Below are 115,343 nucleotides of genomic sequence, written 5' to 3'. Positions count from 1 at the left end.
TTACTATAATATTGAATAACAATATTATTAATAACTATGGAATAATAGTTTGTGAATCAAATCAAATGTTGTCATTTGATCAATTTAATTTAGTTATGTTACGTTGTAAAACATATAAAAAAAAGTATTTATATATATTAAGATTAGAAAAAGGAGAACGTTAGTGTGCAGAAAGAGGGCTTTTTAATTATTTTTTCTGGCCCATCAGGAGTCGGGAAAGGGACAATATGCCAAGAACTTTTTAAATATGAGGAGTTGAATTTGGCTTATTCAATTTCAATGACAACAAGAACAAAAAGGCAGGATGAAGTTGAAGGGGTAAATTATTTTTTTGTTGACCGACTAACATTTGAAGCTGCAATTAAAAATAATGAATTATTAGAATATGCTGAATTTGTCGATAATTATTATGGTACGCCAAAATCATATTGTATTGAACAAATTAATAATGGAAAAAATGTTTTATTAGAAATTGAAGTACAAGGTGCAACACAAGTGTTACAGAAAGTAAGTGATGCAGTTTCAATTTTTTTAATTCCACCAAGTTTAGAGGAATTAGAAAAACGAATTCGAGGCCGAAAAAGTGAACCCGAAGAAGTATTACAAGCACGATTAGCAAAAGCGGCTGATGAACTTCCATTGCAAAGTAATTATAATTATGTTGTGGTAAATAACACTGTAGAACAAGCAGTTGCAGAAATTAAAACAATTTTAGAACAAGAAATTGTTAATCGTTCGTAAGTTTAAAGGATTAAAAAATGCAAGCAAGAGAAATAGCATGAAATATCTTATGAAAAATTTTTGCAAAAAACAAGTTTAGTAATCATTTATTATCAAATATTGTAGAACAAAATGATGATTTTACTGACCAAGATAAAACTTTAATTTATCGAATTGTTTATGGTACTTTAAAAAATAAATTGTATTTAGAATATATTGCTAATCAATTTATTGAATCCAAAAAAACTAATCAAAAATTACAAGTTTTATTATGAATGAGTATTTATCAATTTCGTTTTTTAGATCGTATCCCTAATTATGCAATTGTTAATGAAGCTGTTAATATTAGTAAAAATCTAAATCCAAAGTATGCTGGTTTTATTAATGCTACGTTAAAAAAGATTTTTGTTAGTAAAGATGATATTTTTGAAATTAATATTGCTGATGAAACAAAAAAATTAAGTATTAAATATAGCTTTCCATCATCATTATATTTAATTCTTCGTAATGAATATAGTGAAGATATTGCTCAGCAAGTAATGGTTGATAGTTTAACAATTCCAAAACTTTCATTTCGCATTAATACCCTAAAAATTAGTCGAGATGAATTATTAGCTCAATATTCAAATTATAATTTAACAAAAAGTTTAGTATCTTCTGTAGGTGTCATTGCCGATAAACCAGTTGTTAATTCAGAAATGTTTAAAAAAGGTTTAATTTTTATTCAAGATGAAATGAGTATGCGCATTGCAGAAGTATTAAATCCGCAAGAAACTGATCGCGTGTTAGATATGTGCAGTGCACCGGGTGGTAAAACAACACATTTAAGTCAAATCATGAACAACAAAGGGATTATTGATGCATATGATATTAGTGAAAAGAAGATTAACTTAATTAAAATGAATGCTAGTTGATTAGGAATTACGAATATTTATCCACATTTATTAGATGCTAGAAAAATTAATCCTGAAATTCAATATGATAAAATTCTTTGTGATGCCCCCTGCAGTGGTTTAGGGGTAATTAAACGAAAACCAGAAATTAAATATCATACTTTTACTAATCAAGAATTAGCAAATTTAGTTGAGATTCAAGAACAATTATTAGATAAAGCTTATCAATTGTTAAAACCAGGTGGAATTTTGGTTTATTCTACTTGTACTTTTTGTGGATATGAAAATACTGTTCAAATCCGCAATTTTTTAGTAAAACATCCGGATTTAAAAATTATTGCAACAGAACAAATTTTTGGTTATGAAAATAATACTGATGGATTTTATTATTGTAAAATTAGAAAAAAAGATAAGTAATTATAAAAACTATGTAAAATATATATAAATAAAAGAAGAAAGGAACTACAATTATGAATACGAATGTTAAATTAATTGAAAATCTGTTAGAAGAGTACTTAAAGGCAAATAATTTAACAACACCAGTGATGGTTGAAAAACCACGTCAAGAAGGATTTGGTCATTTATCAACCAATTTGGCTTTGTTACTAGCAAAAAAATTAAAAAAGGCACCAAATAAAATTGCTGAAGAAGTTATTGCTTTTATTGAAAAAAATAATAAATCATATTTTAAAAAAATTGAAATTGCTGGTGTGGGATTTATTAATTTTACCTTAGCTGATGATCAGTTATATCAAGTTATTAATGAGGTTTTAAAACGAGAAGAAAAATATGGATATTCAGCTCCAAAGAATTTTACTTATAATTTAGAAATTGTTTCAGCTAATCCAACGGGATTTTTACATATTGGTCATGCTCGGAATGGTGCCATTGCTGATAGTGTTGCTCGCATTTTGCGAGCAGCTGGTTATCATGTTCAAACTGAATATTATGTTAATGATGCTGGTAATCAAATAAATATTTTAGCAGTGACCGTTTTTGTTAGTTATTTAAATTTATTGGGTAAAAAAACCGAATTACCTTCTGATGCATATCGTGGTGATATGTATGTTGATGTTGCACAATATTTTGTTGACAATTATCAAGATAAATTTATTAATTTAACTTTTGATAAGGATTATAAAATTATTGATCCAAAGGTACATGAAATTTTTCGTAAAAAATCAGTTGATTTATTTTTAGATATTATTAAAAAGCAATTAAAATTATTTCGAGTTGATATTAAATATTATTCTTCTGAAGCTGCAATGTACGAGGGAGGAAAAATTGATGCAACATTAGCCAAATATGCCAAATTGGGAAAAACTTATGAACAAGATGGTGCACTATGATTAAAAACAACCGACTTTGGTGATGATAAAGATCGTGTTCTAGTTAAATCAAATGGTCATTTAACTTATATTACTCCTGATTTAGCATCACATAATGAACGTTTAATGCGAAGCAAAGCAGATAAATTGGTTAATTTTTGAGGTGGTGATCATCACGGTTATATTGTAAGAATGTTAGCGGGGTTACAGTTATTAGGGTATAAAAAAGACATTTTAGATATTGATATGATTCAAATGGTACGTTTAATTAAAGACGGTGATGAATATAAAATGAGTAAACGAAAAGGGACAGCAGTTTGATTAATTGACTTAATTGAAGAAATTGGAGTTGACCCGATTCGTTATATGTTAGCTTCAAAAAGTGCTCAAAGTCATATGGACTTAGATATTGGTATTTTAAAAGAGCATTCTTCAAAAAACCCTGTTTATTATGCACAATATGCAACAGCGCGTTGTAATAGCGTGCTAAAACAAGCCAAAATAAGCAAAATTAATATTACGGATGTTAAAACCTTTGAATTATTAACGTCACAAAAAGAATTAGACCTTTTAAATGAAATTGATTTATTTAATCGTTGCATTGAAGGAGCAGCAAAATTACGTCAACCACATCTTGTCTGTGATTATGTGCAAAATATTGCGTGGCAATTCCATTCATATTATAATGAATCAAAAGTTATTAATTTAGATAACTTAGAATTAACAAAACAGCGTTTAGTATTTATTAAAGTAATTTATCAAGTTTTATCAAATGCCTTTAATTTATTAGGGGTTAATGTTATTGAACAAATGTAATTATTTAGGTTATGTTATAATTTATAAAACAGAAAGAGGGTGCAGGTGTGTTACAAAATAATTGAGATGTTTTTTTATTTAATCCATTAATGTTATTATTGTTATTTGTTCTTTACATATTAATTTTAATAAAAAACATTAAAATTAAACATACTAGTCAGAAGGCATTCTTTATTCAAACGTTTTTATATTGATTTGCATTATCATCAATTATTGGTGATAATTTTGATTTCCGCGATTTATTCTTTGCCGCATCAATTAATAATATGGAGGGAATTGCCATTATTGTAGCAATTTCCCTTTCTCTTTATGCTTTTTTAGCGATGATTCCTTATATATTTTTACATAAGGTTTTTTTTCGTATTGGTTGACATTTTTTTCAATATACAATGTTTGGAATATCAATGCTTGGAATTTTTATTTTAATTATTTATCCTTCTGCACCAACATTAATTATCGCGGCATTTTTTCTTGGTTTTGGAATTATTACAAAAGCTAGTTATTTTTTATCATATAATAATGAAGAATATGGTTGTAAGTTTTTTCCATTTAAAACAATTAGTTTAGTAGCACCATTAATGACATTTGCGCTTATTTTTGGTAGTGAGTTTAATAATATTGTTATTACAGTAGGAAGTAATTTAACTAATCAGTTGCAAATAGGAATTATTGGAATTGGTGCAATAATTGCTATTGCGGGTGCAACAATTTTATATGCTTTATTTTCACATAAAGAATTTACATCAACATCATTTACGATTGAACAGCAAAAAATGTTTGAACCATTTAAATGGGGAAAAGTATTAATTATCTTTTTTATGGTAATTTTAATTATTATTTTAAAAGAAGTGTCTCAATCAAATATTTATCTTTGATTGTTAGGCCAACGCACATGAGAAAAATACCATGATGTTTGAAAAGTCAACCAATTTGTGCGTTTAAATGAGCAATTATTCCTAATTCCACAATTTTTTGGTGCTTATTTAGCTTGTCATTTACTGTATAATAAAATTGGTGTTAAATATTGCTTTGGGTTAGGGTTATTACTATGATTTATTTTCTTTAGTATTACTGCATTTAATCATTCGTCAGAAGCTTACTTAGCATTGCAAGTTATTAATGGATTAGCTTTTGCTATGTGTTTTAATATTTTGTTTGCAATGACGTGTGAATGAAAATATCGTTCACCAACAAATAAACCGATTGTAGCACAATTTCAATTATTATGATTTGGATTAGAATTAATTATTAAATTTGTTGATGATGTGATGCGTGATAAAAAGGTTGGTATATTTAAAGAATATGTTTATGGTCAACAATATATTCCCCGTGATAATTTTGCGATTCAAATTGATAATATTACAACAATTATTTCAACAATTTGTGCCATAATTGTTTTACTTTTATTGTTAATATTTTATTATACTTCAGACCTAATTTTAGCTGAATATCGTAATCATTTACGTTTATTAGTTCCGAAAGTTAATCTATTATTACGCGAAAATTTTATTAGTAGTGTTAAATCAAATATTAATTCTGAAACAAATAACAAGAAAAAAACTTAAATAAAATAATTGTTGTTTTTAATAAAAGAATATTTTTAGTATTTTTTAAATTATGGTTAAAGGAGATTATAATGAAAAAAAATAATTAAGATTTTAATGGCACTACAAATTAGCACTACTTCTGTTATTTTTTTAACATTTTGTGTTAAAAAATACCAATATATGTATGATATTTGGGTAATTACTATTGGTGGGTCAATTAATGATAAATCTTATATTCAATCAGCGTGATAAGGAACAATCAAATATATCGTGTCACAATTTACCCAAGTTTCATCAATGATACAATGACAAGAAAGTCCATTGCGAGATAACTATTTTGAACCAAATGGTATTACACCGGGTGAATTTAAAGCAGCTTATATTACAGCTAGTATTGCTGGGGCAAAGACACTAATTTTACTTATGCCAATACCATTGGTTGAGCAGAAAACTTAGTGGATAATGTTATTTTTATTGATAGTAGTGGTCAGAATGTTCATAAAAATATGGACCGATATGGTCTGTTAGCTGATAATATTGTCGTAATTTTATTTAAAAAAGAAATTACTGGTTTTTTAGCGGGTTTTGTTACAGCAATATGACTTAATTTGCATCAAACAGAATTTCAACAACAGTTAAATATTGTAACTTATGGAGGAATGGATAATCCAGTTGGTGTTTCAAATTATTTATGAGGATTTTTATTATCAGCGGATGTGTTTAATGAAATTATTAAGAACGATGTTAGATATCCTAATTTACATAAATTAATGACAGATATTTTAGCAATAATTAAAAACATAAACCCCAAAATTAATAATTTATTACCAATAAGAAAAGTTCAAGAAGTATTAAATGACAATGAGTCATGGTTTTCACAATCATTTAATCAAGGAGAAGGAAAAGTGATTTCTGATTATTTAATTACTAAAAAAGCAAATATTATTTTTCCTGTTGTAGGACCACAAACCCAAGATACAATTGACCGAATTAAATATAATAAAACGAAAATAAAAGTTGTTGGAATTTATACAGCACAATCTCAAATATATGGTGATGAATATATAGAAGCTTTATCTAAATATCTATTCAACAACTTGTATTTATAATAATGTAACTAAACAATGAGATAATAAGCAACTTGATTCTTGTTGAATTAATAATGACCAATCTTCAAAAACAAATTTAAATTGATTAGAAATTGAAAAAACAAAATGGATTGATGATAGTATTATTAATTATATTAATAACGATGCAAAGATTACTAAATTAACAACAACAATTGGAATGATTTATGATCAAATTAAACAAGAGCACTTTACTTATCATTAAAATTAACTTATCAAACACAAAATGAAGTAAAAACTAAATTATTAGAGACATTAGAAAAGGGTTTAGGATAAAAATAATATATTTTTTGCATAAATTTTAAAAAGTATAGTATAATACTTATAGATAGTGTGGTGTTTATATGGAGGGCTTCTTGACAACAAGCATAACAATCTTAGATTTAGATATTCCAGTAATCGGGTTAATTGGTTTTCTACTAGGATTTGCAGCGCTATTATTATTTGTTTATTTTATTATTACTTTTTCTTTATTTCGAAGTAAAAAAAGCAGTAGTAATTGAACAAATATTGTAAAATTAAAACAAGAAACTAGTTTTAAGGAAAACATTGAGTATTTTGAACAAGAAATTATGCTAGCTAAAAAAATGGGTGATAAAAACTAGCAGTTTCTTTTTTAATACAATGTTAATACAATGTTATTCACATTTAGGGCAGGTGAAACAAAGCATGGGTTTTTTTAATAAGGTTAAATCGTTTATGGTGAAAGATAAACAACACGAGCAACCACCAATGCAATCAGCAAATCGTTTTGGTGATAATTTTAATCCTGAATTAAGAAACCAAAATAATGTTGATTTTAATAAAAATCAACTCTATCCAACAAATGGAATGCCTAAAAATCATCTTTCGTCAAATCAATACTTTCGTCCAAATGAAGTATATAAAAAAAACCAATTAAATAATATGGAAATGTTATATCAAAATAATAATACAATTCGTCCAGCACGAATGAACTTAAGTAACCAATATAATTATTATGCTAATAATAATGACCGCCAGTATCCTGAAGAAGACCGTGAGGTAATGAATGTAAATGCCTCACAAATGTCACCTGGTTATGTTGAACCATATTATAATCATGATGCGGCGCAAAATTATTCGCGTCTAGTTCATCAACAAATTTTGCCACGCAGAATTCAGCAGCATGTAACAAGTTCTAATTATGATCAATATTGGTCAGGACAACAAAATCAAGGGCGATATTACAATGCTGAATTTATGGGATATCAGAACTACCGTGATGGTTATGTTAACGATGATAATATGCATGCAAATCAATATAGTCCTCCTTATCAATCACGTGTTGCATCACCGTATCATCAATCACAAGTTAATGAACAATTTAATCTTTCAGAATTAGCTTATGATAGCAAAGGTGCCTATCGTGGTGCAAATTCAGCACAATATTTTGATAATAATCAAATGATGACAAATTCAATGCCAGCGCCACCATCGTATTATCAAAAAGGTCATTTTACTCCATCAGCGCAATTTGACCCACCAGCTTTAACAAACAGTAGGGAAAATAATCGTTATGCTTATCAACCACAGTTATCAGAAAAACAACGTTGTCGTCGTTTTAATAAGGAATATGCTAACCGTTTAATTCCTTTAGAAATTGCTCGTGAGATTCGTTCGGAAAAAGTTCGTACCTTAATTATGATTATTATTGGTTTTCTTGGCACAATGCTGACAAGTTTATTTATTGCATTATATTTTATTTCTCATCAACAAGAATTAGAAACAATTATGGGAATTAAAGCGAAATATATTCCTCATCCATTTTTGACAATTACTTTTTTGTTAATTTCTCTAGGATTATTGTTTGCTGGTATTTTTGATTTATCACGAGTTCGAATTGAAACAAATAGTTATCTTTTTAATTTAATACGGGGTAATCATACTATTCCGCATTTCTTAATTGATAATTATAAAAAAATGATTATTCGTAGTATTGTTTTAAATTGATTAGCATTTCCGACTTATTTCTTTGGTGGAATTATTTTAGGAATTTTATATGGTTTTCAACAACATTCAGGTGAAGAGTTTCGGTTTGGTTTTTGAAGTTGAGGCATTGTTGATGATTTAACAGCAGCCATTACAATTACAATTATTATTTTAATTGTAACATTAGGTGTTCATATTGCTAATATTGTTTTAACAAAAAAAAGAAAAGCAAATATTATTGGTTATTATGGATATGAAATTGTTCATCCAGAAGAATTAGCAGCTTTAAAGAAAAAAACAAATCGTATTTGTTTAGTAATTTTTATTATTTTCTTAATTATTTTAACACTAGTAATTTCAATTCCATGATTAATTGCTCGTCGTCGTAAACGAAACTGTGATGCATTACTTGGTCGTTGGTTTAACCGAAATTAAATATTGTTTTAAAAATAATTGATAATGTTTTTCTTAACCAAAAGATAAATAATAATTGTTATTGTTTATTATTAAATTATAATGTTAGGATAAACATTTTTTATATGAAAATAGCATTACATTTTAATAATATGATTTCTTAATCTCTTTTATTTGCAAGATAGAATTTATCTTGCAAATAATTTGTTAAGGGTATAAATGTGCTTTTTTATTCAATATTATAATAAATAATAAGTAGTTATCAAAATTAATATTATACAAAGTAAATAAAATATTATGCTCATATAAAAAAACGGCATTGTATCAACATAATAATTTGAATAGCGATCTCGTAAACTTTGATTCAAATTAGCAAACTCTACTTTAAAACCAGTAAGCAACTATGTTAAAAAACAATATTTACTAATTCTTTCATCCGTCAATGTCAAACCATCATTCTCTTTTTTTAACTCATCAACTAACTCTGCAACAAATGGTATTTCATCAGTATAATCATTAATATCAATTGTTGCCTTTGTATCTCAGCACGCTGCAAAAGTTTGATTTACTTCCTCTTTTATATCATTTAAAATACCAAGATCTTGATTATGATCTAATTCATCTTTATCATCACGTTCATGCTTTCCTCGCGCGGTACAACTAGTCACCCCAAACACATTACCACTGCCTAATACAAAAGCAATAAAAATGGTTAATAACCGTTTCATCAATATGCCACCTTCTTCCAATTAACATCGGGAGGTTATTAAAAGATACTTCACAAGAGGTATTTGGAATTACAGTGCAAGTTAATATTGATTATGAAGTGATATTTAAAGGATTGTGTGTTATACCACAGACATTTTAAAGATTACAAGAAAATAACAAAATAATAAAAATATTTATTTATAATTATAAAAATATCATAAAATAAATAAATAAAAAATATAAAATTAAACAAACTAAAAATTAGTTTAAATACAAAAACTTAATAATTTAAAATTATTTAATTAAACTATTCAAAAAGTTAAATGGTGTATGAAAATTTAAAGACTTATGCACTCTTTCAAAATTATAAAAATAATAATAATCATTTAATTTATTCTGTAAACTAACTGCATTTAACTTATTGTTTTACTGCGGAGAACGAACCGGTGTTGTTTGATGGAAAACATTTTTATCTGCTAAAAATTAAGTAAAATTAGTTTTTTTAACACTAATTTTTTAATTATTCCGATAATTATTAATAAATTCAGAACTGTTATCAGTTCTAATTCGTGTTATTTAAACACCAAATATATTTTTAAAATCACTAATTGATTTTTTAACAGCGGCAATAGCATTATCAATACTTAATTTATTATAAACATATCCTAATGCTAATCTTGTTTTTTCATCAATAAAATCATAAACATAATACTTTTTATTAACTGAAAATTTACTTGGTACAAAATATTTAGCGTCCATCTGTATAATAAACCTATTTCTTTAACTTTGTATCTTGTGCTGTTCGTTCTACTGATTTTGTTTTTCAAATTTCATAATCGGTAATATCTTGGAAAATACCAATTCGCATAATAAAGAAACGGTTAAAAAAATTAAAACCTTTCTTAATAACTGGTTTTTTCAATGAAATTGGAATAATAATGCCACTTGCTAACTGGCGAATATTATTTTAAATCATACCCTCACGCTGAGCAGTAAACAACGCAGGATTACCGAAATGTCTTGCTAAAACAATTCACGGTATTTTACCACTATGAACTTTTTTCTCATCATGAGGACTAGTTCCATCAATATACAAATAACTTTCACCAAATAAAATAACACTATCATCGGGTGGGACTGGTTTTGTTCGATCGGTAAAATCTAAATTTTTAAATGTTAAAACTTTAACTTTATCATCTTCTAACGGATAATTACTATAAATTTCATATGTGAATAATTTCATAACTTGCGATAAATAAGTTAAAAGTAATGTTTTACCGGTCCCTAACTTTCCAATAATAACTGATAACGGATTATGTCAAATAAACTGAACTAAACGAAAAGGATTTAACTGATAAAAAATATTTTTTCACAATTATCACACAAAATAAACACATTATAAAGCAAATAATATTCAAAATACTAAACCAACACAATACCAAGAAATTATCCAAAATAATAAATTAACCAAACTAAACAAAAGCATTGAACCACTAATATAACAATAGTTTTTAAAGAAAAATATAAACTTTTTCATTATTTAAAATACCCAACTATCTTAAAAACCATTCACATTAAAAACCAAGTAAAAAACCAAATCACAATTAAAATACCAACCATTAAAGTTAAATATTCATTTTGTGTTAAATTCCACATTGTAATACTTTCAACATTTGTTTTATCTATAAACAAAAATATATGAATAAAAAACTCTTTTAATTTAATTCATTCATTTTACATTTTTAAAAACTCCACATTTTTTGAATAAGTTTAAAAAACATTCCAAAAAACAAAACAATAAATAACACAAACGATATAACATATAAAAACTCAGGGGCATTTGCACCAATAATATAACTAACAAATTGAAATAAATAATCATATAAACTTATTTAATTTAAACTTTCTAAATCATTAATTAATTCTTGCACTTTTTAAATACTTAAATTTGTAAAATTATTATTGTTATTATTTGCTTTTACTTTTTTAGGTTCACTTGAAAATAACGCTTATTTCATTTTAGTAAAATAATATTGTTTATATTGATTATATAAATTGATTAAGGCTGTTCCAATTAAATATTTTCAAATATTTCTCTTTAAATTTTCATCATACTTTATAATAGGGGATAAGAATTATCATAAATCAAACCGATTGCTACTTGCTCTGAATGTTTTTCACTCGGATAAATAAACTTATTACTCAACCAAAAACCAATATGGCGATTATGATTGGGTAAATTAATAAAACTTGCTTTATCTGTTGTAAAAGGGATAAATTCCTTACTAATAAAATAATTTTCTATATTCTGATTTTTCTTAACAAAATTACTCAATTTTATCAACTCCTTCAATTTGTCAATATTGATTTAATTTTCCTTTTTCAACATAAAATTCTACCTTAATTTCAAAAATATATTTTATATACATAATAATTGCAAAAATAATACCCATAAAAACAATTACAGACACATAAATATATAATAATTGCAAGTACAAATAGTGTGAAAAATCTTTATCATTTCAACTCAATATTAACAAATAAATAAAAAAACTTAAAAAAGCAGAGCCAACTAAAACAACTAAAAAAGTAACTGAACTTAATAAAAAAATATCTTTAATAAAATCTCTCTTTAATTTTTTATATTCCTTAGTTGTTTTAAATTTAATATCCATAATATAATCTCCTAACTAAATATTTGTTTAATAAACATTGTTAAATAAATAAAATAATAAAAATTGGCACACTGAAAATAACTATTAAGAACTTTAATATTAAATATAATAAGTTTATTTTTCTATTTAATAAATTCATTTTTTACATCAAATCACATATAAAAACTAGTGTGCCACAGTTAAAATATATGATAAATAATAAATACTAAAATCCTTTAACCATAACACAAAAAAGTTTAATACTTTAATAATCAAAAAAAATTGCAAACAAAATTAAAATAATTCACGCATTGCCTAAAAAAACCATTATCTCAGGTAAAATATTTGTTATACCTTCTTTAACTTTTCATAATGCACTAGTTAATCCAGTTCAAATACCATTCATACCCTCAGACATAGTTTTAGGTGTATTTGCTAAAAAATTAACTGCTGTTGTTAAATACATACCTAATATTATTTTTTATCCTCACTTCTTTCAATTTATTTTTTTTCTTTTTTCTTTCGTTCAATTTGACGAATTTTTTGATAAATTAATAAACCAATTCAATAAAAAATCCCTAATATAATAACAACACTAAATATTGTCGTTAATCAAGTTGGCATAATATATCTTCTCTATAAAAATATCGTGTTACGCTCTGCGTGTTCGCTACGCTCAAAATAAACAATATTAAATAAATTACCGCTAATAAATTACGCGGATAATTTATTCATTTTCTTTTACATTATTAATTACTATTTTATTTACAGTATTATTAATAATAATAATAATATCTTTTGCATATTTAATTACTAATGACCGCAAAATAAAATATTGCTTTGTTTGCATAATTTCAAATTCTTAATTAAAAATATTAAAAAAAATTTACTTTCCAAAACTGTAAAAACCAAAAATACAAAATGTGTGTGGTTTCTATACTAGTAGTTATAACTAATGATTTAGATGTTTTAAGTAAGCTTCAGGATAATATTGAGGAGTATTTTACTATGTTTGTTAATAAAGTTTTAAAAGATTAAAAATTTCAAATTAGAGTGAGAAAATATAGTTATGAATGACATCCCAGCAGGATAATTTGTTCCATTGTTATGGAGACTTTAAAGAATAAAAAATATTTTATTTTTTGATAGTAATTTATCCGATTATAGAAATACTTTTTTATGAATTTAAATTCTATCTCCTTTAAAAAGGATTCTGTTTTAGCATGAGCCGGCAAGGGATATGACTCAATGAAATTAACACAAGAAAATTTGTTAAATTTTTATAAAGAAACATATATTCTAAAAAAAGTAACTGAGTACGAAGATTCTTATGTTGAAATTAAAATTAGAAGTATGATAGTAGAAAAATTTATACTTGAAGGTTCACCATTTAAACATTTGCGGACTTCCATAAATCTAGAACAAGAAGTTAAAGTTTTATTAGAAAAAATGTCTTTGATTTTCAGCTTAAGCAATTTGCAAATATTGTAATGAATTTTTGACATTATTTTAAATTAGAAGCATATTATGAGAATCATCGTTTGGTTTTTAAGGTGAACCAAGCGACTTTTGATAAGGTACTTGAAGTTGCTAGTGTTTTAGAACAAAAGTCAGAAGGAACTTATATTACTTCAATTTTTATACCTATTATTAATTTTTTTAACAGTAAAACAAATTCAAATCTAAAAGTATTATCGATTAATAATCCTAGTGATTCTGAAAATACAATTAATCTAATTAATAAAACTGAAAAATCTTTTACTGTAAAATTATTAACAAAAATTGCAAATATAAATATGCTAAAAATAGCATATTATTAATGAATGACTTTGACTATTGTTTTTTTTATTTTTCCAAGCAAGGAAGAAATGATTATTAATAATGGTGGCAAATAATTGAATTTGAGGTTGATTAATTTTAAATGAAATCTTTTAATTTAAAAATTAAAAAGCATATAATTGTTGCACTTTAAATTATAAATCTATATTATTAAAATATAAAAGAAGTGAGGATTAACAATGATTGAACATTTATATGTGCATATTCCTTTTTGTGACCATATTTGTTTTTATTGTGATTTTTTTAAAATTAAAAAATCACGCCCAATAATGATTGAAGAATATTTAACTTCATTAGCACATGAGATTGCTCAACCCCACCCTGATTTTGCTTTAAAAACAATTTATTTGGGAGGAGGAACACCAAATAGTTTAGATAATAATCAATTAGAACAACTATTACAACTATTACAAAAAGTTGTGCAAAACCCAATAATTGAATATACAATTGAGTTAAATCCAGAAAAAATTACAAAAAGTCAATTACAACTTTTAAAGAAATATCAGATTAACCGTCTTTCAATTGGTGTTGAAACTTTTAACGATCAGTTATTAAAAAAAGTTAATCGTTATCATAATAGTGCTGCTGTTGTTAATAGTTATTACTTAGCTCGTCAAGAAGGTTTTGATAATATTTCGTTTGACTTAATTTATAATTTATTTGATCAAACACAAGATGATATTGAGGGAGATTTGTTAATGATTCAAAAATTACAACCTGATCATATTAGTTGATATTCATTAATTTTAAAAGAAAATTCATATTGGGGTAAAACAAAAATTAAATTACCAGAGTATGATATTGCATTTGATGAAATTATTAATACTGCATTAACTAAAATAGGTTATGAAAGATACGAAATTTCAAATTATACTAATAATAACAAAAAATCACAACATAATTTAGCGTATTGAACTAATAAGTCTTTTTGACTGCTTGGTCCTAGTGCAGCTGGTTTTATTAATAATGATGGTTACTATTTATTAGAGAATTCGCGAAAATATGCTAACTGAACACAAACTAAAACAGAATTGTCGGTAAAGGATTATTATTTTCAAATTTTAATGATGGGATTACGTGTTTTAAATGGCATTGATTTAACAAAGGTTAGAGATGCAAAAGCAGCAGTAGATTACTATCAAAATAAAATTGATGTAGAAATACAAAAAAATAATTTAGTTTTTGATAATAATCATTTACGTTGTACAAGCCAAGGTTTAAATATTTTAAATGATATTTTAGTTAATATTATGGATTAAGACTTATGATATAATGTAACTAAATAAGAATTGTGAATAATTATAATTGATAATTAAGAAAATATAAGATATTAAAACTATAAGAAAGGAAGAAAATTATGGAAATTAATGTTGATAAATTACTAACAGAATACTTTGATGAAGATTTTCAAAAAAATTCAGGATATTATTCGAATTCCTTCAGTTTGTAGTGAAGCAAAACCAGTAGAACCATTTGGTGAAGAAACAAAAAAGTTTTAAAATATGTCATTAAGTTAGGAACAGAATTGGGTTTCAAAACATATCAAGATTCAGAAAATCGTTATGTTTATGTTGAATATGGTTCTGGTTCATAAATTTTTGCGATTTTAGGATATTTAGATGTTGTTTCTCCAGGTGATGGTTGTTGATTATTTAAGTTTAATTCTTGTTCCAATTGTTTTTCTTGTAGTGAATATTTATAATTAAATGCTCGTTGTCAATATAATTTAGCACCATCAGGTGATTTCATCATAAAATTAATTATTTCACTTTCAATTCTATTAACTTGTTTTTTCAAGCAAAGGAACTATCTTTTTGCTCGCATAAGTATCATATCTTCACTTGCGAGAAAGATTGAATTCATTGGTTAAATCATTAAAAGTATATGGTTTATTAGGTGATTTATTTTGCCAAAATTCATCTATTTTACGATAAAATGTTCGTAAACTTGCTGTTTTTGGATTAAATTGTAGAATAAAGGATGAAGTATGACAAAAAACCGACCATTATTGGGTTGGTTTTTTTATTTGAAAATTAACTCTAAAAATTAAATAATTGGCTCTTTTAGGGAAGGTTCCCCAACAAGGCATTTCCGCCGGCATGAAACCATTAGAGCTGTTAACTTGTTTTTTTGCGATTTTGTAAATTAATGACTTTGATTAAGATAGACGCGTAGTGGTTCTTTCATAACTATTAATTGCAAGGATAAAAATAAAATCGTGTGAGTAGAGGTTAAATAACTTTTAAGAACTGGGCAAGGATTTCTTAATTAATCTACTAGTGGGGACTTGATGAGGAGGTACTTAATACTACAAGTAACTACAAAATGTAGAACATTGTAGTACTTTGTAGTTAATTGTAAAAAGGAGAATTTAAAAATAATTATGAAAAAGAAAATATGTTTTAAAAAAAGATATTGGGGTTATTGCTTTACATGTAATAAAGAAAATAAATATATTCTTACACACGATGAAATTACTGACGAACATTGAGTATTAAATACTAGAAAAAATTAGGGGGAATTAAATTATGGAAAAAAGATACTTATTAATATCAAAAAGTTTATATACTGGAATAGATACTGAATTATTTTATACCTTTGAAGAAGCAAAGGTTACTGCTAAAAATAAATGTTTTAGAGAAAAAACTATTATTGATTTATAAGATGAAACTATTGAATGGCAAGGAGAATAAATAATATGAAAGAAATTAGAAATTTACAATTATCAGAATTTCAAAAAGAAATTATTAATAAATTAGATGATGAATACTGTTATGAAACTAGTGTCGGTTATGAAGATAGTATTACAATTTTTAATAAAGAACAGGAATTCTTAATAAGAATAAATAAAACAGATGACATAATGTAGAAATTGGCTTTAACGGTAAAATATCAAAAATATTGCCTTATGAAACCGAACAATTTTTATTAATAAATATTCCAGTAGTTCATTAAGTAACACAACATTCCCAAAGATTTTTTAAAGAAATTTGACAAAAGAAAAATAATCAAATATAGTTAAATTATGTATATTAAATACATATAAATAAAAAAAGAAAGAAATAATATATTTATGAATATAAAAAAATTATTAAGTTTAATCGGAACAACAGCTATAACAACAAGTGGGGTATTACCTTTAATGGCAATGAATTCAAATAATTCTTCTAATAGAAGTTCTGAAAGTGTAAGTACAAGAGGAGTAAATAAAATTTTAAAAGATACATTGATGACTACTATTATTACTGGAAATTGTAAACCTAAAACTACTTATAATATTGAACCGTGAGTTCTTTATTTATCAGATAATTCTATGCAACAAATAAATAATATTTATTTACAAGAAGAAAATTTAAATGTTAATATTAGAAATATAATTAATTTTATAATTTCTAAATTAGTAGAAAATAATGAAGAAACTAATGAGTTTATTTCTTTATTAAGAAAAAATAACGAACAATTTTATAATTTATTTTTTGAAGGACTTAATATTTTACTTTTAAATGAATATGAATCTTTATTTATAAATAATAATAGAAACGGTTTATTTTTTTTAATAGAAAATAATGGTAATATAAAGAGTTTTCATTCTCAAACAGAATAAAATTTTTTAGTTAAAACAATAAAATTATTTGTTGTTTTTTATTTGATAAATATTTTTAATCTTCATTTTTAAAATAATAATTATATTCTTTTTCATTTTTTTTGTTTAATTTATTAATATAAAACTCAATTAAATTAACACCTTTTTCTTTCGCCATTTTTATTGCAATCATATTTTTAAAAACTTTTTCACTATATGATTTAGCACCATATCCTTTTAATCATTTTACATTATGCGAAATTTGTGGTTCAGTACAAGACCCCATATATCAATCCTCTTTATAAACTTTAATACACTCAGAATTATTTTTTATATATTTAATGAAATCTTTGATTTTATCTTTTTTATCTTTTAAGAATGGATATTCTTTAATATTTTTTCTTGTAATTAATTTTTTTAAATATTTTATTGATTCATCAGGATTGCCATTTTTAAATAATTTATTTATATCTCAATAAAATTGTTTTCTTATTTTTTCATTATCGGTTAAATTTTTAGTAAGTTTTCTTCTTCGATAAGGAAATATTGTTTTTAATTCTTTCATTAAATGAAATTGATCTAAAATAAAAATTGCACCAATTTCATTAGCAAATTTTTGGCTTCATTTTGCTCCATCACCTGCTAGCGTTAACTTACAATTTTCAATATTAAAATTTTGATTTAAAAAATGTAAAAATTCTTTTTTATATTTTTTAATAAGATAGTATTTATTTTTTACTGATTTTATAACAATAAAAATTTTTTTATCTTTTAGAACATTTTTACTTTTAGTGCTTTTTATTTCATAATATCCAGTATGAAAATATGCTGTTCTAAACATATTTTTTTCTATTTTTTTATATTTTGTTAAATTATTAAAAGAATCGTCAACTCCAGCATACAAATATGGTGTTTGGACAATTATTTTTTCAGTCTTTTTTTAATTGTTCTTTAAATAATTTAGCAAAATCAATTTCCTTATTAATATTTGTGATTGTCATCTTAGATATATTTAATTTTGGGTACATATCCATAATATCTCTTTGTCTTTTAGCACTATCCATTAATTTTCAAAATTCTATTTTAACACTTAAAATAATTGTTTGATTATTTTTTAAACCATTTTTTTTATTTAATAAAGTTGTTGTTTTAAATTTTTTTTCTTTTTTATCATAATAATGAAATCTGGATGATTTAATTATAATATTGCCAAAGGGAGTTTTTATCATTTTATTCTTTTTCCCTCACAAAATATAACCATTTTTGCCATTACGGTTTTGCTCTCTTAATTTTTGATCAAGGTTTTCATATTTTTATTTCATTTTTTGTTTTTCTATTAAATTAACATCGATATTTACTTATTCAACAAAGTTTATATCTTTTATAAAACTATTTAAAAACATATAAATTTACTCCTTTTAAGTGTTAATAACTTAATTAATGAAATTATATAATAATTTTAAATATATGTCATCAATGGTTTCTTTTAATTTTATAGAAAATAATTGATAATTAATGGCATTAAATACTTTTATCATTATCAAAATATAAACACTTACAAAAACCACAAAATTATGTAAAAGTTTTATTTTTATATAAAAATCAGATAAAAACCATAAATTAAATAAACATATTATTTAAGTAATATTGTTTTTGTTTTTCTAATAAACTTAATTGTTCTTTAACTAACTCAATTTTTTTATCAATAATAGTAAAAAATTGTCCAATTAAATTTTGTTCATTTTTTAATTTTGAATTATAAAAATTAATATTCCCCATAATATTATTCATTAACTTTGGATTACCATTTTTATTTATATGTTTTTTTGCTTCTAAACTAATTGAAATAGCAAATGAATAATTATTATAATGATCTTTTTTACCAATTAAAACTCCACAAACATTAGATGCATAAAAGTTTTCATTCACAAATCTAATAGTACCAGCATTAGCACCATCGGTTGTTCAAATAATTTTATTTTTTTCAAAAAGATAACTATTAGTTCAACCCATTATTCCATTATTTGATGTTTGAGATGAATATACAGGAAAAAAATTAGCTTCTTTATTTTTTAAAAGTATTTCTTTGCTTATAACACATCCTCTTTTTAATTTATAAATTTCATTAATTTTATATTTTTTTCATTCATCATTAAACCCTTTAAATCTAATTTTGGGATAACTTTTTTCATTTGCAAATATATTATTTAAGTAATATTGTTTTTGTTTTTCTAATAAACTTAATTTTTCTTTGATTAATTCAATTTTTCTATCAATAATAGTAAAAAAATCAGCAATTTTATTTTGTTGGATAATATTAGGAATTTTAACTTGTAAATTTAATAATAATTTTTTTGATAAATTATATCTAGTAAAACCATTAGCCATTTTAATAATTTTTTCCCTATATTGAATTGATAAAAGTAAAAAAAGTAAAAAAATAGAATTTATGGCTCTTATATTAATTATTCTAAAACCAGAACAAAAACTATTTAAGTAAACATTGTCAGTATCTGAATCAAAAATAGAACAAAGTCCTACTTCATTATAAGTTTCTGAAGTCATTGTAAATAAAATATCATCTTTAATTAAACGATTTTGTTTTTCATTGTTATTAATATTTACATATTTTAAAGAATCAATTTTTATAAATCTATTATTATAAATATTTGTATATGTAACATAGTAAAAATTAGAATTATTTATTTCAAAATCTGCTTTTGTTTTCTTATAAAGCCCACGAAAAAAAAATCCAATATCATTAAGCTTATATTTTTTTCATTCATCATTAAATCTTTTAAATCTAATTTTTGGTACCAGAGATTTATTCATTATTAATCACCAAATCTTTTAACATTAAATTAAATTCTTCATCTAATTTTTGAATTTCTTTTTTATTATTAATTAATTTATTTTGTAATTCTTTAATATTAATAATTTCTTTTTCTTTTGTATTATCAATATAACGATCAATATTTAAGTTATAATCATTTTCTTTAATTATTTCTATATCAATTAAATTAGAAAATTTATCAATAGTTTTTCTTTTATTAAAAATATTAATAATTTTAATAATATTTTCATCGGTTAAAGCATTTTTATTTCCTTGCTTTTTAAATTCTTTCGAAGCATCAATAAAAAAAATTGAATTATCAATTTTACATTTTTTAATCACAATAATACAAGTTGGAATTGATGTACCATAAAACATATTAGCTGGTAAACTAATAATAGTATCAATTCAATTTTTTTTAACCATATATTTTCTAATAATTAATTCAGCATTGCCCCTAAACAAAATGCCATGAGGAATAACAACTGCCATTACGCCATTATCAGATAATTTATAAATCATATTTTGAATAAAAGCAAAATCAGCTTTTGTTTTTGGTGCTAATTTTCCATATGCACTAAATCTTTCATCACTTAAAAATTTTTGATTTGCCGATCAATGAGTACTATATGACGGATTTGCAACAATTATTTCAAATTGTTGTCTTTTAAATCCATCATCTTCTAATGTGTCACCATTATAAATATCAAATTTATTATACTTTAAACCATGCAACATCATATTCATTCTTGCTATATTATATGAATTTTTTTTTAATTCTTGACCATATAAATAACCAATTTTTAATTCTTTATATACTCTTAATAATAATGAACCTGAACCACATGTTGGATCATAAACAGTTTTAATTTCTGCTTTTTTTTGACTAACTAATTTAGCTAATAATTTAGAAACAGGTTGTGGTGTATAAAATTCACCTGCTTCTTTTACTGATTCAGAAGCAAACTTACTAATTAAATATTCATAGGCATCACCTAAAATATCAATTTCCGACTCATTAATTTCAAAATTAATTTCATTAATTTTTAACATTACTTTAGCAATTATTTTACTTTTTTCTGTTTCTGTTTTTCCCAATTTACTATAATCTAAATCAACAGAATCAAATAAATTTTCGAATTCTTTTTCTGACAAATGACCAGTTTTTGGTAAATTTTTAAATGCTTTTCTTAATAAGAAGATATCAAATTTTCCAATATTAATTTTATTAATTATTTCTTGTCATAAATATTCTGGTTCAATATAATATACAGCACTATCATTATCATATAAAACTTCTAAAAAATAATTGCGATATTTTTCATTAGTTAAAGCGGTTTGATAATCAATTCCTTCTATTTTTAAATCTTTTTCTATTATATATTGTACATTATATTCGGATGGTTCCATTGTCCCTAGTAGAGTATTAGAAATATCTCATAATTTAGAAAATAATTGTTGTTGTTGTAAATTTTGTTTTTCATGTGTTGTCATAATATTTTTTTCCTAACTTTCAAACTCATTAATTAAATTAATTATATTTAATTCTAATTCTTTTTTTACTTCATTTTTTGCTTTTATTTTAGAGATATTTTTATTAATAGCTATTTTTTCAGTATATTGTTGATTAATTTTTTCTCTAATTAAGTTAGAAGGCAATTGATTAGTAAAACGATATTCACTAATAATTTCATTAATATCTAATTTATCTATATTATATTTTTTACTAATTTTAATTATTTGTTGTTCATATTTTTTATCACAAAATTGTTCATATAATACTTCTAAATCTGCAGTATTTTTAAGAGTAGGAATAACTCTTTCAATAAATGAATTTATTAATTCTGATTTATATTTTAATACTGGATCAGTTGATTCTAATAATCCTTTTTTTATTTCTTTAATTTGTTTTTCTTTTCTTTTAATATTGTTTAAATCTATTTTTTTTAATAATTCTAAAATATAATGAACATTAATTTTATTACTATAAATTAATTCTAGTTCAAAATCAACATCTGCTAATACAGATAATTTTTCTTTTTTAATTTTTTCATCATTAAATGATAAAAAACGAGATTTAAATTCATTATATTCATTTTCACTAAAATTATATTTACTTTGATTAATATCAAATTCAATAAATGTTTCTAATTTTAATAATATTTTTACTATTTCTTTAAATAAAAAAATAAATTCTTTAATTTTAACTTCGTCACCATCATTTCCTACATCATAAGCACAACTATAATCTTTTTTTAATTTATTCACTAAATTAATAAATTCTAGTTCATAATAATCAAATGGTTTCATTAATATTTGATCAGTAGTTATACTATTAGAAAACAATAAAATTGCTTCATCAACAGTTTTTTTAGTAGTTTGATAACAAACAATATTACCAAATGGTTTAGTAATATTTATAATTCTGTTTGTTCGTGAAAATGCTTGGATTAATTTATGATATTTTAATAATTTATCTAAATATAATGCACTAGTTATGGGTGAATCAAAACCTGTTAAAAACATATCAACAACAATTAATAAATCAATTTCTTTGTTTTTAACTTTCTTTTGTAAATCAATAAAATAATCATTAAATCTGCTGATATTAAAATTAGTATCAAAGTTTATATTATAATCTTTAATTATTTTTTCTAATTCTATTTTAAAAGAAAAATCTTTATTATTTAAATCTTCATTTGCTTCAAATGTAAAAATTGAAGCAATTTTTAAATTATGTTTTAATTTTTTAAGTGTTTTATAATATTTAATTGCCATATTAATATTTTTAACAGCAAATATAGCATTATATTTCTTTCCGTATGTTTTTTTTGAAAATGTTTCAATTATATTTTTTGAAATAGAGTTAATTCTGGAATCAATTATTAATAATTCATCATTATTAATATCTTCAATCAATTCATCATTAGTGTCTTTTTTATTTTTAATTGATTCCATATAGTCAACATTAAAACCTAAAACATTACCATCTGCTATTGCATTATTAAGTAAATATTTATGGATACATTTATGAAATATATCAGCTGTTGTTCTTCCATCTTCTGATTTATTTTGTTCAAATCGTGGTGTGCCAGTAAATCCAAAATATTGTGCATGTTCGAAAATTTTTTTAATACTAACATACATTTTTCCAAATTGACTTCTATGACATTCATCAATAATAAAAATCACTTTCTTATTCTTAAATTTAGCCATTATTGATTTATATTTTTCATTTTTACAAGCATTAGCCATTTTTTGAATTGTAGTTAATATTATTTTTTTAGTGGAATCTTGAATATTTTTAATTAAATTATAAGTACTTCTAGTATAATCAACACTATCTTTTTCAAATTTATTGAACTCTTCAATGGTTTGAAAATCCAAATCTTTTCTATCAACTAAAAAAAATATTTTTTCTTTTTCTGGCATATATTTTAAAATTTGACTTAATTTAAAAGAAGTTAAAGTTTTTCCAGATCCAGCTGTATGTCAAATATAAGCATTATTATTAGTTTCACTTGCTATTTTAATAAGTTTTTCAACTGCATAAATTTGATAAGGTCTCATTATCATTAATATTTTTTTACTTTCATTAATAATCATATATCTTGCAATCATTTTGCTAACATGACATTTATTTAAAAAATTTTTGGTAAAATCAAATAAATTAGTTATTCTATTATTTAATTCATCAGTTCAATAAAAAGAATTTTCAAATAAAATATTACCATCATTATTTGAAAAATATTTAGTATCTATAAGATTAGAAATTATAAAAAACTGAATAAATTTTAATAATCCTTTATGAGATTCTTTTTTATATCTATTAATTTGATTAAAAGCTTCTTTAAAATTTATTCTTGGTTTTTTTAACTCAATTTGTATTAAAGGTAAACCATTAATTAAAATTATTATATCATATCTATTTTGAAAAATACTTTTTATTTTTAATTGATTAGTAAATTGAAAAATATTATCACATCATTTATCTTTATTAAATAATTCTAAATCCACTTTTTCAAAATCATCACGCTCAATTGTAATTTTCTGTCTTAATATTTTTGCAGAATTGAAAATACTTTTACCAGTAATTTTAAATAATAATTTTTCAAATTCTTTATAAGTTAATGGTTTATTATTTAATTCATTTTTATTATGATTAAAAATTTGATTTCTAAAATTAGTTTTAATATCTTCTTCATTATTTAATTTTATATATTCATAACCTTCAATTTTTAATTTACTAATAAGCTTTTTTTCTAATTCTGATTCACTAATATATTTATTTTCCATCTTTAACTCTTTCTAGTAATTTTGATTATAAATACTTAATTATTTTCATTATATAATAAAAAACCAAATTTTTATTAAAGTAATAATATTTTAATTTTATTATATTAAAATTGTTGGAAAAAGATAGATTTACTAGTTATTTGTTAAATAATTTTATTGCTTTTTCTCATTTAAGTATATTTTCCCCTAGGTATGGTTTAGTTAATCACTTGCGACTACTCTTCTGCCTCATGTAGTACTAATTTAATTAGTTGATTAACCTTACAGATATCCTCCCACTTCGTTTATTTTTTAGTGTTTCAGCTTGACCACTTTGTGAAATCTTACTATTTATAAAAAATAATTATTTCTTTTAAGAATAATTATTGGTTTTCTTGTTTTTTTGTTTAATTCTATTTAAAGGTTTTTGATTTTTTGTAAAAGTAATTTTATCATTGTTTTATTTTGAATAGATTTATAATTTGTATTTTCATACTCTCTTAATTGCATTTTTAAATTATTAATATTTGTCTTAATTTCTGTTGTTGTTAAATTGACAAATTCATTAATTTCATTTTTTTTATTTCTTTTTTGTTATTTTTAATATCATAAAAATATTTTTTATTAAAATTTATATAATTAATTTCTTTTAATTGAAATATGTTTGTTTTTTATACTAACTTTAAATATTTTCATAGTTTTAAAGTTATTTTCATTGGGTTATAGCGTGCTATTTTAACAATTCCTTACCCTTGTTTTAAATTTTATAACTCACTAGTTAACATTAAGGGATGACTTTTTAAATTTTTTGAAATACTAATATTGCTTTTATTTTCATTAATACTAATTTGTTCAATTGTTTTTTTTCCAAATAATTCACTATAATATTTTATTGTTTCTAAATCGTTGGTATGTAAAAAAATATGCATACCACAGTTATTTAAAATAATTTTTGCTATTTTATCACCATAATTTAATTTTAATTGGTTAATATCTTGTAAAATAAATTGAAAAAATATGTTTCTGCTGCGAGAAATACTAACTCATTTGATTTAAATATTTATGATCTTTTTTTTGGATTTAGTTTTGATAAGATTAATGTTAAAACAGAAACAATTGGTCATTTTATTGTTGAGTTATGTAACGAATGTAATCAAATGAATGATGTTACTAATTCATATATTAAAGTATTACAAAATAATGTTGCATGTATTTATTGCAAGAAATTACTTTGCCAACATAACTAATACTTATTACTTGATAATAATAATTTTTGCTCACGAGAATGTTTACGCAAATATCTGAATAAAACAATTAAAGAAGGAGAGTAAGTTATGAAAACTAAAGTTTTGAATAACAATAAGTTTTGAATAACAATAAATGATTAGCTAAAATAGCTGAATCAGTAGTAAAAATTCAAACACTAACAAATATCCCATATGTTGATTGTCATACATGTAATTATGAAAATCAATAGTCAAATTTACTTTTTGCTAATTCATCATATGAAATATTATCATTTTTAATTAAAACAACTTGTGGTCATGATATTACCAAAGGACTTAATTTTTTACGCATTGTGAATGACCATGGTGATAATTTTGAATTATTAGTAGAAGCAATTACTGAATGTTGAGTTCATAAAGAAAAAACTTGTAGTCATCACTTAAATGAATCAAAAGCATTTGTTTGCTATCAATGTGATAAACTTAAACCCAAAATAATGCGCATTGATAATGTTAATGTTTGTTCATTAAAATTTTTAAAAGATTATTTAAATGCTCAAGTAAAATAAATTTTATAATTAAAAAAGGAAATTAATTTCCTTTTTTAATTATTATGAAATTATGATTATAATGGATTATTTGTTAATTTCAAATTATTACTTTACTTAACAAAATATCCAAGATAAAATTATAATTAGTAGTTAATTTTAACTAAAAATGAGGTTGAGGAAATGCCATCGTATTATACAGAACATATTTTAAAATTAAAACAGCCAAAATTAAAGGCACCATTAACTGATGTGGAAATTAATGCTATTGTAACAGCTTTTAAGCATTTAGTTTGTAAAATTAAAAAAGATGCTGTTGTTATTAAGCATCAAAAATTTGGATATGAACTTTTTCGTAGTAAAGCAGACGACAAATATTGAGCATATGCTGTTACATTTACTGAACCTCTTAATTTATTAAAACCAATTTATAAACATCATTGAATTGGTAATGCTTTTATTGGTTATGGGTATGATACATTAGAAGAAACAATTAATCAAACTTTTAAAATGATGGAACAAGGACCAACTGCACAAACAAATTTTCGTGATTATTTAACTAGTTGAGATGAAGAAAAAGACCGCATTTTCTTAGGTTGAGAAGAAAAAGAATGGTCTTTTGAAAAATATCAAAAATTTCAGCGTTGATATGAAAAAAACAAGGTTAAAATTATGGCAAAACAAATTGGAGTTAAGGATGCCGAAGATTATAATAAAGAAATTAATGATAAAAATAATAGGTCTGGATTAGCGGTTTTATTAGGGAAAATGCAAGATACACCAAAACGTCCCAGAGCAATGGCTGTTGTAATGCGCGAAACAGCAAAGACAAAAGAAAAATGAGATGACCCAAAAACCAAAAAATACCTTGTTGGTTTTATGTATGTCAATTAAGAAAGCATTCCATCTTATGAATTATCGAGAAATTAATTCAACGCAAAATGAACATATTAAATTATTGGCAAAATTAAAAGAAAAAAAATACCGAAAAGAATTTAATTTAGCCTTAATTGAAGGATGAAACATTATTGATGAAGCATTACAACAAAATATTGTTGTTGAAATTTTAACAACAAAAGTAAATCAACCAAAATTAAAGAATTTTAATAATATTTTATTAACAATAGTTCCGGAATTAATTTTAACTAAGTTGAGTCAAAGCAAAAATAGTCAAAATATTATCGGTGTTATTTATTTAACGAAGGTTAAGGAACAAAATAATTTTCAATTTAATCAAAATATTCTTTTATTAGAAAACATTCAAGATCCAGGTAATGTCGGAACATTAATCAGAACTGGCCTTGGTTTTGGTTTTACAAATATTATTTTGTATAATCAAACTGTTGATCTTTTTAATGATAAAGTCTTACGTGCTAGTCAAGGTGCGATTTTTAAAGTTGCAATTAAAGAGATTGGTTTAAATGAAATTAAAAACTTCCAATTAAACCAATATAAAATTATTACGACAGGTTTAAATCAAAAAAGTGTTTATTTACAAGATTGTCAGTTTAAGCAAAATGATCGGTATATTTTAGCACTGGGTAATGAGGGGCATGGCCTTTCCACCACATTGCAAGAAATTAGTGATTATAATGTCCAAATTAAAATTAATTCACAACTTGAGTCATTAAATGTTGCTCAGGCAGGAACAATTTTAATGTATGAAATTAATCGTCAGATGGAGGAAAAATAATGTTTAAGTTTAAAAATGCAAGTTATGTTACATCAGCGGTTAATAAAGCATGTTGAATTAATGATGATTTATTAGAAATTGCTTTTTTAGGGAAAAGTAATGTTGGTAAATCAAGTTTTTTAAATATGTTGACAAATCAGCGTCAATTAGCAAAAGTTTCTCAAATTCCTGGGAAAACCCGTATGTTAAATTTTTTTATAATTAATAATAATCAATTTCGAATTGTTGATGCACCCGGATATGGATTTGCAAAAGTTGGTAACCAATATAAGATGGATTTTGCAAAAATGATGGAAGAATATTTAACTCAACGCCAAAATTTAAAATTTGTCTGTTTGTTAGTAGATTTACGTCATCCACCAACTCAAGATGATTATGAAATGTATCAATATTTAAAACATTTTAACATTTTGACCGTTTTAATTGGAACAAAACTTGATAAGGTCAAAAAAAATGATATTCAAAAGCATGAAAATATTATTAAAGCTAAATTAAATTTTGCTGATAGTGATTATTTTATTAAAACATCAAGTCGAAATAAAATTGCCCGTGATGAATGTTGAGCATTATTTGCAAAATTATTAAATTTTAATGAATAGTTAAAATATTTTAAATTAATTAAAACTATTTTTATTAAATTAGCATATAATTATGACAAATAAGGAGTGGTTAACATGAATAGTTTTTCATTGACAAAAGAAAAAGGTCTTTGACAAAAAATTTTTAAGAAAATCCCATGGTTTTATCATTTAATTTTTCTTATGACTGGAATTATAGTTGGACTGTTATTTCAATTTTTATATATTAAACGATGAGATTTTCCTTATTTTTTTATTTTTATTATTGCAATAATAATGTTTTATTGTGTACTATTTTTATTATTTAGTCCCATTATTAAGCAAAATTGGTTTTTTAAAAAAGGTTTTAATGAAAACTAAAAAAATTTCAATTAAAACAATTGCTGCTGAATGTGGCGTTGGTGTTGGGACAGTATCACGTTATTTTAATGGCGGTTATGTTAGTAAAGAAAAGCGTCTTTTAATTCAAAAAGTTGTGGAAAAATATAATTTTCAACCTGATTTTGCTGCGCATTCAATTAAAAAGAAAATGTTAGAAGTATATATTTTAATTCCTGATTTAACAAGTAGTAATACATTTATTGTTAAATCAATTTTAAAACAAATTAATGATGATTTTGCTAAAGTAGTTTCTTTTGTTGTTGAAACAACTTATGATGAAGATCGTTATTTATTAAATTTACAAAAAATTGTTCGCCGTAAACCAGCTGCTTTAATTTTATTTACGATTAGTAATGACCAAAATATCCGCCTCTTTTTACAGAGAATTAATGTTCCAATTATTGTATATGGTCGTCAATGAGGGGATACTGTTTTTATTAATAATGATAATGAAATGATGTATGCTTTGCTCCAAGAAATGGCACTGAATCATGAATTTGACAAGCAAAAAGAAATTCTTTATATTGGTGAGAATCCGGTAACAAATTTACCAACTGGATTTGCACGATATGATACTGTTGTTGATTGATTTAAACGTCGTAATTATCAATTTCAATCGTACTTTTTTTTTGAGAATCAAGAACGAATAATTTGAGAATTAGTTAAAACAATTGATTTAAATAATAAAATTATTATTGTAGGGACACATACCTGCTATAAAGTTGTTATTTCCTTTTTAATGAAAAATAATATTACTAATAGTTTACTAACAGATATTTGTAATAGTAATGACTTTTTTCTGCCAATTTTGCCAAAACATTATTATATTGCCATTAACTATGGTGAATTAGCAACAAAAATAATTCTCAAGTTAAAGCAAATTTTAGATGAAAATAATATGACAAAAAATAAAACAATTGAATGTTTAAGTTATGAGATTAAAAATTTTTTAAAATAATTTTATATTTTAAAAAATGTGTATTATAATCATGATATGGAAATGATTCCATACAGGAGATAAAAATTATGACAAAAAAAACATATAGTACTGAAATAGCAGTGTTAATTCCATTATTGGGAGGAATTGACAATATTATTTCATATACTCATTGTGTTTCCCGGATTAGATTAGTTTTAAAAGACAATACAAAAGCGAATTCAAAGGAAATAGAAGGATTATATAATGTTAAAGGAACGGTTCAACCAATTGGGCAATATCATATTGTAATTGGACCTGATGTCAATAATTATTTTGCTGAATTTAAAAAATACTTAACTTCTAAAACAGAAAAATTAGGAGAAAATATAACAAATGAATCAACAGTAAAAAAAGGAAAATGATATCAACGATTATTACAACATTTTTCAGAAATCTTTATTCCCATAGTCCCAGCCTTAATAGCAGGGGGATTAATTTTGGGATTTCGTAACATTTTAGAAGCAAATTGAAATGGGGAAGGAACTTCATTGGTAAGTATTTCAGGATTTGCTAAAGGGTTAGATGATTTTTTGTGAATTCCAGCCCAAGCTGTCTTTTGATATATTCCAGTTACAATTTGTTGATCAATATTTGCCAAAATAGAAGGCTCGCCAGTTCTTGGGATTATTATTGGTTTAACATTGTTATTACCACCGTTAGTTGATATTTTTGAAATTGCTAAAGGTGCTAATAATTCATTATGAATTTTTGATGTGGCACCAACATTTGACTTTGGAGCATGAAGTTTTCCTTGAAAAATTCAATATACAGGGCAAGTAATTCCAACAATTGGAGTAGCATTTTTTGGGGTTTATTTAGAAAAAGGATTAAATCGAATTGTTCCCGCTGTTCTAAAACAAATTTTTGTGCCATTATTAACAATTTTATTATCTTTTACAGTTGGATTATGTTTAATTGGTCCAATTGGCTATATCATTGGAAGTGCAATTTCAGTTGGATTAAGTTGAGTGTTAGTTAATCCGATTGCAAAATATTTCTTTGGACCAATTTTAGGATTATTATATGCGCCAATCGTAATTACTGGTGTTCATACGATGCTTAATGCAGTAATGATTCAAGATACAGTTCAAATTGGGGGAACATTTATTTTTCCAATTTTATGTATGTCAAATATTGCCCAAGGAAGTGCCACTTTAATGTTTACTATTAATAACCGAAAGGACCCAAAAATGAAAGAAATTGGAATTTCTGCCATAACGTCGGCTTGATTGGGAATAACTGAGCCAGCGTTATATGGAATTAATTTACGCTTTCTGTATCCATTATTAGCAGCAATTGTTGGTTCAGCAAGTGGTGCAATGTTATTAACCGTTGCAGGCGTAACTTCAAATGGAATTGGAAATGGGGCATGATTAGGAATTTTATCAATTCAATCATTTAGTCAAATCCAAGGTGTTGAAACATTTAATGGTACGGGGTATATGTGATTTATTCTTAGTGCATTACTAACAATGAGCGTAACAATGGCCTTAACATGATTTTTAGAAAAACTTCCACGTTTTACAAAAATACGAGATGAAATATTACAAGTTAAGGGGACAAATTTAATTAGTTTTAAAAAACAACCAAAAGTTGTTGAAAATATTAATAAATAAATCTTTGAAACTATAAAGGAAGATTATCAATGAATAAAATAAATTTTCAAGAAGCGATTGTGTATGAAATTCACCCACAATCGTTTTATGACAGCAATCATGATGGTGTTGGTGATTTGCAAGGAATTATTCAAAAATTAGATTATTTAGCAATGCTAGGAGTTAATTATTTATGATTAAATCCAATTTATGTGTCACCACAAAAAGATAATGGTTATGATGTTTCAGATTACAAAAATATTAATCCGCTTTTTGGAACAATGGATGATTTTGAAATGTTAGTTACAGAAGCAAAAAAACGGAACATTTTTATTATGATGGATATGATTTTTAATCATTGTTCAACAGAACATGAATGATTTCAAAAAGCACAGACAGGAAATCCAGATTATTTGCAACGATTCTTCTTTCTTCCTGGTGACAAATCAAATTTTCCAAATAATTGGCAAAGTAAGTTTGGTGGTTCAGTATGAGAATATCATGATAAATTAAAAATGTTTTATTTACATTTATTTGATAAAACACAAGCTGATTTAAATTGAACGAATGAAAGTCTACGCCAAGATATTTATCAAATTGTTAACTATTGATTACAAAAAGGAGTTCGAGGTTTACGATTTGATGTTATTAATTTAATTGGCAAACCAAATACTTTTGAAAATGATTTAACTGGTGATGGTCGGAAATATTATACTGACACACCACAAGTTCATACATATTTACAAGAAATGACTCAAAATACTTATTTGAAAACAAATGATATTATTACTGTTGGTGAGTTATCATCAACATCAATAAAACAAGCAATTTTATATACAAAGCCAGTGGTCCAAGAATTAAATATGGCTTTTACTTTCCATCATTTAAAAATTGATTATTTAAATAATGAAAAATGAAAATTAGCTCCCTATGAGCCTGCTAAACTAGTAGCAAAAATTAAGGAATGACAGAGCTCGGTGCAAGCAGAAGGTGGTTGGTTAGCTAATTTTTTAAATAATCATGATCAACCACGCGCATTATCACGTTTTGGTGATCCGGAAAATTATTGTTTTGAATCAGCTACAGCTTTAGCGGCTGTTGTCTTGTTACTACGAGGAACACCATATCTTTATCAAGGAGAAGAATTTGGCATGGGAAATAATAATTATACCAAGATTGAACAGTTAAAAGATGTTGAATCAATTAATTATTATCACATTCTTCAAAATGAAGGAGAACAACCAGATGCTATTTTAAAAGTATTAAGTGCACGTTCACGCGATAATGCTCGTACTCCAATGCAATGAAATAATCAGCAATTTGCTGGGTTTAGTACACATAAACCATGAATTGATGTTAATATGAATTATTTAAAAATTAATTGAGAAAAAGATTATTATAGTCCACAATCAATTTTTAAAGCTTATCAAATGTTAATTCAACTTCGCAAAAATAATCTTGCCTTTAGTTATGGCGAGATTGAATTTGTTGAAATTAATCCAGTAATATTAAGCTTTTATCGTTATTATAAAAAAAACAAATTTTTAGTATTAATTAATTTATCTGCGCAAACAATTCCAATGCCAGATAATTTATTGCCTAAAAAAACGATGTATAACAATTACTCAATTTTTGATAAAAAAATTAATCCTTATCAAGTTCTTGTGTTTGATTATTTAATGTTAAAACCATTTAAATAATCAAAACCTTTTTAAATAAAATAAATCTAGTTTAATTTTAGCAATTAAATCATCAATAAAATTTTGGATATTTCTATTTCTTGCAATTATTGGTTTTAAAATTTTGTTTTGAAAAGTATTTATCTAATAAAAGAGTAAATTTATCGTTAACAAATGACATTGATAAAACTTCTTAATATTTGTTACTATTATCGATTAAATTAGCCATTGCTTTTGGGGTTAAAATTTTACATAATTTTATAAAGTATGTTGTATTAGTATCAAAAAGATTAGGAAATTCTGTTCCTTCTAATTCAATTTCTTTATTATTTAAAATAAATTTTTTAAATTTACTTTGGTGTGGCACAATATTGGTTTCAATTTCAAGGTTTTTTGGTAAAGTATCTGCAAAGAAAAAGTAATTTTCAGAATGCTTCATTTCAATTCATAATAATAAATAAAAAAGAGATAATTAAATCTCTTTTTTTATCCTTCGTTAACTTTTATACTACCATAATTATCAATAACTAAATTAGGTTCTTTTGTTTTTAAATTTCAACGATAAACTGCTTTAAAATATTTTTTATAATTATAATAATTCTGACGTGTTCATATTCAATTAGTAAAAGAAAAATCATGAGCATTATCTTTAATACTTAAATATGTTTTTTTCATTTGATTTTAAAAAAATTGAATTACCAAAAATGTCGGTATCCAAAATTAAAGGAATAGAATAATTATATTTAAACTTAATAATTCTTCATGTTATATTTTCATCGCCACGCCATACTACATAAAAATAATGATTATGATTATCAATAATATTAAATGATTCTTCTTGTGGTGCTATTAATTCTAAATTATCTTTAATTTCTTGGTTATAAGTATCTATTTTATTTATTTTTTTAAGTTTTAATAATTTTTCGTAAGTATATTCAACATCTTTACTTTAACAACCAACTAAACTAGATGTACTTGTATCTATTAATATAATTGCACCAAATAAATTTAATCATTTTTCCATCTTTTTATTTCTACACTAATTATATAATAAAAAAGTGCTTACTGATAGAAAGTAGTAGTGATGGTATTACCAGTTATACATATCCTACTAATATGAGAATAGAATTTTCACCTGATATTATTAGTTTATTAGAAAAAGCAAATTTTTATAAGTCTCAAACATTAACTAAAATAAATCCAGATAATTATGGTTTTACAAATCAATATAATAATTGATTTGGGAAATCTGATACTAATCATAAAAATAGACCAATTATGTTAAGTGAAGCAGATGCTAAATATGTATGAAAAAAAAGTATGCTTACATCTAATAATTTATCAATTATTCCATGATCTAGTACTGAAAAAAGTGGAATATGACAAATTGAAATATCACAACAATTATTAGAGAATTTTATTAATAATTATATAAAAAATATTTCCATTAAACTTGATAATAAAAGTATTGTATATAATTCTAATAATGAATTATCTGTTCCATTTGATAATGACACAATTTTGAGTAAAGATTGGGAATTAAAAATTACAATCGAGATTGCTCAAAAAATAATTGAGAGAATAGGTAATAAAATTAGATGAGAACCAGTTCCAATACCATCATTTACAACTGATAGTGCTAAGTATATTGATATTCCTGAATTTTCAGAAAAATACCGTTATCAAGTATGATTATAACCAACTAATCGTAAAGGTGCTGAATGTATGTTATGACTTGCTTGAACCCCCTTATTTTATAGGAACAAAAGAAAATAAAATTGCATCAAAACATCAAGCAACTTGTTTTATTGATGATATGGATAAAACCCCTTATAGTATTGCTTTATATAATTCATTATATCGCATAATATATGCTTTTTTAATATGAAATGGATATTTATCATATTTTAAAAACTTGCGATTTTTTCAAGATTTAAAACTTTGACTTGGGTTTCTTTGTTCAAAACCTAATCTTTGTCAATAAGTACCATTTTCATTTTTAATAATAATGTTTTCTTTATCTATCATATTTACACCTCTTGTCGTAAAATACGAACACTATTAATGAGTATATTAGAACCATCTGAACCATTAGTTAAATAAACCCCGACCTAATGTTTTATCAATTTTATATCATACTCCATTTTTAAGTTTATATGGATTATTTTTTACTAGCTTACATTTTAATTGAATTCAAAGTTTAGAACCAGTTAAAGAATTTATGTTTGGTCAACATGAAATAACTGATGGTGGATTTTTTGGATATGCTGGGATTGTTATATCTTATCCAATATTACATGGTACTGCTTGATTAACAACTAAAATACCTAAAATACCAGCAATTAAATTACCTATTGGTAAATGTTTAGAAAAAGTTTATAAAATTCCAAGTTATATCTTATATTTAATATTATTTGGTTGATTAATATTTCGTAAGTATTTAAAAAAAACATAATGTTAATATTTGTCATAATTGTAAACAAACAATAGAACAAGTAGCAAGTTGAAATCAATATTGTCTTAAAAAAAGATGAAATAAATAACATTTAAAAAAATAACCCTAGTTGGTTATTTTTTATTTTTTAACATTAATTCTAAATTATCATCTTTACAAATAACTAAATTCTTTTCACCATATGTTTTAATAAAATATTCTCAATCTCAAGTTGAATTAATATCTACATCTTTAACATCAATACCAGTTATATATTCACCAAATAAGTTTTTACATGGACTATTACCTTTTTTGTACGATAACATAAAATAAATTTATTCATTTTTATTATTTCCTTTATTGTGTTTTATATAAAAATTAATAAGATGTTCTATTCGTTGTGAGCTGGTATATAATTCAGGTAATTCATTTCAAACTTTTTCTTGTTTTTCATTTAAGTAAACATTAATATTACGAATTAATTTTCTTTTCATAAATAATCTCCTTTAAAAAAATAATGTAGTTTGAATGCTATTTAATCTTTGTTTTGCTAATTTATAATATTTTTTATTAATTTCTATACCAATTCAATGCCGACTTAATTGTTCACAAGCAATAGCAGTTGTTCCACTTCCTAAAAAACAATCTAATATAGTATCGCCAACTTTACTATGTTTATTAATTTGTAATTTAATTAAATTAATATCTTTAACAGTAGGATGTTTAATTGTTCATAAAAATTGATTATTACTATTTGTTATTTGATAAACAGTCTGCATATCTTGATTTCAAACATTACTATAAGAAATCGGTTTATTATAAATATATAAACATAATTCTTTATCTTTACGATATGTATTATTACTAGGTGCATCATTTGTTTTTTGATAAATTATTAATTCAAATTTTAAATTATAATTTTCAATTTCAATTAAATATTCTTTTAATTGTTGTTTTGATAAATAAATTATAAAATTTGGTTTTTTAATAATTCGCATTCATTCTTTAAAATATGATGGTATATCAAAACTATCAATAAATTCACCTTGTAAAAATTCAAGTTCTCTTTTCCGAATTTGATATTGAATATTAGAACAATTAGGATCTTGCATTTTTTTTAAAATTATATTCAATATGCTTTTTTTATTTTCTAATTTTTTAGCAATATCGGGGTAAAGGTATGGTGGATCAGTTAATATTAAATCAATACTTTTATCAGGTATTATTTTTAATATTTTTAAACTATCACCTAAATATAATTTACCTAAATTAGTTTTCATAATTAGCAATAATAATAGCATCACGAAGATGATTACTTATTTTTTCATTATTATAAAATCAACCTTTACGATATTCATAAGTTAATAAATTATCTTTTTCATAAACTGCTGTTATTTGTTGATACTTACTTAAATTTTCCATATTTTTAACAACTGACTTAGTATGTTTTGGTGATACTCAATTAAAATCATTATTTACCTTATAGACTCCAAGCAATCGTAATAAATCATCTCATCTGATGGACAAAATGGAGAAAAATCATCTTTATTTGGTTGATAATAATACTTATCAAAATACTTATAAACATAATCATCAATATATTCGTAATGCTACCTTCATTTTTTATTAAAAAATTCTTGTTTTTCAATTATTTTATTTTCTTCATATACAACAATAGCAGTAGTACCAGTTCCTGATGGGTCAATACCTACTTTTATCAAGTTGCTCAATCCTCATCATTATTATTAATTACTGGTGTTACATTTGAGATATCATCTTCTTTAACTACATTATCTGCTATTTCTGGATAAGATGGGGTAAAATTTATATTATTTGATAATGGCTCATCGCTAATTTGCCTCTTATTTTTGGCGACATTAATATCTTTAAATGAAATATATTCAAAATTACGATCTTCTTTAATTTCTTTTTCATCTAAATCAATATCAGAAATATCAATTCCCATTTCCAATGCTAATTTACGATATAATTTTGCTTCAACCATTTCTTTTGGTCATTTATTTCAAGGTGAATATTCACTATTACCACTTGGACTACTATTTTTTAATCGTTCAATATCTGCTTTTCTTAATAAAATACCTTGATAATTACCATTTTTATCTTTTGCAAAAGCATAAGCACCAATTATTTCATTAAAATCACTAGTATTTGCATTAAAATTAATTTCATGTATTTTAGGACATGAATTTAAACTATCTCATTCAAATTTCTCACCTTTAAAATAATTGCTTTTCGTGGACTATATCCTGCTTCTTCAATTATTCTACAATAAACTTTACTATCAATAAAAATAGTTAATTTATTTTTAAACGAAATAATATTAAAATCTTTACCAAAAATTAATCCTTTATTACTTAATTTAATAATACCTAATGCTGTTATTTTGCATTATAAGAATTATTAACTAATTGCATATAATTTTGTCCATTTTTCATTTTTAATTCTTCAAGTGCTAAAATATTTTCTTTTACATATTTATCATTAACTTTTAATTCATATTTAATAATTGCACTTTTAATATATTATTATAATTCATTTGCCATTTTATTTAACTCCTTTAATTTTTATATTTATTCCTTTAATACCAACTATTTTATTATCTGTATTTGTATCTCATTGTGCTTTAATTTCATTTTTAACACTTTTTTCATTAACAATTAAATAATTTTTAATTAAATTAATAAGGTCTAACTTATCTGCTTTTTCTAAAAAATCATAATAAATCCCTAATACTTCAATATCTTTTATTAATAATTTTTCTTTAATTAAATTAATACTAAATTTTTTTAATTGTATTGGTTCTAATAATTTATCAATTTGTTTAATTTGTTCCATTACACGAACTTGTTCATCTTGAATTTGCTCTATATCAAGACCCATATCTGGTGTTAAACTATTTGCTTTTTCAAGTAATTCTTGTTTTTTTAATTCTTGTTCTTTAAATAATTAATTTTGTTTTTTTAATGCATACTTGATTAATATTATTTTTAATTTCAATTTTATGATTTTCAATATATTTTTCAAAATTAATAATATTAGTATGAATCCGATTTAAATCATCTTTAAATACTTTAATTAATTCTAATGGTTCACGAAAAAAAATATATATTTTACTTACAAGATTAGTAATATCTTTTAAATACACATCTTTATAACCATTAGTATTATAATAATTACGATGACGATAAATAAATTCTGCTAATTATTACCCATTTTCATCCATTCATTTTTTAATATTTAATGCTTTTAAACTTAATTCTTTAAAATCATTACCTTTAATAACAAAAGGAAAAGAAACATTTTGAACTATATTATTCATTATTTAATTTATTCTCCTTATTAGGTAATTGTTTTTGTTTTAATTAAGCAAGCTCTTTTTTAAGTGCTTCATTTTCTTCTTGTAATTTATCAATATCCTTTTGTATATGTTCATGACAACCACCGTTTTGTATTCAATGCTTTAAGGATAAAATTTCTTGTTCAAGTGCTTCATTTTCTTCTTGTAATTTATCAAATTTAATTGATTCTGTTTTTGTCATTATTCATCCTCCTCAATAGTTAATTGTTCTAATTGTTTTTTTGTGATTTTAATACCACATAAATAAGCACCTTTTAAATTAGCACCATATAAATTAGCACCAGTTAAATAAGCACCATATAAATTAGCACCAGTTAAATAAGCACCTTGTAAATTAGCACCTTTTAAATTAGCACCTTCTAAATTAGCACCAGTTAAATAAGCACCATATAAATTAGCACCAGTTAAATAAGCACCATATAAATTAGCACCAGTTAAATAAGCACCTTCTAAATTAGCATCTCATAAATTAGCACCTTGTAAATTAGCACCTTCTAAATTAGCACCTTCTAAATCTAATCTTTCACTTTCTAAATATTGATTTAATTTTTCTTTTTCAACAGTAACTCCTGTTAAATCTTTAATCATATCTTTTAATGTTTTCATATTATAATTCCTCCAAATTCTTTTCTTCAATTAATGTCTCAATATAGTCATAAGCACTCTCTTCTGAATGACATTCTTCTAATGCTTCATTAAATAATTCTTCTTCAGTGTAAATATTTCCATTTTCATCTTTATATATATTATTTATTCTCCTTTAATTTTTTGATTGCTTTTTCAGTTCTAGTAATTTTGTTTATTCCATATATTAAAAAAGACAATGTAAATAAGGGTGAAATAGATGAAATAATATTAATTATTAATAATATTAATATTAGTGTACCCATATTATTTGTTCTCCTTTAATATAAGTTTTAATAATATTTAATTCTTTTTTTCATCTTTAACACGTTGGTTATGGTTTTTTAAACTTTTTTCAATTCTGCTTTTACAAAATTCTAAACTTTCATTTATTGATGCAGTGTCATCTTTTTTATCTATTGTGATTAAAAATTCCTGTTTTTTATTAAAAATAAAAATACTATTTTCATAACCGCCAAATTCAAATCAGTATTAATCATCTAATTTATTAATAATTTCTTTTTGAAATTCTGATAATTGTAAATTTCTAATTTCTTTCATATTATTTATCTCCGTCATTCAATAGTTTCTAAATCAATAATAGTTGTTAAGCATCCGTTTTTATTACTACTCTCAGCACTAATCTTTGCTTCTGCTAATGTATAAAATGGTGATTCTGCACTTACAAATCCTTCTAAATGTAAATATTTTATTAGCACTAAGTATATATATTTTTCTTGTTTCATTTTTTAATTCCTCCGAATATTCTTTTATAGTTATGCCGCTATGTCTATGTTCAGTAATGCCACAATAACTATTAAATTTAAATGTCATTTCAAAATGACCATGTATTTTAATTTTTTTAAAAGTTTCTAATGGTTTATGTTTAATTTCATAATCACTAGGAAAGTATATTCTTCTACATTGATTAAAATGTTTATAACTTGCCATTTTTCCCTCTAATTCTTTCTAGTATTTAATGCTCAATGTTAATCAGTAATTTCATCTTGTGTAAGAATATATTTATTTTGTTTATCACATGTAAAACAATATCCTCAATATCTTTTTTTAAAACAAAGTTTCTTTTTCATAGTTACCCTCATTAATTAACTAAAAATGACTACAACTTTGTAGTTGTTTTTTCTTTGTTGTGCCAGAGAATTATCTCTCTTCATCCGCACCATTTCAGGTTAAAGCGTTCAGTTTTTAAAATAAATCTACTTGCACCTTGAAGAGCCTAATGCTATACGCAAATTTATTTATAAAGTCACTATCTCTATTTTTATTGTCGTTTGATATTAACCTTGGACTTATCACGACTATCACTTGTTAAAGTGTCTATTATTTCCAGACTGTTTACTGTTGGGTTAGACCACCAAAATATTTATTAAATTGCTGGATTGTTTTCAAATAAAAAAACAACCCTTTAACAAGAGTTGTTTTTTGGAGCTTCATCGTACAGGATGCAAACAGTAATAATACCTAATGAAAAGATATTATTTTTTATTGTACCATTGATAACTTTATTATCAATTTTTTCTTCTAAGCTACTAACACTAATTAAACTTTGTTGTAATAAATTATTTTTTGGGATTTTTACTAAAACTAGTGAAATTGGGTTCTGTGATAATCTTAAAATTATTACTTATTTCATCTAAAATAACTTTATTTTTTCAAATATCAGAAATTGCAATTCGGTAATATTCATTATAATCTAATCGATTAAGAAAAAGACTAATACTAATAGTACCGGCTTTAATCAACATATAAACAATAATTGTTACTACTAACAGCGGTAAAGGTAAGTATATTAAATAAAATGTAAGTGCAGGGTCATTATTATTACCAATTATTACCAATAAAAGTAAGAATAATACCAATAAATAAAGCAGTAGTAAAAATTAAGATTAATGAATTGAAAATAATATCAACAATGATTGATTTACGTCAAAAACTAGTAATTTTTCGATAATGATTTTGTATATGTTCTTGGTGAAGTGCTTTAATTTTATTAACTGCTGTTTCTGATAACGCAGTGCTAGTCATTTGTTATTTCACATCGCTTTCTAAAAAAAAGTAATATTGTTTTAGGTAAAATATAATTTTAAAAAAAAGTAAGATTACAATTAAGTTCTAAAAATAAATAGACTTTTTTATTTGAACTTGGTATATAATAATTATGCATTGTTTTATAATTTAGAAAATAAAAACACTTAAGGAGTGAAAAAAAATGAACAGTTTATTATTAACAAGCGTACCACCAAATGCAGAATGAATTAAGCCAATTAATACACCACATAATATTTTGGCAACATATGGCGGATGAATTCATATGTATGCTGTTTTTATTACAATAGGAATGATTTGTTCGGTTTTAGCTTGTTTTATTCGACTAAAATTAAAAAAGGTTCCGATTGAACCATTAATTTGATCAATTTTTGCTATTATTCCATTTTCATTATTTGGAGCAAGTTTTTTTGGTAAATATGATGTTAAAAATCCAATTTTATTTTTTACATTATTTGCTTTCTGAGAACCAGGAATGAGTATTCATGGTGGTGTTTTGTTCGGAACAATTATTGGCTTAATTGTTTTTGGGATTGTTGGTCGAAAAGCAAAAGTTTCACTTTGAGTTTATACGGATTGTATTATTCCAAACATTTTATTAGGACAAGTATTAGGTCGTTGAGGTAATTTTTTTAATCATGAATTATTAGGAAGTGTTACTTCATATGATTCATTACGTTGATTACCAGTTTTTATTCGGGATAACTTATGGCAGTGAGATGGTTTATCACCAGAAACAAATAACATTGGTGAAATTGTCTTTCGCCAACCGATCTTTTTATATGAATCATTCTTTAATTTTTTAGCATGATTATTTATTACTTTTTTTATTCCTGTTGCTGGACAATTATTTAGTAAAAAACCATGGAAAAAAGACCCTAAAGAATATCCTTTTGATTTAAAATATAATTTTATTCATTTTTTTAATCGAAAATATCTTAAACCTGATAAAATGACTTGAAAAGAAGTTTGGGATAAAGCATATTTTAACTATGTACCAAACCAAAAGCAATTAGATGAAATGGCTAAAAAAAGTGGGCAAATAGATAGTTCAAAAAAACAAACTGGTTTTACCAATAGAATTAAAAAATGATGACATAATGATAGTGCTGCATTAACAAAATTAAATAATCCGGGGCGTTATGCAATCACACGTAGCGGCGTGCAAACTGGTTTTTATTTCTTTTTATGAAATTTGATTCGTTTTATTTTAGAAACACAACGTGATGACACAAGTTTATTTATTAAAAATAATCGTACGCTAGATTATACGGTCTTAATTTTAATTGCCATTATTGGTTTAGGATTAGCAATTTATGCGCAATGAGGAGCGTCGAAAAAATTCCGCAAAAATGGGTTTATGTATGAAAAAGAATATGTTGATTTTCATAGTTTGCAAACATGAAAATTTGAAAAATATTTAAATAATAGTATCATTATTGGTGAAAATAATTATGTTAATAAATTACCAGTAGTAATTAAGAAAAAAGTTATGGAATTCTTAGGATATCAAGGTGAACCTTTTGAAAAATATTTTGAATTAAAATATGTTAAAACAAATGAACAAGAAGCAAGCAAGCACGAAGTTATTAATTATAGTTTTAAAATAGTTGCTTTGCCAGAAACAAATAATAAATTTATTGATGAATTAGTTGTTAATCAAACTTTTAAATTTAATTTAAGTAAAATTTTACAACAAACAACATTAATCTTATCAAAACCTGATGATAATAATTATTTTACATTAACGAAAAAACAATTGGGACTATTATTAAATGCTATTATTCATACTCCTGAAAAAGCAAATGAAATTAAAACGAGATGGTATCAATTTTATCCTAATATTAATGAACAAAAAACAACAATTTTTGATCTTGATTTGAATGATTTAATTGCTTTTGATGAATTAAAAATTAATCCAAAAGCAAAAAAAATTGAAATATTAAAATTCCAATTTAAAGAAAATCAATTTTATTACTTTAATAAAAAAATTGCTTTTAAATTAAAATGAGAATAATTAACTTTTAAGAGTGTACAATAAGAATAGAAAGAGAGAAAAAATATGTTAACAAACGATATTGAAAAAGATTTAGAACATTATATTCATGAACACATCAAAATGCAATTTTTTTGCTATAATTTAAGTTCAGCCGCTGATAAGTTAGAGTTTCCTGGTTTTAGCCATTATTTCCAAGTTCAAGCACAAGATGAAGTTTTACATCAACGTCGAATTATGAATTTTGTTTTAGACCGCGATGGACATTATAAAATTAAAAATATTGCTGAAGAATATAAAGATATTAAAAATATTATTGAATTAATGGAAACCTATCAAACAAAGCGAGCATATTTTGCTGAATTAACAAATAAATTAGCACAGCATGCGAATGCAGTTGGTGATTTAGTTACTTATAAATTTTATGATTGATTTATTATTGACTTTTATGAAGAATTATCTGAAGTAAAAGATATTATTGAATGAATTAAAATGTCAAATAATAGTTATTATAAAATTGATCGAAAAATGGGAAAAAAAGAAGAACCAGATACTTTAATAGTTATTGACCCTTTTAGTCCCCATGCATAAAAAAATGTTTTTTTTTAAAAAGAAAAAACATTTTTTCATTTGTAAATTGTAATTGCAAATGCAACAAAAAATATTAAATAAGTAATAATATATATTTAATATTTATGTATAATAAAATTACTAAATTCAAATGAAAAGGGTTAGGTTATTAATCATTTAATATCAAACAACCGTAGTATGGCTTCTAAAGAATAATAAATAAAAAAAAGAAAGGACACAAATAGAATGAAAAAAATTTAAGTTTATTAACTGTTACAAGTTTTGTTACTATGATGCCAAAACTTGTTGCCATAAGTTCTTATGAAAAAGAAGATAAATTATCAACAAGTAATTTTTAAAATGAATTTTTTCAAGATTTTCAAGCAATTATTGAAAATTTTGAAAGTAATAGCACATGTAATAGCACATCAATTTACGCATGCCTTTGAAACATATTTTTCGTTTAAAAAGTGATTCTGAAATTTTTTAAAAGATGGAATAAGTTTAAGCAAGTTTTTTTAAATAAAGAGATGTATTATAATATTTTACCAAGTGATTATTTAATTACATATTTAGTAAAAGCAAAGGGTAAATAAGATGAATCTTGAGAAAATAAAAAAGAGCTTGCTTATTCAATTATCAATTCCAAGTATGCTTGATACAATTATGATTATGTAAAAGAACCTAATGTTATTAGTTGATTAGTAAATTTTTTATTATCAACACAAGAAGAAAAGCAAAAATATAATTGAAAAATATTAAATGATTTTTTTTCTAATAGAAATTAAAAAGAAATATGATGTTGAAATTGATTAAAATTTGATTAAAAGTTAATAAAAATAATAAAAAAATATTAAAATATAGGGTTAAAATGAAAAAATATTCGTATAAAATTGAAATCTTCTGCGAATTTTTTTCTAAAAAAGAGTATAATAATATGTGGCAATGATTTCATTGCTAGTATTCCACTTATATATTTAAATTAATACTTCTTACTTAATCTTTTAAGTAAAGGAGAAATAATTATGCAAACACACATATGAGTAATTATCCTTATTGCTGTTGCAATATGTTGTTACTTTCTTGGATATTTATTTGAAAAATATTTAAGATTTAAATTAATCAAAAAAACAAAATTAAAAATTAAACAAGCAAAAGATAAAGCAAAAAAAATTATTAATGCTGCTAAAGCAGATGGACGTGTTGAAGCAGCACAAATTAGACAAGAAATGAAAGATGAATTAACTCGCAAACGTGAAGAATTTTTAGCAACCGAAAAATTTTTAGTAGATAGAGAACGTTTAATTGTTGAGAGAGAAGAAGTATTAAATGGCAAAGAGCAAGAAGTGTTTCGTAAGAAAGAAGAATTGCAAGGAAAGATTAACTATTATCAAGAAATGGTAGAACGAAATCTTCATCAACTTGAAAAAGTTGCCGGATATTCACTTGAAGAAGCAAAAGATGTTCTTTTTAAAGAAATAAGTGATCGGTATCAAAAGGAAATTGGTGAATTTTTACGAAATGCTGAAAATACTGCAAAAATTAATGCCAAACAAACAGCCATTAACATTATTACTACTGCAATTGAACGTTATGCAGTAAAAGTTGTGGCAGAAAAAACAACAACTTCAATTTATTTAGAAGATGATAATATGAAAGGACGAATTATTGGGAAAGATGGACGTAATATTCGCACATTTGAAATAGCAGCAGGGGTTGATTTAATTATTGATGATACACCTAATGTTGTACAAATTTCATCTTTTAACCCAATTCGTCGGGAAATTGCAAAAAAAACTTTAGAAAAATTATTACTTGATGGTCGAATTCAACCAACGCGAATTGAAGAAACAATAAAATTAGAACAAGAAGAAATCGAAATGACAATTCTTGAAGCAGGAAAAGAAATTGCGGCTGAATTAGCAATTGATAATTTAGATATTGAATTAATTCGTCACTTAGGAATTTTAAAATATCGAACTAGTTATGGTCAAAATGTCTTATTACATTCTGTCGAAGTAGCAAAATTAGCAGCAATAATGGCAAGTGAACTGGGGTTAGACCCTGCAATTGCAATGCGTGCTGGGTTATTACATGATATTGGAAAAGCAGTTGATTTTGAAAATGAAGGAAGTCATGTTACTTTAGGTGTTCAAATTGCAACAAAATGTAATGAACATCCAATTATTATTAATGCAATTGCTTCGCATCATGGCGAAGTACCAGTAACTAATCCTTATTCTGTTTTAGTATCAGCAGCTGATACGTTGTCAGCTGCTCGTCCAGGCAGTCGTAATAATAATGTTGAAAATTATATTGCTCGAATGAATGAGTTAGAAAAAATTTGCCAAAAAGTCCATGGTGTCCAATCAGCTTATGTTTTACAAGCAGGACGACAAATTCGAATTATTGTTAATCCAATTATTAATGATGATGCTCGTACTCATAAAATTGCGCTTAATATTAAGGAAAAAATTAAACAAGCAAAGGCAATTCCTGGTGATATTGTTATTACAGTTATCCGTGAATTACGGGTTACTGAAACTGTTATTTAAAGAAAAAAAATTTTATTCTTTTTTATGTTAATTTTAGTATAATTAATTAATAAGAGTGTATTTGTTATTAAAGGAGAAAAAATATGATTGGAGATTTTTTAGCGAATCGATTGAAAAAATCAATTGAAAAAAATATGAAAAAATCAACCTTAACGACTGATGCTATTGCTGAAATAATGCGTGAAATTTGATTAGCATTATTGGAGGCTGATGTTAATAATGAAGTAGTTAAAGATTTTATTAAAGCTGTTGAAACAAAAGCACGAGGTGAATATATTCTTGATGGATTAAATGCATCACAAATGATGGTTAAAATTGTGCATGAAGAATTAGTTAATATATTTGGAAAAACAGTTAAAGAATTATCATTTACTTCAAAACCAACAATTGTAATGATGGTTGGTTTACAAGGAAGTGGTAAAACAACCACAACGGGGAAAATTGCTAAGTTAGTTGAAAAGAAATATTACAAAAAACCATTATTAGTTGCTTGTGATATTTATCGACCAGCAGCGATTAAACAATTAAAAACAATTGGAAAAAATTTAAATATTGAAGTTTTTGAGCGCGGAACACAAAATCCAGTAACGACTTCGCAACAAGCAATTATTTATGCAAAAGATAATAAAAATGATGTTATTTTAATTGATACAGCTGGACGTTTACATATTGATTCTGAGTTAATGCACGAATTAAAAGAAATTAAAAATAATATTACCCCGGATGAAATTCTTCTTGTTGTTGATGGGATGACAGGGCAAGACATTATTAATGTTGCTACTGAATTTAATCAGTTATTAAAATTAACAGGAGTAGTTGTTACAAAACTAGATGGTGATGCTCGTGGTGGGGCTGCTTTGTCAATTACACATTTAACAAAATTACCAATTACTTTTATTGGAACTGGAGAAGGAATGAGTAATTTACAAATCTTTTATCCTGACCGAATGGCTGATCGAATTTTAGGAATGGGAGATGTTCAAACCTTAGTTGAAAAAGCAAAAGATGTATTAGATGAACGTGATATCAAAAAAACAATGAATCGAATGATGATGGGACAGTTTGATTTGCAAGATTTATTAAACCAAATGCGCCAAATTTCAAAAATGGGTAAAATAGGCGGAATTATGAAATTATTACCTGGAATGCCAAAATTAAGTGATGAAAAAATTGATGATGCTGAACGAAAATTAAAAGTAACCGAAGTATTATTATCATCAATGACAGTGAAAGAACGTCGTGAACCACGATTATTAAAACATTTATCACGAAAAAATCGGATTTTAAAAGGCTCAGGACGAACTGAAAAAGAATATAATGAGCTAATTAATCAATTTGAAAAAACAAAAAAACAAGTTGATGAAATTGCTCGTCAAATTAAATCAGGGCGTATGCCAAATATTCCTGGGATGGGTGGTCTAAGCGGAATGGGTTTTAATTAATCTATTTAAGAAAACTGTTTTTTAAACAGTTTTTATTTTGTGATAGAAAATAATGTTGTTTTAACAAAATTATTTCTAAATAATAAAATGACTATCCAAGATTAAACATTATAAATTATTAAAAGTTTTAGAAAAGAAAAAACATATGAAAAAAATAGCAAAAAATGGTGAATGGTTAATTCAACATTAGTTTTAATGGTAACGGTTTTTGTCAGTTTTGTTCTGTATGTCTGATATCTTGGTTATTTAAATCCAAGACCACTTGAGTTAGGGACAATTGTTACTTACCACAATTTAAAAACTCTTAAAACTAATGGCCTATATATTCCCAAAAAATACAGATTAAAGAAAAATTAAAACAACAATTTCCTAATTTAAATATTAATAAAATAAAAATTAAAAATAACATTAGTTCTTATTCAGCAACAATTGTTTCAAGTGATTTTTCGTTTTATCGAGGATCAGTGATTCTTTATTATAATATTGATAAATCAATTGCTAATCAAATTGATTTAAATCGACAATATGCCCCAAATAAAACTTGAGTACAAAATCGAGGTTACCGAGGAATGTGAATTAATAATAATATTGCAACAAAACTTGAACAAAATTTAACAAATGCTTTTTTAAGTCCAGTTAATTATACTAATTTACCATTCTTATGATCAAAAAGCATTTATTTCTTATGATGAATTATTGTCTTTTTTAGATAAACCAGTTCTACATTCTTGACAACAATTTATCAATCATTATTATTCAATTTATCAAAATAAATTAAAAGAAATTATTACATTATTTTATAATATTTGTGTTTTTCTTTTAACAAAACAAGAAATTAATAAAGTTTTAAGTTCTGTTATTATTAAAGACGGACAATTTTTATAAACAAAGGGTTATGCAAATTTAAACAACCGGTAAATTGCAATTGCATATGATGCAATAAATTGTAACTATGAAGAGATATGAAAGCAAAATTGGATTGAAGGTGGAATTTCACAACAAAGTGTATTTTTTACAATCTATGTCATGAACTTGAACATTTGCTGCTTAGATTATAAAATTAATGTGATTGAACAATTAAAAACATTTTTATTAAAAAAATTAATAACTTTCACCAGCAACAAAGTTTAACAAAAGAAAAGATTTTTCCATTTTTTCATCTTATTAAATTTTCATTTAGAGATAATTTTGAATTTTTTACGGAGGGATTTGTATATTGACTTTTAACAAGTGATGCTTTAAAAACGATGCTTTAAAAACAAAAGCATGAGAATTTTGACATGAGTTTTTAACATTTTATTTGCCAAGTTTAAGTTAATATTAAGTAGTTTTTGATAAAGTAAATTTCTTTACTAATTTGTAATTTTATTTTGATTATTTGTTAAAACAATTTATAATATATTAGAATAAAATAGAAAAAAAGAGGAAAGTTATAATGGCATTACAATATAAGCGAGTTTTACTAAAATTATCTGGTGAAGCATTAGGGAATTCTGATGATTTATATGATGCAAAAAAAATTTATGATATTGCAAAACAAATTGTTAAATTACAAAAAGAAGGATTACAAATTGCTATTGTTGTTGGTGGTGGTAATATTTGACGCGGTAATCGTGCTGACACAATTAAAATGAATCCAATTAGTGCAGATTATATGGGGATGTTAGCAACAGTAATGAATGCTTTAGCATTAGAGGCTGTATTAAAAAATGAAGGTAGTCAGAATGTTGTTGTAACCTCAAAAATTCAAGTTCCGGAAGTTGCTTCACCATATTTGTTTAAAAAAGCAAAAGCTGCTTTAGAAAAAAGAGCAATTGTTATTATTGCTGGAGGAACTGGCCAACCAAAGTTTACAACTGATACAGCAGCAACAATTAGAGCAATTGAAATTGATGCAGATGTTATGTTAATGGCAAAAAATGGGGTTGATGGTATTTATGATAAAGATCCGCGCCATAATGCTGATGCAGTTCGCTTTGATAATATTAGTTTAAATGAATTGCAAAAAAAACAATTAAAAGTAATGGATTTAACAGCATCTAGTTTAGCAATGGAAGATGATGTTAAAATTGTTGTTTTTGATATTAATGAACCAGATAATATTTATAAGGCAGCACATGGTAATGCACGTTCAACAATTGTTACAGGAGGGAAAAAATAAATGTCGCAAGAAGTTATTAATCAAACAAAAGAAAAAATGGAAAAAATAATCGTTTCATTTGAAAATGAATTAATTAAAATTCGTACTGGTCGTGCCAATCCAAATATGTTATCACATATTATGATTGATTATTATGGAACACTAACACCAATTCAACAATTGGCTAATATAATGGTGCCAGAAGCACGACAATTAGTTATTAAACCATATGATCGTTCAATTATTAATTTAATTGTAACAGCAATTAATAAAACAGATTTAGGTTTAACACCAAATTCAGAAGCAGATTTAATTCGGTTAAATATTCCTTCGCTAACTGAAGAACGTCGTAAAATGTTGGTTAAGGAAATGTGAAAAGCTAGTGAACAGTTTAAAGTAGCAATTCGGAATGAACGACGAGATAGTAATGAACACCTTAAAAAAGATTCTGAATTAACTGAAGATGATAAAAAATATTATGAAGGGGAAGTTCAAAAATTAACGGATCAATTTATTAAAAAAATTGATGAAAAAGCAACTCTAAAAGAAAAAGAACTAATGGAAGTTTAAAACTTTCATTTTTTTATAACTCTTGGTATAATTAACAAAATGGGGAAGAAGGACATAAGGCATGAAAATACCACAACATATTGCAATTATTTTAGATGGTAATGGTCGTTGAGCAACTAAGCAAGGTTTAGAACGAACAGCTGGCCATGAAGAAGGAGCAAAACGGATTAAAGATGTCGCATTAAAAGCAAATGCTCTTGGTGTTAAATATTTAACGATTTATTGTTTTTCAACTGAAAATTGAAAACGAAGTGCGCAAGAAGTTGCATATTTAATGGCGATGCCAGAGCGATTATTAAATAATAAACAAGTTAATAATTTTAAGAATGAAAATATTGTTTTAAATCATATTGGTCGGCGTACAAAAATGCCACTTAAAACATTAGCAGCAATTGATAATGCTATTTTACGGACAAAAGATAATAATGGAATGGTTTTAACATTTGCTTTTGACTATGGAGCCATTGAAGAATTATTAACAGCAATTAATCAAATGATAAGTGAAAAATTAACAACTATTGATGAACAGACATTATTTCAACATTTATATACCGCAGATTTATCAGATATTGATTTAATGATTCGATGTGGTGGTGAACAAAGGTTAAGTAATTTTTTATTATTACAAAATCGTTATGCCGAATTATATTTTACCAAAGCATTTTGACCAGAATTTGATGAAAATGCTTTAACTGAAGCAATATTAGATTATAATAATAGAAATAGAAGATTTGGGGGAATTGAAAGTGATAAACAATCAGGAAGATAATGTTCATGTTAATGAAAATGAAAAATCAACAGGAGATTATAATTTAACAAATAAAGCGTCAAAAAGTAAAGAACATAAAGATATGTTTCAAAAAAAATATGTTGCTCGTCATATTACATTTTATTTGTTATTAGTCTTTTTAGGTTTATATTTATTCACAGGGGCAATTGCAACAGAATGACATGGTAATGTTCCACATATTGAAATTGCTAATTATGTTTTTATTGGCATTAATGCTGTTATTTTAGGTTTAGTTAACTATGAAATTTTGCGGTTAGTTGGAGAAACAAAGTGACCAATTTATACTCAAGTCATTACATATTTATTAATAATTTTTTTATTTTTGTTTCCAGCTGAATCAATCGCAACAGAATATGGTGGAATCGGTTCAATTAATTACCCATTTTATACATTATTAAATTGAAATTGATTAAAACCCTGAATTATTTTTGTTATTTATTTATGTGCGATTTTAGGATATTATTGTTTAGTATTTAGTTCAAAAGAAATTACTTTTAGTAAAATGACATTAATTTTAATTTTTACCTTGTATTTAACTTTTGCTTTAAAAGCAATGAATAAATTTATGTTAAATCCTGCTTATGGTTGAAGTAGTGTGGTATGATTAGCATTAATTATTATTTTAACTGATACTTTTGCGTTTGTTGGCGGTGTTACTTATGGAAAACATAAATTAGCGCCAACAATATCTCCAAACAAAACATGAGAAGGTGCTGTAACGGGAATAATCTTAGCAGCAGTAATTGCAATTACTTATGCTATTTTAATGTTTCATTTTGCAACTAGTAACCATTGGGTTTTTAACTTTTTCTCAAATGATAATGATCAAAATGTAATGCGTTATGTCATTTATTTTCTGTTAGCGTTTGTATTAAGCATTTTGTCACAATTAGGCGATTTATCATTTTCATGAATTAAACGTCGTTATAATATTAAAGATTTTAGTAATTTATTGCCTGGCCATGGTGGTATTTTAGATCGTTTGGATTCATTTTCATTAGTCTTTTTTCTAATGTTTATTATTTCAAATATAGTGTTACAACGATAATTTATAATGCGAAATATTATTGTTTTTGGTGCGTCTGGAAATATTGGTCAACAAGCGTTACAAATTATTGAATCAAATCCAAATGATTTTCAAATTACAGCTGTTAGTATTTATCATAATATTTCAGTTCTAATTAAGATTTTAGAGAAACATAGCACAATTAGGATTGTTCATCTTGGTGATGAAACACAACAAGCTATTTTAACAGCGCAATATCCAAATATAACTTTTGTAACTAAAGAAGCAGGAATTAATGTAATGTTAGCTGCTTTTCCGACAGCTTTGGTTTTAAATGCAATTAGTGGTTTTGTAGGATTATACCCAACATTACAAACTTTATATGATAAAAACCGTACGTTATTATTAGCAAATAAAGAATCATTAGTAGTAGCAGGGGATTTAATTAACAATTTATTAGCAAAAAATAATAATAAATTATATCCAATTGATTCTGAGCATTGTGCTATTTTTCAATGTTTAGACCAAACCAACCCGTGTTCAGAAATTATTTTAACAGCTTCAGGGGGGATGTTTGCTAATAAAACATTAGCTGATTTAAAAACAATTGATGAGCAACAAGCTTTGCAACATCCAACTTGAAATATGGGACAAAATATTACCATTGATTCTTCAACAATGGTAAACAAAGGATTTGAAATTATAGAAGCTTATCATTTATTTAAAACTTCAAAAATCACTGTTATTTTACATCCACAAGCTATTTTACATTCAGCCGTACAATATGCCGATTTTTCAATTATTGGACAATTATCAAAACCTTCAATGTTACAAGTTTTAAATTATTTTTTATATTATCCAATTCGAAAAAATAGTTCGTTCTTAAAACCATTAAATTTTGAGAAATTAATAACCTTAACATTTCAAAAAGCTGATTTATCTCGTTGAAAAGCGCTACAATTAGCCTATCGTTGCTTAAATGAAAATAATTCATTAGCCATTGCTTTTAATGCAGCAAACGAAACATTACGTTCGCTTTTCTTATCCGGAAGAATTAAATTTTATCAAATTGTTGATTATATTGAATATTTTATGAATCAAATTAAACCGCAAAAATTAATTAATTATTGTGAAATCAAAGAATTAAATGATATCATTAAAAGAGATATTATTAATTATTTTTCTGAAAAATAATGTTATTTTGAATAAAAAAGTAAGGAGTTAAGAAATAAATGTCAGCAGGAATGGTGGTTTTAGGTTTTGTAATTGGGATTATAATTTTATTAATGTTAGTTACAATTCATGAATTTGCACATTTTATTATTGCGAAATTAGCGGGAGCATATGTCTATGAATTTGCAATTGGTTTTGGTCCCAAAATTTTTTCTTGAGGAAAAAAAGAAACTCGTTATTCAATCCGAATTTTTCCTTTTGGAGGATATGTTTATATTGCAAGTCAATTAGTTGATCCACCAAAAGGGCGTGAAGAGGAAGAAGTTCCTGAAGAACGAAAAATGGAAAATATTGCAAAATGAAAATGCTTAATTTTTATTGTCGCAGGAGCTTTAATGAATTTTTTTATTGCTGTTTTTATTTTTACCACAACTTTTGCGGCATTAAATTATAAACCATCTGATATGACATATTGAGGAGCTAAGTATGATTCTAATGGTGCAGCATATGCTGCACTAAAAACTAGTGGTCAAAATGTTGCTCAAGATATTGTGATTTTAGATTATTGATTAGGTCCTAATATTGAAAAACTTAAAGTAGTACAAGAATATTATCGTGTTAATAAGAAAGATAAAGCTGATAATAAGGAGAATAATATTTTATCAAGTCATGTGGGAACAGTAGATAAGATTCCAACTTATCAAACAACAGTTTTTAATTTTATTAAAAATTTAAAACAACAATATGATAATAGTAATAATGATGAAAAAATTAATTATATTACTATTGCTTTTGCTTGTGTAAATAGTAAACAAGAAGTTATAACGGCTTCGGATGGTTTATTTCAAACTGAACCAGTTAAGTTAACAGAAACCAACAATACTTATACAGTCGGAATTAGAGCTCCTGATCGTCAGTTTGCTTCAACTACGCAAGCATATAGCTATGGTTGAGGAGAAACATTTAGACAATCAGTGACAATTTTAAAATCATTTGAATTATTATTTACTGGTCAGTGAAATCAATTATCTGGTCCAGTTGGAATTGCAAGAACAGTTTCTTCAATGTTAACAGAAAGACCAGCTCTTTTCTTTATGTATGTGGCCATGTTATCTGCTAATTTATTTGTTTTGAACTTAATTCCAATCCCACCATTAGATGGATACAAGTTTTTTGAAACATCAATTGAAGGAATAGTTGGTGGAGTAAAACGCTTAAATGGTCGGGTAAGGATTTGAAAGAAACGCCGTGATCCAGCGCAACAAAAAGTATTATTAGAAGAATATCAAACAAAAGAGCAAAAATGACAGTTACCGTATAAGGCAAAGATTATTATTAATGTAACGGGAACAATAGTCTTTATTTTATTATTTATTGGAATAACAATTAAAGATGTCTTTTTTTAAGCAGAAAAGCTAGGAGAGGATTAAATGATGGACCAACAATTGATAAAACTATTTACAGCAAATAATTTAGAATTTATTGGAAATTATTTTGATGATGCTAAAGTCATTAAAGCAGAATATAGTATTAGTGAAGGCTTTTTTCGTGTTGTGATTGAAATTAATGATTTTTTACCACTAGAAGTTTTACTAAAATTAGAACAAACTTTATTAGAAAATGAAACATTACCCACAAAGATTTCTTTACGGGTTCGCAAAGAACAATACGAATTAGAAACTATTTTTAGTTATTTAGAATATATTCGATTAAATAAATCGGAATTAAAAAATAGTTTTTTTAGTAAATTATCCCCAGAACGTTTTGCTTTAACTGATAATATTTTAAAAATTACTGTTCATTCGGAAAGTGAACAAAAATTAGTGGGTGAACATTGTAATTATTATCAAAAAAAACTTCGCCGCTATGGTTTTAGTGATTTACAATTAGCCCTAGTAATTCATTTACGAGAAAATAATATTTTAGAAATTAATGAACAAGAATTAATGAAATATCAAGAAATAGTGCAAAAAACAGAACAGTTAATTTCTAAACCAACCAATGTGACTAATCCAGTTCGAAGAGAATTAAATAGTTATCAGAGAGCAAAAAATGGAAAAGCAAGTTATGAACGGTTAATTGATATTGATCAAGATGCTCCGAATGTGACAATTTATGGAAAAATTTTAAGTAAAAAACGACAGTTAATTTCAACAAAGAAATTTATTTATGTAATAACAATTACTGATTATAGTGATACAATTGGCGCAAAATTTTTTACTCGAACAGAACAACCAGATGATTTTATTGAAGAATTAAAAACGAATGAATGAGTTAGTCTTTTTGGCGATATTCGGTATGATACTTATGCTAATGAACAAATGTTTTTTATTAAAAAAATTTATCGTTTAGAGAGTGAAGATTTATATCGTGAAGATAATGCGCCTGAAAAACGCGTGGAGTTACATCTCCATACTAAAATGAGTGTTATGGATGGAGTAACAGATCTTACAATGCTTTTTAAAACATTAGCACATTGGAACCATAAAGCAATTGCTTTTACTGACCATTTAAATGTTCAAGCTTATCCAGAAATTTATAATCTTAATAAGAAATATCCTGATGTTAAAGTTATTTATGGTGTTGAAGCAGATGTTTTAAATGATAAAGTCTGATATGTTAAAAACCCGCATCATCATAATTTATGAACTGCAAAATATGTTATTTTCGACTTAGAAACAACTGGCTTAAGTAGTAGATATGATGAAATCATTGAATTTGGTGCGGTTATTATGGATGGTATTAGTGGTGAACGTCAAACAATTAATCATTTGTTTAAACCATCCGTTAAGTTATCATCATTTACAACTGAATTAACAGGAATTACAGATGAATTATTAGCGGATAAACCAACTTTTATTGAATGAATTGACCAAATTTTAGAATATTTTAAGGATGCAATTTTAATTGCACATAATGCTGAGTTTGACCTTGGTTTTATTCAATCGTGATTAAAAAAAGCTGGACGCTCAGAAATTAATAACACAGTAATTGATACTTTACAATTATCACGGATTTTAGAACCACATTTGAAAAATTATCGGTTGGGAACAATTGCTTGTTGTTATAATGTTATTTATAATGAAGAAGTTGCTCACCGTGGCGATTATGATGCAATTGTTTTAACAGACATCTATGAGCATCAGCTACGGAAAATGATTAATACTTATAATATTGAGTTTGATGATGATATTGAGAAAATTCATGACCCTGCTGTTTATAAAAAACTGCGACCAAAACATATGACAATTTTAGCAAAAAATCAGGTAGGTTTATTAGAATTATTTAAACTAATAACTGCTGCGCATACTAAATATTTTTACTTATCACCAAAATTATTACGAAGTGTAATTGAACAACATCGTAGTAATTTATTGATTGGGTCATCATGTGTTAATGGTGATGTTTTTGAAGTGGCACAAAATAAAGATGCATCGGAATTAGCAGAAACAATTAAGTTTTATGATTATGTTGAAATTCAACCTCCTAATGTATATAAACATTTAGTTCAAATGGGGAATTTATCAGAAGAACGATTATTAACAGTCATTAAAGATATTATTTTTACAGCAAAAAAATTAAATAAATTAGTTGTTGCTACTGGTGATGTGCACTATCTTAACCCAGAAGATAAAATTTTCCGTGAAGTTTATATTAATGCAAAAGGAATTGGTGGCCGTCTCCATCCTTTATATGATTATAAGCAACGAGTAACTGATAATCCTGATCAGTTTTTAAGAACAACAATGGAAATGATGAATGAATTTAAGTTTTTAAATAATGATGAATTAATTTATGAAATTGTAGTAACAAATCCAAATTTAATTTCTGACCAAATTGAAAAAGTTGAAATTATTAAAGATAAATTATATACACCTAAAATTGAGGGTAGTGATCAATTATTAAAAGAATTATGTTATAAAAATGCTTATAAAATTTATGGTAAGTCATTACCAGAAATTGTTGCATCACGCTTAGAACGTGAATTAAATGCTATTATTAAGCATGGTTTTGCTGTTATTTACTGAATTGCACATAAATTAGTTGATAAATCATTGCAAGATGGCTATTTAGTCGGGTCGCGGGGAAGTGTTGGTAGTAGTTTTGTTGCAACAATGAGTAATATTACTGAAGTAAATCCATTACAACCACATTATTTATGTTCTTATTGTAGTTATAGTGAATTTATTGTTGATGGTTCAGTTAAGTGTGGATATGATTTACCAGTTCGTACTTGTCCAAAGTGTCAAAAACTATTAAAAGGGGAAGGACATGATATTCCCTTTGAAACATTTTTAGGGTTTGAAGCAGATAAAGTTCCGGATATTGATTTAAACTTTTCAGGAGAATATCAGCCAATTGCACATGACTTTACTAAAGAAATGTTTGGAGAACGTAGTGTTTATCGTGCCGGAACAATTTCAACGGTGGCAGAAAAAACTGCATATGGTTATGTGAAAGGTTATTTTGAAAGTAAAAATATTTTACATTTAAAACGTCGCGCAGAATTAGAACGAATTGCCAAGGGTTGTGAGGGAGTTAAACGAACAACTGGACAACATCCAGGTGGAATTGTTGTTATTCCAAATGAATATGAAGTTGAGGCATTTACACCAGTTAATTTTCCTGCTGATGATATCAAATCAAATTGATTAACAACTCATTTTGATTTCCACGCAATTCATGATAATGTTTTAAAGTTAGATATTTTAGGTCATGTTGACCCAACTGCTTTGCGAATGCTGCAAGATTTAACGGGAGTGGATCCAAAAACAATTCCAACAAATGATGAAGCGGTTTTAAGTCTTTTTCGAAGTTTAGATGTTTTAAACATTAAATCAGAAGATATTAATGATGAAAAAACTGGTGCAATTGGTATCCCTGAATTTGGTACTTTTTTTGTTCGTAAGATGTTATTAGATACAAAACCAACTTCATTTGCAGATTTAGTCCAAATTTCAGGATTGTCACACGGAACAGATGTTTGAATTGGCAATGCCCAAGAATTAATTCGAAATCAAAATATTAGTATTTCAGAAGTAATTGGATGTCGTGATGATATTATGGTTAATTTAATTTATAAAAGGTTACCTGCTCAAAGTGCTTTTAAGATTATGGAAGATGTTCGAAAGGGAAAGGGGTTAACAACTGAACATGAACAATTAATGCGGGATAATAATGTTGAACAATGATATATTGATTCGTGTAATAAAATTAAGTATATGTTCCCAAAAGCCCATGCAACAGCCTATGTCTTAATGGCGTGACGAGTAGCATGATATAAAATTAATTATCCAGTTGAATATTATGCAACATTTTTTTCAACTCGAACAGATGTTTTTGATATTAAAACAATTTTAAAAGGAGCAGAAACAATCAAACAAGTTTTACACGATATTCAAACTCGTTTGGATAATAAAGATTTTAATGCTCCCAATAAACCAACACAAAAAGAAAAAGATTTAATTCCCGTTTATGAAGTAGCATTAGAAATGTATGCCAGAGGAATTAAAATGAGCAATATTGATTTAAAAACAAGTCGAAATAAAAATTTTACCGTTATTACAAATGAAAATAATGAAAAAATTATTTTACCGCCATTTTCTGCAATTGATGGTTTGGGCGGAGCTGTTGGCGATAGTATTATTAATGCTCGCCATGAAAAACCATTTTTATCAATTGTTGATTTACAAAAACGAACAAATATTACAAAAGCTCATTTAGAATCATTTGAAGAACTTGGAATTTTAAAAGATTTATCATTAGATGATCAAATTGCTTTTGAGTTTTAAATAAGATAATTTTTAATAAGATAATTTTTTATGATATTTTTCTTTATAATTAGAATAATTAAGAGGTGAATAAAATGGCAATTAAATCAGGTTTTGCTGCAATTGTGGGCCGACCAAATGTTGGTAAATCAACATTATTAAATACAATTTTAAATAATAAAGTAGCAATTGTAACAGCAAAGGCACAAACAACACGAAATCGTATTCAAGGGATTTATAATGATCAAGAATCACAAATTGTTTTTATGGATACGCCAGGCATTCATAAAGCTCATCATGAAATGGGAAAATTTATGAATAAAGTTGCTTTATCAGCAACAAAAGCAGCCGATGTTATTTTATTTTTATCTCCAGCAAATGAACACATTGGTGATAATGATCGTTATATTATCAGAGCACTACAAGAGCGCGCAATTCCAATTGTTTTAGTTGTAACAAAAATTGATTTAATTTCCAAAGGTGATTTAATGGTAAAAATTGCTGAATGAGAAAAAATTCATCAGTTTACTGATATCATTCCCGTTTCAGTAGTCAAACATAAAAATCTTGAAACATTATTAACTTTATTAAAAACACATTTAGCAGTAGGACCACAATATTATCCTGATGATATGTTAACTGATCAACCAGAAAAGTTTTTAATTCGTGAAATTATTCGGGAAAAAATTTTGTTGTTGACAGAAGATGAGATTCCGCATAGTGTTGCTATTTTAATTGATAAAATTGATGATCAACCACAGCTATTAAAAATTATGGCTTCAATTTGCGTTGAACGGGATTCACAAAAAGGAATTATTATTGGGAAACAAGGCCGTTTAATTAAACAAATTGGAACGCAATCCCGCTTAGAATTAGAACAAATTTTAGGAACAAAAATATTTTTAGAATTATTTGTTAAAGTAGTGGATAAATGACGGGATAAACCTTCAATGATTGCCCGTCTAGGTTATAACAAAGAAAGTTATTAAAATGATTCAAAAATTAACAGTAATGATATTGCATAAATGACCTTATGATAATAACAGTGCAATTATTACGATTTTGTCACAAGAATTAGAAAAATTAATGGATGCAGTTTGTTATTATATTTAGTTAACTAATCGGCGTGTTACTTTTGAGTATATTTTAATTGAGAATGTTAATGATAGTCGTGAAACAGTATTAAAATTAGCAAAGTTAATTCGAAATATTTTTATCATATTATAACAATAAGTTAAGTAAATTAAAGACAGGAAATTTATTAAAAACAAGAATTAAATTATCATAAAATTATGATGATTATTTATTAGCAACATTAATTTGTGAAATTGCTGAGCAAGCGGTTGTTGACCGTCAAGCTGATAATGAATTGTAAGAATTATTAACAACAACATTAGACAATTTAGTTGCATGAGAAGATAATTTAAGTATTGTAATTTCTTTTATGTTTCTTGCTTTAAAATGATATGGATTAGAATAAGACTTTACTATGTGTAAAGGGTGTGGCAGCAAACAACACATTAAAACAATTAGTTTTCTTGAGGAATGATATCTTTGCAAAAATTGTTTATTACCAAGAGATTATCTTTTTCCAATTGAATTAGTGAAAGTTTTTAATAGTAATTTTCATACTAATTTTTATTTTTACAATATTAATATAAAAGCTTTAATAATATTATTTAAAATGCTATGTGATTATTTTTTAATAAAAGTTGGAATATTTTCGTGTAGTATTTATGAAATGCTACAAAAATCAATTTATTTTAAAGAATAACATAGTATAATTGAAGATAGAGAAATAATAAGGAGTTACATTAATGCAATATACATTAGAAGAAGTTGTTAATCATTTAAAAACACAAGGTTTTGTTTTTCAAGGGAGTGAAATTTATGGTGGTTTAGCAAACAGCTGAGATTTTGGACCATTGGGGGTTGAATTAGAACGAAATTTAAAAAATTTATGATGACAACATTTTATTACAAAATCAAAATATAATGTTGGTCTTGATAGTGCTATTTTAATGAACAATAATGTTTGAAAAGCTTCTGGACATCTTGGCAATTTTGCTGACCCATTATTAGATTGTAAAAAATGTAAAAGCCGAATGCGGGCAGATAAACTTATTGAAGATAATTATACGAAATTAAATTGTGGTGGTTGAACTAATGAACAATTAGAGACTTTTATTACCGAAAAAAATATTTTATGTCCAAATTGTGGGGAACATGATTTTACTGAAATTCGTCAGTTTGAATTAATGTTTAAAACAAACCAAGGTGTTATTGAAGATGAAAAATCAGTTGTTTATCTACGACCAGAAACAGCACAAGGAATTTTTGTTAATTTTAAAAATGTTCAACGTTCTTTGCGAAAAAAAATACCTTTTGGTGTTGGTCAAATTGGAAAGTCATTTCGAAATGAAATTACCCCAGGAAATTTTATTTTTCGTACACGTGAATTTGAACAAATGGAATTAGAATTTTTTTATGATAGTAACGAAAAGATTGATTGATTTGAATATTGAGTTAAAGAAGTAACCAAGTTTTTAAAATTAATTAATTTAAAACCAGAAAACTATCATTTTCGTGAGCATAAAGCTAATGAGTTAGCCCATTATGCAAAACGAACTATTGATATTGAATATAAGTTTCCGTTTGGCATAGGTGAATTATGAGGGATTGCTGACCGGGGGAATTATGATTTACGTCGCCACAGTGAAATGAGTAAAAATGATTTGTCGTATTTAAATCAAAAAATAAATGAAAAAATTATCCCGAATGTAATTGAACCATCGGTTGGTGTTGGGCGCTTGATGTTAGCGATTTTATATGATGCTTACCATGTTGAAAAAGTTGCTGATAATGAGACAAGAATTGTTTTAAAATTAAGCCCGTTATTAGCTCCATATCAAATTGCGGTTATTCCATTAAGTAAACAATTAAACAACGATGCTTATCAGTTATATGAAAAACTCTTAGGTCGTTTTCAATGCACTTATGATGAAACAGGAAATATTGGAAAGCGTTATCGTCGTCAAGATGCGATCGGAACACCGTTTTGTGTAACAGTTGATTTTGATAGTCAAAAAGACCAAAAAGTTACAGTTCGTAATCGTGATACAATGAAACAAGAACGAGTGACAATTCCTAATTTAGAAAGCTATTTTACTGCAACATTAAAATAATTAAAAGGAGTGAAAGGTATGGCATTAATTAGTAATGAAAAAATTGATTTAATTAAGTCAAAAGTAAATATTGTTACCGTAATGTCAGAATATTTATCGCTTGAAAAACGGGGTCGTAATTATTGAACAGTTTGTCCCTTTCATCAAGATTCACATCCTTCAATGAGTATTTCACCAGAAAAGCAAATTTACCGTTGTTTTGCTTGTTCAACTGGAGGCAATGTTTTTACTTTTTTACAAGAATATGAAAATATTAGTTTTATTGAAGCTTTAAAAAAAGTTGCGGTAATGGCCAATATTTCCTTAGATGAATTGACTACTTATCAAGAAAAACCAAAATATGATAAAAGTGAACAATTAATTTTTGAAATTAATGTCTTAGCAAGCGCTTACTTTAGTAATAATTTAGAAACCAAAAAGGCTTATGATGCAAAAGAATATTTAACAAAACGGAACATTAATAATATTGAAATTGAATTATTTCAGATTGGTTATGCTGATAGTGGCTTTGATCATTTGTACCATTTTTTAATTAAAAAAGGATATTCAATTAATGATATTCAACAAGCGGGTTTAATTACAATTAAAAATGGCAAGGTGTATGATTATTTTAATAATCGTTTAATGTTTCCGATTAAAAATGAAGATAGTTATATTATTGGTTTTTCTGGACGAGTAATTGGGGTTACTAACCAGGTAGCAAAATATCTTAATACTCCTGAAACAAAAGTTTTTAAAAAAGAACAACTAATGTATAATATTCACCGGGCGAAACCGTTTATTCGCCAGCAAAATAATTTAATTTTACTTGAAGGATATATGGATGTTATTAGTTTAGAAAAATTAAATATTAAAAATACCGCTGCTTTAATGGGAACTAATTTAAGTGAATATCATTTAAAAGAAATTAAAAGATTAACAAATGAGTGTTTAATTTTTTTAGACGGTGATAAGGCTGGAATTAATGCTAGTTTAAAAGCAACAATTAAATTATTAAGTCATAATCTAAAAGTTAAAATTGTTTTGAATGAGACGCAACAAGACCCTGACGAATTAGTTAATAGTGGTCAGGGAGAATTAATTCATATAATGTTAGCAAATGCCCAACATCCAATTAATTTTGCCCTTGATTATTTTCAAAATAAATTTAATTTACAAGCAGCAAATGAATTAGAAGAATTTATTAATATTGTTGCACCTTTAATTAAAGCTAGTCCAAATCAATTGGAACAAGAATTAGCAGTTAATAATTTAGTTAAAATAACAGGAATATCTAAAGAAACAATTACAACAAAAATTGGACAAATTAAAACATATAAAAAAGCAGTTTTTTCGCCTGCTGTGTTAGAACCAATTCCTAATGGAACAAATGATAATAATTATCAGCAAAAGTTGCCACTAAGCTTCAAACCACAGCAAAGTAAGATTGTTATAGTTAAAAATACAAAATATAAAATTAAAAATTTAAAACGATATCTTTTAGCAGAACAAAATATGGTTTTACAATTACTTGGTTCTCGAAAAGCAGCAGATTTTTATCAAAGAAAAATTGGAAATTTAAATTTTGATGGTTATCGTTTGTTAGCAAATTATATAATTACTTATTATAATGGACATTTGGGGGCAGAAAATGTTAGAATTAATATGTTGTGTCAAGAAATAAGTGATCCAAATTTAAAAAAAATACTAATGGATATTATTAATAAATCAACGATTAAAATTAAATATAATAAGAAAGAATTAGAAGACTATGCGCTCTTAATTGATGATTTTGCTAATGAAAAAGAGATTGCAATGCTATGAAATAAGTTAGAAAAAGCAAGTAATCTAATTGAACAACAGGCAATTTCAATGGAAATTGACAAGTTGAATCAACGATTAAAATTTAAAAAGGGGTAGAGAGAATGGTATTATCAAAAAAAGAAGTCAGAGATATGAAATCTTTTGATGAATTTAAAGAATATATTAATAAATATTTAGAAGAAAATAACAATGAGATTGAACAAGAAAAATTAATAACATTAATTAATGATCATTTTGAAGTTGATGATAATGATGTTGAAGAATATTTCGAAGAATTAGTTGCTAATGGTGTTGAATTTAGTGATATTAATTTAGAAGATTTAGAAGAAAATGAAGTTCCTGAACCAGAAAAAGTAACGAAAAAACAACCAGATGAAAAATTACGTTATAAAGTTGGTGGGATTTCAAATGAAACAAAAATTCAAGATATTATTAAAGCTTACTTTAATATTTTGGGAACAAGTAAGATTTTAACTCGTGAGGAAGAAATTAAATATGCTAAAATGTTAGAATCATCTGATCCAGAAGAAAGACGTTTTGGACGGGATAAATTAATTACTTCTAACCTGAAGTTAGTTGTTTCAGTTGCTCGTAAACATTTAAACCGGGGATTAGATTTTTCGGATTTAATTGAAGAAGGGAACATTGGGTTAATAAAAGCTGTTGATAAGTTTGATTATAAGCGTGGTTTTAAATTTTCAACATATGCCACATGATGAATTAGACAAGCAACAACCCGTGCAATTGCTGATCAAGCGCGAACAATTCGGATTCCTGTTCATATGGTTGAAACAATTAATAAATTAACAAGAATTGAACGGCAATTAACACAAGAGTTAGGACGTGAACCAAGTTACAATGAAATTGCTGAAAAAATGGGGCAAGGAATGGTTGGCGAAAAAGTTCGTGAAATTAAGAGACTATCAATTGAACCAGTTTCATTAGAAAAACCAATTGGTGATGAGGATGATACTCATTTTGGTGATTTTGTTGATGATAAAGATATTTTTACACCGGATGAATATGCTGAAAAAGAATCATTACGAGAAGTAATTGATGAAGTTTTCCATGAAATTTTATCAGCACGAGAAGAAAAAGTAATTAGAATGCGGTTTGGACTTTTACCAACAAAGTTACGAACAGTATTACGGTTAGCAAAAGAATGCGAAGATGAAACTTTCCCTGAATTAGTTCAAACAGTTAAAACTCTTGATATTCATTATGATACACCAATTGAAAAAGTACAAAGTCAAAAAAATGCTTTAATTGATAAGCATTTATCAAAATATGATTCACCAAAAACATTAGAAGAAGTAGGAAAAGAATTTAAAGTAACACGTGAACGAATTCGCCAAATTGAAGCAAAAACAATTCGTAAGTTTAAGCCAAACCAAGTTAATTCGAAAGCAAAAGTATTAAAAGACTTTTTTAAAGGATAGGGGTTTTAAAAAATGGATATATTATCAGAACGTTTATTATTAATTGCCAAACAAGTTAATGAAAAAGACATTATTTGTGATATTGGGACAGATCATGCAATGATTCCAATTTATTTAGCAAAAGGAAATTTAATTACCAAAGCTTATGCATGCGATATTGCAGCACAACCCTTAGCCCAAGCGAAAAATAATATTGCAAAATATCATACTGAAGAACTTATTACTTTAATTTTAGCAGATGGTTTAACAGGAGTTTCGGACATTAAAATTGATACTTGTATTATTTCAGGATTAGGGAGTACAACAATTTTAACCATTTTGCAACGAGATTCTGATTTAATTGATCGTTATATTTTATGTCCTAATGATGATCCATTTTTATTACGAGAATGAATTAAAAAACATAAGTACTTTATTGAAAAAGAATTATTAATTAAGGAAAATGATATTATTTATGAGATTATTGTTGTTAATAAAACTGCTGGTCAAAAAGTCAAAAATAAAAAAGACTTATACTTCGGTCCTTATCTTCGCAAAAAACATAGTAAACTTTTTCAAGAGAAATGATTGTTAAAAAATGATTATTATTTAACATTGTTAAACAAGATTCCTGAAAACACTAAGCGATATCAAGAAGTTAAAGCAAAACTAAAAATGATTAATAAGGTGATATAATGTTAATTAAAAAATTATATAAAGAAATTGAAACTGATTTTTCATTAAAAGCAGCTTGTAAGTGAGATTATAGTGGTTATCAATATGGAAACAAAAATCATTTTGTAGCAAAAATTATGGTTAGTTTAGATTTAACAAGCGAAGTAATTACAGCAGCAGTCGCTAAGCAAATTAATGTTATTATAACTCATCATCCTTTTTGTTTTGGCAAGAAAAAAAGAATTCAAGAGATTCCTTACAAACGAGCAATTATTGATCTTCTTAATAAACATCAGATAACTGTTTATGCTTTACACACAAATTATGATGGTTTAATGAATGAATTGATTTTACAAGAATTAAATCCTCAAAAAATTGTTCCCTTTGATGATAATTTAACAATGATTGGGTATGTCAGTTTAACAGCTGATGAAATTATTACGAAATTAAAAGCAATTTTTAAAATTACAACAGTGCAGCACAATTTATCGACGTTAGAGCAATCTATTAAAACAGTTGCCTTAGCAGCAGGAGCCGCAGGTGATGTGATTGCAAAAATTAACCAAAATATTGACCTGTTTATTACTGGGGAAGTAAAATGAGATCAATGAGTATTAGCAAATGAAAAACAATTAGCAGTTATTTGCTTCAACCATTATATGGAAGATTTTTTTACTGCTGCTTTTGCTGGATACTTAACCCGAAAGTTTCCAACTTTAACAATAATTCCATATAATATCAAAAATATTATTAACTATCGTTAATAATATTTTTATATTTGCTCTAAATAACGAATTACTTCTAACTGAATGATGCTAGGTGTTGATGCCCCCGCAGTAACAGCAACACAGGTTTTATTTGCCAACCAAGTTGCTTGAATATCATTTTTATCATTAATGCGATATGATTCAATCCCAATTTTTTCGCCCATTTCAACTAGCTTTAATGTGTTACTACTTCGTTCATCACCAACAACAAGTAAAAGGTCAATTGTTGCTGGATCTAAATTTAGAACAGCATTTTGTCGTTCTAATGTTGCATTACATAAATCATTTTTAAAAAGAATTTCATTTGGAACAAGGGTTTTAATTTTTTTCACAATTGCTTCAATATCAATTTTAGAAAGGGTTGTTTGGTTTGTAATTAAAATCTTTTTAGTTGGGTCAAGATTAGGAAAAATGTTATCAAGTTCTTGTTCTGTTGTCACAAGATTGATGCTTGGACTAAGCGCTAACATTGCATTTGTTTCTGGATGAAAGTGTTTTCCAATAAAAATAATTTGATAATCAGGTTTTGCTAAATATTCCTTAATTAAATTTTTAGTAACAGTTACTCATTCACATTCAGTATCAACAAGTGTAATGTTTTTCTTTGCTGCGACATCTTTAATCCGGTCATCACTACCATGTGCACTTAAAATCACAACAGCATTATCTGCTAGTGTTTGCATTAGCGCAAGGCGATTAAGTTTAAAATCGTTGACCGGAATAACACCTAAATTAACAATTTCTTTAATAACATGTTTATTATGGACAAGATAACCTAACATATAAATTTTCCGTCCAGCATATTTGACAGCAGCTTCTTTTGCTCATTTAATTGACTTGACAACACCAAGACAATAACCACGAGGTGTGACTTTTACAACTTTCATTTTTTCACCAATCCATTTTTATCTACTTATATAATATCATAACTAAAAATCTCTTTTATCATTTTAAAATAATATCTTAAACTTATTTATTAATTAAACTAAATTTGATATAATTAATTTGTCTATTTTAAGTAAAAATTTTATTTTTTTCTTAAAATATTACAATTATCTTAAATACTAAATTCAATTTGGGATAAAAAATATTTAATGCAAAAAACTAATGATTAATGCTATTTTAACATTAGCAACCAACATTGGTTTGATTTCATTATGAAAGGAGATTGAGTATGCCAGTAAGCTTGAAAGCTAAAAGCAAAAAGGTACCCCAGTCGAAAAAACCAGTAGCAAAAAATGCGACAGAAGAAAAATGATTATTCATTAAATCACAAGCAGTTATTGATTCAACTCCAGCTATGAAAAGATCAATCAATCGTTCATTAGGAGATGTTTATACAAAAACAGCAGCGGATTATCGGGCAAAAGATGGAAGTGCCATTACTACTGCAATTACAGCAGAAAAACTAATTGCAAAACGTTTAGGAAAAACAGCAACTAAACGAAAAGCAATTGAAGTGCAAAATAAAAAGAAAATCTAATATACCACATACATTTTAAATATTACAAGAAAATAATAAAAATATTTATTTATAATTTGTATCGTGTATATTCAAGTAACAAATTCTGTCTCTTATTAATTTAATGATGACATTATTTTTAAAAAATGCAACTCTTTTTAAAAATTAAAATATTTTATAAATATATTTTAATTTATTCATATTTAAGCACGCTAAAAAAGCATTTATTAAATTTTAATTAATAAATTTCTTTAAATATTTTGTAAAAACATTTGTTTAGCACTTATTCAATTTAAAGACGGTCGGAGTTTAACTGATGAAATTGTAATATTATCACAAGATTTTCAAGCATTAGATAAAGATACTAAATTAACTAATTTAGATAATAAATTAGAATTTAATCCAACTACTGATGGAACATTAGAAAGTTATGTTATTGATTTAATTAATTTACAAACTATTGGAAAAAATAATTTTAAAATTACAACATATTCATAAAATCCATTTACTTTAAATTATAATATTACTGCATTTCAAAACTTTCAAGGTGAATGACAAACAATGGCTAAATTTATTAAACCAAATGGTAATGTTCAAGCATGAAATAGTGTTATTAAAACAAGTGATTTAGATTATGATTTATTAGAAGAAACAACATTTTTTTACCCTCAAGCCGTATTACCACCAAATCCATTTACATATAAACCATATACTGTAAATATATTAGATGCTAAAACAAATAAACCATTAAAAACTAATATTACTGTAAATTCACACTGTATTAATCGTGGCAATTTATTTTTAGATAATTTATATAATTCTTATTATGAATTAGAAATTGATTTAAAACAAATTAACCCAACAATTACTACTTTATCACAATTATTAAATGCTTATTCATTAATTCAATTTAATAATCTTAATAATTTATATGTTTGGTGTATTGAACCAGATATAAAATATTTTATTCCTAATAGAAATGTTAATTTATTAGCTAGGGAAAATAGTTGCGGCTATAATTTAGGTTTATTATCTAACGCAACTTTAAAAAAGAAGGTTTACCGCAACTTGACAATGTTAAATTTAATGGTATTTTAATTTATGACCTTGCTAATATAAAAGAAAATAAGATGACAACATTATTTACTGGTGAAACTACTAGTACACCAAGTGAAGATTATAAAAGTATTTATTGGACTGAAAAAAATAGTGGTGTTTTACATTTTTTATTGAAAATTTCTGATATTTCTGATAATAAAGTTAAAAAATATATTTACAAACATATTATACAAATAATATGAAATTAAAAATTAGATTTTTAAAAAAATTGAAACCCGAATTAGTATTTTTAGGTGGTGCTGAATATTGACCTTATTTTGGTAATGATAAAGATTTAACAATAGATATTAATAATCACCTTGTTTTAGGAATTAGAAATAAAAGCATTAACCCTATTAGTATTACATTTATTCCACGAAGTTAGGTTTTGTTACTTGAATATATATAAAGGATTTAATGAAAGGAATTATTTATTATTATGAAAAAGATATTAAGTTTTTTAGGAGTAATCGGATTAACAGCAACAAGCACAACAAGTTTAGTTGCTTGTAATAAAACACACGAATATACACCCGAAGAATTAGCACAACTAAAACAAGAAAACAAAATAAATACTACTAACAAAAACATTAAAGATAATTTAGAATGAATAGCAGCACAAGAAAAACCATTTAATTCTCAGGGAGATTATAAATATTATATAATTGTATGAAAAGGTGCAAAAAAAGATAATTGAACAATTAAAAAATATAAAAATATAGGTTATACTGAAAATAATACAATAAATGGTATTATTAGCTATACTAAAATTGACAAGTCATATAGTGGTGCATTTTTATATAGAAATGAATTTGATTTAGCTGCAAATAAAACAAGAGAATATGCGACTTGAATTGAAGATGATGGAACTTTTTTTAAAGCAGTTTATCGTTGAAATTTAGATACTAAGGAACCTGATTTAATCATTGATGATAATGGTAATATAAAAGTTAATGGTGAATAAAAAATGTCAAATTGGTTATTACTTCTTATTATATGCAACATTATTTATAGAAGATAAATTAAAACAGTTAAATCATAATAATTATGTTTGAAAAGATAATTAAAATTGTTATATTTTAAAAAATGAATTACGTTGTTGTATTATAGATAATAGAAAAACTTTCCCTAGTTTTTCAAGGGCATATAATAATAATTCACCAACTAAAAAGAAAGAAATTTATAATATTGTAAAAGAATATTTAAAATTAGATAAACAATATCAAAAATAAAATATATTTTAATTAAAATTAAATTTGGTAAAAAGAGGTAAAATAATGGCTGTTATTAAGAAATGATTGAATTGTGAAATCCCTGATTGTAAAGATAAGATATTAGCAAGATTTAAAAAAGATTAAAATGGTAATTTAGTAAGACAAATGCAGGGTTATTGACCTGTGCAGTTGTGTGTTATTCTCTTTAAAGAGTTTCAAATAAAACTTAAAGAAACAATTATATATATGGAAAAACAAGATAAAGAATATAAAGATATGCTTAATACTATGATTGTTAAAAAAGAATTAAAAAAAGAAATTTAATATCTCTTTTTTATATTTACTTTTTATTTAAATTGCGGAACAGGAGAGAGACTCGAACTATCACATCGGTTTCCCGACCTAACATCTTAGCAGGATGTACTCTTGTCCATTTTGAGTACTGTTCCATATTTAAATACTTAATTTTATTATAACACTTTTATATTGTTTGTTTAGTAATTATATATAAAAAGTATTGTATTGGTGAAATAATAGTATATAATAAAGTTAATGATTTAATCTTTTTCCATAAAAAGAATCTTAACTATAATTTGTTAAAAGTGTTAATTCAACACTTAAATAAGGAGTGCAAAATAATGGCAAATGTAGAAAAAATTAAAGAGATTTTAAATATTTGTGATGAAAAAGCACAGCCAGTTGTATTATAATAATTATTATGACAATAAATAAATTCTGCTAATTCTTACCCATTTTCATCCATTCATTTTTTAATATTTAATTTTTTTAAATTTAATTCTTTAAAATCATTACCTTTAATAAGAAAAGGAAAAGAAACGCTTTGAATTATATCTTTTACAATATTATCATTATTATTTATTTTAAATTTCCTCCAATTTTTTTCCATAATTAATTTTTCAATATAGTAATAAGCACTTTCTTCTGAATAATATTCTTCTAATGCTTCTTCAAATAAATTTTCTTCGGTATAAATATTTCCATTTTCATCTTTTTACATATTATTTATTCTCCTTGTCATTTAATATTTTTATTTTGCTAAATAAATAATTACTATTGGATAATACTTTTCTTTTTAACAGTTATTTTTACTTCTTTAAATGTATAAAACGATAAAGTATCAATGCTATATTTTTTTTAATAATTAATAAGTATCTTTTATTAATAATTTAATTCCCCCTAATTTTGTTTACCTAATGCTAAATATTTGTTTAATAAACAATGTTATAAATAATGTTTATATAATGTTTATTTATTGTAATAAACACTGATTATTAACAATGTTATAAAAAATGTTAATATATTGTTTATTTAATGTTTAATAAACACTGTTAATAAACACTGTTAATAAACACTGTTAATAAACACTGTTAATAAACACTGTTAATAAACACTGTTAATAAACACTGTTAATAAACACTGTTAATAAACACTGTTAATAAACACTGTTAATAAACACTGTTAATAAACATTGTTAATAAACATTGTTAAATATATAAAATAATAAAAATTGGCACACTTAAAATAACTATTAAGAACTTTAATAGTAAATATAATAAGTTCATTTTTCTATTTAATAAATTCATTTTTTACATCAAATCACATATAAAACCAGTGTGCCACAGTTAAAATATATGATAAATAATAAATACTAAAATCCTTTAACCATAAAACGGAAAAAGCTTAATACTTTAATTGTATTGTAAAGATGCAAGTAGGTCAATCAACCCTTATTAATTTGATAATATACTTTTTATTTTAAAATGCAATATTTTTTCAAAAAAAAATAACTTTTTTAAATATAAATTAATATTTAAGCACGACAAAAAGAAAAATTTGTTACAAATATATAATTTATATTTAAAAAAGTTAAATATTAATATTTTGTAAAAATACCTCTCTGGAGGATAATCAACCTAAACTTGGCCGAGGCTTTTCATTAATAATTTTCATAACTTTATTAATTTCTTTTTGAGTAACAGTATTAAAATCAGTTCCTTTAGGTAAATATTCTCTAATATCTCTATTTATTCTTTCAACTTTTGCTTTTTGAGTTGGAGTTCCAGCATCACAAAAATAAACATTTGTATTAGTAATTTTCTCTATCTCTTTTCACTTACTAAATTCTTTACCTTGATCTGTAATAATTCCTTTTATACTTACTTTATAAAGTTTATTTTAAAAAATACATTTAAGAGCATTATTAACCTCTTCTGAATTATGCTGATTTAATTTAAAACAAATAGTATATAAACTCTTTTCTTCCGTAAAAGTTAAACAAGCTGACTGATGTTCTTTTCCAATAATACAATCCATTTGAAATCAACCAAAAGTACCTTTTTCATGTTTTGCTTCTTCAATAAATCTAATATTAGTTAATTGACCACGATCATCTTTTCTTTTTTTGTTTTATATTTTTTACCTTTAAATGGTAATTTTTTCTTAATTTCAATATTTTCATCATCAAAAACTTTATAATCAATATATTTATAAAGTGTCATATGTGAAAATGGAAACTTTTCACTATATTTTTTTTCATATTCATAAATAATTAATCTTGGTGAATAACTTTTTTTACTTAAAATTTTTCTTATATAATTTACAACTTTTTTTGTAATTGTTGTATATTTAATAGATTTTTTACGCTTTCGTTTATAATCTTTATGTGCTTTTTCAGGTTCATATTCTTCTTTAAGTCTTTTAGCCTCTAATCTAATTGTATTACGACTTTTATTCATTACTTCTCCTATTTTAGAATAATTAGGTGTACCATCTTTCTTTTTAAATGTTTCGCATTCTAAATATTCTTTTAATTTATATCTTTTTTCAAGATTAAAATGTTTATATTTTTTCTTTTTCATAAGATTTGTTCAACCCTTTCTTAATATATATTTATACATTAAAATTAAAATTTTATTGACATTTTATTAAAAGATGTTAGGATGGTGATGTAATTTAATACAAGTAGAATTAATCAACCCTTAATCTCTTGTTTAAAAATTACTAAGAATAAAGACTTGAAAAAGTCTTTTTTTATTTTACTTTTTGATATTTTTTTGTAGAATGGTGATGACAAAAGAGGTAAAAAAGATGGCAAAAGTGGGAATTAATTGGTGAAAAGATGCAAAAAAGCGGAATATTGATGTAAAAATAAGTAAATTTGATGATTATTGTATACAAAATAATTACAAACTTGCTACAAAAGAAACCTTATTAATATTTTGTGAATTAGAAGAAGGTGAATATGAAAACCTTAAAAATAGCAATATTATTGCTTATAATACCTTAAAAATGAAAATACGAATATTAGAAAATAATATAAAATTACATCTCTTAAATGAAACTAAGGGGGGGGTGTATCAGTATATGCACAGTATTATGGTCGTGAAAATGAAACTGAAATAAATTATACTCCACCAATAATTAATATAACGAATGGTCGTGATATATAATGGCAATGTTATATGAATATAGTTATCTTAATAAAATAGTAACTAGTCTATTGAATAGTGCTGAATATATTGCTGATGAGATTAATTTAGCAGGTAGTCGTAAAGCAGGTAAAACATATTCTATTGATGAATTAATAGCATTATTAAGTTGTGTAGTATTAGCACATAAAGATAAAAAAATAGCAATATATGGTTTTAGATTAAATAGTGCCAATACTGCTGAAATGCAACAAGATATTCAAGATGCATTAGATAAAATAGGTTTAATTCTTAATCCTACTAAAAAATGAAAAGGTGGTCATTATCAATATAATGCTAGGTTTAATAAACCTACTTGATTATTTCCTAATGGTAGTTTTATTAAATTACAAGGAGCAAGAAAAAGTAATAATAGTCAAGTATTAGGTAAAGGAACAGCACGAGCAAATGGTGCTAATTTATGTATTATTTGATTAGAAGAAGCAAATGAATTTAGTAAATCAGAAAAAGAAGCAATTATGCAAGCAGTTCGTGATTATAAAAAATTAATATTAATTACAAGTACTAATCCTGATAGTATTTATCAAGATCATATCGATTATTTAAATAAATTAATGCCATTTAATCGTAAAGAATTAGAAAGTAATGGTGAACAAATATCTAAAATTATAGTTCCAGTCTTAGATCCTAAAACAGGTCAAAAAGCATATGATAAAAAAGTAATTAATCATTATACTAATTATTTAATTAATAAAGATAATTTAAATTATGATGAATTAATGAAATTATATGAATTAAAAGCAGAATGACTTAAAAAATATGAGGTTTGAGGAATTGGAATGCCCGGTGCATTAGATGGTTCTATTTTTGCTAATTATTTATTTAGTAAATTATATGATTTTGAACCAGTTAATTTTAGAGCAGGATTAGATTTAGGTTATGGTGAATCACCATTAGGACATGCTACCCATGCAATTTTAATGGGAATAGATAACAATTATAAAAAAATGACTCCATTAATGGAATATAAACATAGTAATGCTGAAATGGTACAAAAAGACATAATGAAAGTTTTACATGAAATAGTACACTTTTATATAATATGTGCTACACAATGAAATGATTTATATAATGGTTTAGAGGTAAATGTTGATACTGGTGGCGGTCATTTAGTAGAGGTTGATACATTAAATAATATTAGGCGAAAATATTTTCCTGATGCTAATTGATTAATATTTAAACCAGTTAATAAAGAGATATGATATAGAACTGATAGAATTGATGCTATAATCATCCTGCTAAATAAGAATTATTTACAAATTAGTCAAAGATTAACACCAGAGTTATTTAAAGATATGTTAAAAATGGAATGGAAGAAACCACCAGCAAATAAATCTACTTATAAATTAGAAGATAATAAATTATTTGATGATGGTTTTGATGCTATGACTTATGCTGTTATGGATATTATGGAATATTTTATAAAAACATTAGATAATCCATTTTTAATAAGTAAGCAATTTGGAAAGAGAAGGTAAAATTATGGCAAAAAAACAAATTAAAAGAAATGTTGAAAAAATGCGAATGGATAAAAATATATGTTGAATGATTATAGATGGTAAAGAGTGTTTTAAAAAAGTAAGTAAAAATTGAAATGGTATTGGTGTTCCTGCTTGTGAAGAACATACTAAAATATTCCAAGAATTAATGAAAGAAACTTACGATTATGGAGTTAATAATCAAAAAGAATATTTAGAACAATATGAAAAAGGTTTTAAAAAAGGTATTGAAGAAACTAGAACTGAAATTAAGAAAAAATATCCACAAGTTTACAAAAATTAAAATGATGGTAAGATGGTAACGATAGTTTTTGAAATTTTCTATAAAAAAATAATGGAGGGATTAAAGTATGTCAAACTTTAAATATGAATATAAAGAAAATATGACACAAGATGAAATTAATGCTTTATTAGAACAAAAAGAAAAGCAAATATTATCTAATGTCTTACCAAGTGTAGAAACTCGTATTAAAACTGAAACTGAAAAACAATATGAAGAAAAAATTAATAATTATCAGTCAAAAATAAAAGAATATGAGTTATCACAAGTACCACAAGAAAATCGTAAATTAGTTGAAGAACTATTAAATAGTGGTAAAGATATGGAATATATTAAAACTAACTTTAAAGATTTAATTGAGAAAAAACCACAATTAGATATGAAAAACCTAATGAATGGTGGAATTCAAATTAAAGATGAAAATATGTTTATTGAAGAATTATCACAAAAAATTAAAGAAAATTTACAAGATAATCATAATATTCCTATTAATGAAAGAATTAAAAACTTAGTTCAAAAAGAATATCAGAAAGGAAAATAAAATATGGCATCAATTATAGGATTACATGAAGGGTTTGTTATTGGAAATTGAGTAGCAAACTTAACAAAAGAAGGACATTTATTATTATCAGCACAAGAAATGAGAGTAAAAGATATTTTATCAAATCCTGATTATTATACTTTTCATCGCTTAACAGCAACAGCACAATCAAGTCCTAATATGGAAAGTGCAGATTATGCAGTTGCAATTTATACAATACCTGAACGATTATTTTATGGTGATAGTGAATGAAATCATGAAAAAGGAAATCCAAAACAAAATCAAAATGCTAAGCGTGGTCGTTTAGTAATTGATCATACAATCGGATTAAAAACACAATGAAGAAGATTTGATTTAGATCGTTTAAAAAATACTGATCCATCATTGCGAGGTGAATTAGTAGCAAAATGAACTGGTTCAATTACAGAAAATATGATGTTTAATTTAGAATTATACTTTGTAGAATAAAGGATGAAGTAGGACAAAAAAACCGACCCTTATTGGGTTGTTTTTAAATGTTGTTTTTAAATAAAAAAACAACCCTTTAACAAGAGTTGTTTTTTACGGCTTCATCGTACACGATGCAATATGTTAAGTTTTTTTCATCTATTGGCTATGTTGTTTTTCTTTTTTTGTAAAAAATGGTTTTTTGTTATATCCAAAGGCTTTGTATTTTAGTTTACGCGGGGCTGGGGACATGAAGATTATTTTTCTAGTTCAATAGTTCGGTTTTATAATACCTATAAAGTGGATGTTAAAGATTTTTCATATTATTTTTATTAAAATTGAAACACAGAAACTTATGTATTACCAAGTATGTATGAAGTATTTTCAAAAGTGTAAATATAAGGGATTTAATGTTTTTGAATTTGTTAGTACTAAATTAACTGCTGCCAATTCTGTTGAAATTCACGACTTTAATTTTAGTATATATAATGTTAAAGACTGACAAAATGAAATTAATGGTGGAAAAATTTGACAATTACCTTATTTAGATGCTCCGTGATATAATTTAGATAAACATATTATTAATTCTATTATTTGGTCGTTTAATAATTTGTCTAGTATTAAAGAGATTGGTAAATATATTAATGCTTTGGGAAATACAATGCATAATGTTAATTTACTTTGAGAAAATATTAGTAATTTGTTTGCTTTTGATATAACTTTTAAATTATTGCTTGGTGCTATTATTTCATTAGCGATGTTTAATGGTGTTATGCGATATTTATAAATAAGATAAATAAATTAAAACTTTTTTGTTTATATAAAGCGTTTTAAGGAGCAAATTAGCAATGAAAGTTATTTTATAATAAAATTTTTTATATAATACCAAAAAAATTAAAAGATGCTAAATATCGTTTTTGACGCAATATAACAATAACAGATGTCTTGATATTTGCTGTTTGAGTTGGATTAACAATTATGTTTATATTTGGTTTTCAATGAAAACTATGAATAAAATTATTATCATTATCAATAATGATTTTAATTAGCTTACCACTAATTATTACAAATAAAAAGACTAATTTAAAAGGATCACAATGATTATATTATAAAATAAATTTCCTATTTAGTTATAAAAAATATAGTAAAAACAAAACTAGTTTACTGGTGCCATATAATAAAGTTATTGATAATAATTATATTTTAACACACGGAATTTTAAAGGGTACTTTAAAAAAGACTTTAATTGGAGCAATTAAAATAAAGGGATTCTATATAACTTTATTAAGTAGCAAAGAACAAATATTAATCATTTACGATTTTTAGAACAATGATTCAAAACGCTTTATCCTGATTTTAACGTGCGAGAAATTAATTTATTAACAAAATATTTAAAATTATTATATCATCAATTTAAAATTACAAATAATATTGACATTAATAAAATTAATAATAAGGATTTTACAATTATGAATGATTTTTATTATTTATTATAAAAAGAATATAAAAACAGTAAAAATCAACTTTTAAAAGAATTTACGGATTTAATAGAAACTGATTTTTTAAATGATGGAAAATATTAAGCACCTTGAAATGGTCACACAAAAATAAAATTTAATAATAATTTTATTGTTTATGATGTTTATAATTTGTTTAATTTAGATGACAAAAAAAACAAATGCAGCAAAATTAATTTTAATGCTAAATATTATTAAAAAAGAAATAAAAGAAAATCGTTTTAAAGATAATAATCAAATTCTAATAATTGTTGATGAGGCTCATTTAGCAATCAATAAAGATAATCAAGTTACCTTAAATTTTATGTATCAAATGACAAAGCGAATTCGGAAATATAATGGTGCGTTGGTCGTGGCAACACAAAACATCGCTGATTTTGTAGAAAATGAAACAATTTTAATAATAGTCAATATTCTTTTATTATGGGGTTAAAACCTAATGATATATAAAAAGTTATTAATTTATATAAAAGTTATGGCGGATTAACATCAGCAGAACAAGATTATATTGCTCGTAACGTAAAAGGACAAGGTCTATTTTTTGTTTCTGGATTTGAAAGATATCGTATTGAAATTCAAGCAAACAAAAAATAAAAAGCGGGGTTTGGAAAAAAAGATAATTAAAAAACAAGTAAATTTACTTGTTTTTTTTAATTTTTATGAATAATTTTGTTAAATTTTTTCTTTTTTTAGTAAAAAACAACAAAAAAATTTAAAAAAGAGGAAAAAATGTTTAAAACGAATTTAGCAGGTGATGAAGCAAAATGAATCCAAAAATTTGCGAATGAAATTGGTGCAATTTTTATTTTAGATCAATTTCATTTAATGAAAGAATTAAAAGTAATATTTCCTTATTGAAGAAGAAAACTTACTAAAAATTTATCCGATAATGAAAAAATAAGAAAACAAATTTATTGAGATATGAATAAATTATTTAAAAATGGCGATCCGGATGAAGTAAAAAAATATTTAAAAAAATTAATTATAAGAAAAAATATTAAAGAATATCCATTTTTAAAATATAAAAAAATATAAAATCAATGGTTTAATTAAATATATCAAAAATAATTTTGAGGGTATTAAAGTTTATAAATAAGATTGATATATGGGGTCTTGTACTGAACCACAAATTTCGCATAATGTTAAATTATTAAAAGGATATGGTACTAAATAATATAGTAAAAAAGTTTTTAAAAATATGATTGCATTGAAAATGGCAAAAAAAATGGTGTTAATTTAATTGAGTTTTATCTTAATAAATTAAAAATAAAAAATAAAAAAGAATATAATTATTATTTTAAAAATGAAGATAAGTATAATCAGCAATTTTTAATAAATAAAAATGTTGTCCACCAAACACAATGTTTTGTTTAAAATTTAAAGTAAAAATCAATAATTTAAAATAAATTTATTAAATAATTTTCGAATTATTATTTTTTGTATTGTAAATTATTACTCTTATGTTATAATTAAATTAATTAAAAAAGATAAATTTATCTTTTTCTTAGAAATTTTATTTTAATAGGTAAATATTTATTAGAATAAGATATCACCAACCGAATAATTTACTCCCTCATTAAAGTAATTAAAACTATGGATAATTCATTAATTTTTTTTGATTTGATTATGTTTTGGAAGATTACCATTTTCTAAATCAGATTTCCCTTTAAAATCATAAGGTTTTTCTGTTCCCTTTAATAAAAGAACAATATTTTGATGATGTTTTAAGATTAAGAAAATAGCACTTAAAGTAATAATAATATTAATTAAAGCTAAACTATCATAGTAATTGTCATAATTAACATAATGTAAGTAATTCACTCAAACAAGATGAGAATATTGAAGTAAATCACCATTAAAGTTAATAACATCAATGCCACTTAATTGTGGGATTCAACATAATGCTCCTGTAAAAAATGCTGCTAAAATTGAAGAAACAGAAACTCGTTTTCAAATAAAAATTGTGCTTCATCAAACAACTGTAGCAATTAAAAAATAATATGGATTACTCATTAATAATAACCCTAAAAAAGATGAAACTGTTTTACCTCCTTTAAATTTATAATAAATTGGATAAGAATGACCAATTAAAACAAAAAAAGTTGGAATATAATAACTAGTTGAACCAAAATTAACCCCATTAATATTAATACAACTAATACCAAAGGCAATAAACATTGTAATAGTAATTTTTAGTATATCTAAAAACATAATGGCAAAACCTCATTTTTTTCCTAAAACACGACTAGTGTTTGTGGCTCCGGCATTTTTAGAATAATAATCTCGTACATCAATTTTATAAATTTTTTTACTAATAAAGATTGATCAACTAAAAGAACCAATTAAGTAACCAATTATTGCCGTAATAGCTGTCCCTAAATATCCATATAATGTCATTCCTTCACCTCTTTTTTACTATTATATAGCAATTATATAGCAATTAGAAATAATTTAGTAAATAATTGTAAATAAAAGCATTATAATATAAGATATTAATTAATAGTGAAAATTATATTTAAAAGGAATGATAGAAAATATGAGTATTAAAGATAAAACATTAAAGTATGATGAATCATCAATTCAGATTTTAGAAGGACTAGATGCGGTTCGAAAACGTCCAGGAATGTATATTGGTTCAACTGATGTTCGTGGATTACATCATTTAGTTTGAGAAATTATTGATAATTCAATTGATGAGGCATTAGCTGGTTATTGTAATGAAATTGATATTATTATTTATAAAAATAATGCGATTACGGTGGCAGATAATGGTCGTGGTGTTCCAACCGGAATTCATTCATCTGGTAAATCAACGCCAGAAGTAATTTTTTCAGTTTTACATGCTGGGGGAAAATTTGGTGGTGATGGTTATAAAACATCAGGAGGATTACATGGTGTTGGTTCTTCTGTTGTTAATGCTTTATCGTCAACTTTTGATGTCACAATTTATCGTGATCACAAAGTTTGAAGTATTAAATTTGCGAATGGTGGACAAGTTAAAGAATCGTTAACAAAAATTGGTACAACAACAAAAACAGGAACAACAGTTACTTTTTTACCTGATCATGAGATTTTTAAAGTAATTGATTTTTCTTTTTCCACAATTTCAGAACGAATTCGTGAATCAGCATTTTTAAATAGTGGGGTTAAGTTGACATTGACTGACCTACGCACTGATAAAAAAGTATCATATTTATTTAATAATGGTTTGGAAGAATTCATTACTTATATGAATGAAGGTAAAAAAAATATTACTCCAATTATTATGTTAAAAGGGATAGAAAAACAAATTGAAGTTGAAATAGCGTTACAATATTCAACTGAATTTAATGAAAATTTACTTAGTTTTGCCAATAATGTTAAAACAAGTGAAGGTGGCAGTCATGTTGCTGGATTCCGAACAGGATTAACAAAAGTAATTAATGATTATGCTCACAAAGAAGGTTTATTAAAAGAAAAAGATAAGAATCTTGATTCGGTTGATACACGGGAAGGATTAACAGCCATCGTTTCAGTAAAAATTCCTGAAAATTTAATTCAGTATGAAGGTCAAACGAAAGGAAAATTAGGAACTTATGAAGCACGACTTGTTGTTGAAACAATTGTAGCAAAGCAATTTGGATTTTGATTAATAGAAAATAAGGCAAATGCTTATACTATTATTGAAAAAGCATTATTAGCTCGTAATGTTCGCGAAGAGGCCCGGAAAGCACGCGAAGCAGCTCGTAATAGCAAAAAACGTGGTAATAGTGATCGCTTATTAACCGGAAAATTAACACCAGCTCAAAATCGAAATAAATTTAATAATGAGATTTTTTTAGTTGAAGGAGATTCGGCGGGGGGAAGTGCCAAGTTAGGGCGTGATCGTCGTTTTCAAGCAATTTTACCGTTACGCGGGAAAGTGATTAATGCTGAAAAAGCAAAAATTCAAGATTTAATGAATAATGAAGAAATTAATGTAATGATTAATGCCATTGGGACTGGAGTCGGAAATGGCTTTGATATTAATGATGCCAATTATGGCAAAGTAATTATTATGACTGATGCGGATACGGATGGTGCGCATATTCAAACTTTATTACTAACATTTTTTTATCGTTATATGCGACCATTAATTGAAAATCATCGGGTTTATCTTGCTTTACCACCTTTATTTAAAATTACTAGCACCAAAAATAAACATATTGAATACGCATGAGATGAAACAGAATTAAAAAATAAATTAAGTCAATTTCATGGTAAATTTGAATTACAGCGTTATAAAGGGCTAGGGGAAATGAACGCAGAACAATTATGAGAAACAACAATGGATCCCCAAACTCGTCAGCTAATTTTAGTAACAATTGATGATGCTGTTATGGCTGAAAGACGGATTGTTACCTTAATGGGAGATGATTCTAAAAAACGAAAAGATTGAATTGATGAAAATGTTAAATTTACTTTAGAAGATGATTTTCAAGGAATCATTAATTAAGTAGGACAACAATGTTACAAGAAATCAAAAAATTAATTAATACTCTAAATCAAACCAATCTAACTCTTAGTCAATATCAAAATTTTCAGTTATGACTTATTAAAATAAAAGAAACAAAAACAAGATTGACATTATAAGTTTGAACAAGTAATGGCAGTGAAGATAGTGAAAATACAATTGCAACAACGATTGAACTTGCGATAGCAGATGAAATAGCATTAAATTGATGTTATGAAAGTTTACTATTAGCATCGCAACAAACTACGGAAAAAGAAGTTTTTTGAAAAAAAAATATGTAACAAGTAACACCGCTTTATCAATTAGAACTAAGTAGTAACTTGTACTTGTTAACAAAAGAAGGCATTCATTTTTTTAACGATAAAATTGTTGCATTTGAATTAGACTATTCTAATTATAATTAGACTATTATAATTATAATATATTAATAATTTTATTTGTTTGGAACAAAATTAATATGGGAATTAATATTAAAAAAAGAACATTAATTAAACCTAACAATTTACTACTAAGTGAAATTGATTGGTTATCTAAAATGGGTAAATATATGATTAAATCAGCAACAATAATTTATTATCAACAAGAATTTATAATCAAAACAAATATTTTAGCAGAGTTGTTACAGTTAATGGAAATTTGTAATAATCTTAATGACCGAATCTTATCATATTTCCGGACATTCTTATTATTAACTCATCAACAGCAACTCTTTACTTATGATAAACATAAGGATTATTGAATATTAACAAAATTATGGCAAAAGTTATTTTATCAAATTGATTATAAAAAGTTTATAATCAAGAATGAAATGATGAAAGTTGATTTACAGAGAGGAATTTAAAAATGAGTAATAACGAAAAAAAAAATGAATTAGTTTTTAGTTTAAATGATATTATGTCAGAACGCTTTGGTCGTTATGCCAAATATATTATTCAAGATCGAGCATTGCCTGATGTTCGTGATGGTTTAAAACCAGTGCAACGCCGTATTTTATTTGCAATGAATGAATTACGATTAACTTTTAATACGAGTTATAAAAAATCGGCACGAATTGTTGGAGAAGTAATTGGTAAATATCATCCGCATGGTGATACATCAGTTTATGATGCAATGGTAAGGTTATCGCAAGATTGAAAGGTCCGTTATCCATTAATTGATATGCATGGAAACAATGGTTCAATTGATGGGGACCCAGCGGCTGCAATGCGTTATACTGAAACTCGTTTAAGTGAAATTTCCTCATTTTTATTACAAGATCTTGATAAAAAAACAGTTGCTTTTGCTCCTAATTTTGATGATTCAGAACAAGAACCTGTTGTATTACCAGCTTTATTTCCAAATTTATTAGTTAATGGTTCAACTGGAATTGCTGCTGGATATGCAACAAATATTCCACCACATAATTTACATGAAATTATTAATGCAACAATTCATTTTATTGAAAAACCAGACAGTACGGTTAAGGATTTAGTAAAATATGTTAAAGGACCTGATTTCCCAACGGGGGGAATTATTCAGGGAAAAAGTGGAATTTTAGAGGCATATCAAACAGGAAAAGGCAAAATTATTGTTCGTAGCAAAATTGAATTTGAAAACAATGCGTTAGTAATTACTGAAATTCCATATGAAGTTATTAAACAAGACTTAGTTAAAAAGATTGATGATATTAAATATAATGAACCAGGATTAAATATTAAGGAAGTTCGTGATGAAACAGACCGCGAAGGGTTACGAATTGTGATTGAATTAGGTAAACAAGCCAATGTTGAAACCGTAAGGAAATTTTTATTAAAAAATACTAATTTACAAATTTCATATAATTTTAATATGGTTGCTATTGCCAATAAACAACCACGACAATTAGGATTAAAGGAAATATTAACCCACTATGTTGAACATCAACAAGCAGTTGTTACTAATCGTTCTCATTTTGAATTAGCACGTGCACAAAAACGCTCAGAAATTGTTGTTGGGTTAATTAAAACAATTAGTATTTTAGATGAAGTAATTGCAGTTATTCGCCATTCAAAAGATCGCAGTGATGCAATTCATAATTTAGGGAAAAAATTTGGTTTTACCCAAATTCAAGCCGAAGCAATTGTCCAGTTACGATTATACCGGTTAACTTCAACAGATATTTTACAATTAAAAGCAGAACAAAAAGAATTAATTGCAACAATTTCTGAATTAAAAGCAATTTTACGTGATATTAATAAATTAAATAGTGTTATTATTAACCAATTAGAATTAATAAAGAAAAAGTTTGTTTCACGTCGTCGTAGTGTGATTGAGAATGAAATTGAATCAATTGAAATTCAAAAAACAGAAACAATTATTGAAAAAAATTTGAACATTTGAATTTCACGAGATGGGTATTTAAAAGCGTTAGAAAATAATCAATTAGCACGGTTAGCAACTGAAGAATTTAAACGAAAACCAGGGGATTTATGAATTGCTGATTTTCAAGCTAATACTTCTGATAAAATTTTATTAATTACTTCAAAAGGAAATTATGTTATTATTCCAGTTTATAAAATTAAAACTGTTCGGTTACGTGATATTGGTGAACATGTTAATACTATTTCTGAGTTACCAGGAGAAGAAAAAATTATTAGTGTTTTTTTATTAAATGATTTTAATAAAAAAGAACAATACATTATGTTGTCAACTAAAAATGGAATGATTAAAAAGATAGCTGTTAAAGATTTTGAAGCAACACGAATTAGCAAAGCTCTTAAAGCTATTAATTTAAAAAATGATGATGAAGTTGTTTCTAGCCAATTAGTTGATCATAATCCATATGTTGTCATAACAACAGCAAACGGTTTTATTGTTAAATATCATAAAAATCAAATCCCCACATTAGGGTTACGAACAGCAGGGGTAAAATCAATTAATCTACGTGATGATGTAGTTATTAATGCGGGTTATTGTGAAGATGATAATTTAGTATTAATTACTAATCTTCATACTGGGAAAAAAATTAATTTAAAAGAAATTCCTACGTCAACACGGCCAGTAAAAGGAACACGATTATATAAGTTAAATAAAGATATTAATGAACTTCTCCGCTGAACGTTTTTAACAAAAGGGAAAGATATTTTACATATGTTAAATCAAAATGATGAAATTGAGATATTTAATACTGATAAAATGCCTATTCATAAATTAGTTACTGCTAATCATACATTAGGCTTTGAAAATATTGTTGATATTGTTATTCCCCATTATTATGATTTAAAACTAATCCCATCAAAAAAAGGATTAGAAAGTAGTAGTGCATCTGCAAAAAAGCATTCGCTTCATCATAATGAACATGATAATGTAAACAATATCAAACCCCTAATTGAAGTAACAAAACCAACGAATAATGCTGCTGTTAATAAGGCAGAACCAAATGAAAAAAGTTATAATCAGGAAACAATCACCTCAGAAAATACTAACGATGAAGAAAGTGATCCCAATGTTAAATTAGCATTAATGATTCCACAAGAAGAAATTTATCAAGTTGAGCAAGTTATTGCAACAGCAGATCCAATAACAACGCTTGACTACCATGCAAATAGTAAGAAAACAATTAACAAAAACATTTTGGATAAACCACGCGCAGAAAAAATGTGCCATAAAAATAAAAATATAAAAGAGACAAAAAAGAAAGTTCGAAAAGAACAACAAAATAAACGACAATTAGAACAAATCTCAAAAAATGTGGAAACTAGTACAATCGTATCTGCATCTGAACAAGAACCATCGCAATTATTTGTTTGCAAAACTTTTGGAAAAGTGAAAACAACAACAGATATGTTAATTGAAAAGAAACAACGTGAGCAAGCTAAAGTAGCTTTAGTAAAAGAACGGGCACAACAAAATAATCAACAAAAAAATATAAAACCGATAGTTTGGTCTTTTGACGAAGAAAAACCATCTTTTGGAAAAGTGGTAACAACAGTGGAAACTCTGCTTAAAAATAGACAACAACAAATTAATTTTGAGTTTAATAATAGCAAAAAAAATAAACCTATTATTAAAGAAAAATCACGAACAGAATGATTAAAAGCAATTGAACAAGCTCCAGCTGGAACAATTAAGGTTGGTTTAAGAAATGTTTCTTCAAATAATCATGAGCAAACAATGCAAAAAGTTGATTTTAAACAAATTAAAAATAAAAGAGTAACGAAAGTTAACTTTAAAAAAGTTTTAGCAATTGATGAAACAAAAGAATTACAATTAACTATTCATAATATTTTAGATAAAAGTAAAAAATAAATTAAAAATCAGTTAAAATTGGCTGATTTTTAATATATAATTTTAGTAATGAAAGATAAAAACACGATGAGTTAATAAAAAATGACTAATTTGGGAACAGACTTTTTTGGTTAAATGTACTAATTTTAATAAATTTTATCGAAAACAACATGTCTTAAAAAAAATCAGTTTAACTGTACAAAAAGCAGATCGAATTGGAGTTGTTGGACCAAATGGAACAGGGAAAACAACTCTATGAAAAACAAGTTGGAATTCGGATTGGGATGCAATTGCAAGAATCTAAATATCCTCGTGGCATTACTGGTTATGATATTTTAAATTTGTATTTAAAAGCTTATAATTTATTAATTTCACCAGAAAACATTTATCAACTTTTATTAAATTTACAAATTAAAAAAATTATGAACAAGGATATTTCAAAATTATCTGGCGGACAACAACAAAAGATTAATATTTTATTAGCATTAATTGTTGACCCAGATTTCATTATTCTTGATGAATTAGCAACAGGCTTAGATTTAGAAATTAAAGATAAAATATATGAGATTTTAAGTATTTTTTTAGCAAATGAAAATAAAGCATTATTATTAATTTCACATAATATGGAAGAAATTGAGAAGTTTTGTGATATTTTAATTTTTATGGTTTCAGGAGAAATTACAAAAGTAACAAAAGTAGTTGATGTTGTTGCCGAATATTGCAGTGTTGAAGCTTTTTTCAAAGATTAATTTAAAGAATATCAAATTGGCGCTTATAAACAAGGGAGGGCTATAGAACAGGAATAATCGAACATGACAAATGAGCGAAAAAATGAGCAAAATACATCGATAAAAATAAAAAATAGTTGATTAGTTAATGAAAAAGTTAATTTATCAGCACCATCTAATTTTTTTCTAAGTTATTTGCGATGACAAAAAATGGTTTTAATTTTTTCCGTTGTACTAATTCCAATTGCAATACTTTGCCAAGCAATTTTTGTTAACTACAGCCAAGGACCGAATGTTATGACACTATCAATTGGAGTTACTTTTATTGCAACGGGGGCAAGTGTTGCTGTATATATGTTAATGGGTTTTTAAATGATTTAAAAATGTCAGTTGTCTATAAACGCATTGCATTATTAGGAATTAAACTATTAGGTATTGCTGTTATCTTAATTAATTCACGAACAATGCAATCAATAGTAACTACCATTTTAACAATTTTATTTGTCGGAGGTTCATTCTTATTTGTAACTTTTATTCCGGCTTTATTTGGTGCGCACTATAAAGAAGCAATTTTATCAATCAAGGGCTTAAGTATTAGCTGTGGTGTTATGTTGGGTTTAGTTTTTTTTAACTGGTCTCTTAATATGGCTAATTGTTCAAATTTTTCGTTGAGATAATTAAAAAAATGCGGAAAGCAACAAAAATAATTGGTAAATTTAAATTATTTTGCTATGATATACTTGTTGTAAAATTCAGGAAGAATAAGATTTAAGCAGAAAAGAGGAATAAACAAATGCGTGAAGGAATAATTTTACGTTGTGAACAATGTAAGGAAGAAAACTACATTGCAAAACGTGACAAAAAGAAACAACAGGACAAATTAGAAGTGAAAAAATATTGTTCAAAATGTAACCAACATACTTTACATAAAGAAAAAAAATAACTCATTTTAATGAGTTATTTTTTTTAAAATGTATTATTACCTATCTTTAAAAAACATTTTTAATATGACATTAATAATATTTAATTTGATATTTGATAAGTTTATTTATCTTATCATAAATTTAAAAGCAAGGAGATTTAAAAATGCAAGATTTTACTAAAATTAATAACAAAAAACGAATTACTAGTTATGAACATTTAAATAAAAAATATGATTTAAATTTTAGTGACTTTAATTTTGGTTTTTACTGAGAAATATTTAAAGGCTTTGTTGGTGATAGTTATGCCCGTTATTTTACTTCACCAAGTTTTTTTTTAAGTTTTCTTCTGCGGGTCGTGGTACTAATAAAACATGAAATCATATAGCAGAAAAGTTATTTTATGCTTGTAATTTTAGCGATGCTTCATCCAACATTTTACGAAGATATGCTAATACACATGAGGACACTACTTTTAGAGATACAATTAATGTATGTAATTACTTATATGATAAATATGGTATTGATTTAGGACCAAACAATGAAAATGGTATTATTTGACCTAAAAATGTTAAAGAAGGTGGAGAAATTGTTTTTCCTAGTGGTGTTCGTATTGCTTTTGCTGGTTATGCTAATGGTAATAAAATTATGGGTAAAGTTGGTAAGGGTTAATGTTCAGTGTTCATATTTAATATCATTTGCCATTACTGGATAAGCTCGTATCATTAATTCTTGTAATTTATTAATAATTTTTTTATTTAATTTTTTCATTAAATATCTTCCTTTCTGTAAAAAACATAGTATTCTTTTATTGGTTAATATTTTGATATTTAGTAGATAATTTATTTTAGTATTTAATTACTTCGCCGCCCGCTCCACTTCGGGGTGAGCGGGGGCGGATAGGATATTTTGATAGAGTTTACCCCCCGCGGAAATAAACAAAAAAACAGTTTACCTAGTTATTAATTACGCTTTATCCATCCCTACACAACTTTATATAAAGAAAATAACCTTTTGGAGCTCCTCCCTCTTGTTTTTTAGTGTCCGATATTGTTTTTTTCGGTTTAACAGCACTCTTTTTATGAAACAAGCAAAAACACACGCTCTGACATTTCGCGGGCGACTAACCCCGCTGAGAATTAAAAAAATAAATATGGGTAAATCCAATCGCTTTCACACTTTCTTTAAGGCTCCAAGCCATAGATGGGTTATCCATCTTTAAGCATTCAAAAATATTAAGTTTTAGTATTGAATTATTCATCAGATAGTACCTTTATTAAAAAATGATATTATTAGCTGTTAAACCGAAAAAATATAATAATTCATAGAAAGGAAATTATAAAAATTAACTAGTTTATGGAGAAAAAATAGGTTAATTTTTAATTTTAAAGATACTATCTGATGAATAATGCAATTAAAAAAATCGCTCTAATAAGCGATTACTTTAATTTGTATTTAATTACTTTATTTATATTTTTTATAAAACCTGAACTCTGTGTTTTTTGATTATTTTAAAATAGCAAAGGAAAAATGTGAAAGAAAGGAAGCACGAATGATTCCAAAAGCTACAATTATTGATCAAAACCAAATTAATCAGTTAAGACAAAAAATCATTAAGAAAATTAGTCTTGATGATTATAATCTTTTAAAACAAGAAGCTATTTTACAGTATTTTCAGAATAATAATTTTTATAAAAAATTATAAACCAAAATAGTATATGTAATTAGTTTTGAAAATAAAATTTTAGGTTATGGTGCTTATCATCCCCAACAAAATCAAATCACTGATTTATATGTTGACCCTGAATATCAAGGGTGATATTTTGGCAAAAAATTGTTGAAACAGTTATAATTAGAAGCACAAACAAACGGTTTTTTAGACATTACTGTGGATGCTTTTTTACCAGCTGTTGCTTTTTTCAAAAGCATCATTATATTGCAATGAAGAAAAATGTTCATATTTATTCACAACAAGAAGTTTTAACTTATTTTATGAAAAAATATTTTTAATTCAATAGAAAAAAATGTATAATATATCCAATAAAAGGAATCATTGGTAATGTTGAACAAATTAAATTTAGATCCAAAAGCGTTAAAAAAATTTAAATTTTTAAATTCACTAAAATTGAATTTTCTTTCAATTGAGCGAATTTTAAAAGCAAAAACAGAATTAACTTTTGCTCAAAAAGAAACAATTTTAAATTTAATGCGCCAACAATATAATATTAAGATTAAAACAAATTATAATGCACGTCCAATAGGTCAAACCCAACAACTAAAACAAGGACTTAGTTTAAAAAAAAATAAAAAAGATACAAAAAAACATTCTCAGCAAAGGACATTAAAAAATAAAAAACAACAAGAAATAACAAATATTTATCAAAAGTGACCTTCTTTTAGCCAAGGTAATTTATTAGAATTAACGAAGCAAAGGATTAATTTATTACGTAATGCTTCAAACAATTACAATCGAATGGGGCAAGGTGTTGTAAAATGACGAAATGCTTATTATTCAATGTTTGGCGTTAACCAAAAGAATCTTGTTAAACGCCATAAAAATTTATAATTTAAGTAAAATTAAAATCAGAAATATTATTTCTGATTTTAATTTTTTATTTACATCTTAAATAAAAATAAATAATTTTATTTACAAAAAAAATCATGATTAAGAAGTAAAAATAACTTTTTTAAAATAAAATTTTTAAGATGGCATGGTGTAATCGAAGTGCAACAAATCAATTCTGAAAGGAGTTGATTTTTTATTGAAAAGAAGCATTATTTTATTTTGCGGTCTTTAGTAATTAAGTATGGAAAAGATATTGTTATTAATACTGTAAATAAAATAGTAATTAATAATGAAAAAGAAAATGAATAAATTACTTATTCAATATAGTTTATTTTGAGCGTAGCGAACACACGAAGCGTGCTGCGATATTTTTAGATAGGAGATGTAATATGCCAACTTGATTAACGACAATATTTAGTATTATTATTTTATTGGCGATTTTTGCTTGAATTGGTTTATCAATTTATCAAAAAATTAAACAAATTCAAGGAAAAAAAAAAAAAAAGAAATTGAAAGAAAGGAGGATAAAAAATAATGTTAGGTATGTATTCAACAACAGCAGTTAATTTTTTAGGAAATACACCTAAAACTATGACTGAGGGTATGACTGGTATTTGAACTGGTTTAACTAGTGCATTATGAAAAGTTAAAGAAGGTATAACAAATATTTTACCTGAGATAATGGTTTTTTAGGCGATGCGTGAATTATTTTAATTTTGTTTGCAATTTTTTTGATTATTAAAGTATTAAACTTTTTCCGTGTTATTTACAATAAATAAACATTATATAAACATTATTTTTTAATATTGAGTTGAAATGATAAAGATTTTCCACACTTTGTAATTACAATTATTATTTCTGTATTTGCTTTTATATCATTTATTTTTATTATTATTATGCATATAAAATATATTTTTGAAATTAAGGTGGATTTTGATGTTGAAAAAGAAAAATTAATTCAATATTGACAAATTGAAGGAGTTGATAAAATTGAGTAATTATATTAAGAAAAATCAGAATATAGAAAATTATTTTATTAGTAAGGAATTTATCCCTTTTACAACAGATAAAGCAAGTTTTATTAATTTACCCAATCATAATCGCCATATTGGTTTTTGGTTGAGTAATAAGTTTATTTATTCGAGTGAAAAACATTTAGAGCAAGTAGCAATCGGCTTGATTTATGATAATTCTTATCCTATTATAAAGTATGATGAAAATTTAAAGCGAAATATTTGAAAATATTTAACTGGGACAGAATTAATCAATTTATATAATCAATATAAACAAAATTATTTTACTAAAATGAAAGAAGCATTATTTTCAAGTGAACCTAAAAAAGTAAAAGCAAATAATAACAATAATAATTTAATAAATTGAACTGTTGAAAAAGAGCAACAATTAATTAAAGATTTGGAAGATTTAAATTAAATGAGTTTGTATGATTATTTAGTTCAATTTGTTAGTTATATTATTGGTGCAAATGCCCCTGATTTTTTATATGTTATATCGTTTGTGTTATTTATTGTTTTGTTTTTTGGAATTTTTTTTAAACTTATTCAAAAAATGTGGAGTTTTTAAATATGCAAAATGATTGAATTAAATTAAAAGAGTTTTTTATTCATATATTTTTGTTTATAGATAAAACAAATGTTGAAAGTATTACAATGTGTAATTTAACACAAAATAAATATTTAACTTTAATGGTTGGTATTTGAATTGTTATTTTGTTCTTAACTTGGTTTTTCTTGTGAATAGTTTTTAAAATAGTTGGGTATTTTAAATAATGAAAAAGTTTATATTTTTCTTTAAAAACTATTGTTATATTAGTGGTTCAATGTTTTTGTTTAGTTTAATTGATTTATTATTTTGGATAATTTCTTTATATTGTGTTGGTTTGGTATTTTGATTGTTGTTTGTTTTGCAGTGTATTTATTTTGTGTGATGATTGTGAAAAAATATTTTTTATCAGTTAAACGCTTTTTGGTTAGTTCAATTTATTTGAGATAATCCGTTGTCGGTAATTATTGGTAAATTAGGAACTGGTAAAACATTACTTTTAACTTATTTATCGCAAGTTATAAAATTATTGACAGATGAAATTTATAGTAATTATCCGTTAGAAGATGATAAAGTTAAAATTTTAACATTTAAGAATTTAGATTTTACCGACCGAACAAAATTAGTCCCACCTGATGATAGTGTTATTTTATTTGATGAAAGTTATTTGTATATTGATGGAACTAGTCCTCACGATGAGAAAAAAGTTCATAGTGGTAAAATACCGTGAATTGTTTTAGCGAGACATTTTGGTAATCGTGCGTTGTTTACTGCTCAGCGTGAGGGTATGATTTGAAACAATATTTGTCAATTAGCAAGTGGAATTATTATTCCAATTTCATTGAAAAAACCTGTTGCTAAAAAAGGAAAATTTATGTTATCGTGTTAAAAAATTTAAAACAAAAGGAAAAAAAGTGTAGAAACCACACACATTTTGTATTTTTGGTTTTTACAGTTTTGGAAAGTAAATTTTTTTTAATATTTTTAATTAAGGAGTTGAAATTATGCAAACAAAGCAATATTTTATTTTGCGGTCGCTAGTGAAAAAGTATGGTAAAGATAATGTTATTAATACTGTTAATAAGATTGCAAAAGATATTGAAATTAAAAAGTAAAGAATAAATTATTCCGCGTAATTTATTAGCGGATAATTTATTCAATAATGTTTTTTAATGGAGCGAAGCGACAACGAGCGGAGCGAGTTTGCAAATTTCAATTTTTTAATTTTTTAGAAGGGAGTTATATTGTGCCAACTTGATTAACAATAATATTTAGTATTATTATTTTATTGGGGATTTTTGCTTGAATTGGTTTATCAATTTTTCAAAAAATTAAACAAATTCGAGGAAAGAAAAAAGATAAAAAAATAATTGAAAGAAAGGAGGATAAAAAATAATGTTAGGTATGTATTTAACAACAGCAGTTAATTTTTTAGCAAATACACCTAAAACTATGACCGAGGGTATGACTGGTATTTGAACTGGTTTAACTAGTGCATTATGAAAAGTTAAAGAAGGTATAACAAATATTTTACCTGAGATAATGGTTTTTTAGGCGATGCGTGAATTATTTTAATTCCGTTTGCAATTTTTTTGATTATTAAAGTATTAAGCTTTTTCCGTTTTATGGTTAAAGGATTTTAGTATTTATTATTTATCATATATTTTAACTGTGGCACACTGGTTTTATATGTGATTTGATGTAAAAAATGAATTTATTAAATAGAAAAATGAACTTATTATATTTACTATTAAAGTTCTTAATAGTTATTTTAAGTGTGCCAATTTTTATTATTTTATATATTTAACAATGTTTATTAACAGTGTTTATTAACAGTGTTTATTAAACATTAAATAAACAATATATTAACATTTTTTATAACATTGTTAATAATCAGTGTTTATTACAATAAATAAACATTATATAAACATTATTTATAACATTGTTTATTAAACAAATATTTAGTTAGGAGATTATATTATGGATATGAAATTTAAAACAACTAAGGAATATAAAAAAATAAAGAGAGATTTTATTAAAAATATTTTTTGATTAAATTTGATTTGTTTTTTTGGACATATTATTAATTTATTTATTTTAAGTTTTTTTATTTATATTTCAATATTAAGTTATGATAAAGATTTTCCACACTTTGTACTTGCAATTATTATGTCTGTATTTGCTTTTATATCATTTATTTTTATGATTATTATGCATATAAAATATATTTTTGAAATTAAGGTGGATTTTGATGTTGAAAAAGAAAAATTAATTCAATATTGACAAATTGAAGGAGTTGATAAAATTGAGTAATTATATTAAGAAAAATCAGAATATAGAAAATTATTTTATTAGTAAGGAATTTATCCCTTTTACAACAGATAAAGCAAGTTTTATTAATTTACCCAATCATAATCGCCATATTGGTTTTTGGTTGAGTAATAAGTTTATTTATCCGAGTGAAAAACATTCAGAGCAAGTAGCAATCGGTTTGATTTATGATAATTCTTATCCTATTATAAAGTATGATGAAAATTTAAAGCGAAATATTTGAAAATATTTAACTGGAACAGAATTAATCAATTTATATAATCAATATAAACAAAATTATTTTACTAAAATGAAAGAAGCGTTATTTTCAAGTGAACCTAAAAAAGTAAAAGTAAATAATAACAATAATAATTTAATAAATTGAACTGTTGAAAAAGAGCAACAATTAATTAAAGATTTGGAAGATTTAAATTAAATGAGTTTATATGATTATTGAGTTCAATTTGTTAGTTATATTATTGGTTCTAATGCTCCTGATTTTTTATATGTTATATCGTTTGTGTTATTTATTGTTTTGTTTTTTGGAATTTTTTTTAAACTTATTCAAAAAATGTGGATTTTTTAAATATGCAAAATGATTGACAAAAATTAAAAGAGTTTTTTATTCATATATTTTTGTTTATAGATAAAAAAAATGTTGAAACTATTACAATGTGAAATTTAACACAAAATGAATATTTAACTTTAATGGTTGGTATTTGAATTGTTATTTTGTTCTTAACTTGGTTTTTCTTGTGAATAGTTTTTAAAATAGTTGGGTATTTTAAATAATGAAAAGGTTTGTATTTTTCTTTAAAAATTATTGTTATATTAGTGGTTCAATGATTTTATTTAGTTTAATTGATTTATTATTTTGGATAATTTCTTGGTATTGTGTTGGTTTGGTATTTTGATTGTTGTTTGCTTTGCAGTGTGTTTATTTTGTGTGATGATTGTGAAAAAATATTTTTTATCAGTTAAATTCTTTTCGGTTAGTTCAATTTATTTGAGATAATCCGTTGTCGGTAATTATTGGTAAATTAGGAACTGGTAAAAAATTACTTTTAACTTATTTATCGCAAACTATGAAATTATTGACAGATGAAATTTATAGTAATTATCCGTTAGAAGATGATAAAGTAAAAGTTTTAACATTTAAGAATTTAGATTTTACTGACCGAACAAAACCAGTCCCACCCGATGATATTGTTATTTTATTTGATGAAAGTTATTTGTATATTGATGGAACTAGTCCTCACGATGAGAAAAAAGTTCATAGTGGTAAAATACCGTGAATTGTTTTAGCGAGACAGTTTGGTAATCGTGCGTTGTTTAATGCTCAGCGTGAGGGTATGATTTTAAATAATATTCGCCAGTTAGCAAGTGGCATTATTATTCCAATTTCATTGAAAAAACCTGTTGCTAAAAAGGGATTTAATTTTTTTAATCGTTTCTTTATTATGCGAATTGGAATTTTTCAAGATATAACAGATTATGAAATTTGAAAAACAAAATCAGTAGAACGAACAGCAGAAGGTAAACGAGTAAAACATAAGTCGGATGTTGGATTAGGAATTCGGTTTTTTAAAATAATTATTCCGCTTGAATTTGCCAATAAGTATGATAGTCAATGATTAAAATTTGTGCGTGATTTAAAAAATGATGAAATTATTAATAAAAAAGAATATTATTGGTCGGAAATTACAAAATTAAGTGTTAAAGAACGATTGGAGTTATTTGATATTGATATTTTGAAAAAGAATTTAAAACCTAAAAAAGAGAAAGGAAATAGGAAAGATGATTAATTTATTAGTTGAAAATAATAATAGTAATTGAGACAAGATTTTTAGTTTTGTTTTTGATATATTTTTGTTTATTTTTGATGTAATTTGAAATACAAAGTTACCTATGACAAATACGTCGATTGCTTATTTTTTAATCTTTTTTATGGTTATTAAGTTATCAATTTACGCAATTCACGGCACATCAACACAGTATAATAATTTAGGTTCAACAGTTAATAATGGTGTTTCGCAAGTATATTCGTCAACTGTACGAAAAGGTATTAATGTTGGTAAAAATGTTTATCAGAATAGTAATAAGCAACAAGTTAAACGAGAAATTAAACGTCAAAATATTAGACAACAAGCAAAAATTAAAAGAGGTGTTAAATAATGATTAAATTAGTTTTATTGGTGGTGGCAATCGCTATATTTGGAACTGGTTTTATTACTGTTATTATTAATCAATTTACATCAGCAAAAAATATTATTATGGATTTATATAATTCTGATACTTGGTTGATTTGATTATTTGGTAGAATGGCAGTTTTGTTTAGTCATCCGTTAATGTTAACAATATCGAGTTTATATATTGTTGGGTTTATTGTTTCAAAAACATTGTATAGTTAGGAGTTAAGTTTATGAAAAAATCGTTATCTTTATTTGCCATATTTATTTTAAGTTTTTTAGGTTTGGTTATTCCATTTATTACTTTAACGGCGTTTAGACCGTTAAATGAGAAGTATTATACGCTTAAACAAGAGAATAGTACTGGTAAAGGTATTAATGAAACTGATTTTATTAATACAATGTTTTTACGCAGCAGTTTTTTTGAAAATTGGTCTGAAACAAATTATTTTATTAATCCAACTTTAAAAACATCAAAAAAATTATTGTTTAATGATAAATGGTATTTGGATTTTTTACAAGATAGTTATTCAACGGGATTTGTTTATGATAAACCAAGCTCATCTTTTTTTAGTTTTTATCAAATGTGAGATAGTTGAAAAAATACATATATGGTTGAAAAATTTTATGATGTTAAAAAGGAAAATTTTTTAAATGATTTAACTGATTTTATTTATGCTTTTGCCGTAAAATATAATATGTATGATGTATCTAAAAAAATTGTCGACAATGTTGACCGCTATAAAGAAAATCATTATCCAAGAGTTAAGTTAAAACAAGATAATTGAAAATTAATTACTAATTATTATTGACTTAAAAATAATTTTGAAAATAAATATTATTTTGTTATTTGAAAACAATCATATAGTAATGAATGAGAACTAAAAAAATTTAAACATGATAGTAAATATGATATGCGAATAGAAAATTATATTGAAGGTAATCGTTTCAAAGGTCTTTATCGTTGAGATGGTGATGGTGAACCCTTTAGAGTTGAATAATGTTAATAGTGATGATTTAAGTTTTAATTTTAGTTTTATACGAACGGGAACGGGTGAAGTTTTTAATTTTAATGGTTCAATTTATTCATCCATAAATAATAAAGATTTAAGATATTTTCAACAGTTTAACGGTCGTTTTGATTTATCTAAGTTTTTACAGTCATTTTTCGCAAGTGCTTTGGTGCCGGTGTTTCAAAATCGTAGTTCATTTATTGAAAATGGATATATTGATAATTTACAGTATAATACTGTTTTAGTTAACTTTTTTGCTTTGAAATTACAAAATTTTAATAATATTTTATTGAGTGAGAATATTAATGATAAATTACAATTTGATAAATTATTAAATAGTATGTTTAAGATTTCACAGAAATTTTATACTAATTATTTACGAACGATTTTTGATTTAGAAAATAATACTTATGTTCAAGGTTATAATAAAAAATATGGTTTATTAGTAAATAATGGTTTTAAAATTTATCCACAATATTTTTATTTTTCGGATAAATATAAGCAATTAGATATTAAATTATATTCAGCATTTAAAAATCGGTTTTATACCATTAATAATTATGGTAGTGTTTTTAATTATGATTTTTCGGTTGTTAATAATTATGATATTAAGTTAAATTCTGGTTATGTTTTTGGTGGTGATTTACAATCAAAATATGGTTTACAATACAAGAAAATTGAAGAACAAAAAATCGGTTACAATGTTTTTGAATTGCAAGCTCAAAAAGAGAATGATATGTACCAATATTATGATTTTAATTTTGGGATTTATAATTGACAAGAGATAAATAGTGGTGGTTTATTTCCTGATAAGCAATGATGACAAGTACAATATGTAACGCCTGAGGGTTGATGAGATTTTGGTGCTCATATTAAAAATGCCGTAATTTGAATTGTTAATACTATTCCTGGTGTTAAACAAGTTAACGAGTTAGCGAGTGGTGTTGGCAAGGTTTTTGAGACAGTATATAGTTTTTTTAGTCAAATATTCGAAGTATGAAAATTTAATCCAGCATTGTATAGTACAATAACAAATATCTTTTTATTAATTATCTTTATGAAATTTGTACGATTAATATAAAAAAGGAACTGTTATTAAGTTCCTTTTTGTTTTTTTCAATCAGTAATTTTACCGGTGTTTTTGTTGATTGTTGGTGTTTCAGGTTCACCATTACCATCTCAACGATAAAGACCTTTGAAACGATTACCTTCAATATAATTTTCTATTCGCATATCATATTTACTATCATGTTTAAATTTTTTTAGTTCTCATTCATTACTATATGATTGTTTTCAAATAACAAAATAATATTTATTATCAAAATTATTTTTAAGTCAATAATAATTAGTAATTAATTTTCAATTACTATTTTCTGGTGATGGTTTTTGTTTATTACTTGCCCCGTTTTCATTATTATTTTCTTTATTACAACTGATTAATGTTGTTGTGCTTGTTGCTGTTAATACGATTGTTCCTAAAATACTTATTCATTTTTTCATATATATTGTTCCTTTTTATTGTTTTATATATAATTGATTTTATTATATATCAATTATATATTAATTATTTTGTATTAAATATTAATTTTATATATTTTTGATGGTAGGTGTAAATTAATGAAATATATTATTAATAATTTTAATTTGTTTGATTTACAAGCAAAATTAAAAAATTTTTTAAGTAAAAATTATAAAAATAAATATTATAAAAAAATAAAACAAAAAATATTTTCATATATTAATTTGTGTAATGATTATTATATTAATAATGATAAATTTTTGTTGAAAGATTTAATTAAAAAATATTTTAAAAATAAGTTTTCAACTTTTTATTATTGAGCGAATAGAATTTTAATTGCATATAAAAATAATGATTTTAATAAATTGTTATTAAAGTCAACAATTCCTAATAATATTAATTATCAATATAGTAAAGATGTTCGTCAAAATATTTGTAATTTATATTTTGAATATTGTAATAAGTGTGCTGGTGGTGTTTTATCTTTGTTTTATAATTTAAAAAAAGGGATTCATGGAGAAGAATTAAAAAATAAAGCACCAAAAAATTTAAAAACATTTTTTCGTTGACTTAAAAAAGATGAAAGATGATTAAAAATAAAAAATAAAATTAAAGAAATTAAAAAACAACATCCAAGATATGAAGTTAAAGAAATAGGTTTATTACAGATGGACGCTAAATATTTTGTACCAAGTAAATTTCCAGTTAATAAAAAGTATTATGTTTATGATTTTATTGATGAAAAAACAAGATTAGCATTAGGGTATGTTTATAATAAATTAAGTATTGATAATGCTATTGATTCTGTTAAAAAAGCAATTAGTGATTTTAAAAATATATTTGGTGTTAAAATAACACGGATTAGAACTGATAACGGTTCTGAATTTATTAATAATTATCGGAATAATCAAAAAAATAATGTTAAAGAAACTAATTTTACTCAATTTTTAAAAGATAAAAATATTTTTCATCAGACAACACCCGTTCGTTCTCCACAGTCAAACGGCAAGATTGAAAGATTTTATCAAAATTATAATAAATTATTTGTATTTGAAGAAAAAATATTAAATGTCGTTAGTTTACAGAATAAATTAAATGATTATTATTATTTTTATAATTTTGAAAGAGTTCATAAGTCTTTAAATTTTCAGACACCATTTAACTTTTTGAATAGTTTAATTAAATAATTTTAAATTATTAAGTTTTTGTATTTAAACTAATTTTTAGTTTGTTTAATTTTATATTTTTTATTTATTTATTTTATGATATTTTTATATTATAAATAAATATTTTTATTATTTTTGTTATTTTCTTGTAATCTTTAAAATGTATGTGGTATACTACACAAAAGGAAAAAAAGATAATCGTGGTCAATTAACTAATTTTAAGTCAATTTGAAACATTGAAAATAAACTTTTTAATGTTGGATGATTTGAAATGGATACTGTTGTTGGTAAAAACCATCAATCTTCTCTTTTAGTTTTGGTAGAACAATTAAGTAAAAAATATTTTGTATTAAAATTATAAAATCATACTGATAGAGTAAAAGAATTTTATAAATGAAGAGAAATGGAAATCTTTGCTGAAACACAAGTGTATTTTTGTGATGCTGGTAAACCACAACAAAAACCCTTAATTGAATATATGAATAGTGAATTAAGAAAATGATTTTCTAAGGGAACTGATTTTAATAAAGTTAGTCAGAAACGATTAGATTGGGTAGTTAATGATGTAATTAATGAAAAAATCCTACCGTGTTTAAATTGAATAAGTGCAAAAGAAGTATTTTTACAGAATATTAAATAAATTTATTAATAAAAAAAACTTAATAAATTATTTTTAGTGTGTAAATATATTTAAAATATAAAGAAAAATTAAAAATATTTTTAATTTTTTTAAATTTATGGTTGATTTTTTTAATTTTTATTATATTATTTAATTAATAAAGATTTGTTGCGCTTCATTTTACACGTCTCAGGTATAATAATTAACAACACAGTAAAATAGAAAGGTCATTAGTGATGGAAGAATACATATCCCAGAATAATAGCAACTTAGAAACTAATTTAAAAACTAATTTTGAAACGGGTTTAACTTCAGAAGAAGTAATTGTTCGGAAAAAACAATATGGAAAAAATGAATTACCAAAAAGTAAAGTAACCCCATGATATGTTATTTTTGGCAAAGCCTTAATTGAACCAATCCAATTAATTTTAATTGCAGCAGCTGTAATTTCAGTAATTGCACCAATGATTGGAAATAATTGACAAATTCAGGGCGAATATTTTATTGATTTTTCAGTAATTGCAGCAATTGTTATCCTTGATGCAATTTTAGAAACAATCCAAACAGTAAAAGCGCAGAAATCAATGGCCGCTTTAAAATCTTTTTCAAAACCAAAAGCGGTCGTAATTCGAAATGATTCTCAGCAAGAAATTCCAGCCAATGAATTAACAGTTGGCGATATTGTTATTTTAGAAGCAGGAAAATATGTTCCAGCGGAACTACGCATTATTGAACAATCTGATGTATTTATTGATGAAGCAATTTTAACGGGGGAAAGTGTTCCTGTTCATAAAATAGCTTACCCAATTGAGCAAACAACAATTTTAGCAGAAATGAAAAATATTGCTTTCATGTCAACTTTTACTACAGCTGGGCGAGCAGTTGGTGTAGTTATTAAGGTTGGTCAACAAACAGAAATTGGAAAAATTGCAACAACAATTAATAAAACAGAAGAAACTGCTACAAATTTAGAAAAAAAACTAACAAAGTTTTCGTATTGAATTGCAGGCTTAAGTTTTATTATTGCTATTGTTATTTTTTTAGCATTATATTTTAATGGTAATAAAATTGGATGAATTAATTATTTAATGGTAGCAATTACTTTAACAATTGGGGTGATTCCAGAATCATTAGCAGCAGTTGTTTCGATTACTTTATCATTTTCAACCAAACGAATGGCAAAACAAAATGTGATTGTCAAAAAACTTGCTAGTATGGAAACATTAGGAAGTGTCAATGTTATTTGTACTGATAAAACAGGAACTTTAACACAAAATAAAATGACAGTTAAAAAAGTAATGATGAATAATGCTGTAATTAATGCTGACGAATACGTTAATAGTAGTCTGGATCAGCACCAAGATTTATTTTTAAAAGCATTAGTTTTATGTAATGATAGTGTTACTGAAGATAAAGAACGGATTGGTGACCCAACAGAATTAGCATTAGTTGATTATGCTGAATTATTTGCTTATGATGAGCAAGATTCACGTGATAAATGAGAACGAATTGATGAAGTTCCTTTTGATTCTGAACGGAAATTAATGTCAACTTTAAATGTGATTGAAGGGGTTAGTACAACTTTTACAAAAGGTGCATTGGATAGTTTATTAGAACGTTGTGATCGCATTATGATTCATAATGAAATTTTAACATTAACAAAAAAAGATAAAAAATTGTTGTTAAAGTTAGCAGATGATTTATCAGGACAAGCATTACGGGTATTAGCTTTTGCTTATAATACTAATTTTGATGATGAACAAGACCCTGAGGCATTAGAAAAAAAATTAATTTTTTTAGGAGCTGTTGGTATGATTGACCCTGTTCGTCAATCTGCTATTGAAGCAGTAAAAAAAGCACATGCTGCTGGAATTAAAGTTGTTATGATTACTGGTGATCATGCAACAACTGCTCTAGCAATTGCCAAAGAATTAGACTTAGCTTATTCAGAATATGAAGTAATTTCTTCAGAGCAGTTAAATGCAATGACAGATAAGCAATTAATTCGAATTGTTGATAATATTAAAGTATTTGCACGAGTTAATCCTGAACATAAAGTTCGGATTGTTAATATTTTACAGCAGAAAGATTATCTTGTGTCAATGACAGGAGATGGGGTTAATGATGCTCCAAGTTTAGTAAAAGCTGATATTGGGGTAGCAATGGGGATTACTGGAACAGATGTTGCAAAACAAGCAGCTGATGTTATTTTAACGGATGATAATTTTGAAACAATTATTAAAGGGGTTAATGAAGGCCGTAATGTTTATCAAAAAATTCGCCGAGCAATTACCTTTGTGATTGGAGTTAATTTAGCAAATGTTTTATCAATTTTTATTTTATCCTTAATTAACCATGTTTCACCAGTTGAAGCAACTGATATTTTATGAATGAATTTAGTTATTGAATCAATTTTAGCAATTTGTATTGGAATGGCTGATAATGATGATACATTAATGACAATTAAACCTGTGCAAGGGAAGAATCCCTTATTTCAAAATATTTGAATACCAATGATTCGCATTACAATTTTAACAACAAGTGTTTGTGTTGGCGCTTATTATTTTGGAATGAGTTTTGTTCCAACTCAAGCATACGAAGATTATGGTTATCATACAGCTTTTGATTTTTTACGAAGTAGTGATCCTAATATTACAATTGAAATGAAATTGCAAATTTCTGATTTTGGTCGAACAGGAATTTTTATTGTTTTAACTTGTGCGCCAAGTATGTTTGTTAATACTGTTACTTTAACAAATTGAAAAATAAAGCAACATTTTACTCCAATTATTAATCGACCATTAATTTATGCCGCAATAGGAGTAGTTTTATTAAATATTGTTATTTTGTTTATTCCTTGAATTAATAATAAAGTACTAAACTTAAATGATTTAGAAGTTTATAATTTAAATAATTGATATTTTATTCCTTCTTGTTTAGCAATAGCAATGATTCCTGTCACAATTATTGTGATAACTGACGCTTGTAATTTTTGATGACATCATGGGTTAAAACAACACTTACGAAAACTTGGTAAAATTAAAACAAATAATTTTTAGAAAATGTGGTAGTAAGAAAAAAGTTGAGGTTTTATAAAAAATATAAATAAAGTAATTAAATACAAATTAAAGTAATCGCTTATTAGAGCGATTTTTTTAATTGCATTATTCATCAGATAGTATCTTTAAAATTAAAAATTAACCTATTTTTTCTCCATAAACTAGTTAATTTTTATAATTTCCTTTCACAGCTAATAATATCATTTTTTAATAAAGGTACTATCTGATGAATAATGCAACACTAAAATTTAATATTTTTTAATTCTTAAAGATGGATAACCCATCTATGGCTTGGGGCCTTAAAGAAAGTGTGAAAGCGATTGGATTTAATCCTATTTATTTTTTTTAATTCCCAGCGGGGTTAGTTGCCCGTGAAATGTCAGAGCGTGTGTTTTTGCTTGTTTCATAAAAAGAGTGCTGTTAAATCAAAAAAAAAAAAAAAAAACAATATTGGACACTAAAAAGCAAGAGGGCTGGAACTCCAAAAGGTTATTTTCTTTGTATAAAGTTGTCTAGGGATGGATGAAGCGTAATTAATAACTAGGTAAACTGTTTTTTTTGTTTATTTCCGCGGGGGGGGTAAACTCTATCAAAATATCCTATCCGCCCCCGCTCACCCCGAAGTGGAGCGGGCGGCGAAGTAATTAAATACTAAAATAAATTATCTACTAAATATCAAAATATTAACCAATAAAAGAATACTATGTTTTTTACAGAAAGGAAAATATTTGATGAAAAAATTAAATAAAAAAATTATTAATAAATTACAAGAATTAATGATACGAGCTTATCCAGTAACGGCAAATGATATTAAAGATGAACACTGAACATTATGCCCGTTATTTTACTTCACCAAGTTTTTTTAAGTTTTCTTCTGCGGGTCGTGGTACTAATAAAACATGAAATCATATAGCAGAAAAATTATTTTATGCTTGTAATTTTAATGATGCTTCATCTAATATTTTACGAAGATATGCTAATACACATGAGGACACTACTTTTGGAGATACAATTAATGTATGTAATTACTTATATGATAAATATAGTATTGATTTAGGACCAAACAATGAAAATGGTATTATTTGACCTAAAAATGTTAAAAAAGGTGGAGAAATTGTTTTTCCTAGTGGTGTTCGTATTGCTTTTGCCGGTTATACCAATGGTAATAAAATTATGGGTAAAGTTGGTAAGGGATAACTATTACCAACAAAGTCTTTAAATACTTCTCAGTCAAAACCAAAATTATAGTCACTAAAATTTAAATCATATTTTTTATTTAAATGTTCATAACTAGTAATTCGTTTTTTGTTATTAATTTTAGTAAAATATTGTATTTTTAAATATCCTTACTTTTAAATTTATGATAAGATAAATAAACTTATCAAATATCAAATTAAATATTATTAATGTCATATTAAAAATGTTTTTTAAAGATAGGAAATAATAAGAAGATGGAGTTAAAACATAATTTGTTAGAAAATTATAAAGAAAATAAAATATTAGAAACAATAAAATAAATTAATAACTTCTTAATTTAAAGAGATAATGAGATATTTAAATTATATCAACAAAGGAAAATATTACAATGATATAGGGTGGTATAAAAATTACCAAAAACAATTCAAACAGAATTTAGTAATGTTCGTTCAAAAAGACGAAGATATGTTAAATATGATGAAGAAAATAAAAAATATATAAATCGTTTTCCTTTAGATGAGTAATTAGGTTTAAAAAAATATAAAAGAGTTGAAAAGAATTTAATAGATAAATATCTCTCTTTTTTAGGTTATGGAAAAAGATATAAAGATATTTTGTATACAACATCTAATATTTTTAAGAATGCTAATTTATAAAAAATTGACTATATTATCAATAAAAATAACAATAAAATTAAAATTCCAAATAATGTTTTGTATATTCAAATTGACGGAGCTTTTGTTCCTATTCGAGAAAATAAAAAAAAGTTGAAAAAAATATTTTTTTCAACTATGCATATTGGAATTGATGAATAAAAATCAACTAAAACAAGAAAAGTAATTAAAAATAAAAAGGGTGTTTTTCAAATGATGGATAAAAGTTCTAAAAATGAAAAATCTAGTTTTAATAATTTTATTGACAAAATTTTTAAACTAATTAATACTTATGATATTAATGAAAATACTAAAATATTAGTATTAAGTGATGGTGAAAAACAAATTAAAAAAATTTACAACGCAATAAAAATAAAATATAAAAATAACACCATATCATAAAGATTTAAGGATTTATTTTAATATCGAAATAAAAACAAAATTAATAGACTAAAATATAAATTAGCAAAAATATATTTTTTTACTGGAAATTATGTAGTATTATTAGAATTTTCCCTATGTTATTGACAACAAAAAGAAATTTTTATTAGAAACTATTGAATTAATTAAAAATAATAAAGATGGCATTGAAAATCAAGCATTAGAATATAATATTGGTTGTCATATTGAGGGTGATGTTTCACATTATATTAAGACTGTTAAAGGACGAGGGGCAAAAATATATTGTAAAGAAATATTTAATAATATGTTAATTTCTTCAATGTTAAGACTTAATATCAAAATTAATGAAATTAAAATTAATAAAACTGATAAAAATAAAGAAAAAATTAAATTTAATATTTTTAATTTAAATCAAAGACAAAACCAATTTTTATCTTTATAAAAAAATTTTTAAAATTAGTAATAACTTTAAAAAGTACTTTTTAGTATAGGGAAATTCATAATTAAAAATTATATTTTTTAAAAAAGGTTGAATTTTTTATAAACTTTGTTATCATTTAGTTATAAGCGAAACTTAATTTGTTTCTAATTACTTAATTTTATTAAAAACCTCAAAATAATATATACTACAGGAAATATTATATTTAGCAATTAAGTTGTTAAAGGCACGAGGGTGCTTTTTTGTTATTATTATTCAATATAATAATAGGTATCTTAGATTTCAAAATATGAAGTTAATGAACAAGATTTACTAATGTTTGTTAAATTAATAATGGATTTTTGAAATTATTATAATTTAATACTTATAAAATTTGATATAATAAACAGGACTATAAGGAGAAAATATGGCTATTGAAAAAACAAAAGATAAAAACTTAAATCAAAAAGAAAATCAATTATTAAATAAAAAAATAAATTCTTACACATTAGAAAAGTTAATTCGTCATAGTAATACAGGTAAGGTTGAACCAGCAAATAAAATGATTACCGAATATTATGCTCGTCGTGATAAAGAAATGAAAGCAGCAAAAGTTTGTCGTGAACAAGCTAAACGTGGTGGAATTTATAACTTTAGTCTGGAAAAATATGATAATATTTTTAAAACAGTTAATACAACAAATAAAGAATTAACAAAACAATATAATTTACATACTGCTAATATTAAAAGTGAAAAAGTGTTACCAATTGATCGTTTTTCACCGCAATATTTAGCAAAGCAAAATAAGATAGGTATTAAAAAAGAAAACGATAATCGTCCGGTAATTGATTTGTTTGATGAAAATAATAATGAAAAACAACCAGCAATTATTGTTTATGATCCAGTAAAAGGGATATATGTGATGCAAGAACTAAAATTAGAGCGAAAAGAAACATCAATTTCTGAAACAAGTCTTGCTGGAAAACTAAAACAGCAAACTATTTCTCGTAAGAGTGGAAATATTAGTAAAAAGAAAGCAATTGAAGAAAATATTTCTAATGATATAACAAAAGATCATATGATAATCGCTAATCGTAGACGCGGTTCTTCTGATGCAAATATTATTGATCCAAGTAAAAAACCAAATGTTTTAAGTCAAATACAAGAACAAACGGATGAAACTGAAATTTTTAAGCAGAAATTAGAAGTTAATAAGCCTTTAAGTAAAAATTCACAAAAAGAAAAATCCGAACGAAAGTTTAGTAAAAAACAATTTTTACATGACTTAGAAGCAAATCAAATAAAAGAAAATATTAATTTACCAAATTATTATCAAACAAATTATTCAACTAAAAAAGGTTTTTCTTCTTTTTGCAGTAAAGTTTTAGATTTTTTTAAAATCACAAAATGAATTAATAAATCAAAACGATGAAATAAGTAGTATTTATATTTTACTACTTATTTTTTTTAATTAACATGAAAAAGTATTTAAAACTTAAATTATTAAAAAATAATCTTAAAAAATAAAATTAGAGTACCATTATTTTTTTAGAAAGTATTATAAGATAAAAATAGTATTAACTTATTATCTTAATTATTTAAGAAGTGAGGAAAATTAATGGTTATTTTTGAAAATATTTAAAAATTCTTAGCAAATTATTTGAGAAGCTTTTATTTCAATTTCATCGCTTATTGCAATGATTATTTTAGGAATGATATATTTTGGAGTTCAAAAAAAGTTATATTCGTGCGAAAATAATTTTTATTTTAAATGATGAAGGAGAAAATGTTGCTGAAGGAAATTTAATGGTTCAAAATCAAGTAACGGAAGAAACCATTTGAGGTCAATATAAATTCTTCTTAAACCATTATCATGATGATATGATTATTACTGTGGTAATTAAAACTAATAAAATTAAAGATGTTGGTCATCTTGCTACAAAAGACCAAAATTTTTTTCTGTTAATACTGCAGAGAAAAAAAGAACAATTAAAGCAACTTTTAAAAATATGAAAAAATATAATTATTTATAACAATGAATAAAAGTAAAGATGTATTAGTTTTAAAGTAAACTTTAAATATTTTTATATGTTATAATACAACCATAGGTATGTACCTTATTGCTTAAAAAAACTATGAAAAAACTCATATTAATCTTTTCAATTAGATGTTTAACTTAATTGTGAGGTGAAAATAAGATGACAAGATGATTAAGTTTTTTAACAATAGCTTTATTAAACAGTACTAGTGGGCTTTTTTAGGAACAAATTTAGCACAAGCTAATTTACCGTGAGAAAATAAATATGTCTATTATTTTAATGTGGAAAAATCTGATGTGACATTGACAATTAAAACTTATAATACAACTGAAAATTTTAAAATTATTACAATAAAAACAGGAAAACAAGATCCAACATAATTTAATAAGATTCGAACACCATACACAAAAACCACTTCAGCTAGTTGAGGCAATACAAGATATTATGATAAAAATTTTTACAACTTTTTAATGCATAATAGGTTAACCACCATTATAATTTTCAATATAAGCATGCGACAACGTTAAAGGATGTTAAAGAATATGCTAATTTCTATTTTTTTAATAAATATTAGAAAGTAAGCAGTATCACTGGGATTGAAATTAAGCAAAAAGTTGGTTTCACATATTATATAGGGAAAGATTGAACATGATATTTACAATTATTGTTATATCAATATGGTTGTAGTTTTGGAACTTGAATTGGTGGCACAATGTGGTTACCATTTGGAAATCAAATAATTTTATCTTATGATTAATTGTCAATCTTAAAAATGATATGAGAATTAAATCTTATATAATTTTATTTTTATTAAATTATTATTTGCTTATTTAAAAATAATCCTTGCTAAATTTAATTAAATATGTTAATTTTAATATAGTACATGGTTTTAAAAATATTAATAATATTTTTAAAATAAATTACTTTAATTGTTTATAAAACATAACCAATTAAAAACTAAAAAAAGGAAGTAAATAAAATGGGAATTACTTCAAAAGCAAAAAATACATTAAAATCATCTTATAAATCAGTTAAAAAGTCATTTAATTCATTTTTGAAAAAACTTGGTTTTAGTAGTAAAGAAGCAGCACAAGTTTCATCAGAATTTGCTACTGCAATGAGTGAAACAATTGGAAATCATCTTAAAGATAACCAATATCGGGAAGTTTTAAAAGAAATTATCACAAAAGATAATGAACCAATTTATGAAAATTTGCAACCATTAAAACCACATCGTCCAGCGCCACCAATCCCAGGGAGTACAGAAAGTTATGGTGTGGAACGACGAACAAAAGTTGATGGAATGCGATATAAAATTCAAAAACCAAAAGAAGCGCCACCATCGCCACCAAGTCTTTTTCAACAAGAAATTATGAAAATGAAAAATAATTTACGAAAAGTAGATTCAAAAGAACCACAAGTAAAAGGCATTAATGGGCAAGGAAAACCACCAATTGCTCTAAAACCAAATTTAACAGATTTAAATAAAGCGCAATTAAAATCAATTAATGAGCAATTAAATAATTTGGATCAACAACAAACAAATCAACACGAACAAGAATCTGAATTAGATAAATAAAGTTCAATAACAAATAGATTGTTTAAAAACAATGACAATAAAATGATATTAGCATTAATTCTAATATCATTTTATTTTGCTTCATTAATATGTTGTGAAAAACTTCAAATTTGTTCATTTTCACTGTTATTTTTAATTGCTTCAGTATTTTTTATTGTAATTTTTTCAGCAATTTCTAATGGAACTGAAGCAGTAATAAAAGTTCTAATAATATGTTCTGAAGCATAATCATTAATTAGTTCATTTACTGATAATGGTTTTGCTAACGGTAACGGAATTACTATTTGACTACTAGTTATTGCATCTTTTTCATTTTTGAATGATAAATATCTTTCTTTCGGAATTGTTTCAATAATTTCCTTGTTATTTTTCATAATTTTTAAGTTTTGATCATTATCATATTCATAATTTCATCAAGGTAATATTTTCGCGTTAGCAAAAAAGGCATATTCATTTGAATTTTGTTTCTTTTGAACTAAATAACAATTATCTTTAATGGTATAATTTTTTTGTAATGTTTGAATTTTAACAATATTAGTTCCCGTAATACTGCCGTAATTTTCTAATGTATTTAATAATTGATTAATAGCGTTCATACTATTATCCTCATCAATGTAATGTTATCTACTAAATAAATTAGTCATACACTACTTCAATCATATACTATTTTTGAAAATTATTGTAGTTTTTAACTAAATTTATTTCATAAAATTTTATTTTTAAGACATTTGCCTTTCTACAATAATTTACAACTTTTAACAAATGTGCTAATATTAAGTAAAATTAATAGGAAGAGAAAGGCTATGAAAAAAAAAATTTTAACGATTTTAAGTGAGTATAAAAAACGATTATTAAATGATAAATCAGTGGGAGACATTTTTTTAACCAAAATTAACACAAAAAGTAAAAATATTATTAATTTCTTAGACTTATTATTTTTATCAAACCAAAACCCGGAAAAAGTTTGAAAAAATATTAATAAGAAAGAAAATCTTATTATTACTAAATTATCTGGAGAAACAATTAGGGAAATTTGTGGTTACGTTGGAGGAATTATTAATAAAAGTAAAAATGATGCAGAATTTGTTTCACACTTAAAGCAACATGCATTTAATAAGTACCCCATTTTGCATTATTCAAAAATTCTTGAATTTATTTTTACATTGTTTGTTAAGAAAGAAGGAAAAAAAATTAGTGAGGAAAGCTTATTAAAATTAGAAAAAATTATTAGTGAAGAAACAACAAAAATTTTTAATAAATTTACACGAATTTTACAAGATGCTAAATTATATTACTTTGAACGAAACATTAATCCATTATATATTGGTTGACCATATATTGAAGGACTAACACAATCACAAAAAGTTTTTCGTGCGCCATTATTATTGTGACCACTTAATGAACTTAGTCGTACAAAAAATAAAATTGTTTTAGCAACAAAACATGATGAAATTTTATTAAATTCAGCAATTCGCTTAAGTCAAATTAAAGATAGTAATTATAATGTTGCAGAATTTAGTTTTGATTCCCTAACTTTAACAGATGATATTTTTCAAAAAGCAATTACTGATTTAAAAACATTAGGATTTAAGATTAAAAATGAAGATAAAATAAATTATTTATACAATTTAAATTACTACAAACAAAATGAGCAATTATCTTCTAATATTGTTGATAACTTTGATAAATATTTAATTAATAATTATCAAGTTAATATTTTAGGATTAGTTTTTGATTGTTATCTTGGAATGTATAATATTTCATCAACAACATTATATCGTGATTATTGTGATTTAGAGAAAGTTTCTGATCATTCTGTTATTCAAATGTTTCAAAATGAATATAATATTGAGGAGGATTGAGCAGAAAACCAACTGCGATATCAAGAAGAATTAAATGAAAGAACAGTAATGGCAATTAACAATTATGATATTTCCCAAAAAGTGGCCATTAAGAAAGCATTAGAAAAAAATACAATTATTCAAGGACCACCTGGAACAGGAAAATCTCAAACAATTAGTAATTTAATTGTTAATAATTTATGTCGTGGGGAACGTGTTCTATTTTGTGCGGAAAAACAAGATGCAATTAAAGTTGTTTATAATAATATGAAAAAAATTCAAAATTATTGTTTAATTATTACTAACTTAGAAGAAAAAGAGAGTTTTTATCAAAAAATTTTAGATAGTATTAATAATATTAATCAATTATATCCAGAAGTAGAAAGTGCAATGTATCTAACTAAAATGGATCAGTTATTTGATAATATTAAGAAATATAAAATTTTTGCGTGCCAAAATACTTATCAAGATTATTTACAATTTTTAAATAATGTTAAGGACCATCCATTATCATTAGATTTTGAATTATTAAGTCAATTTTATTATTTTGAATTAGAATATGAAGATTATTATCGTCATTGTTATCGAATGTATCAAAATATAATTATAGTTCAAAAATTTTTAGCATTGTTTAATGATTTTCCGCATTTTGCAGAAATTTATCATCGTTTTCGAGCAAAAGAATTTAAAAAAATGTTAAAAAAAGCAGAAGGTTTAAAACCACATAAATTTTTAGTTTTAATATTTAATGTATTAAAAAATAATATTGTTAGTTATACGATTAATAGTGTTGATGAAAATAAATTTAATTTATTTAAAATTGAGGAAGCAGCTTTAATTGATGCATTAACAAGGGAATTTAAAAATATTGATTATTTTGTTAAACGCTTAGAATTGATTGACCAAAATGATCGTCTTCGTCGGGAAGACAAAAATTATGACTTATATGCTTACTTAGGAACTGTTGTTAAAACTGAAGCAGATATGCTATTAATTTATCAACATTATTTTGTTCATTTTTTTCAATCAGAACATGCTGAGTTATTAAAAGTTGGAACTTTAAATTGACGAGAAGAACTAACTAAATTAAGCAATCAATCAATGGTTAATACAACGGAATATTTAACTTATTTATACCATCAACAAATTCGGGATGTTATTAAAGCAAATTATACTGAAACATTGCCTAAAATTATTGAAGAATGTCGAAAGAAAACAAAACGGTCAATTACTTATTTTTTTAAAAATAATTATGAATTAATTAAAATTTTATTTCCTGTTATTATGGTAACTCCAGATATTGCCTCGCAATTATTACCATTAAATCATCAAGAATTTGACCAATTAATTTTTGATGAAGCATCACAAATTTTTGTTGAGCGCGCAATTCCAATTATTTATCGGGCAGAACGAATTTTAATTGCTGGGGATAAAAAACAATTAGGACCAACAAATTTCTTTTCATCCCGGTTTGATTATGATGGATTAGAACAAAACGAAGAATTATTAGCCCTTGAAACAACCTTAACT

The 115,343-nt window shown here is 24.9% G+C and carries 131 protein-coding genes, 1 tRNA gene and 8 pseudogenes (2 of these 140 running past the window's edge); 102 read left to right on the top strand and 38 right to left on the bottom strand.

Features of this window, described 5'->3' with window-relative positions:
* From rsmD to SKUN_RS05005, 10 genes and pseudogenes are all read left to right on the top strand, one after another.
* A pseudogene (rsmD, locus tag SKUN_RS05040) lies at positions 1–164 on the top strand (16S rRNA (guanine(966)-N(2))-methyltransferase RsmD); its annotated part reaches 406 nt to the left of the window's first position; the annotation flags it as partial.
* 1 nt (position 165) lies between these two features.
* Positions 166–741: a guanylate kinase gene (gmk, locus tag SKUN_RS05035; RefSeq protein ID WP_053391115.1), complete on the top strand. Its 576-nt coding sequence runs from the start codon at positions 166–168 to the stop codon at positions 739–741.
* Positions 742–758: 17 nt separating this feature from the next.
* Entirely contained in the window at positions 759–2,030 is a 1,272-nt protein-coding gene (rsmB, locus tag SKUN_RS05030) for a 16S rRNA (cytosine(967)-C(5))-methyltransferase RsmB (protein ID WP_053391114.1), read from the top strand.
* Between the two features lie 53 nt (positions 2,031–2,083).
* Positions 2,084–3,757, top strand: a complete 1,674-nt coding sequence (gene argS / locus SKUN_RS05025; protein ID WP_053391113.1) for an arginine--tRNA ligase — start codon at positions 2,084–2,086, stop codon at positions 3,755–3,757.
* A 47-nt stretch (positions 3,758–3,804) separates the two neighbouring features.
* A complete protein-coding gene (locus SKUN_RS05020; protein ID WP_083436108.1) occupies positions 3,805–5,322 on the top strand; it encodes an MFS transporter in 1,518 nt (505 codons plus the stop codon).
* Between the two features lie 96 nt (positions 5,323–5,418).
* Positions 5,419–5,556, top strand: coding sequence for a hypothetical protein (locus tag SKUN_RS10750; protein ID WP_235510970.1), 138 nt, complete (start codon positions 5,419–5,421; stop codon positions 5,554–5,556).
* An 18-nt stretch (positions 5,557–5,574) separates the two neighbouring features.
* Positions 5,575–5,760 (top strand): hypothetical protein, encoded by a 186-nt coding sequence (locus SKUN_RS10745; protein ID WP_235510969.1) that lies wholly within the window; start codon positions 5,575–5,577, stop codon positions 5,758–5,760.
* Positions 5,760–6,413 (top strand): type 1 periplasmic-binding domain-containing protein, encoded by a 654-nt coding sequence (locus SKUN_RS10740; protein WP_235510968.1) that lies wholly within the window; start codon positions 5,760–5,762, stop codon positions 6,411–6,413. Before SKUN_RS10745 ends, SKUN_RS10740 begins: the two co-directional genes overlap by 1 nt.
* 362 nt (positions 6,414–6,775) lie before the next feature.
* Positions 6,776–7,036: a hypothetical protein gene (locus SKUN_RS05010; RefSeq protein WP_053391112.1), complete on the top strand. Its 261-nt coding sequence runs from the start codon at positions 6,776–6,778 to the stop codon at positions 7,034–7,036.
* A gap of 94 nt (positions 7,037–7,130) precedes the next feature.
* Positions 7,131–8,816 (top strand): MSC_0882 family membrane protein, encoded by a 1,686-nt coding sequence (locus SKUN_RS05005; protein ID WP_235510967.1) that lies wholly within the window; start codon positions 7,131–7,133, stop codon positions 8,814–8,816.
* Between the two features lie 380 nt (positions 8,817–9,196).
* On the opposite strand, the gene SKUN_RS05000 is transcribed toward SKUN_RS05005, so the two are convergent.
* The 9 genes and pseudogenes from SKUN_RS05000 to SKUN_RS11365 all read right to left on the bottom strand — a co-directional run bounded on the left by SKUN_RS05000 (position 9,197) and on the right by SKUN_RS11365 (position 13,007).
* Entirely contained in the window at positions 9,197–9,523 is a 327-nt protein-coding gene (locus tag SKUN_RS05000) for a hypothetical protein (protein WP_053391110.1), read from the bottom strand.
* 556 nt (positions 9,524–10,079) lie between these two features.
* Positions 10,080–10,262 carry a hypothetical protein gene (locus tag SKUN_RS10735; RefSeq protein ID WP_235510966.1) on the bottom strand — a complete coding sequence of 61 codons (183 nt, stop codon included), beginning with the start codon at positions 10,260–10,262 and terminating at the stop codon, positions 10,080–10,082.
* A 19-nt stretch (positions 10,263–10,281) separates the two neighbouring features.
* Positions 10,282–11,040: pseudogene (locus SKUN_RS11795) on the bottom strand (hypothetical protein); the annotation flags it as partial.
* Positions 11,040–11,228, bottom strand: a complete 189-nt coding sequence (locus SKUN_RS04990; RefSeq protein ID WP_083436106.1) for a DUF2649 family protein — start codon at positions 11,226–11,228, stop codon at positions 11,040–11,042. The pseudogene SKUN_RS11795 and the gene SKUN_RS04990, both read right to left, overlap by 1 nt.
* 209 nt (positions 11,229–11,437) lie before the next feature.
* A pseudogene (locus SKUN_RS04985) lies at positions 11,438–11,838 on the bottom strand (DUF3627 domain-containing protein).
* On the bottom strand, positions 11,831–12,178 hold the full coding sequence (locus SKUN_RS04980) for a hypothetical protein (RefSeq protein WP_053391109.1): 348 nt from the start codon (positions 12,176–12,178) through the stop codon (positions 11,831–11,833). Before SKUN_RS04980 ends, SKUN_RS04985 begins: the two are co-directional and overlap by 8 nt.
* 244 nt (positions 12,179–12,422) lie before the next feature.
* On the bottom strand, positions 12,423–12,623 hold the full coding sequence (locus SKUN_RS04975) for a hypothetical protein (protein ID WP_235510962.1): 201 nt from the start codon (positions 12,621–12,623) through the stop codon (positions 12,423–12,425).
* 35 nt (positions 12,624–12,658) lie between these two features.
* Positions 12,659–12,781, bottom strand: coding sequence for a hypothetical protein (locus SKUN_RS08460; RefSeq protein ID WP_083436105.1), 123 nt, complete (start codon positions 12,779–12,781; stop codon positions 12,659–12,661).
* 103 nt (positions 12,782–12,884) lie between these two features.
* Positions 12,885–13,007 (bottom strand): hypothetical protein, encoded by a 123-nt coding sequence (locus tag SKUN_RS11365; protein WP_268794805.1) that lies wholly within the window; start codon positions 13,005–13,007, stop codon positions 12,885–12,887.
* A gap of 398 nt (positions 13,008–13,405) precedes the next feature.
* Between SKUN_RS11365 and SKUN_RS04970 the strand changes: the two genes are divergently transcribed.
* The 3 genes from SKUN_RS04970 (at position 13,406) to hemW (ending at position 15,255) form a co-directional block, all read left to right on the top strand.
* A complete protein-coding gene (locus SKUN_RS04970; RefSeq protein ID WP_053391107.1) occupies positions 13,406–13,648 on the top strand; it encodes a hypothetical protein in 243 nt (80 codons plus the stop codon).
* Entirely contained in the window at positions 13,648–13,977 is a 330-nt protein-coding gene (locus SKUN_RS04965; RefSeq protein ID WP_053391106.1) for a hypothetical protein, read from the top strand. Before SKUN_RS04970 ends, SKUN_RS04965 begins: the two co-directional genes overlap by 1 nt.
* Positions 13,978–14,175: 198 nt before the next feature.
* Positions 14,176–15,255, top strand: coding sequence for a radical SAM family heme chaperone HemW (hemW, locus tag SKUN_RS04960; protein WP_053391105.1), 1,080 nt, complete (start codon positions 14,176–14,178; stop codon positions 15,253–15,255).
* Positions 15,256–15,562: 307 nt separating this feature from the next.
* Here hemW and SKUN_RS04955 read toward each other — a convergent pair whose 3' ends face one another.
* Positions 15,563–15,793 (bottom strand): hypothetical protein, encoded by a 231-nt coding sequence (locus tag SKUN_RS04955; protein WP_053391104.1) that lies wholly within the window; start codon positions 15,791–15,793, stop codon positions 15,563–15,565.
* Between the two features lie 586 nt (positions 15,794–16,379).
* On the opposite strand from SKUN_RS04955, the gene SKUN_RS11360 reads away from it, so the two are divergent.
* The 4 genes from SKUN_RS11360 (at position 16,380) to SKUN_RS04950 (ending at position 17,600) form a co-directional block, all read left to right on the top strand.
* Positions 16,380–16,511, top strand: coding sequence for a hypothetical protein (locus tag SKUN_RS11360; RefSeq protein WP_268794804.1), 132 nt, complete (start codon positions 16,380–16,382; stop codon positions 16,509–16,511).
* A 13-nt stretch (positions 16,512–16,524) separates the two neighbouring features.
* Entirely contained in the window at positions 16,525–16,659 is a 135-nt protein-coding gene (locus SKUN_RS11355; RefSeq protein ID WP_268794803.1) for a hypothetical protein, read from the top strand.
* Between the two features lie 35 nt (positions 16,660–16,694).
* Positions 16,695–16,865, top strand: a complete 171-nt coding sequence (locus SKUN_RS09355; protein ID WP_158500789.1) for a hypothetical protein — start codon at positions 16,695–16,697, stop codon at positions 16,863–16,865.
* Between the two features lie 204 nt (positions 16,866–17,069).
* Positions 17,070–17,600: a hypothetical protein gene (locus tag SKUN_RS04950; RefSeq protein ID WP_053391103.1), complete on the top strand. Its 531-nt coding sequence runs from the start codon at positions 17,070–17,072 to the stop codon at positions 17,598–17,600.
* Positions 17,601–17,655: 55 nt separating this feature from the next.
* Here the strand turns inward: SKUN_RS04950 and SKUN_RS04945 are convergent, their stop codons facing one another.
* The 6 genes from SKUN_RS04945 to SKUN_RS08450 all read right to left on the bottom strand — a co-directional run bounded on the left by SKUN_RS04945 (position 17,656) and on the right by SKUN_RS08450 (position 25,679).
* Complete coding sequence (locus SKUN_RS04945) at positions 17,656–18,483, bottom strand: Mbov_0401 family ICE element transposase-like protein (RefSeq protein ID WP_053391102.1); 828 nt, start codon at positions 18,481–18,483, stop codon at positions 17,656–17,658.
* Entirely contained in the window at positions 18,455–18,808 is a 354-nt protein-coding gene (locus SKUN_RS04940) for a hypothetical protein (protein ID WP_053391101.1), read from the bottom strand. The genes SKUN_RS04945 and SKUN_RS04940 overlap by 29 nt, the downstream gene beginning before the upstream one ends.
* 391 nt (positions 18,809–19,199) lie before the next feature.
* On the bottom strand, positions 19,200–20,411 hold the full coding sequence (locus SKUN_RS04935) for a restriction endonuclease subunit S (RefSeq protein WP_053391100.1): 1,212 nt from the start codon (positions 20,409–20,411) through the stop codon (positions 19,200–19,202).
* Positions 20,404–21,906 (bottom strand): type I restriction-modification system subunit M, encoded by a 1,503-nt coding sequence (locus SKUN_RS04930; RefSeq protein ID WP_053391099.1) that lies wholly within the window; start codon positions 21,904–21,906, stop codon positions 20,404–20,406. The genes SKUN_RS04935 and SKUN_RS04930 overlap by 8 nt, the downstream gene beginning before the upstream one ends.
* A gap of 12 nt (positions 21,907–21,918) precedes the next feature.
* On the bottom strand, positions 21,919–24,708 hold the full coding sequence (locus SKUN_RS04925; RefSeq protein WP_053391098.1) for a type I restriction endonuclease subunit R: 2,790 nt from the start codon (positions 24,706–24,708) through the stop codon (positions 21,919–21,921).
* Between the two features lie 743 nt (positions 24,709–25,451).
* Positions 25,452–25,679 (bottom strand): TraM recognition domain-containing protein, encoded by a 228-nt coding sequence (locus SKUN_RS08450; RefSeq protein ID WP_268794894.1) that lies wholly within the window; start codon positions 25,677–25,679, stop codon positions 25,452–25,454.
* A gap of 15 nt (positions 25,680–25,694) precedes the next feature.
* Between SKUN_RS08450 and SKUN_RS04920 the strand changes: the two genes are divergently transcribed.
* The 9 genes from SKUN_RS04920 (at position 25,695) to treC (ending at position 33,387) form a co-directional block, all read left to right on the top strand.
* On the top strand, positions 25,695–25,934 hold the full coding sequence (locus SKUN_RS04920) for a hypothetical protein (protein ID WP_235510961.1): 240 nt from the start codon (positions 25,695–25,697) through the stop codon (positions 25,932–25,934).
* 332 nt (positions 25,935–26,266) lie between these two features.
* Complete coding sequence (locus SKUN_RS10715) at positions 26,267–26,482, top strand: hypothetical protein (RefSeq protein WP_235510960.1); 216 nt, start codon at positions 26,267–26,269, stop codon at positions 26,480–26,482.
* A 162-nt stretch (positions 26,483–26,644) separates the two neighbouring features.
* Positions 26,645–27,355, top strand: coding sequence for a hypothetical protein (locus SKUN_RS04910; RefSeq protein ID WP_053391097.1), 711 nt, complete (start codon positions 26,645–26,647; stop codon positions 27,353–27,355).
* Positions 27,356–27,371: 16 nt separating this feature from the next.
* Positions 27,372–28,154: a TrmH family RNA methyltransferase gene (locus SKUN_RS04905; RefSeq protein ID WP_053391578.1), complete on the top strand. Its 783-nt coding sequence runs from the start codon at positions 27,372–27,374 to the stop codon at positions 28,152–28,154.
* Positions 28,154–28,753, top strand: coding sequence for a ribosome biogenesis GTP-binding protein YihA/YsxC (gene yihA, locus SKUN_RS04900; RefSeq protein WP_053391096.1), 600 nt, complete (start codon positions 28,154–28,156; stop codon positions 28,751–28,753). The genes SKUN_RS04905 and yihA overlap by 1 nt, the downstream gene beginning before the upstream one ends.
* A gap of 75 nt (positions 28,754–28,828) precedes the next feature.
* Positions 28,829–29,092 (top strand): TIGR04570 family membrane protein, encoded by a 264-nt coding sequence (locus tag SKUN_RS04895; protein WP_053391095.1) that lies wholly within the window; start codon positions 28,829–28,831, stop codon positions 29,090–29,092.
* Positions 29,082–30,071: a LacI family DNA-binding transcriptional regulator gene (locus SKUN_RS04890; protein WP_053391094.1), complete on the top strand. Its 990-nt coding sequence runs from the start codon at positions 29,082–29,084 to the stop codon at positions 30,069–30,071. The genes SKUN_RS04895 and SKUN_RS04890 overlap by 11 nt, the downstream gene beginning before the upstream one ends.
* 68 nt (positions 30,072–30,139) lie before the next feature.
* Positions 30,140–31,708, top strand: coding sequence for a PTS transporter subunit EIIC (locus tag SKUN_RS04885; RefSeq protein ID WP_053391093.1), 1,569 nt, complete (start codon positions 30,140–30,142; stop codon positions 31,706–31,708).
* 29 nt (positions 31,709–31,737) lie between these two features.
* The gene (gene treC / locus SKUN_RS04880; protein WP_053391092.1) at positions 31,738–33,387 is read left to right on the top strand and encodes an alpha,alpha-phosphotrehalase; all 1,650 of its coding nucleotides are present in this window, start codon (positions 31,738–31,740) and stop codon (positions 33,385–33,387) included.
* Between the two features lie 172 nt (positions 33,388–33,559).
* Here the strand turns inward: treC and SKUN_RS10710 are convergent, their stop codons facing one another.
* Both SKUN_RS10710 and SKUN_RS04870 read right to left on the bottom strand, forming a co-directional pair.
* Positions 33,560–33,805, bottom strand: coding sequence for a DUF3137 domain-containing protein (locus tag SKUN_RS10710; protein WP_235510959.1), 246 nt, complete (start codon positions 33,803–33,805; stop codon positions 33,560–33,562).
* A gap of 47 nt (positions 33,806–33,852) precedes the next feature.
* On the bottom strand, positions 33,853–34,041 hold the full coding sequence (locus SKUN_RS04870) for a hypothetical protein (RefSeq protein WP_053391091.1): 189 nt from the start codon (positions 34,039–34,041) through the stop codon (positions 33,853–33,855).
* A 441-nt stretch (positions 34,042–34,482) separates the two neighbouring features.
* Here SKUN_RS04870 and SKUN_RS04865 point away from each other — a divergent pair, with 441 nt between their 5' ends.
* On the top strand, positions 34,483–35,064 hold the full coding sequence (locus tag SKUN_RS04865) for a hypothetical protein (protein ID WP_053391090.1): 582 nt from the start codon (positions 34,483–34,485) through the stop codon (positions 35,062–35,064).
* A 132-nt stretch (positions 35,065–35,196) separates the two neighbouring features.
* Here SKUN_RS04865 and SKUN_RS04860 read toward each other — a convergent pair whose 3' ends face one another.
* Complete coding sequence (locus SKUN_RS04860; protein ID WP_053391089.1) at positions 35,197–35,394, bottom strand: hypothetical protein; 198 nt, start codon at positions 35,392–35,394, stop codon at positions 35,197–35,199.
* Between the two features lie 193 nt (positions 35,395–35,587).
* Here SKUN_RS04860 and SKUN_RS04855 point away from each other — a divergent pair, with 193 nt between their 5' ends.
* Positions 35,588–35,821 (top strand): hypothetical protein, encoded by a 234-nt coding sequence (locus tag SKUN_RS04855; RefSeq protein ID WP_053391088.1) that lies wholly within the window; start codon positions 35,588–35,590, stop codon positions 35,819–35,821.
* Positions 35,822–35,934: 113 nt separating this feature from the next.
* Here the strand turns inward: SKUN_RS04855 and SKUN_RS04850 are convergent, their stop codons facing one another.
* The 12 genes from SKUN_RS04850 to SKUN_RS10700 all read right to left on the bottom strand — a co-directional run bounded on the left by SKUN_RS04850 (position 35,935) and on the right by SKUN_RS10700 (position 41,849).
* Entirely contained in the window at positions 35,935–36,126 is a 192-nt protein-coding gene (locus SKUN_RS04850; RefSeq protein ID WP_053391087.1) for a hypothetical protein, read from the bottom strand.
* A 9-nt stretch (positions 36,127–36,135) separates the two neighbouring features.
* Positions 36,136–36,294, bottom strand: a complete 159-nt coding sequence (locus tag SKUN_RS09350) for a hypothetical protein (RefSeq protein WP_158500788.1) — start codon at positions 36,292–36,294, stop codon at positions 36,136–36,138.
* 12 nt (positions 36,295–36,306) lie between these two features.
* A complete protein-coding gene (locus SKUN_RS09345; RefSeq protein WP_053391086.1) occupies positions 36,307–37,080 on the bottom strand; it encodes a DNA-methyltransferase in 774 nt (257 codons plus the stop codon).
* Entirely contained in the window at positions 37,070–37,327 is a 258-nt protein-coding gene (locus SKUN_RS04840; protein WP_144416768.1) for a hypothetical protein, read from the bottom strand. Before SKUN_RS04840 ends, SKUN_RS09345 begins: the two co-directional genes overlap by 11 nt.
* Before the next feature lie 187 nt (positions 37,328–37,514).
* A complete protein-coding gene (locus tag SKUN_RS04835) occupies positions 37,515–37,805 on the bottom strand; it encodes a hypothetical protein (RefSeq protein WP_053391084.1) in 291 nt (96 codons plus the stop codon).
* Positions 37,806–38,365: 560 nt separating this feature from the next.
* Positions 38,366–38,701, bottom strand: coding sequence for a hypothetical protein (locus tag SKUN_RS04830; protein ID WP_053391083.1), 336 nt, complete (start codon positions 38,699–38,701; stop codon positions 38,366–38,368).
* A gap of 58 nt (positions 38,702–38,759) precedes the next feature.
* On the bottom strand, positions 38,760–38,966 hold the full coding sequence (locus SKUN_RS04825; RefSeq protein WP_053391082.1) for a hypothetical protein: 207 nt from the start codon (positions 38,964–38,966) through the stop codon (positions 38,760–38,762).
* Between the two features lie 217 nt (positions 38,967–39,183).
* On the bottom strand, positions 39,184–39,360 hold the full coding sequence (locus SKUN_RS09340; RefSeq protein ID WP_158500787.1) for a hypothetical protein: 177 nt from the start codon (positions 39,358–39,360) through the stop codon (positions 39,184–39,186).
* Complete coding sequence (locus SKUN_RS04820) at positions 39,360–39,785, bottom strand: pentapeptide repeat-containing protein (RefSeq protein ID WP_053391081.1); 426 nt, start codon at positions 39,783–39,785, stop codon at positions 39,360–39,362. Before SKUN_RS04820 ends, SKUN_RS09340 begins: the two co-directional genes overlap by 1 nt.
* Positions 39,786–40,369: 584 nt before the next feature.
* The gene (locus SKUN_RS09335; protein WP_158500786.1) at positions 40,370–40,522 is read right to left on the bottom strand and encodes a hypothetical protein; all 153 of its coding nucleotides are present in this window, start codon (positions 40,520–40,522) and stop codon (positions 40,370–40,372) included.
* 861 nt (positions 40,523–41,383) lie between these two features.
* Complete coding sequence (locus SKUN_RS10705) at positions 41,384–41,569, bottom strand: hypothetical protein (protein WP_235510958.1); 186 nt, start codon at positions 41,567–41,569, stop codon at positions 41,384–41,386.
* Between the two features lie 76 nt (positions 41,570–41,645).
* Positions 41,646–41,849 carry a hypothetical protein gene (locus tag SKUN_RS10700; RefSeq protein WP_235510957.1) on the bottom strand — a complete coding sequence of 68 codons (204 nt, stop codon included), beginning with the start codon at positions 41,847–41,849 and terminating at the stop codon, positions 41,646–41,648.
* A 184-nt stretch (positions 41,850–42,033) separates the two neighbouring features.
* Between SKUN_RS10700 and SKUN_RS04805 the strand changes: the two genes are divergently transcribed.
* The 20 genes and pseudogenes from SKUN_RS04805 (at position 42,034) to SKUN_RS04715 (ending at position 67,728) form a co-directional block, all read left to right on the top strand.
* Positions 42,034–43,887 (top strand): prolipoprotein diacylglyceryl transferase, encoded by a 1,854-nt coding sequence (locus SKUN_RS04805; protein ID WP_053391079.1) that lies wholly within the window; start codon positions 42,034–42,036, stop codon positions 43,885–43,887.
* Between the two features lie 45 nt (positions 43,888–43,932).
* Positions 43,933–44,457 carry a ferritin gene (locus tag SKUN_RS04800; RefSeq protein ID WP_053391078.1) on the top strand — a complete coding sequence of 175 codons (525 nt, stop codon included), beginning with the start codon at positions 43,933–43,935 and terminating at the stop codon, positions 44,455–44,457.
* Positions 44,458–45,461: 1,004 nt separating this feature from the next.
* Positions 45,462–46,991: a ribonuclease Y gene (gene rny / locus SKUN_RS04795; protein ID WP_053391077.1), complete on the top strand. Its 1,530-nt coding sequence runs from the start codon at positions 45,462–45,464 to the stop codon at positions 46,989–46,991.
* An 83-nt stretch (positions 46,992–47,074) separates the two neighbouring features.
* Positions 47,075–48,433: a signal recognition particle protein gene (gene ffh, locus SKUN_RS04790; protein WP_053391076.1), complete on the top strand. Its 1,359-nt coding sequence runs from the start codon at positions 47,075–47,077 to the stop codon at positions 48,431–48,433.
* Positions 48,434–48,897: 464 nt separating this feature from the next.
* The gene (locus SKUN_RS10695; RefSeq protein WP_235510956.1) at positions 48,898–49,146 is read left to right on the top strand and encodes a hypothetical protein; all 249 of its coding nucleotides are present in this window, start codon (positions 48,898–48,900) and stop codon (positions 49,144–49,146) included.
* The gene (locus SKUN_RS10690) at positions 49,130–49,318 is read left to right on the top strand and encodes a hypothetical protein (RefSeq protein WP_235510955.1); all 189 of its coding nucleotides are present in this window, start codon (positions 49,130–49,132) and stop codon (positions 49,316–49,318) included. The genes SKUN_RS10695 and SKUN_RS10690 overlap by 17 nt, the downstream gene beginning before the upstream one ends.
* A 550-nt stretch (positions 49,319–49,868) precedes the next feature.
* Positions 49,869–50,594, top strand: coding sequence for a UMP kinase (gene pyrH / locus SKUN_RS04780; protein WP_053391075.1), 726 nt, complete (start codon positions 49,869–49,871; stop codon positions 50,592–50,594).
* Complete coding sequence (frr, locus tag SKUN_RS04775) at positions 50,595–51,143, top strand: ribosome recycling factor (RefSeq protein WP_053391074.1); 549 nt, start codon at positions 50,595–50,597, stop codon at positions 51,141–51,143.
* Between the two features lie 61 nt (positions 51,144–51,204).
* Complete coding sequence (gene uppS, locus SKUN_RS04770; RefSeq protein WP_053391073.1) at positions 51,205–51,912, top strand: polyprenyl diphosphate synthase; 708 nt, start codon at positions 51,205–51,207, stop codon at positions 51,910–51,912.
* Complete coding sequence (locus SKUN_RS04765) at positions 51,890–52,981, top strand: phosphatidate cytidylyltransferase (protein WP_144416767.1); 1,092 nt, start codon at positions 51,890–51,892, stop codon at positions 52,979–52,981. The genes uppS and SKUN_RS04765 overlap by 23 nt, the downstream gene beginning before the upstream one ends.
* Positions 52,982–52,987: 6 nt before the next feature.
* Positions 52,988–54,133 carry a 1-deoxy-D-xylulose-5-phosphate reductoisomerase gene (gene dxr, locus SKUN_RS04760; RefSeq protein WP_053391072.1) on the top strand — a complete coding sequence of 382 codons (1,146 nt, stop codon included), beginning with the start codon at positions 52,988–52,990 and terminating at the stop codon, positions 54,131–54,133.
* Positions 54,134–54,171: 38 nt separating this feature from the next.
* On the top strand, positions 54,172–55,518 hold the full coding sequence (locus SKUN_RS04755; protein WP_053391071.1) for a site-2 protease family protein: 1,347 nt from the start codon (positions 54,172–54,174) through the stop codon (positions 55,516–55,518).
* Positions 55,519–55,542: 24 nt separating this feature from the next.
* Complete coding sequence (locus SKUN_RS04750) at positions 55,543–59,904, top strand: PolC-type DNA polymerase III (protein WP_235510954.1); 4,362 nt, start codon at positions 55,543–55,545, stop codon at positions 59,902–59,904.
* A 74-nt stretch (positions 59,905–59,978) separates the two neighbouring features.
* Positions 59,979–60,872, top strand: coding sequence for a GTPase Era (gene era / locus SKUN_RS04745; RefSeq protein WP_053391070.1), 894 nt, complete (start codon positions 59,979–59,981; stop codon positions 60,870–60,872).
* 85 nt (positions 60,873–60,957) lie between these two features.
* A pseudogene (locus SKUN_RS11790) lies at positions 60,958–61,095 on the top strand (23S rRNA (adenine(2503)-C(2))-methyltransferase RlmN); the annotation flags it as partial.
* A 605-nt stretch (positions 61,096–61,700) separates the two neighbouring features.
* Positions 61,701–63,068 (top strand): glycine--tRNA ligase, encoded by a 1,368-nt coding sequence (locus SKUN_RS04735; RefSeq protein WP_053391069.1) that lies wholly within the window; start codon positions 61,701–61,703, stop codon positions 63,066–63,068.
* An 18-nt stretch (positions 63,069–63,086) separates the two neighbouring features.
* Positions 63,087–64,967: a DNA primase gene (gene dnaG, locus SKUN_RS04730; protein WP_053391068.1), complete on the top strand. Its 1,881-nt coding sequence runs from the start codon at positions 63,087–63,089 to the stop codon at positions 64,965–64,967.
* Between the two features lie 5 nt (positions 64,968–64,972).
* Positions 64,973–66,310: a sigma-70 family RNA polymerase sigma factor gene (locus tag SKUN_RS04725; protein ID WP_053391067.1), complete on the top strand. Its 1,338-nt coding sequence runs from the start codon at positions 64,973–64,975 to the stop codon at positions 66,308–66,310.
* Between the two features lie 12 nt (positions 66,311–66,322).
* A complete protein-coding gene (locus tag SKUN_RS04720; protein WP_053391066.1) occupies positions 66,323–66,985 on the top strand; it encodes a tRNA (adenine(22)-N(1))-methyltransferase in 663 nt (220 codons plus the stop codon).
* The gene (locus tag SKUN_RS04715) at positions 66,985–67,728 is read left to right on the top strand and encodes a Nif3-like dinuclear metal center hexameric protein (protein ID WP_053391065.1); all 744 of its coding nucleotides are present in this window, start codon (positions 66,985–66,987) and stop codon (positions 67,726–67,728) included. The genes SKUN_RS04720 and SKUN_RS04715 overlap by 1 nt, the downstream gene beginning before the upstream one ends.
* An 8-nt stretch (positions 67,729–67,736) precedes the next feature.
* Here SKUN_RS04715 and ispH read toward each other — a convergent pair whose 3' ends face one another.
* Positions 67,737–68,618, bottom strand: coding sequence for a 4-hydroxy-3-methylbut-2-enyl diphosphate reductase (ispH, locus tag SKUN_RS04710; RefSeq protein WP_053391064.1), 882 nt, complete (start codon positions 68,616–68,618; stop codon positions 67,737–67,739).
* 287 nt (positions 68,619–68,905) lie between these two features.
* Here ispH and SKUN_RS04705 point away from each other — a divergent pair, with 287 nt between their 5' ends.
* The 6 genes from SKUN_RS04705 to SKUN_RS09325 all read left to right on the top strand — a co-directional run bounded on the left by SKUN_RS04705 (position 68,906) and on the right by SKUN_RS09325 (position 71,829).
* Complete coding sequence (locus tag SKUN_RS04705) at positions 68,906–69,214, top strand: hypothetical protein (protein ID WP_235510953.1); 309 nt, start codon at positions 68,906–68,908, stop codon at positions 69,212–69,214.
* A gap of 540 nt (positions 69,215–69,754) precedes the next feature.
* Positions 69,755–70,291, top strand: coding sequence for a hypothetical protein (locus SKUN_RS04700; RefSeq protein ID WP_053391063.1), 537 nt, complete (start codon positions 69,755–69,757; stop codon positions 70,289–70,291).
* A 32-nt stretch (positions 70,292–70,323) separates the two neighbouring features.
* Positions 70,324–70,500 (top strand): hypothetical protein, encoded by a 177-nt coding sequence (locus SKUN_RS09330; RefSeq protein ID WP_158500785.1) that lies wholly within the window; start codon positions 70,324–70,326, stop codon positions 70,498–70,500.
* Entirely contained in the window at positions 70,491–70,676 is a 186-nt protein-coding gene (locus SKUN_RS04695) for a hypothetical protein (RefSeq protein WP_053391062.1), read from the top strand. Before SKUN_RS09330 ends, SKUN_RS04695 begins: the two co-directional genes overlap by 10 nt.
* Positions 70,677–70,730: 54 nt before the next feature.
* Positions 70,731–71,255: a lipoprotein gene (locus SKUN_RS04690; protein WP_053391061.1), complete on the top strand. Its 525-nt coding sequence runs from the start codon at positions 70,731–70,733 to the stop codon at positions 71,253–71,255.
* 415 nt (positions 71,256–71,670) lie between these two features.
* Complete coding sequence (locus SKUN_RS09325; protein ID WP_158500784.1) at positions 71,671–71,829, top strand: hypothetical protein; 159 nt, start codon at positions 71,671–71,673, stop codon at positions 71,827–71,829.
* Positions 71,830–71,864: 35 nt separating this feature from the next.
* Here the strand turns inward: SKUN_RS09325 and SKUN_RS08960 are convergent.
* The 3 genes and pseudogenes from SKUN_RS08960 to SKUN_RS11900 form a co-directional block, all read right to left on the bottom strand.
* Positions 71,865–71,954: transfer RNA gene (locus SKUN_RS08960), tRNA-Ser, on the bottom strand.
* Between the two features lie 296 nt (positions 71,955–72,250).
* Entirely contained in the window at positions 72,251–72,412 is a 162-nt protein-coding gene (locus tag SKUN_RS09320) for a hypothetical protein (RefSeq protein ID WP_158500783.1), read from the bottom strand.
* A 980-nt stretch (positions 72,413–73,392) separates the two neighbouring features.
* Positions 73,393–74,384: pseudogene (locus SKUN_RS11900) on the bottom strand (IS30 family transposase).
* A gap of 229 nt (positions 74,385–74,613) precedes the next feature.
* On the opposite strand from SKUN_RS11900, the gene SKUN_RS04680 reads away from it, so the two are divergent.
* From SKUN_RS04680 to SKUN_RS04640, 10 genes are all read left to right on the top strand, one after another.
* Positions 74,614–74,928: a hypothetical protein gene (locus SKUN_RS04680; RefSeq protein ID WP_053391059.1), complete on the top strand. Its 315-nt coding sequence runs from the start codon at positions 74,614–74,616 to the stop codon at positions 74,926–74,928.
* Positions 74,929–74,974: 46 nt separating this feature from the next.
* Positions 74,975–76,492 carry a hypothetical protein gene (locus tag SKUN_RS04675; RefSeq protein ID WP_053391058.1) on the top strand — a complete coding sequence of 506 codons (1,518 nt, stop codon included), beginning with the start codon at positions 74,975–74,977 and terminating at the stop codon, positions 76,490–76,492.
* A 4-nt stretch (positions 76,493–76,496) separates the two neighbouring features.
* Positions 76,497–76,796 (top strand): hypothetical protein, encoded by a 300-nt coding sequence (locus SKUN_RS04670; RefSeq protein WP_053391057.1) that lies wholly within the window; start codon positions 76,497–76,499, stop codon positions 76,794–76,796.
* 67 nt (positions 76,797–76,863) lie between these two features.
* Entirely contained in the window at positions 76,864–77,334 is a 471-nt protein-coding gene (locus tag SKUN_RS04665) for a hypothetical protein (RefSeq protein ID WP_053390327.1), read from the top strand.
* Positions 77,335–77,337: 3 nt separating this feature from the next.
* Complete coding sequence (locus SKUN_RS04660; RefSeq protein ID WP_053391056.1) at positions 77,338–77,802, top strand: hypothetical protein; 465 nt, start codon at positions 77,338–77,340, stop codon at positions 77,800–77,802.
* Positions 77,803–78,136: 334 nt separating this feature from the next.
* On the top strand, positions 78,137–78,568 hold the full coding sequence (locus SKUN_RS04655) for a spiroplasma phage ORF1-like family protein (RefSeq protein ID WP_158500781.1): 432 nt from the start codon (positions 78,137–78,139) through the stop codon (positions 78,566–78,568).
* Positions 78,569–78,759: 191 nt separating this feature from the next.
* Positions 78,760–79,107 carry a hypothetical protein gene (locus SKUN_RS04650; protein ID WP_144416765.1) on the top strand — a complete coding sequence of 116 codons (348 nt, stop codon included), beginning with the start codon at positions 78,760–78,762 and terminating at the stop codon, positions 79,105–79,107.
* 35 nt (positions 79,108–79,142) lie between these two features.
* Positions 79,143–79,277, top strand: a complete 135-nt coding sequence (locus SKUN_RS11345) for a hypothetical protein (RefSeq protein ID WP_268794801.1) — start codon at positions 79,143–79,145, stop codon at positions 79,275–79,277.
* Between the two features lie 202 nt (positions 79,278–79,479).
* On the top strand, positions 79,480–79,731 hold the full coding sequence (locus SKUN_RS04645; protein ID WP_158500780.1) for a TraG/VirB4 family ATPase: 252 nt from the start codon (positions 79,480–79,482) through the stop codon (positions 79,729–79,731).
* Between the two features lie 296 nt (positions 79,732–80,027).
* A complete protein-coding gene (locus SKUN_RS04640; protein ID WP_053391052.1) occupies positions 80,028–80,333 on the top strand; it encodes a hypothetical protein in 306 nt (101 codons plus the stop codon).
* Positions 80,334–80,903: 570 nt separating this feature from the next.
* Here SKUN_RS04640 and SKUN_RS04635 read toward each other — a convergent pair.
* Positions 80,904–81,695: a glycerol-3-phosphate acyltransferase gene (locus SKUN_RS04635; RefSeq protein ID WP_053391051.1), complete on the bottom strand. Its 792-nt coding sequence runs from the start codon at positions 81,693–81,695 to the stop codon at positions 80,904–80,906.
* 139 nt (positions 81,696–81,834) lie between these two features.
* Between SKUN_RS04635 and parE the strand changes: the two genes are divergently transcribed.
* The 28 genes and pseudogenes from parE to SKUN_RS11775 all read left to right on the top strand — a co-directional run bounded on the left by parE (position 81,835) and on the right by SKUN_RS11775 (position 100,402).
* On the top strand, positions 81,835–83,772 hold the full coding sequence (gene parE, locus SKUN_RS04630; RefSeq protein WP_053391050.1) for a DNA topoisomerase IV subunit B: 1,938 nt from the start codon (positions 81,835–81,837) through the stop codon (positions 83,770–83,772).
* A gap of 475 nt (positions 83,773–84,247) precedes the next feature.
* The gene (locus SKUN_RS10685; RefSeq protein ID WP_235510952.1) at positions 84,248–84,631 is read left to right on the top strand and encodes a hypothetical protein; all 384 of its coding nucleotides are present in this window, start codon (positions 84,248–84,250) and stop codon (positions 84,629–84,631) included.
* Positions 84,632–84,633: 2 nt separating this feature from the next.
* On the top strand, positions 84,634–88,056 hold the full coding sequence (parC, locus tag SKUN_RS04620) for a DNA topoisomerase IV subunit A (RefSeq protein WP_053391049.1): 3,423 nt from the start codon (positions 84,634–84,636) through the stop codon (positions 88,054–88,056).
* 106 nt (positions 88,057–88,162) lie between these two features.
* The gene (locus SKUN_RS11780) at positions 88,163–88,339 is read left to right on the top strand and encodes an ATP-binding cassette domain-containing protein (protein WP_408640721.1); all 177 of its coding nucleotides are present in this window, start codon (positions 88,163–88,165) and stop codon (positions 88,337–88,339) included.
* A complete protein-coding gene (locus SKUN_RS04615; protein WP_327196263.1) occupies positions 88,269–88,784 on the top strand; it encodes an ATP-binding cassette domain-containing protein in 516 nt (171 codons plus the stop codon). Before SKUN_RS11780 ends, SKUN_RS04615 begins: the two co-directional genes overlap by 71 nt.
* A 63-nt stretch (positions 88,785–88,847) precedes the next feature.
* Positions 88,848–89,135 carry a hypothetical protein gene (locus SKUN_RS10680; protein WP_235510951.1) on the top strand — a complete coding sequence of 96 codons (288 nt, stop codon included), beginning with the start codon at positions 88,848–88,850 and terminating at the stop codon, positions 89,133–89,135.
* 421 nt (positions 89,136–89,556) lie between these two features.
* Entirely contained in the window at positions 89,557–89,706 is a 150-nt protein-coding gene (gene rpmG / locus SKUN_RS04605) for a 50S ribosomal protein L33 (protein ID WP_004028258.1), read from the top strand.
* A 143-nt stretch (positions 89,707–89,849) separates the two neighbouring features.
* A complete protein-coding gene (locus SKUN_RS04600) occupies positions 89,850–90,071 on the top strand; it encodes a hypothetical protein (protein ID WP_053391048.1) in 222 nt (73 codons plus the stop codon).
* Between the two features lie 1,164 nt (positions 90,072–91,235).
* Positions 91,236–91,388: a hypothetical protein gene (locus tag SKUN_RS10675; RefSeq protein WP_235510950.1), complete on the top strand. Its 153-nt coding sequence runs from the start codon at positions 91,236–91,238 to the stop codon at positions 91,386–91,388.
* A 6-nt stretch (positions 91,389–91,394) separates the two neighbouring features.
* On the top strand, positions 91,395–91,535 hold the full coding sequence (locus tag SKUN_RS11630) for a GNAT family N-acetyltransferase (protein WP_327196287.1): 141 nt from the start codon (positions 91,395–91,397) through the stop codon (positions 91,533–91,535).
* Positions 91,536–91,742: 207 nt separating this feature from the next.
* Complete coding sequence (locus SKUN_RS04590; protein ID WP_053391047.1) at positions 91,743–92,249, top strand: hypothetical protein; 507 nt, start codon at positions 91,743–91,745, stop codon at positions 92,247–92,249.
* A 159-nt stretch (positions 92,250–92,408) separates the two neighbouring features.
* Complete coding sequence (locus tag SKUN_RS09310) at positions 92,409–92,558, top strand: hypothetical protein (RefSeq protein ID WP_158500779.1); 150 nt, start codon at positions 92,409–92,411, stop codon at positions 92,556–92,558.
* Between the two features lie 80 nt (positions 92,559–92,638).
* Complete coding sequence (locus tag SKUN_RS08445; RefSeq protein ID WP_083436102.1) at positions 92,639–92,815, top strand: hypothetical protein; 177 nt, start codon at positions 92,639–92,641, stop codon at positions 92,813–92,815.
* The gene (locus tag SKUN_RS10670; protein WP_235510949.1) at positions 92,784–92,942 is read left to right on the top strand and encodes a hypothetical protein; all 159 of its coding nucleotides are present in this window, start codon (positions 92,784–92,786) and stop codon (positions 92,940–92,942) included. Before SKUN_RS08445 ends, SKUN_RS10670 begins: the two co-directional genes overlap by 32 nt.
* 113 nt (positions 92,943–93,055) lie before the next feature.
* The gene (locus SKUN_RS04585; RefSeq protein ID WP_053391046.1) at positions 93,056–93,247 is read left to right on the top strand and encodes a hypothetical protein; all 192 of its coding nucleotides are present in this window, start codon (positions 93,056–93,058) and stop codon (positions 93,245–93,247) included.
* The gene (locus tag SKUN_RS04580) at positions 93,240–93,680 is read left to right on the top strand and encodes a DUF3627 domain-containing protein (RefSeq protein ID WP_083436101.1); all 441 of its coding nucleotides are present in this window, start codon (positions 93,240–93,242) and stop codon (positions 93,678–93,680) included. The genes SKUN_RS04585 and SKUN_RS04580 overlap by 8 nt, the downstream gene beginning before the upstream one ends.
* Positions 93,681–93,830 carry a hypothetical protein gene (locus tag SKUN_RS09305; protein ID WP_158500778.1) on the top strand — a complete coding sequence of 50 codons (150 nt, stop codon included), beginning with the start codon at positions 93,681–93,683 and terminating at the stop codon, positions 93,828–93,830.
* Positions 93,831–93,832: 2 nt separating this feature from the next.
* The gene (locus tag SKUN_RS04575; protein WP_053391044.1) at positions 93,833–94,036 is read left to right on the top strand and encodes a DUF2649 family protein; all 204 of its coding nucleotides are present in this window, start codon (positions 93,833–93,835) and stop codon (positions 94,034–94,036) included.
* Positions 94,036–94,677 (top strand): annotated as a pseudogene (locus tag SKUN_RS04570) (hypothetical protein); the annotation flags it as partial. The gene SKUN_RS04575 and the pseudogene SKUN_RS04570, both read left to right, overlap by 1 nt.
* Positions 94,678–94,971: 294 nt before the next feature.
* Positions 94,972–95,205, top strand: coding sequence for a hypothetical protein (locus SKUN_RS10665; RefSeq protein ID WP_015988087.1), 234 nt, complete (start codon positions 94,972–94,974; stop codon positions 95,203–95,205).
* The gene (locus tag SKUN_RS10660) at positions 95,205–95,363 is read left to right on the top strand and encodes a hypothetical protein (RefSeq protein ID WP_235510947.1); all 159 of its coding nucleotides are present in this window, start codon (positions 95,205–95,207) and stop codon (positions 95,361–95,363) included. The genes SKUN_RS10665 and SKUN_RS10660 overlap by 1 nt, the downstream gene beginning before the upstream one ends.
* A gap of 426 nt (positions 95,364–95,789) precedes the next feature.
* On the top strand, positions 95,790–96,122 hold the full coding sequence (locus SKUN_RS04560) for a hypothetical protein (RefSeq protein WP_053391043.1): 333 nt from the start codon (positions 95,790–95,792) through the stop codon (positions 96,120–96,122).
* Positions 96,115–96,555 (top strand): DUF3627 domain-containing protein, encoded by a 441-nt coding sequence (locus SKUN_RS04555; protein ID WP_083436100.1) that lies wholly within the window; start codon positions 96,115–96,117, stop codon positions 96,553–96,555. Before SKUN_RS04560 ends, SKUN_RS04555 begins: the two co-directional genes overlap by 8 nt.
* Positions 96,556–96,707: 152 nt before the next feature.
* Positions 96,708–96,911, top strand: a complete 204-nt coding sequence (locus tag SKUN_RS04550) for a DUF2649 family protein (RefSeq protein ID WP_053391041.1) — start codon at positions 96,708–96,710, stop codon at positions 96,909–96,911.
* Positions 96,911–97,924 (top strand): hypothetical protein, encoded by a 1,014-nt coding sequence (locus SKUN_RS04545; RefSeq protein WP_053391040.1) that lies wholly within the window; start codon positions 96,911–96,913, stop codon positions 97,922–97,924. Before SKUN_RS04550 ends, SKUN_RS04545 begins: the two co-directional genes overlap by 1 nt.
* Positions 97,917–98,294: a hypothetical protein gene (locus SKUN_RS04540; RefSeq protein ID WP_053391039.1), complete on the top strand. Its 378-nt coding sequence runs from the start codon at positions 97,917–97,919 to the stop codon at positions 98,292–98,294. Before SKUN_RS04545 ends, SKUN_RS04540 begins: the two co-directional genes overlap by 8 nt.
* Positions 98,294–98,530 carry a hypothetical protein gene (locus tag SKUN_RS04535; protein WP_053391038.1) on the top strand — a complete coding sequence of 79 codons (237 nt, stop codon included), beginning with the start codon at positions 98,294–98,296 and terminating at the stop codon, positions 98,528–98,530. Before SKUN_RS04540 ends, SKUN_RS04535 begins: the two co-directional genes overlap by 1 nt.
* Before the next feature lie 11 nt (positions 98,531–98,541).
* Positions 98,542–100,402, top strand: a pseudogene (locus SKUN_RS11775) (spiroplasma phage ORF1-like family protein).
* A gap of 14 nt (positions 100,403–100,416) precedes the next feature.
* Here SKUN_RS11775 and SKUN_RS09850 read toward each other — a convergent pair.
* Positions 100,417–100,821 carry a lipoprotein gene (locus SKUN_RS09850; RefSeq protein WP_053391037.1) on the bottom strand — a complete coding sequence of 135 codons (405 nt, stop codon included), beginning with the start codon at positions 100,819–100,821 and terminating at the stop codon, positions 100,417–100,419.
* A gap of 117 nt (positions 100,822–100,938) precedes the next feature.
* Here SKUN_RS09850 and SKUN_RS04520 point away from each other — a divergent pair, with 117 nt between their 5' ends.
* The 9 genes and pseudogenes from SKUN_RS04520 to SKUN_RS04475 all read left to right on the top strand — a co-directional run bounded on the left by SKUN_RS04520 (position 100,939) and on the right by SKUN_RS04475 (position 111,972).
* Positions 100,939–102,027 carry an IS481 family transposase gene (locus tag SKUN_RS04520; protein ID WP_053391036.1) on the top strand — a complete coding sequence of 363 codons (1,089 nt, stop codon included), beginning with the start codon at positions 100,939–100,941 and terminating at the stop codon, positions 102,025–102,027.
* Between the two features lie 151 nt (positions 102,028–102,178).
* Positions 102,179–102,646: pseudogene (locus tag SKUN_RS08425) on the top strand (transposase); the annotation flags it as partial.
* Between the two features lie 215 nt (positions 102,647–102,861).
* Positions 102,862–105,684: a cation-translocating P-type ATPase gene (locus SKUN_RS04505; protein ID WP_053391033.1), complete on the top strand. Its 2,823-nt coding sequence runs from the start codon at positions 102,862–102,864 to the stop codon at positions 105,682–105,684.
* 731 nt (positions 105,685–106,415) lie between these two features.
* Positions 106,416–106,550, top strand: coding sequence for a hypothetical protein (locus tag SKUN_RS11340; RefSeq protein ID WP_268794800.1), 135 nt, complete (start codon positions 106,416–106,418; stop codon positions 106,548–106,550).
* Positions 106,501–106,881: a hypothetical protein gene (locus SKUN_RS04500; protein ID WP_053391032.1), complete on the top strand. Its 381-nt coding sequence runs from the start codon at positions 106,501–106,503 to the stop codon at positions 106,879–106,881. The genes SKUN_RS11340 and SKUN_RS04500 overlap by 50 nt, the downstream gene beginning before the upstream one ends.
* Positions 106,882–107,747: 866 nt before the next feature.
* Positions 107,748–107,936: a hypothetical protein gene (locus tag SKUN_RS04490; RefSeq protein WP_053391030.1), complete on the top strand. Its 189-nt coding sequence runs from the start codon at positions 107,748–107,750 to the stop codon at positions 107,934–107,936.
* A gap of 845 nt (positions 107,937–108,781) precedes the next feature.
* Complete coding sequence (locus tag SKUN_RS04485; RefSeq protein WP_053391029.1) at positions 108,782–109,795, top strand: hypothetical protein; 1,014 nt, start codon at positions 108,782–108,784, stop codon at positions 109,793–109,795.
* 281 nt (positions 109,796–110,076) lie between these two features.
* The gene (locus SKUN_RS04480) at positions 110,077–110,397 is read left to right on the top strand and encodes a hypothetical protein (RefSeq protein ID WP_053391028.1); all 321 of its coding nucleotides are present in this window, start codon (positions 110,077–110,079) and stop codon (positions 110,395–110,397) included.
* A 975-nt stretch (positions 110,398–111,372) separates the two neighbouring features.
* Complete coding sequence (locus tag SKUN_RS04475) at positions 111,373–111,972, top strand: hypothetical protein (protein WP_053391027.1); 600 nt, start codon at positions 111,373–111,375, stop codon at positions 111,970–111,972.
* Positions 111,973–112,043: 71 nt separating this feature from the next.
* Here the strand turns inward: SKUN_RS04475 and SKUN_RS04470 are convergent, their stop codons facing one another.
* On the bottom strand, positions 112,044–112,568 hold the full coding sequence (locus SKUN_RS04470) for a hypothetical protein (protein WP_053391026.1): 525 nt from the start codon (positions 112,566–112,568) through the stop codon (positions 112,044–112,046).
* A gap of 207 nt (positions 112,569–112,775) precedes the next feature.
* Here SKUN_RS04470 and SKUN_RS04465 point away from each other — a divergent pair, with 207 nt between their 5' ends.
* A protein-coding gene (locus SKUN_RS04465) for an AAA domain-containing protein (RefSeq protein WP_053391025.1) crosses the window boundary here: on the top strand, positions 112,776–115,343 show its 5' portion. Its footprint extends 1,095 nt past the window's final position; 2,568 of the gene's 3,663 nt are visible here — the first part of the coding sequence; it begins with the start codon at positions 112,776–112,778; its stop codon lies off the right edge, out of view.

Origin of the sequence: Spiroplasma kunkelii CR2-3x, assembly GCF_001274875.1 — a bacterium.
Classification (GTDB): domain Bacteria; phylum Bacillota_I; class Bacilli_A; order Mycoplasmatales; family Mycoplasmataceae; genus Spiroplasma; species Spiroplasma kunkelii.
This window is presented reverse-complemented; position numbering and strand designations above follow the sequence as displayed.